The 106,774-nt window shown below is 46.6% G+C and carries 94 protein-coding genes, 2 pseudogenes and 1 CRISPR repeat array (1 of these 97 only partly in view); of the genes and pseudogenes, 68 read left to right on the top strand and 28 right to left on the bottom strand.

The window, feature by feature from the left end:
• Positions 1-332: pseudogene (locus QP860_RS03200) on the bottom strand (hypothetical protein); the annotation flags it as partial.
• A gap of 361 nt (positions 333-693) precedes the next feature.
• Here QP860_RS03200 and QP860_RS03195 point away from each other — a divergent pair.
• The 11 genes from QP860_RS03195 (at position 694) to QP860_RS03145 (ending at position 14,484) form a co-directional block, all read left to right on the top strand.
• Positions 694-1,188 carry an LPXTG cell wall anchor domain-containing protein gene (locus tag QP860_RS03195; RefSeq protein WP_284912167.1) on the top strand — a complete coding sequence of 165 codons (495 nt, stop codon included), beginning with the start codon at positions 694-696 and terminating at the stop codon, positions 1,186-1,188.
• 228 nt (positions 1,189-1,416) lie between these two features.
• On the top strand, positions 1,417-2,670 hold the full coding sequence (gene secY2, locus QP860_RS03190; protein WP_168162718.1) for an accessory Sec system protein translocase subunit SecY2: 1,254 nt from the start codon (positions 1,417-1,419) through the stop codon (positions 2,668-2,670).
• 17 nt (positions 2,671-2,687) lie between these two features.
• Entirely contained in the window at positions 2,688-4,214 is a 1,527-nt protein-coding gene (asp1, locus tag QP860_RS03185) for an accessory Sec system protein Asp1 (RefSeq protein ID WP_070618753.1), read from the top strand.
• Positions 4,183-5,715: an accessory Sec system protein Asp2 gene (gene asp2, locus QP860_RS03180; RefSeq protein ID WP_168162717.1), complete on the top strand. Its 1,533-nt coding sequence runs from the start codon at positions 4,183-4,185 to the stop codon at positions 5,713-5,715. Before asp1 ends, asp2 begins: the two co-directional genes overlap by 32 nt.
• Entirely contained in the window at positions 5,715-6,683 is a 969-nt protein-coding gene (asp3, locus tag QP860_RS03175) for an accessory Sec system protein Asp3 (RefSeq protein WP_070618747.1), read from the top strand. Before asp2 ends, asp3 begins: the two co-directional genes overlap by 1 nt.
• Entirely contained in the window at positions 6,670-9,039 is a 2,370-nt protein-coding gene (gene secA2, locus QP860_RS03170) for an accessory Sec system translocase SecA2 (protein WP_284912166.1), read from the top strand. The genes asp3 and secA2 overlap by 14 nt, the downstream gene beginning before the upstream one ends.
• A 16-nt stretch (positions 9,040-9,055) precedes the next feature.
• Positions 9,056-10,567 carry an accessory Sec system glycosyltransferase GtfA gene (gene gtfA, locus QP860_RS03165; RefSeq protein WP_284912165.1) on the top strand — a complete coding sequence of 504 codons (1,512 nt, stop codon included), beginning with the start codon at positions 9,056-9,058 and terminating at the stop codon, positions 10,565-10,567.
• Positions 10,560-11,909 (top strand): accessory Sec system glycosylation chaperone GtfB, encoded by a 1,350-nt coding sequence (gene gtfB / locus QP860_RS03160; protein ID WP_284912164.1) that lies wholly within the window; start codon positions 10,560-10,562, stop codon positions 11,907-11,909. The genes gtfA and gtfB overlap by 8 nt, the downstream gene beginning before the upstream one ends.
• Positions 11,899-12,093, top strand: coding sequence for a hypothetical protein (locus QP860_RS03155; RefSeq protein ID WP_070618735.1), 195 nt, complete (start codon positions 11,899-11,901; stop codon positions 12,091-12,093). The genes gtfB and QP860_RS03155 overlap by 11 nt, the downstream gene beginning before the upstream one ends.
• Positions 12,094-12,109: 16 nt before the next feature.
• Positions 12,110-13,117: a sugar transferase gene (locus tag QP860_RS03150; RefSeq protein ID WP_284912163.1), complete on the top strand. Its 1,008-nt coding sequence runs from the start codon at positions 12,110-12,112 to the stop codon at positions 13,115-13,117.
• Positions 13,118-13,203: 86 nt separating this feature from the next.
• Positions 13,204-14,484, top strand: a complete 1,281-nt coding sequence (locus QP860_RS03145; RefSeq protein ID WP_070618729.1) for a glycosyltransferase — start codon at positions 13,204-13,206, stop codon at positions 14,482-14,484.
• Between the two features lie 122 nt (positions 14,485-14,606).
• Here QP860_RS03145 and QP860_RS03140 read toward each other — a convergent pair whose 3' ends face one another.
• Both QP860_RS03140 and nth read right to left on the bottom strand, forming a co-directional pair.
• The gene (locus QP860_RS03140) at positions 14,607-15,758 is read right to left on the bottom strand and encodes a M20 family metallopeptidase (RefSeq protein ID WP_070618726.1); all 1,152 of its coding nucleotides are present in this window, start codon (positions 15,756-15,758) and stop codon (positions 14,607-14,609) included.
• A gap of 14 nt (positions 15,759-15,772) precedes the next feature.
• On the bottom strand, positions 15,773-16,411 hold the full coding sequence (gene nth / locus QP860_RS03135) for an endonuclease III (protein ID WP_070618723.1): 639 nt from the start codon (positions 16,409-16,411) through the stop codon (positions 15,773-15,775).
• Positions 16,412-16,524: 113 nt separating this feature from the next.
• Here nth and QP860_RS03130 point away from each other — a divergent pair, with 113 nt between their 5' ends.
• From QP860_RS03130 to QP860_RS03120, 3 genes are read left to right on the top strand one after another with little or no spacing between them, the layout of a single operon-like run.
• The gene (locus QP860_RS03130) at positions 16,525-16,998 is read left to right on the top strand and encodes a hypothetical protein (RefSeq protein WP_284912162.1); all 474 of its coding nucleotides are present in this window, start codon (positions 16,525-16,527) and stop codon (positions 16,996-16,998) included.
• Positions 16,938-17,465, top strand: a complete 528-nt coding sequence (locus QP860_RS03125; RefSeq protein ID WP_350338473.1) for a CPBP family intramembrane glutamic endopeptidase — start codon at positions 16,938-16,940, stop codon at positions 17,463-17,465. Before QP860_RS03130 ends, QP860_RS03125 begins: the two co-directional genes overlap by 61 nt.
• A 9-nt stretch (positions 17,466-17,474) precedes the next feature.
• Positions 17,475-18,431: a nucleoside hydrolase gene (locus tag QP860_RS03120; RefSeq protein ID WP_070618717.1), complete on the top strand. Its 957-nt coding sequence runs from the start codon at positions 17,475-17,477 to the stop codon at positions 18,429-18,431.
• A gap of 149 nt (positions 18,432-18,580) precedes the next feature.
• Here the strand turns inward: QP860_RS03120 and QP860_RS03115 are convergent, their stop codons facing one another.
• Positions 18,581-19,111, bottom strand: coding sequence for a QueT transporter family protein (locus QP860_RS03115; RefSeq protein ID WP_070618714.1), 531 nt, complete (start codon positions 19,109-19,111; stop codon positions 18,581-18,583).
• Positions 19,112-19,336: 225 nt separating this feature from the next.
• Positions 19,337-19,846 carry a hypothetical protein gene (locus QP860_RS03110; RefSeq protein WP_070618712.1) on the bottom strand — a complete coding sequence of 170 codons (510 nt, stop codon included), beginning with the start codon at positions 19,844-19,846 and terminating at the stop codon, positions 19,337-19,339.
• A 350-nt stretch (positions 19,847-20,196) separates the two neighbouring features.
• On the opposite strand from QP860_RS03110, the gene QP860_RS03105 reads away from it, so the two are divergent.
• Both QP860_RS03105 and gdhA read left to right on the top strand, forming a co-directional pair.
• Entirely contained in the window at positions 20,197-20,805 is a 609-nt protein-coding gene (locus tag QP860_RS03105; protein ID WP_070618709.1) for a nitroreductase family protein, read from the top strand.
• A gap of 208 nt (positions 20,806-21,013) precedes the next feature.
• Positions 21,014-22,363 (top strand): NADP-specific glutamate dehydrogenase, encoded by a 1,350-nt coding sequence (gdhA, locus tag QP860_RS03100; protein ID WP_070618706.1) that lies wholly within the window; start codon positions 21,014-21,016, stop codon positions 22,361-22,363.
• Between the two features lie 249 nt (positions 22,364-22,612).
• Here the strand turns inward: gdhA and QP860_RS03095 are convergent, their stop codons facing one another.
• Positions 22,613-23,296: an RluA family pseudouridine synthase gene (locus tag QP860_RS03095; protein ID WP_141744594.1), complete on the bottom strand. Its 684-nt coding sequence runs from the start codon at positions 23,294-23,296 to the stop codon at positions 22,613-22,615.
• A gap of 294 nt (positions 23,297-23,590) precedes the next feature.
• Here QP860_RS03095 and galE point away from each other — a divergent pair, with 294 nt between their 5' ends.
• Positions 23,591-24,607 carry a UDP-glucose 4-epimerase GalE gene (galE, locus tag QP860_RS03090; protein ID WP_070618703.1) on the top strand — a complete coding sequence of 339 codons (1,017 nt, stop codon included), beginning with the start codon at positions 23,591-23,593 and terminating at the stop codon, positions 24,605-24,607.
• A 33-nt stretch (positions 24,608-24,640) separates the two neighbouring features.
• A complete protein-coding gene (locus QP860_RS03085; RefSeq protein WP_284912161.1) occupies positions 24,641-25,009 on the top strand; it encodes a hypothetical protein in 369 nt (122 codons plus the stop codon).
• A 115-nt stretch (positions 25,010-25,124) separates the two neighbouring features.
• On the opposite strand, the gene QP860_RS03080 is transcribed toward QP860_RS03085, so the two are convergent.
• From QP860_RS03080 to QP860_RS03070, 3 genes and pseudogenes are all read right to left on the bottom strand, one after another.
• Positions 25,125-25,535, bottom strand: a complete 411-nt coding sequence (locus tag QP860_RS03080) for an oxidoreductase dimerization domain-containing protein (protein ID WP_256374738.1) — start codon at positions 25,533-25,535, stop codon at positions 25,125-25,127.
• A gap of 51 nt (positions 25,536-25,586) precedes the next feature.
• Positions 25,587-26,315, bottom strand: a pseudogene (locus tag QP860_RS03075) (NAD(P)/FAD-dependent oxidoreductase); the annotation flags it as partial.
• A gap of 42 nt (positions 26,316-26,357) precedes the next feature.
• Positions 26,358-26,483 (bottom strand): FAD/NAD(P)-binding oxidoreductase, encoded by a 126-nt coding sequence (locus tag QP860_RS03070; RefSeq protein ID WP_070618698.1) that lies wholly within the window; start codon positions 26,481-26,483, stop codon positions 26,358-26,360.
• A 146-nt stretch (positions 26,484-26,629) separates the two neighbouring features.
• On the opposite strand from QP860_RS03070, the gene QP860_RS03065 reads away from it, so the two are divergent.
• From QP860_RS03065 to QP860_RS03035, 7 genes are all read left to right on the top strand, one after another.
• Positions 26,630-26,797, top strand: a complete 168-nt coding sequence (locus QP860_RS03065) for a hypothetical protein (protein WP_168162715.1) — start codon at positions 26,630-26,632, stop codon at positions 26,795-26,797.
• Positions 26,798-26,800: 3 nt separating this feature from the next.
• Entirely contained in the window at positions 26,801-27,298 is a 498-nt protein-coding gene (locus tag QP860_RS03060) for a GNAT family N-acetyltransferase (RefSeq protein WP_083294367.1), read from the top strand.
• 178 nt (positions 27,299-27,476) lie between these two features.
• Complete coding sequence (locus QP860_RS03055) at positions 27,477-28,415, top strand: metal ABC transporter solute-binding protein, Zn/Mn family (protein WP_070618695.1); 939 nt, start codon at positions 27,477-27,479, stop codon at positions 28,413-28,415.
• Between the two features lie 88 nt (positions 28,416-28,503).
• Positions 28,504-29,244 carry a metal ABC transporter ATP-binding protein gene (locus QP860_RS03050; protein ID WP_284912160.1) on the top strand — a complete coding sequence of 247 codons (741 nt, stop codon included), beginning with the start codon at positions 28,504-28,506 and terminating at the stop codon, positions 29,242-29,244.
• The gene (locus QP860_RS03045) at positions 29,237-30,115 is read left to right on the top strand and encodes a metal ABC transporter permease (protein ID WP_284912159.1); all 879 of its coding nucleotides are present in this window, start codon (positions 29,237-29,239) and stop codon (positions 30,113-30,115) included. Before QP860_RS03050 ends, QP860_RS03045 begins: the two co-directional genes overlap by 8 nt.
• The gene (locus QP860_RS03040) at positions 30,115-31,206 is read left to right on the top strand and encodes a metal ABC transporter permease (protein WP_070618686.1); all 1,092 of its coding nucleotides are present in this window, start codon (positions 30,115-30,117) and stop codon (positions 31,204-31,206) included. Before QP860_RS03045 ends, QP860_RS03040 begins: the two co-directional genes overlap by 1 nt.
• Before the next feature lie 102 nt (positions 31,207-31,308).
• Positions 31,309-31,905 carry a DUF4230 domain-containing protein gene (locus tag QP860_RS03035; RefSeq protein ID WP_070618683.1) on the top strand — a complete coding sequence of 199 codons (597 nt, stop codon included), beginning with the start codon at positions 31,309-31,311 and terminating at the stop codon, positions 31,903-31,905.
• A 69-nt stretch (positions 31,906-31,974) separates the two neighbouring features.
• Here the strand turns inward: QP860_RS03035 and gcvPB are convergent, their stop codons facing one another.
• From gcvPB to QP860_RS03005, 6 genes are all read right to left on the bottom strand, one after another.
• Positions 31,975-33,465, bottom strand: coding sequence for an aminomethyl-transferring glycine dehydrogenase subunit GcvPB (gene gcvPB, locus QP860_RS03030; protein WP_070618680.1), 1,491 nt, complete (start codon positions 33,463-33,465; stop codon positions 31,975-31,977).
• Complete coding sequence (gene gcvPA, locus QP860_RS03025; RefSeq protein WP_083294366.1) at positions 33,465-34,829, bottom strand: aminomethyl-transferring glycine dehydrogenase subunit GcvPA; 1,365 nt, start codon at positions 34,827-34,829, stop codon at positions 33,465-33,467. The genes gcvPB and gcvPA overlap by 1 nt, the downstream gene beginning before the upstream one ends.
• A gap of 86 nt (positions 34,830-34,915) precedes the next feature.
• Positions 34,916-35,281, bottom strand: coding sequence for a glycine cleavage system protein GcvH (gcvH, locus tag QP860_RS03020; RefSeq protein ID WP_070618677.1), 366 nt, complete (start codon positions 35,279-35,281; stop codon positions 34,916-34,918).
• Positions 35,282-35,374: 93 nt separating this feature from the next.
• Complete coding sequence (gene gcvT / locus QP860_RS03015) at positions 35,375-36,487, bottom strand: glycine cleavage system aminomethyltransferase GcvT (protein WP_070618674.1); 1,113 nt, start codon at positions 36,485-36,487, stop codon at positions 35,375-35,377.
• Positions 36,488-36,734: 247 nt separating this feature from the next.
• A complete protein-coding gene (locus QP860_RS03010; protein ID WP_083294365.1) occupies positions 36,735-38,027 on the bottom strand; it encodes a putative glycoside hydrolase in 1,293 nt (430 codons plus the stop codon).
• Positions 38,017-38,634, bottom strand: coding sequence for a YkyA family protein (locus tag QP860_RS03005; RefSeq protein ID WP_070618671.1), 618 nt, complete (start codon positions 38,632-38,634; stop codon positions 38,017-38,019). Before QP860_RS03005 ends, QP860_RS03010 begins: the two co-directional genes overlap by 11 nt.
• A 195-nt stretch (positions 38,635-38,829) precedes the next feature.
• Here QP860_RS03005 and QP860_RS03000 point away from each other — a divergent pair, with 195 nt between their 5' ends.
• The 3 genes from QP860_RS03000 (at position 38,830) to QP860_RS02990 (ending at position 41,320) form a co-directional block, all read left to right on the top strand.
• Complete coding sequence (locus tag QP860_RS03000; RefSeq protein ID WP_070618668.1) at positions 38,830-39,759, top strand: alpha/beta hydrolase family protein; 930 nt, start codon at positions 38,830-38,832, stop codon at positions 39,757-39,759.
• A gap of 63 nt (positions 39,760-39,822) precedes the next feature.
• Positions 39,823-40,518, top strand: coding sequence for a zinc metallopeptidase (locus QP860_RS02995; RefSeq protein ID WP_070618665.1), 696 nt, complete (start codon positions 39,823-39,825; stop codon positions 40,516-40,518).
• Positions 40,519-40,603: 85 nt separating this feature from the next.
• A complete protein-coding gene (locus tag QP860_RS02990; protein WP_070618662.1) occupies positions 40,604-41,320 on the top strand; it encodes a DUF975 family protein in 717 nt (238 codons plus the stop codon).
• Between the two features lie 89 nt (positions 41,321-41,409).
• Here QP860_RS02990 and glnA (QP860_RS02985) read toward each other — a convergent pair whose 3' ends face one another.
• A complete protein-coding gene (gene glnA / locus QP860_RS02985; protein WP_210382799.1) occupies positions 41,410-42,753 on the bottom strand; it encodes a type I glutamate--ammonia ligase in 1,344 nt (447 codons plus the stop codon).
• Positions 42,754-43,020: 267 nt separating this feature from the next.
• Between glnA (QP860_RS02985) and QP860_RS02980 the strand changes: the two genes are divergently transcribed.
• Entirely contained in the window at positions 43,021-43,632 is a 612-nt protein-coding gene (locus QP860_RS02980; RefSeq protein ID WP_070618655.1) for a cyclodeaminase/cyclohydrolase family protein, read from the top strand.
• A gap of 219 nt (positions 43,633-43,851) precedes the next feature.
• Here the strand turns inward: QP860_RS02980 and glnA (QP860_RS02975) are convergent, their stop codons facing one another.
• Positions 43,852-45,192: a type I glutamate--ammonia ligase gene (glnA, locus tag QP860_RS02975; RefSeq protein ID WP_070817344.1), complete on the bottom strand. Its 1,341-nt coding sequence runs from the start codon at positions 45,190-45,192 to the stop codon at positions 43,852-43,854.
• Positions 45,193-45,420: 228 nt separating this feature from the next.
• On the bottom strand, positions 45,421-46,587 hold the full coding sequence (locus QP860_RS02970) for a pyridoxal phosphate-dependent aminotransferase (protein WP_284912158.1): 1,167 nt from the start codon (positions 46,585-46,587) through the stop codon (positions 45,421-45,423).
• A gap of 423 nt (positions 46,588-47,010) precedes the next feature.
• Here QP860_RS02970 and tyrS point away from each other — a divergent pair, with 423 nt between their 5' ends.
• The 17 genes from tyrS to secA all read left to right on the top strand — a co-directional run bounded on the left by tyrS (position 47,011) and on the right by secA (position 66,455).
• On the top strand, positions 47,011-48,273 hold the full coding sequence (tyrS, locus tag QP860_RS02965) for a tyrosine--tRNA ligase (protein ID WP_284912157.1): 1,263 nt from the start codon (positions 47,011-47,013) through the stop codon (positions 48,271-48,273).
• A 169-nt stretch (positions 48,274-48,442) separates the two neighbouring features.
• The gene (locus tag QP860_RS02960; protein WP_284912156.1) at positions 48,443-48,982 is read left to right on the top strand and encodes a C40 family peptidase; all 540 of its coding nucleotides are present in this window, start codon (positions 48,443-48,445) and stop codon (positions 48,980-48,982) included.
• 230 nt (positions 48,983-49,212) lie between these two features.
• Positions 49,213-51,216, top strand: a complete 2,004-nt coding sequence (metG, locus tag QP860_RS02955; RefSeq protein WP_284912155.1) for a methionine--tRNA ligase — start codon at positions 49,213-49,215, stop codon at positions 51,214-51,216.
• Positions 51,217-51,335: 119 nt separating this feature from the next.
• The gene (locus tag QP860_RS02950) at positions 51,336-52,145 is read left to right on the top strand and encodes a TatD family hydrolase (protein ID WP_284912154.1); all 810 of its coding nucleotides are present in this window, start codon (positions 51,336-51,338) and stop codon (positions 52,143-52,145) included.
• Positions 52,138-52,722: a ribonuclease M5 gene (rnmV, locus tag QP860_RS02945; RefSeq protein ID WP_284912153.1), complete on the top strand. Its 585-nt coding sequence runs from the start codon at positions 52,138-52,140 to the stop codon at positions 52,720-52,722. Before QP860_RS02950 ends, rnmV begins: the two co-directional genes overlap by 8 nt.
• Positions 52,719-53,603 (top strand): 16S rRNA (adenine(1518)-N(6)/adenine(1519)-N(6))-dimethyltransferase RsmA, encoded by an 885-nt coding sequence (rsmA, locus tag QP860_RS02940; RefSeq protein ID WP_284912152.1) that lies wholly within the window; start codon positions 52,719-52,721, stop codon positions 53,601-53,603. The genes rnmV and rsmA overlap by 4 nt, the downstream gene beginning before the upstream one ends.
• 99 nt (positions 53,604-53,702) lie before the next feature.
• Positions 53,703-55,622 carry an asparagine synthase (glutamine-hydrolyzing) gene (asnB, locus tag QP860_RS02935; protein WP_284912151.1) on the top strand — a complete coding sequence of 640 codons (1,920 nt, stop codon included), beginning with the start codon at positions 53,703-53,705 and terminating at the stop codon, positions 55,620-55,622.
• 13 nt (positions 55,623-55,635) lie between these two features.
• Complete coding sequence (locus QP860_RS02930) at positions 55,636-56,853, top strand: carboxylate--amine ligase (RefSeq protein WP_284912150.1); 1,218 nt, start codon at positions 55,636-55,638, stop codon at positions 56,851-56,853.
• Positions 56,854-56,876: 23 nt separating this feature from the next.
• The gene (locus QP860_RS02925; RefSeq protein ID WP_284912149.1) at positions 56,877-57,590 is read left to right on the top strand and encodes an aspartate/glutamate racemase family protein; all 714 of its coding nucleotides are present in this window, start codon (positions 56,877-56,879) and stop codon (positions 57,588-57,590) included.
• A 110-nt stretch (positions 57,591-57,700) separates the two neighbouring features.
• A complete protein-coding gene (locus QP860_RS02920) occupies positions 57,701-57,937 on the top strand; it encodes a Veg family protein (protein ID WP_067972785.1) in 237 nt (78 codons plus the stop codon).
• Positions 57,938-58,081: 144 nt separating this feature from the next.
• Complete coding sequence (gene ispE / locus QP860_RS02915; protein WP_070618622.1) at positions 58,082-58,951, top strand: 4-(cytidine 5'-diphospho)-2-C-methyl-D-erythritol kinase; 870 nt, start codon at positions 58,082-58,084, stop codon at positions 58,949-58,951.
• A gap of 123 nt (positions 58,952-59,074) precedes the next feature.
• Positions 59,075-60,067, top strand: coding sequence for a metal ABC transporter solute-binding protein, Zn/Mn family (locus tag QP860_RS02910; RefSeq protein ID WP_284912148.1), 993 nt, complete (start codon positions 59,075-59,077; stop codon positions 60,065-60,067).
• 11 nt (positions 60,068-60,078) lie between these two features.
• On the top strand, positions 60,079-60,774 hold the full coding sequence (locus QP860_RS02905) for a metal ABC transporter ATP-binding protein (protein ID WP_070618616.1): 696 nt from the start codon (positions 60,079-60,081) through the stop codon (positions 60,772-60,774).
• Positions 60,732-61,529 (top strand): metal ABC transporter permease, encoded by a 798-nt coding sequence (locus QP860_RS02900; protein WP_070618613.1) that lies wholly within the window; start codon positions 60,732-60,734, stop codon positions 61,527-61,529. The genes QP860_RS02905 and QP860_RS02900 overlap by 43 nt, the downstream gene beginning before the upstream one ends.
• A gap of 360 nt (positions 61,530-61,889) precedes the next feature.
• The gene (locus QP860_RS02895) at positions 61,890-62,930 is read left to right on the top strand and encodes a YeiH family protein (protein ID WP_070618610.1); all 1,041 of its coding nucleotides are present in this window, start codon (positions 61,890-61,892) and stop codon (positions 62,928-62,930) included.
• A gap of 568 nt (positions 62,931-63,498) precedes the next feature.
• Positions 63,499-63,780 carry a type II toxin-antitoxin system HicB family antitoxin gene (locus QP860_RS02890; protein WP_070618607.1) on the top strand — a complete coding sequence of 94 codons (282 nt, stop codon included), beginning with the start codon at positions 63,499-63,501 and terminating at the stop codon, positions 63,778-63,780.
• 293 nt (positions 63,781-64,073) lie between these two features.
• Positions 64,074-66,455: a preprotein translocase subunit SecA gene (gene secA, locus QP860_RS02885; RefSeq protein WP_070618605.1), complete on the top strand. Its 2,382-nt coding sequence runs from the start codon at positions 64,074-64,076 to the stop codon at positions 66,453-66,455.
• Between the two features lie 345 nt (positions 66,456-66,800).
• Here the strand turns inward: secA and QP860_RS02880 are convergent, their stop codons facing one another.
• On the bottom strand, positions 66,801-68,306 hold the full coding sequence (locus QP860_RS02880) for an ABC transporter substrate-binding protein/permease (protein ID WP_070616421.1): 1,506 nt from the start codon (positions 68,304-68,306) through the stop codon (positions 66,801-66,803).
• A 416-nt stretch (positions 68,307-68,722) separates the two neighbouring features.
• On the opposite strand from QP860_RS02880, the gene QP860_RS02875 reads away from it, so the two are divergent.
• The gene (locus QP860_RS02875; RefSeq protein WP_070616423.1) at positions 68,723-70,204 is read left to right on the top strand and encodes an aldehyde dehydrogenase family protein; all 1,482 of its coding nucleotides are present in this window, start codon (positions 68,723-68,725) and stop codon (positions 70,202-70,204) included.
• A gap of 135 nt (positions 70,205-70,339) precedes the next feature.
• On the top strand, positions 70,340-71,257 hold the full coding sequence (locus tag QP860_RS02870) for a nucleoside hydrolase (RefSeq protein WP_284912147.1): 918 nt from the start codon (positions 70,340-70,342) through the stop codon (positions 71,255-71,257).
• Positions 71,258-71,320: 63 nt separating this feature from the next.
• Here the strand turns inward: QP860_RS02870 and QP860_RS02865 are convergent, their stop codons facing one another.
• The 3 genes from QP860_RS02865 to QP860_RS02855 all read right to left on the bottom strand — a co-directional run bounded on the left by QP860_RS02865 (position 71,321) and on the right by QP860_RS02855 (position 76,779).
• Entirely contained in the window at positions 71,321-73,081 is a 1,761-nt protein-coding gene (locus tag QP860_RS02865; protein ID WP_284912146.1) for a hypothetical protein, read from the bottom strand.
• A complete protein-coding gene (locus QP860_RS02860) occupies positions 73,071-74,144 on the bottom strand; it encodes a bifunctional glycosyltransferase family 2/GtrA family protein (protein ID WP_070616429.1) in 1,074 nt (357 codons plus the stop codon). The genes QP860_RS02865 and QP860_RS02860 overlap by 11 nt, the downstream gene beginning before the upstream one ends.
• A gap of 82 nt (positions 74,145-74,226) precedes the next feature.
• Complete coding sequence (locus tag QP860_RS02855; protein ID WP_284912145.1) at positions 74,227-76,779, bottom strand: YfhO family protein; 2,553 nt, start codon at positions 76,777-76,779, stop codon at positions 74,227-74,229.
• Between the two features lie 138 nt (positions 76,780-76,917).
• Between QP860_RS02855 and QP860_RS02850 the strand changes: the two genes are divergently transcribed.
• A complete protein-coding gene (locus tag QP860_RS02850; RefSeq protein WP_070616433.1) occupies positions 76,918-77,301 on the top strand; it encodes a GtrA family protein in 384 nt (127 codons plus the stop codon).
• A gap of 125 nt (positions 77,302-77,426) precedes the next feature.
• A CRISPR array of direct repeats spans positions 77,427-78,552; the repeat unit is 28 nt; unit sequence CTTCTTCCCGCACATGCGGGGGTGATCC.
• A gap of 136 nt (positions 78,553-78,688) precedes the next feature.
• On the opposite strand, the gene QP860_RS02845 is transcribed toward QP860_RS02850, so the two are convergent.
• The 4 genes from QP860_RS02845 to QP860_RS02830 form a co-directional block, all read right to left on the bottom strand.
• Positions 78,689-79,021, bottom strand: coding sequence for a hypothetical protein (locus tag QP860_RS02845; protein WP_083294258.1), 333 nt, complete (start codon positions 79,019-79,021; stop codon positions 78,689-78,691).
• A gap of 28 nt (positions 79,022-79,049) precedes the next feature.
• Entirely contained in the window at positions 79,050-80,297 is a 1,248-nt protein-coding gene (locus tag QP860_RS02840) for an aminopeptidase (RefSeq protein WP_284912144.1), read from the bottom strand.
• 12 nt (positions 80,298-80,309) lie between these two features.
• Positions 80,310-80,768: a flavodoxin gene (locus tag QP860_RS02835; RefSeq protein WP_067974583.1), complete on the bottom strand. Its 459-nt coding sequence runs from the start codon at positions 80,766-80,768 to the stop codon at positions 80,310-80,312.
• Between the two features lie 157 nt (positions 80,769-80,925).
• Positions 80,926-81,630, bottom strand: a complete 705-nt coding sequence (locus QP860_RS02830; RefSeq protein WP_070616437.1) for a winged helix-turn-helix domain-containing protein — start codon at positions 81,628-81,630, stop codon at positions 80,926-80,928.
• Positions 81,631-81,936: 306 nt separating this feature from the next.
• Between QP860_RS02830 and map the strand changes: the two genes are divergently transcribed.
• From map to coaD, 4 genes are all read left to right on the top strand, one after another.
• A complete protein-coding gene (gene map, locus QP860_RS02825; RefSeq protein ID WP_070616438.1) occupies positions 81,937-82,758 on the top strand; it encodes a type I methionyl aminopeptidase in 822 nt (273 codons plus the stop codon).
• A gap of 272 nt (positions 82,759-83,030) precedes the next feature.
• Complete coding sequence (locus QP860_RS02820) at positions 83,031-84,485, top strand: LCP family glycopolymer transferase (RefSeq protein ID WP_070616440.1); 1,455 nt, start codon at positions 83,031-83,033, stop codon at positions 84,483-84,485.
• Between the two features lie 14 nt (positions 84,486-84,499).
• Positions 84,500-85,417, top strand: a complete 918-nt coding sequence (gene rbsK / locus QP860_RS02815; RefSeq protein WP_070616442.1) for a ribokinase — start codon at positions 84,500-84,502, stop codon at positions 85,415-85,417.
• Between the two features lie 9 nt (positions 85,418-85,426).
• Positions 85,427-85,921: a pantetheine-phosphate adenylyltransferase gene (gene coaD / locus QP860_RS02810; RefSeq protein WP_070616445.1), complete on the top strand. Its 495-nt coding sequence runs from the start codon at positions 85,427-85,429 to the stop codon at positions 85,919-85,921.
• A gap of 69 nt (positions 85,922-85,990) precedes the next feature.
• On the opposite strand, the gene QP860_RS02805 is transcribed toward coaD, so the two are convergent.
• On the bottom strand, positions 85,991-86,512 hold the full coding sequence (locus tag QP860_RS02805) for a PTS sugar transporter subunit IIA (RefSeq protein WP_070616446.1): 522 nt from the start codon (positions 86,510-86,512) through the stop codon (positions 85,991-85,993).
• A gap of 108 nt (positions 86,513-86,620) precedes the next feature.
• Positions 86,621-87,256, bottom strand: coding sequence for a YigZ family protein (locus QP860_RS02800; RefSeq protein WP_070616448.1), 636 nt, complete (start codon positions 87,254-87,256; stop codon positions 86,621-86,623).
• Positions 87,257-87,411: 155 nt separating this feature from the next.
• Here QP860_RS02800 and QP860_RS02795 point away from each other — a divergent pair, with 155 nt between their 5' ends.
• From QP860_RS02795 to QP860_RS02725, 15 genes are all read left to right on the top strand, one after another.
• Entirely contained in the window at positions 87,412-88,782 is a 1,371-nt protein-coding gene (locus tag QP860_RS02795; protein WP_083294259.1) for an ATP-dependent helicase ComFA, read from the top strand.
• Complete coding sequence (locus QP860_RS02790) at positions 88,775-89,464, top strand: ComFC family protein (protein WP_070616450.1); 690 nt, start codon at positions 88,775-88,777, stop codon at positions 89,462-89,464. The genes QP860_RS02795 and QP860_RS02790 overlap by 8 nt, the downstream gene beginning before the upstream one ends.
• Positions 89,465-89,590: 126 nt before the next feature.
• Positions 89,591-90,148 carry a ribosome hibernation-promoting factor, HPF/YfiA family gene (gene hpf, locus QP860_RS02785; RefSeq protein ID WP_070616451.1) on the top strand — a complete coding sequence of 186 codons (558 nt, stop codon included), beginning with the start codon at positions 89,591-89,593 and terminating at the stop codon, positions 90,146-90,148.
• Between the two features lie 170 nt (positions 90,149-90,318).
• Positions 90,319-91,438, top strand: a protein-coding gene (prfB, locus tag QP860_RS02780) for a peptide chain release factor 2 (protein WP_371325967.1) whose coding sequence is annotated in 2 segments (ribosomal slippage) — positions 90,319-90,378 and positions 90,380-91,438 — 1,119 coding nt in all. Because the reading frame shifts where the segments join, the coding sequence is not laid out codon by codon here.
• Positions 91,439-91,464: 26 nt separating this feature from the next.
• Positions 91,465-92,241 (top strand): response regulator transcription factor, encoded by a 777-nt coding sequence (locus QP860_RS02775; protein ID WP_070616455.1) that lies wholly within the window; start codon positions 91,465-91,467, stop codon positions 92,239-92,241.
• Positions 92,238-94,076, top strand: a complete 1,839-nt coding sequence (pnpS, locus tag QP860_RS02770) for a two-component system histidine kinase PnpS (protein WP_070616457.1) — start codon at positions 92,238-92,240, stop codon at positions 94,074-94,076. The genes QP860_RS02775 and pnpS overlap by 4 nt, the downstream gene beginning before the upstream one ends.
• 175 nt (positions 94,077-94,251) lie before the next feature.
• On the top strand, positions 94,252-95,148 hold the full coding sequence (locus QP860_RS02765) for a substrate-binding domain-containing protein (RefSeq protein WP_070616458.1): 897 nt from the start codon (positions 94,252-94,254) through the stop codon (positions 95,146-95,148).
• 96 nt (positions 95,149-95,244) lie between these two features.
• A complete protein-coding gene (pstC, locus tag QP860_RS02760) occupies positions 95,245-96,123 on the top strand; it encodes a phosphate ABC transporter permease subunit PstC (protein ID WP_067974634.1) in 879 nt (292 codons plus the stop codon).
• Entirely contained in the window at positions 96,123-96,941 is an 819-nt protein-coding gene (gene pstA / locus QP860_RS02755) for a phosphate ABC transporter permease PstA (RefSeq protein WP_070616460.1), read from the top strand. Before pstC ends, pstA begins: the two co-directional genes overlap by 1 nt.
• Before the next feature lies 1 nt (position 96,942).
• Positions 96,943-97,734, top strand: coding sequence for a phosphate ABC transporter ATP-binding protein PstB (pstB, locus tag QP860_RS02750; RefSeq protein ID WP_070616463.1), 792 nt, complete (start codon positions 96,943-96,945; stop codon positions 97,732-97,734).
• Between the two features lie 189 nt (positions 97,735-97,923).
• Positions 97,924-100,746, top strand: a complete 2,823-nt coding sequence (gene uvrA, locus QP860_RS02745) for an excinuclease ABC subunit UvrA (protein ID WP_070616465.1) — start codon at positions 97,924-97,926, stop codon at positions 100,744-100,746.
• Between the two features lie 60 nt (positions 100,747-100,806).
• Positions 100,807-101,964: an exonuclease SbcCD subunit D gene (locus QP860_RS02740; protein ID WP_284912143.1), complete on the top strand. Its 1,158-nt coding sequence runs from the start codon at positions 100,807-100,809 to the stop codon at positions 101,962-101,964.
• Positions 101,964-105,056, top strand: coding sequence for an AAA family ATPase (locus tag QP860_RS02735; protein ID WP_070616469.1), 3,093 nt, complete (start codon positions 101,964-101,966; stop codon positions 105,054-105,056). The genes QP860_RS02740 and QP860_RS02735 overlap by 1 nt, the downstream gene beginning before the upstream one ends.
• Positions 105,057-105,130: 74 nt before the next feature.
• The gene (locus tag QP860_RS02730; RefSeq protein WP_070616471.1) at positions 105,131-106,498 is read left to right on the top strand and encodes a DUF4097 family beta strand repeat-containing protein; all 1,368 of its coding nucleotides are present in this window, start codon (positions 105,131-105,133) and stop codon (positions 106,496-106,498) included.
• Between the two features lie 10 nt (positions 106,499-106,508).
• Positions 106,509-106,774: the 5' portion of a PspC domain-containing protein gene (locus tag QP860_RS02725; protein WP_070616473.1), read on the top strand. Its footprint extends 31 nt past the window's final position; 266 of the gene's 297 nt are visible here — the first part of the coding sequence; it begins with the start codon at positions 106,509-106,511; the stop codon falls past the right edge of the window.

Raw genomic sequence — 106,774 nt, 5'->3', positions numbered from 1 at the left:
TCAAGTGCTTCAGCATCTGAATCCGCAAGCTCAAGTGCTTCAGCATCTGAATCCGCAAGCTCAAGTGCTTCAGCATCAGAATCAGCAAGTTCAAGTGCCTCAGCATCTGAATCCGCAAGCTCAAGTGCTTCAGCATCAGAGTCTGCAAGTTCAAGTGCTTCAGCATCTGAGTCCGCAAGCTCCAGTGCATCGGCATCAGAATCAGCAAGTTCAAGTGCTTCAGCATCTGAGTCCGTAAGCTCCAGCGCTTCAACTTCAGAGTCTGCAAGTTCAAGTACTTCGGCATCCGACTCTGCAAGCTCTAGTGCATCGGCTTCAGAATCAGCAAGCATCAGTGCCTCAGCATCAGAGTCCGTAAGCTCTAGCGCCTCAGCATCCGCATCAGCAAGTGCTTCAAGCGCAGCGGTGCAAGCCTCAGAGTCCGCAAGCTCGAGTGCCTCAGCCTCAGAGTCTGTAAGCTCTAGCGCCTCAGTATCCGCATCAGCAAGTGCTTCAAGCGTAGCGGTGCAAGCGTCAGAGTCTGCAAGTTCAAGTGCTTCAGCATCTGAGTCTGTAAGCTCCAGCGCATCAGCTTCAGAGTCTACAAGTTCTAGCGTCTCAGCATCTGCAAGTGCTTCAAGCGCAGCGGTCCAAGCTTCTGAGTCCGCAAGCTCAAGTGCATCGGCATCCGAATCTGCAAGTTCAAGCGCAGCGGTGCAAGCGTCAGAATCTGCAAGTGCGAGTCAATCGATTGCTGAATCAATTTCTTCATCAGAAAGTTCTTCAGCATCTGTTTCAACGAGCATCAGCCAATCTGAATCAAGTGCCGCTCATGTCGCACCAGATTCTACAAGCGATTTTGCATCCGAATCTATGAGCACATCAAGCTCAGCAGCAGTAGCTCCTACGAGTGGGACAGAGTCTAGCTCAGCGAGCGAATCTGATAGCGCAGACGGGTCACAAGTAGCGAGCGACCAGTCTTCAACTTCAAGCAGTGAATCACAGACTGCCCAAAGCTCATTGACCAGCCGTGAGTCATTAACAAACAAAGAAGAGAGCTATGTTGCCCAACCACTTGCTCACCGTCGTCAATCAGCTACCAACCGGGTATTGCCTAAGACAGGGGCACATGCAAGCTTACTTGCACCAAGCCTGCTCTTTGTTCTTGCTGGCCTCGGTATGGTATCAAGCAAACGCAAGAAAAAATAAAAAGCCTAGCTCAGTCTTGCATTAACTAGCAAAGACTTGCTAAGCTTTTAGCAAAGGGGTCCTCTCCTAAGCTAACAATTTTATAAAAACTGTCCTGTAAATCAGACAAGACTATAAGTGAACGTGAATAGTGTATGACAGTGTAGTATTGCGTTGAAGATAATAGGGCTTGGGAGTTTATCTCCCAACCCTTTTATTTTTTATATTGAAGAAAGGATTTATAAACACGTGAGTAGATTACAGCGAATTTTCCATTTATCATTATTACAAGAGAAAATCTTGTTCACCGCACTTATTCTAATTATTCTTATTATCGGAAAAACGCTCCCCTTACCACTTGTTGACCTAGCAACTTTTAATGAGCAGATCCAAGCCGATGACTTTCTATCGGTTGCTCTAAGTGTTACAGGGGGAGATTTGGAACGTGTTTCACTCTTTACTTTAGGTATCGGCCCCTACATGTCAACGATGATTATCTGGCGTTTTATCGCCATGTCGAAATGGTATAAGAAACTAAAGGTTCCAGTCAAACGAGAAACCATTTATCGAAATTTATTAACCCTTGTGATTGGAATTATTCAGGCCCTATCCTTAGTCTTATCTTATCCTTTAATTGATAAAGCTAGCCTAACAGAGGGCTGGAGCCGGCTTATATTGATTATTTTCTTACTGGCGGGTACTTTTTACTTGATTTGGTTAGGCAATAAGAATTCACAATATGGTATTGGAGGCCCGACAATTATTATCTTGTCGAATATGTTGCTTCGCATTCCACGTAACTTTGGTGGCTTGCGAACTTACTTTACGGGTGTAGCCTCGCAAACTGAGTTATACCTCCTTGCCTTCATCTTGTTTTTCTCAGTTTTCACCATGTTAACAACAGTATTGATGGAACGAGGAGAACGCCGTATTCCCTTGAACCGAGTGATGATTAATAATGATTTTGCCGAGAAATCTTACCTGCCTATTAAAGCCAATCCAAGTGGGGGGATGGCTATCATGTATGCGATGACCTTAGCTGCCCTACCGCGTTATATCTTACAGCTTATTTTAGTTTTTAATCCTCAAGCTGCTTGGGCACAGGACTTAATCGTTAAACTAAATACGACCCATCCTCTGGGAGCAGCTTTCTATCTCTTAATGATTATTTTATTAAGTCTAGGTTTTGCTTTTGTTAATGTAGATCCAGAAGACCTAGCAGAAAACCTACAAAAAACAGGGGACTATATATCGGGGCTTAATCCAGGCCAGGAGACATCTAACTACCTCCAGAGAAAGATATTGAATATGGCTATTTTAGGGACCATCTATATGACCTTTATCGTTGGCTTACCCCTTATTCTAGGATTGATTTTTCCTGAATATGCTCGACTTTTCGGTATGTCATCAAGCGTACTCATTCTCTTTTCACTATTTATCATGATTATTGATGAGATTAAAGCTTTAAGCTTACGAGAAAAATATAAACCATTGTTTGAATAAAGGGAGAGGAAGGGACTATGTATTATTTTTTACCCTCTTGGTATGGAAGAAGTCAAGACTGGGGGGAGCCGGACTTATCACGGCACGAACTTCTATTTGACGATACGGTTAATCAGATGCGGCTCTTCCACGAAGCCGATGAAGACATTCAGTTAATTCTTTTAAACTATATGCCCCATCTTAGAAATCGGATGCATGACCAGGTCCTAGACCAAGTCGCTTACTGGTCGCTCTTTGATGAGCTCCAGGGCTTTAGCCAGACGGAATCCAATCCTTTATCGATTGATGACTTATCCTGGCCCCAGCACATTCAATTTGTGCCAACGCCTTTTACCATGCTGGCTTATTTGGATGGCGAACAATATGCAGCGGTCAATTATACGTCAGAAGGTTGGATCCATGATGTGATTTACTACCGAGGAAATCATTGGTCTAAACGCTTGATCTTCGATGACCGGGGCTATCTGTCTAGCAGCTACCATTATGACGACCATGGCCAGGTCCTGAAGCAAGTATTCTTTAATTGTTCGGGACAGGCAGTTTTGATTCATGACCATCGAACATGCCAAGTAAGCCATGAGAATAAAATTTATGACAGTATGACCTCTCTTGTGCAAGACCGATTAAGCACTTATTTGGATCATAATCTGAGGGAAGAAGACGTTCTGGTGCTTGCCAATAACCCCCAGCATGATAGGATATTGGCAGAGGGGCCTAGCCACTATAAGCTGGTTTATTCACTTTATACGAGCCGTCCTTTCCAGCCCCTTCTGCCCTTGATCAATTCGGCAGAACTACTGATGGTGGATACAGAGGAGAAAAAAGACTTACTCCATAAGCAATATCCGCAAGCTGCTGGGAAAACCTTAAATCTAACCCCCTTTGATACCCGTTTGCGTTTAGGGATGAGCCAGCGCGTTAAGGAATTAATCGTGTTCTTCCAAGTGGATGGGGTCAGTGACCAAGTGATTGAGGACTTTCTGACGCTTGTAACGCCAAAAATAAAGAAAGATCCGCGCATAAAAGTCTTATTTGCGGGCTTCCACTTGTCCTATGACCGCGAGCTCGCCCTCCGTGATTCCCTCCAAACTTATGAAGCAAAATTTCACTCCCTGGATAAGGGCGTCGAGGATTTTGAAGATAAGATGCCAGACGAGGAAGAAAGTCCGGTATTTACGGTCAGCCAGCTAGAGACCGATAAAGACTTAATTCAAGCCTTCAAAAGCGTCCGCCTGGTCGTTGACTTGGTAGAAGAGGCAGACCTCTATACCCAGATTGCAGCGATCAGTGCAGGTATTCCACAAATTAATCGCAAAGCCAACCCCTATGTTGACCACCAAAAGAATGGCATGATCGCTAAGAACTCTGATCAGCTTAGCCAAGCTTTAGATTATTACCTGCAGGGCCTTAAACATTGGAATGAAGCCCTTGTATATGCGGTTGAGAAGATTAATCGCTACCATAGCCAAGAGATCATCGATGAATGGAAAAGATATTTAGGAGAGAGTGAAAGTGACAAGAGTCTTACAAATCGGAACAGTTGATTGGTCGCAGGGAGTAGACTTTCTCTGCGAAGTGGAGTGGACTTTTATGGATGTGGAAGACCTCTCGGCGGCTCTTATGGACCTGCTAGCTGAGGACGCTCCAGAGGTCTATTCACTTGTTTTAGTGACGGCGCCCATTCCCAGCGACTGGGCGGCCAGCTTACTGCCCTTCATGGAGGCCTATTGTGTCTTTATTGATAGCACTTACCTCCACTACTACCAAGAGCCTGCCTTCCAAGTCTGGTTTGATTATAAGCAGGCTAAATTTGTCCAGATTAAGGACCGAGAGCACTTTGTCATTGAAATGACCAAGTTATACTTTGATGGGAATTATGGGGAGCGACGAAATATTAGTCAAATCCAGGTCCAAGCGCCTTTTAGGGGACGGTGTCGGATGGAGGGGCACAATGCCTACATAATTGATAGTATTGATGAAATCTTTTGGACCCCCTTGCTTTATTGGAAAGCCAATATCGTTTCCAATCCTGACCGTTACCTAGAATTATGGTTAGAATACCAGGCGACTGCTGACCTGGACCTGCGCTTACGGCTTTACTATATTCGTCAGGGCTCAGGCTATGATGTCATTAAATCCGAAGTGCTTAGCCAAGAGGACTTGATGAGGCCTATCGTCTTGGATTCCACTGAAGCGACCTATGTCACTTGCTGCCTTGAAGTTAAGGGAGAAGGTCAAGTTCAAGTTAGGGACCTCCACCTCCGCCACTCCCGTAAATCTTTTGGCCTCTTTATTGCGGGAGGTCAAGTCTTAAGAGATAGCCAGCGGGAAGAGCTTATTTTTTACTTCCATCCAGGTAATCTGAACCCTCCGCTCAATATCTATTTTTCAGGTTATCGTTCGGCAGAAGGCTTTGAAGGCTTCTGGATGATGAAGAATTTAAACCATCCCTTTATCTTGGTGGGGGACCCGCGTTCGGAAGGGGGCGCTTTTTACCAGGTGAGCCAAGACTTGGAAGAGCTCTTGTTAGCCAAGATCCAGGAGACTTTGGATACTTTAGGCTTTGCGCCCGACCAGCTGATCTTCTCAGGCTTATCCATGGGCACAACGGGGGCCTGTTACTACAGCAGCTTCTTCAACCCCTACGCCTTGATCATTGGGAAGCCTTTGCTGGCTATGGGAAGCATGGCGCAGAAGCAACGCCTGGTTCGACCCGAAGATTTTCAGACCTCATTGGACCTGGTTAACCGCTTTAATTCGGGCGACCTCCAAGCGACACTTGATGCCTTAGACCAGCGGGTAGTTGACCGGATGCGGGCAGGAACTTACCGCGGAACGACCCTGGCTGTTGCCTATATGAAGCAGGATGACTATGATCCGACAGCTTATTATCAGCTCTTGGATATTATGAAAGATAAGACTGCTAAAGTGATCAGCAAGGGCTATCTGGGACGCCATAATGATAATTCACAAGGGATTATTAGCTGGTTTATTAACCAATACCGGCGTTTATTGAAACAATTTAGTGAGGAGGGAGGCAGATAATGGAAGATTATCAGAGCATTCGTTGGGGACAGGTGAGCTATGAGAATTATCTTTATGGGTCAGAGATTATTTGGAAGAGTCCTGACCATGTTTCCTTTACCAACTCCCTCATGCCATCGGGCGAACAGATCCATGCTTGGTCTTCCCAGAGCATCTTTCAAGGAACGAAGACGAGCGCCCAGCTCCCTCTCCTGAAAGTTGGTCAAGTCTACCAGCTCGTATTATTGGGCCAGAGCCAACCAGCAGATCGTTTCTTTTTCAAGCTGACCTTCTATGATTATTATGGTGAAGTATTAGCGGTCAATTACCTCCGCCGACCAACTGATTCCTTTATAGTGCCCAATGCTTATCATTATTATGAAATTGCCCTACATCACGGGGGCTGTTTGTCGCTCGATTTTTACCAAGTGCTGCTTAAAAGAGCTGATGACTCTAGCGAAGATCCTATCGAAGATGCTTACAGCTTGCAGCAAGGAGATTTATCAAGTACCTTCCTCGTCTTTGATGAAGTCGGAAATGGTCCCCAATTCTCTTCATTGAAGGGGGCTAAGGCAGAATGGTCTTATCTGACCTCACTGCTCAGCAATGGTCATCTTTACTTGCAGGAAGAGGCTGCACATTTACTTGACCAGGTCGCGGAGAAACAAGGCGACCTCAAGCTGGTGGGCTATGGACCTATCAGCAATCTGGCTGCCCTTTACCATGGCTATCGCTTATCCTGTCCGACCTATGTGACAGAAGATTTCTTGCCTGCCTCTAGTTATTTAGATATTTACGCGGCCTTTAACTTGTCCAGTGATTTAAAGGGCTTTCTGGCTAATTACCAAGACTTACTGTCTAGCCAGGCTGTCACTATCTATGCACCGGGGCTATTGGAACAAAGTGAGCCTGCTGCAGCTTTCTTGTTAGATTACCGGCCACAATTAAAGCTTTTGAAGAGAGGAGGGGGACTTGATGTCCGTCTTTGATCTGGATCGGGGGCGCTTGCGCCGCCTGAATAAAATTCTTAAAGTCGTGAACCAGGAAGCAGACCACATGGCTGGCCTGTCAGATGGCCAATTGCGTCATAAGACCGATGAGTTTAAGGCCCGCTACCAGGGAGGGGAGAGCCTGGATGAGCTCTTACCCGAAGCCTTCGCTGCTGTCCGTGAAGCGGCCAAGCGTGTCCTAGGCATGTATCCCTACGATGTTCAGGTCCTGGGGGGCATTGTCCTCCATGAGGGCCACATTGCTGAAATGAAGACAGGGGAAGGGAAGACCTTGACGGCGACCCTCCCCCTCTATCTGAACGCTCTGACGGGCAAGAGCGTGATTCTAGTGACAGTCAATGATTATTTAAGCTGCCGTGACGCTGAAGAGATGGGGCCCCTCTACGAATTTATGGGTCTTTCCATCGCCATGGGGGCACCGGAGAATGCAGACGATTTGACGCCTGAAGACAAGCAGGCCATCTATGCTTCAGATATTGTCTATACCACACATTCGAGCCTGGGCTTTGACTATTTGGGAGAGAACCTTGCTGACAGTCAAGACAAGCAGTACCTGCGTGACTTCTACTATGTCATCATTGACGAAGTCGATGCTGTCTTGCTCGATGGGGCAACCAGTCCACTGGTGATCTCAGGCTCTCCCCGTGTCCAGTCCAACCTCTACCAGCTAGCTGATGCCTTTATTGTGAGTTTGGAAGAAGGCAAGGATTATTTTGTCACGGATGAAAAAGATGCGGTTTGGTTGACCCAAGCAGGTATTCAACAGGCCGAAGACTATTTTCGCTTGGAGTGCTTTTACCACAAGGATAATCGCGAACTCGTTCGCCAGGTAACGCTGGCCCTCAAGGCACACTTTCTCTTTGAAAATGAAAAAGATTATGTGGTCCAGGATGATGAAGTCATTCTTCTAGATTCACAGGATGGACGAAAACTTATGGGAACTCGCCTCCAAGCCGGCCAGCACCAGGCTATTGAAGCCAAGGAGCATGTCTCTTTGACAGCGGATAACCGGTCCATGGCTTCCATCACCTATCAGAATTTATTTAAGTTATTTGATAGAATGGCTGGGATGACAGGAACAGGTAAGCCAGCTGAGGAGGAATTTATTTCAACCTATAATATGGAAGTGGTTTCAATTCCTACGAATAAACCAGTGATTCGCCAGGACCTGCCTGATACGATTTTTCGGAGCTTTCCAGAGAAAGTCCAAGCGGCTATCGCCTATATCAAAGAATTGCATAAAACGGGCCAGCCCTTGTTAATCGCTACGGGCTCCGTCCAATTGTCAGCCCTGTATTCCGCCATTCTGCTCAAAGAAGGCATCCCACATAATGTGCTCAATGCCTATAATGCAGTCAAAGAAGCTGAGATGGTGAAGGAAGCCGGGCAATTGGGGGCTGTGACAGTTGCAACAGCCATGGCCGGTCGTGGGACAGATATAAAATTAGGTACTGGAGTAGCCGAATTAGGGGGACTAGCCGTTATAGGAACCGAGCGAATGACCAGTGAACGTGTAGACCTGCAATTGCGCGGACGAGCTGGCCGCCAAGGAGACCCTGGCATGAGTAAGTTTTTTGTTTCCTTAGAAGATGAGCTCATCCATAAATGGGGACCTGAACATATTCGCTACTATTCCGATCAGGATAAAGGCAGACTAGACGGCAAGCCCCTGTCTAATTTTCGCTATCAAAAATATTTTGACCAGGCCCAAGAAGCCAGTGACAGCAGCAGTGAGAGTGCCCGCCAGCAGATCTTGCAGATGGATGAGGATATGCGGATCCAACGGGAATTGATCTACCGTGACCGCAATGCACTTTTGTCAGGTGGGGGCTTAGAAGCCGTAGATATCCCTAACCTTGCACGAAAGGTATTCAAAGACTTCATTAACCAGCTTGATGAGGATGGACGTGTTTTTGCTGTCGAACGTTTTATCTATGACTACTTATCCTACCAGGTCAGTATCGATCGCTCAGCCGTTGAAGGGATGACTGACCGGCAATTGTTGGATTATTTAATGGCCATCTTTGAAGACCAATATACTGCCAAGAAAAGCACCATCAAAAATTCGGCAATTTTTGAAGACTTTATCCGCAAGTGCTTACTCAAAGCCATTGATAGCACTTGGATTGAGCAGGTGGATTACCTCAGTCAGTTTAAACAAGTCGTGATGAGTCGGCGGTCTGCTCAGAGAAATCCTATCTTTGAATACCAACGTGAGGCTCACTGGTCTTACCAAGAGATGAAGCGGCGAATTAATTATGAAATTGTGCGTTATTTGGCCTTGAGCCAGGTGGTTCAGTCTGAAGCAGGCCAGCCTGTGGTTCAATTTGCTTAAGCGTAAGGAGGAAGCTATGACAATCTATAATATTAATTTGGGCATAGGTTGGGCATCCAGTGGGGTAGAATACTCCCAGATTTACCGGTCTAAGATCTTCGACCAGCTCCGGGTGCCAGCTAAGTTTGTCTTTGTTGACTTAATTTTGAATGAGAATATCGCTCATTTCACCCAAAATATGGGCTTTAGGGATGAGGATATCATTTGGCTCTATCTTTATTTTACGGATATTAAAGTACAAGCTACCTCCTATACCCTTAACGATGTGAAGGAAAGCTTAGCTTATCCAATTGAAGAAGAAAAACGCGAAGACAAGCTTGTCCGCCTTTACTATGACCAGGGCCGGCAATTTGCGACTTGCTATCTGGTAGAGGGGTCCACTGACCGGGTGAACCGGGTTGAATTCGTGGTGGATGGCAATTTATTGCGTAAAGATTACTATAACTATACCCGTTTTCTTTCCGAATATTATGCCCCCAAGGATGGGCGGGCCAAGCTTTACCAGCGGCGTTATTTCAATGAAGATGGGTCAGTAGCCTATGAAGAAATTGTAGATGGTAAGCACTCTTGCTATAAGATGCCAGATGCTATCCTCTATAATAAAGAAGAACTCTTTGCCTACTTCATCCAAAAATTAGGGCTGACGGAGGAGGATATAGTGATACTCGACCGAGCGACAGGGACGGGGCAGGCAGTCCTCCAATATGCTCCGCCAGCTAAGATTGGTGTCGTTATCCATGCGGAACATTACAGCCCAGGACCAACAACGGAGGATTATATCTTATGGAACAACTATTATGACTATCAATTTATGCATAGTGAGGCCATTGATTTCTTTATTGCTTCAACCCAAGCTCAAAAAGATCTCCTAGACCAGCAATTGGCCCACTACTACGATAAGAAAGCCCAAGTCTATGCCATTCCTGTGGGGAGCGTGGACCACTTACGCTATCCCCAAGAGGGCCAAAGACAAGACTTTCACCTCATGACAGCTTCCCGCTTAGCCAGTGAGAAGCATATCGATTGGTTAGTCCGAGCGGTTGTTCAAGCTAAAGCTAGCTTACCCGAACTTCATTTTGATATTTATGGTAAAGGCGGCCAGGAAGAGATGCTTACTGATTTAATTAAGGATCTGGGAGCTGAAGATTATATTAAGCTGAAAGGCCACCAAGACCTCTCTGAAGTCTATCAGAACTATGACCTCTACTTGGCAGGATCGACGAGTGAAGGCTTTGGTTTAACGCTCTTAGAGGCCTTGGCAGCAGGCCTTCCCATTATCGGTTTTGAAGTCAACTATGGGAATGTGACCTTTGTAAGGGATGGCTATAATGGCTATTTGATTCCCTACCAGGCCAACCAGCCGACGGAAGCTTATGTTGAGGCCTTGAGCCAGCGCTTGCTCACTTATTATCAGACGGCTGACCGCGAAGCCATGCAAGACCATGCTTATCAACGGGCAGAAGACTTCTTAGAAGAGCGCGTGATCGAGGCCTGGAAGGAACTTATTGAGGAGGTAGGCCATGATTAATTTATTTGACCAAGACAATCAAGACAGTCGAGACCTGGGACGGTCTTTAGAAGCAGCCGGCTTTGATTGGCCCACAGTTGTTTTAACAGATGATGGTTTTCTTGATGACCACTTGGCTAGCCCCTTCCAGTTCTTTATGGGCGAAGAAGATGCGTCTTGTCGGGCACTCTACTTTAATGAACTGCCCGTTCCTGCTTATTGGGAAATTATGGGCGATAATAGTAGTGTTCGCGTAGAAGATCTAGGACAGGTCAAGGCACGTATCTATTACGCAGAGCCCAAGCACAAGCGTCTCATTAATAAGGTCGACTGGTTGGACGAGAAGGGGCGGGTAGCTTTTGTCGATATTTACAACCAGTATGGTCGGCGCTTTAGTCGGATTGCTTTCGATACAGAAGAGCGGATGTCCATTAAGACTTACTATGATACCCAGGGCCGGGAAGCCCTAGTCCATAACTTAGTGACCGATACGCTAAGCCTGAATTATCAAGGACAAACTTACTTTTTTAGAGACCAGGTTGACTTTATTTGCTTTTATTTAAAAGAAGCAGGCTTTGATCTTTCGGGCATGCTGATCAATTCCCTAGCCATGCCCTTCCTCGTCTCCCATCGCTTAGCTTTATCTGGTGAGGATATTCTTTTCTGGCAAGAACCCATTCAAGATACGATTCCAGGGAACATGCAGATGATTTTTGCAGGGACGACGCCAAGGGCTCGGACCGTAATTGTGGATGACGAGACCAATTACCAACGCCTAGAGGGCTTGCTTGCCGAGCAAGAAGCAGGGACTAGCGACCAGTTGAAACATTTAGGCTATATCTATCCAATAGAAGAGCCTGTTCGCAACACAAATGAGGCCTTAGTCTTAACCAATTCAGACCAAGTAGAGTCTTTGGAAGAGCTCTTGCAAGCGTTGCCTGACTGGCACTTCCATGTGGGGGCATTGACTGAGATGTCTGATAAGTTGATGGGCTTGGACCATTTCTCCAATTTGACCCTCTACCCAAATATATCCCAAGACAAGGTAGAAGATCTCTTGAAGCGCTGTAAGGTCTATCTCGATATTAACTATGCAAACGAGATCCTTAATGCCGTACGCCGCGCTTTTGATCACAGGCAGCTGATCCTAGCCTTTCGGGAAACCCTCCACCAAGATAGGTACACAGCAGCTGAACATCGTTTTAACAAAGCAAATGTTGAAGGTTTAATTGCGCACCTAGACCAAGTTGGATTGGACGAGACTTTGTGGATTAGGGGAATTGAAGTCCAGCTAGCTCATGTCGGCCAAACTCGTGTTGAAGATTATCGAGACGTCTTAGCTGGAGGATGCCATGACAAATAAACATAAAAATGTACTAGATCCAGAAATTCAAGAGATGCTAGAGAAGGAGCGGCAAAAACAGGCCAAGGACCAAGAAGAAGCAGACGATAAGTTAAGCAAGCTTCCCATGATTATAGGAGTTCTGATGGGGGTGTCTGTCCTCTTAGGCTTACTACTTTCTTTATTAACGCTCTTTAAGTCATAGGAATGAGGAGAATGCGATGCACACACATATTACTTGCTTATATGGCCATGCCTATACGAGTACAGCCATGCTAGCACAAATTGCGACAGCTGATATTGCTAAAGAGATGGGTTTCGATAAGGTTCCGGTATACTCCTACCCGGTAGAAGCCGATTCAGAATCGGAACTAAGGACACGCCTAGATGGTATTTTTTCCGGCGTAGGTTTTGGTGATTTTATCGTTTTACAATATCCCACTTGGAATAATGTGGAATTTGATCAAGCTATTATTCGGAAGCTGCGAGCTTATCCAAGACTGAAAATTGCTATTTATATCCATGACGTCCTTCCCTTGATGTTCGAACCCAATGCCTATCTGATGCCAACAATGATTGAAATTTATAATATGGCAGATGTCCTCATTGTTCCGACAGAGGCCATGTACCAACGTTTGCGCCAGGAAGGCTTGCAGGTAGACCGTTATGTTGTCCAGGAAATGTGGGACCATCCGATTGACTTAGACCTAGATCGACCTGAATTCATCCGCCAATTTCACTTCGCGGGGGATGTGAATAAATTCAACTTTGCTAAGAACTGGCAGAGCAATCTTCCTTTGAGGGCCTATTCGAGAGACCCTGAAACAGCTCTGCCTGACCAGGTCATTACCTGTGGCTTTATGCGGGATACTGAATTAATCGTCAATCTCGCTAAGGGAGGTTTCGGCTTGGTTTGGGCTGATGATGACCATATCAATGAATATTTCAAATTATGTATCACCCATAAGTTAGGAACTTATCTAGCCGCCGGAATCCCTGTTGTTGTTCCTAGACACCTCTCCAACCATGATATTATTGAAGCCAATCACTTAGGCTTGGTGGCAGACTCCCTTGAAGAAGCCCAAGACTATGTCGCAAACATTTCAGCAGAAGACTATGATGACTTGGTTGACCATGTTGACCGCTACCGCCCTTTAATCACCCAAGGTTTCTATACCAAGCGTGTGCTCACTGAAGCTATTTTCAAGTGTTTGGATAATAGGAGTTAAGGGTTTAAAAGATATTCATATGAGATTATTTTGGACTTAAGGTTATAGAAATGATGTTTTTATCAGTTTGAAGAAAGGACAGGCAAATGACTCCCCAAATTTCAATTATCATTCCAATCTACAAAGTTGAAAAATACCTGATTGAATGCTTAGAATCAGTGAGGAAACAAACTTTTAAAGATTTTGAAGTGATCATGGTTAATGATGGTTCGCCAGATGCTTCTCCCGTTATTGCAGATAATTATTGTCAGAGAGATGAACGCTTTAAGCTGTTTCACCAGGAGAATCAAGGCCTGTCTGCGGCACGGAATTTTGGGACGAGCCATGCTAAAGGTGATTATATTTTCTTCTTGGATTCAGACGATAAGATTGTTGAAAATACACTAGAAATCTTACACCGCATTGCTCAGGATAAGCAGGCAGATATCGTCATTGGAGCCTGCAAATATTTTAATGATGCTGGCGATTACTGGATGATGACGTCAGGAATGCCTACGATAAGGTCCTATGATAGCCATGCTGCTATTAGAAAAGATGAAGATGGGGTGATTCCCTTGTCCTTCACGACAGCATGGTGCAAGTTGGTCAAAGCAGATATTGTGAGTCAGAATTTATTTCCAATAGGGGTCTGGTATGAAGATTCAGCAACAACCTATCGCTGGTATATGGCCGCCTCGGAAATTTATGCCATTGATTTGAACCTGTATGCTTATCGGCAGCACGATAGTTCAATTATGTCGAAAAGTGGTCGAAATCTAGTTAAACACTTCAATGATAATATCAAGAATTTGAGTAAAAAGGTTTCTAAGCTACAGAATTTTGGCTATGATCCTCATGCGACTCTAAACGCTTATATTGACAAATTATACCGGGGTCAGACTTATTATGAAGATTTTGATGACCAAGCAAAAGCTGTTTGGGATACAGACTATGCCAGATACTTCAGTCTGAAGGACTTCTCCCACCATGCTTTCGTCTTAACGCATTCAGCTGAAATCGAACAAGTTGAAGACTTAGCTCGTGCACTTCCTGACCTTTGCATACATATCGCAGCATATACTTTTGTAGCGCCTAACCTCATTGAATTAGCCGAAAAAATGGAAAACGTCTTCATTCACCCACTCGCCCACAACGATCTAATCGAGGACCTGCTAAGTCAAGCCGACATCTACCTAGATATCAACTATTATGACGAAGTCGACGATATTGTCAGCCGCGCCCTCCAAAAGGGCTGCCCGGTGGTTGCCTTTGAATCCACGGTCCATAGATCAGACTTAATCGACAAAGAGAATATTTTTGCAGTAGATGAGCTGGATCAAATGACTGAGCAAATTAATGAACTCGTCTCTGATACTTCTGATGACTAATTGGCAGTATCATCTGATTTGTTCCTAGCCGGAATATAAGATCGTGCACTTCCTTTTGCCTTACAATTTAGACCAGTAAAAAAGCGTTAGCCGGTTTCCGAGAGAACCGCTAACGCTTCTTTCTATTGCTTCAAATATCCTGTAATCAGCTCAACAAAAAAGTGTATTGCCTGGTCAAAGTCGGCTAGGTCCAGGTGTTCGTCGACCTGGTGCTGGGTCTTGCCGGGGCCGAAGATGACTACTTCCAGGCCAGGGTTCTGGCTGGCAATGGCCACGCAGTCTGTGCCGCCGAAGAAGGGGGCGAGCTGGGCTTCCTTGTTGAAAGTTTGCTTATAGGCAGCCTGGCTGGCTTGGATGAGCCGGGCAGACGGGTCTGTTGCCAGGGCGGGCATGTTGGCAATGACACTGAGCTGGATCTTAGGATAGGGGCGGTCAGCGCTGACCTGGTCGACCATCTTCTGGTAGTTGGTTAAGATCTGCCCGTGGTCTTCCTGGGGCAGCGTTCGCCGGTCCAGGCTCATCCAGGCAGAGTCGGGGACGAGGTTAGCCTTGTGTCCGGCGTGGAGGCAGGAGATTTGGAGGGAAGGCTGACCCAGTATGGGGTGGTTGAGCTCGGCTGCTTGGTCTTGGAAGTCTTGGCGGATGGCCAGGGCCAAGTCTAGCAAGGGGCTGAGGGCATTCTGGTCAGGGGATGTAGTGGCCGCATGTCCGGCTTGGCCGAAGCTCTCGAACTTGAGGGAGAGGCCGCCCCGGTGGCCGGTGCAGATGGTGGAGTCAGTAGGTTCGGCACAGATGAGGGCATCGACTTCTGGAACGAGGTCGGCCTGGGCCAGGGCTTCGGCCCCCTTGCCCCCGGATTCTTCATCAGCTGTAATGATGAAGTGGAGGCTGCCGGCTTCAATGGACCCTGCTTGGATGAGCTGGCTGGCGGCAGCGACCAGGGCAACGAGACCGCCCTTCATATCGGAAGCACCCCGTCCATAGATCTTGCCGTCTTTGATTTGGCCCGCAAAGGGAGGATAGGTCCAGGCCTCTTCCTGGCCGCTGGGGACCACATCCAGGTGGCCAGTCAGACCGAGTCGTGGGCCGGGCTGGCCAGAAGACCAGGAGGCGACTAATTGGTCGCGGCCAGGGGCATAGGAACTGGTCTGGCAGTCGAAGCCGAGCTTTTCTAGGTAGGGAATCAATCGGGCGAGGGCTTGGCCTTCCTGACCTTCGACAGTGTTGACTTGGATGAGTTTTTGGAGGAGTTTTAGAGCTTCTTCTGAACGCATGGTGGCTTTCCTTTCTAGTGGTTGGGCGTTTGGTCCGGGCAGGGCCAGAGTTCGGGGATGTCATGGCATGTGGGATGCTTAGGGGTACAGATTTCCCGGCCCATGGCACCCATGGCTTGGTGGGCATGGAGCCAATCTTCTTCCGGGAGGAGCTGGGTCACCCGCTCTTCGATCTCCAGGGTAGAGGCTGAGGGGGCAACGATTTCATGGCGCTTGCAGATCCGGATGACATGGGTATCTACGGCGAAGGCAGGCACTTGGTAGGCGTTGGAGAGGACGACATTGGCGCACTTACGGCCGATCCCGGGCAGGGTCTCCAATTCTTTTTGGCTCTGGGGGACCTGGCCGTCGAAGTCTTCGAGGAGTTTTTGGGCGCACTTAATCATGTACTTGGACCGGTTATTGTAGAGGCCCAGGGGCTTGATATAGGGGATAACTTCCTCCTGGCTGGCCTGGGCCAGGTCTTTGGGCTCGGGGAAGGCAGCGAAGAGGGCAGGGGTCAGCTCGTTCACCTTGGCATCGGTCGTCTGGGCGCTCAACATGGCGGCGATGAGGAGCTGGTAGGGGTTCTCGAAGTTGAGAGCAGATTGGGTATGGGGGTAGAGTGCCATAATGGCCTCGATGACTTGGCGGGCACACTGGTCAGATAGCATGGTGATTTCCTCCTTAGCTATATCTTCAAAAAAACTTCTATGCTAAAATTATAGCTAAAGTTCATCGCTAAAGCACGGAAATCCCTCGACTGGGGGATTAAGGAGGAAAAGATTTGAACGAAAAACAACCTAGTGTCAGAGAAGACATGGTCCGAAGTATCGGTGTCGCCTTTGCCTATTCCGCCATGATGTTTATCGGCATCTTAGTTTATATGGTCGTTTACCTGCTGGTTAAAGCCGGTATCCAGGGTGATTTCAGCGTTGACCAGGCGACTAGCGATACCATGGAGACGGGCTGGCCCTATCTTATCGCCTGTGCCCTAAGTTTCTTGCTTTTGACCTATCTCCACCGCAAGCGGCCCATTGTTTGGCGGCGAGCTGAGGCGCCTCAGATGACAGGCAAGGGTTTTGGCCAATTGCTGGCTGTCTTTATGATGGGCCAGCTCCTTTTTACCGGCCTAGCGAATGTGGGCGAGATCATAGCCAATGCCCTGGGCTATACCATCCTGCCTGAGGTGGAGATGGCATCGGCAGGAAGTCCAAGCTGGTCTATGTTCCTCTACGCCAGCTTCGTAGGCCCATCTTAGAAGAAATAGCCTTCCGCGGCACCATCCTGCCTTACCTAACCAAGCATGGCCAGCTCTTTGCGATTACGATCTCCGCCTTTTTCTTTGGACTGATGCACCTGAATATTATCCAGTCGCCCTTCGCCTTCCTGATTGGCCTGGTGCTCGGCTATGTGAGTCTGACTTACGGGCTCTTTTGGGCAGTGGTCCTCCATATTATTAATAATTTTGTCTTCGGAGATATCCTCTTCCAGCTCTTGTCCCCCTTCTCTCCAGCTGTCCAAGATGGGGTTAACAATCTGATTTCCTTCGTCTTCTTCCTAGCCGGCGCCTGGGTCCTCTACCGGAACCGGGAGGCCATTAAGGCTTATCTGAAGACTTATCGGACGACACCTGCCACCTACCGCCAGGCCCTGGTATACTGGCCCTTCCTACTCTATACGGGCCTAGCCCTCTGGCAAATGATTGCAAGTTTACAGCCCCTTTAGGAGGTTACTATGACAAGAAAAGTTATTCTAGACCTTGATCCCGGTATTGATGATAGTCTGGCCCTGATCTATACGGCCCTCAGCCCAGAGCTTGAGATCTTAGGCATTACGACGGTATCGGGCAATGTTGATGCAGACCAAGGCGCCCGGAATGCCAGCTATCTCTCTGACTTCCTAGGCTTGGACCAGGTCCCCATCTACGAGGGCGCACACCACCCGCTCGTCCGCCCCTACCGTGATGCCCGGGATACCCATGGTGAAGATGGCCTAGGGGAAGCCGTCTGGGCCAAGGAAAAACGAGTCCAGGACCAATCCGCCCTTGACTTTATCCAGGAAGCCTTGACCAAGTATCCAGGCGAAGTCGACATCCTAGCCCTGGGTCCCTTGACTAATCTAGCCCAAGTGGAAGAGGCTCAGCCTGGTCTCTTAGCTCAAGCCAAGTCCTTGCGCATTATGGGCGGGGCCTACCAGGTCCAAGGTAACTGTTCCCCCTATGCGGAGTACAATTTCTGGTGCGATCCCGAGGCAGCTCGTCGGGTCTTTGCCAGTGACCTGCCAAAGACCTATCTTTATCCTCTCGATGTGACCTATCAGATCCTCATGACCCCCAACTGCCGGGAATTGATCCGCCAATTCGATACAGACCTGGGACGCTTAATCTATGCCATCACCCGTTTCTATGTGGACTTCCACTGGCAGGCTGAGCGGACATTGGGCTGTGTCATCAATGATCCCCTGGTGCCAGTCGATATGGTGGAAGGAATTTGTAACTTTATCCCCGCCGACATCGAGATTGTGACCAGTGGTGAGCGTGATGCCCAGTCTGTTGTCCAGCCCCGGCCAGATGGCAAGGTCCAAGTCGGTCAAGCGGTTGACGCTAGAGCCTTCTTCGAGCTCTTTTTAAAGCTGGTCTTCCCCGACCACAGCCAAGACATCCAGCGCGCCCTAGACAAGGGCTGGCTCTAACTCACAAATGAAAAACGCACGCCAACAAGCTTCTACAGACTTGTTGACGTGCGAATTTTTGTTTAAGCATAAGGATTATTTTGACAGCTTGGTGAACCACCAACAGCGGAAGGGATGCTCCTTCATACAAAAATTGTTAATAGGCTTGATTAATCATAGAAGTTAATCCGCTTGCTGATGGGGTAGATGATAAAGCCGCCCACAATCATTGCCAAGGCCTCGGTTCCTGCCATGTTAAGGTAGAGGGGCCAAATTGGACCGTCATAACCTAGGAAGACCACCAAGAAAGTGATGGTGAACATGGATAGGGAGAAAACAATGGTCAAGACGATGTACTTAATGATCATCGGGTCAATCTTGAAATTGATGTGTTTAACTACCTGCTCACCCAGCCAGCGTCCGATCCAGAGAAAGATGAAGGTGGAGATACTGCCCACAATCATATCCCAAATCCCGTAACTAAAGTAGTTGACAATGAAGACCCCCACCGTGATGGCATAGATATAGCGCTTGTTGTAGAGGCCCAAGAAGTTGAGCCCTTCCGACAGGCGGATCCCAATTGGCCCAAAGGTTAAGGGTGCCAGTAAGAGGGACATGGCCACATAGAGGGCTGCAATGATGGCAGCCTTGGTCAGGTCTAAAGTGCGGGCCGAGGAAGCCCCGTGTATTTGTTTTTGCATAATATCGTCTCCTTTATAGTGGCGGCGGACCGCCCTAGTGATAACTACGACCAAAGGACAAAGAGTAGCTTAATCTACTGAAGAATCGTAGTGCCAGCTTTCTTCAAAGCTAACAGTCCTATTCTAGCGGACCTTAGTGAAAAATACAATATTGAAAAGTTGAAAGTAGGCAAAAGAAAAAGCTAGGCGATCGGCCTAGCTGAACTGTTGTAGTCTTTAGAAGGATTAGAAGTCAAGCTGTTCGCGCTTAACTTTGCCTTTTTCATTGAAGTAGAATTTAGTTACTTTATCGGTATAAGGTACAGCGTCGCCACCGGTTCCGTTCTTCTTAAGGGCGATTTCGTGGAAGACCTTATCTGAAGTTCCATGTTCTTTGGTGAAGCGTTTTAATAATTTTTGTAAAGAAACAGGTTGTTCAGGGTCTTTTAGAGAAACAAAGGCTGCGCCAGGTGTTTCGATAGCTTTGTAAATTAATTCTTCTAAGTCAACTTTAGGGTTACCAGGGATTAAGTAGTAGTCCGCTTCTTTTTCAAAAGCAGATTCATCCTTAACTTGAACCGCAGAGTGCTCGGACTTAGCAGCACCTGAAATGGCCGCAAAGAGTGGACGGCTACCAGTTGACCGGTGACCAGCAATAATTACGGATTCTTTATTTTGAATGGCTTCTTCTAAGTAATTACCAACAGTTTCGTTGAATAAACCGCTTTCAACATTACGTTCAATAAATTTATTCATATTCTAAGTCCTCCTCAAAATGATCAATCGACACAGGCTTCGACTAGGTAGTGGGGTCTAAGCTTGCTAGGGTTCTGTTACTACCATTAATAATATTAGATAAGGGTCCTCAGGGCTAAGTGAAAACGCTAACTTATCTAATTAACTTGATTATAACACAAATTTTTCTTGTTTTTAAGCCAGGCCTACGATTTATCTTGATTTAGCCTTGTGTCTGTGCTGATGGGCTTTCGCTTGGGTGGAATGTGATTGATATAATAGCTGAGCCTTATTGCTTTACAATGGTAAGCGAACAATTTAAGATGGCATTAAGGAATAAATAATATTAAGAATTTAAGGAGGACGTTTGTATGCAATCTACATTTAATGATTTAATTCAAAAACGCCGCTCAATTTATGGTCTAGGCAAGGATATTGAGGCATCAAACGAGGAAATTACAGCCCTCGTCAAAGATATCATCCAACATAGCCCTTCTGCCTTCAATAACCAAACAACTCGCGCGGTCGTTTTATTTGAAGGCTCCCATGATAAATTATGGGAAATTGTCTGGGACCATGTCAAGGACGCTAACCCTAATGCAACGGAAGAAGATGTGGAAAATACCCGCCAAAAGATTGCTTCTTTCCAAGCTGGCTATGGAACGATCTTATTCTTTGAAGACCAAGAAATTGTGCGTGAGTATGAAGAAAAATTTGCACTCTATGCGGAAAACTTCCAACCTTGGTCTGAACAAGCCAATGGGGCGGCAACCATGAATGTGTGGACTGCCTTAGCTGAACAAGGGATTGGGGCTTCTCTCCAACACTACAATCCACTTATTGATGAAGACGTTCGTCAAACTTGGGACCTACCAGAAACTTGGAAGCTAAGAAGTCAAATGCCATTCGGGTCGATCGAAGCTGCCCCTGGCGACAAGGACTTCTATCCAATCGATGCACGGGTGCTTGCTTTTAACTAGTATACAAAGCTGGGTAAAATCTACCCAGTTTTTTTATTGCTTATAGATATCATAGTTAAGAAGTATCGTGTCTTGGCTGAAAACTTATGTACAATTATGACAAGTCAATGAGAAACTGTTATAATAAAAAGTAGAGAATATTCGTTCAGAAGATAGGGCGAACTAATTACTCAATTGAAAATCATAAAGATGAATGGAGTGGAATGTTATGTCAGAATACATTGATCGTGTACTCAAAGAGACAGAAGAGAAAAATAGCCACGAACCAGAATTTATTCAGGCTGTGGAAGAATTACTATCAACAATCGAGCCTGTGATTGAGGCCCATCCTGAATATGAAGCGAATGGTATCCTTGAACGTATGGTGGAACCAGACCGTGTCATTGAATTCCGTGTTTCTTGGGTAGACGACGAAGGCAAGGTCCAAGTTAACCGGGGTTACCGTGTCCAATTCAACAGCGCAATCGGGCCTTACAAGGGTGGCTTACGTTTCCATCCATCTGTGAACTTATCCGTTGTGAAGTTTTTAGGCTTTGAACAAACTTTCAAGAACTCCTTAACAACTCTATCTTTAGGTGGGGGCAAGGGTGGCTCTGACTTCGATCCACGCGGCAAGTCAGATAATGAAATCATGCGTTTCTGCCAAGCCTTTATGACCGAACTCTACCGCCATATTGGTCCAGATACTGACGTTCCAGCAGGCGATATCGGTGTCGGCGGCCGTGAAGTAGGTTACCTGTTTGGTCAATACAAACGTATCGTTGGTGCCTTCGAAAATGGTGTCTTGACTGGCAAAGGTTTAGAGTATGGGGGCAGCTTGATCCGTCCTGAAGCAACAGGCTATGGTGCCGTTTACTTCGCTAACGAGATCTTCAAGCACGAAGGGGAAAGCATTGAAGGCAAGACCTTCTTGGTTTCTGGTTTCGGTAATGTGGCTTGGGGGACCTGTACCAAGGTTGCTGAACTCGGCGGTAAGGTTGTGACCCTATCTGGCCCTGATGGCTACATCTATGACGAAGATGGGATCAATACCCAAGAAAAATTAGACTTCATGCTTGAAATGCGTAATAGTGGCAATGACCGTGTCCAAGACTATGCGGATAAATTCGGTGTACCATTCTACGCTGGTGAAAAACCATGGGGCGTAAAAGCTGACGTCGCCATGCCATGTGCTACTCAAAATGATATTGACCTAGAAGAAGCTAAGCAATTAGCTGAAAACAATGTGAAATATCTGATTGAAGTGGCTAATATGCCATCTACCAAGGCAGCCATTGACTATCTCAAAGAAAATACCGATACTATTATTGCACCATCTAAGGCAGTTAATGCAGGTGGGGTAGCTGTGTCTGGTCTTGAAATGGCTCAAAATAGTGCTAAACGTGCTTGGAAGGCTGAAGAAGTGGATGCGGAATTACACCGTATTATGGAAAATATCCACCATGCGGCTGCAAGCGCTGCTGAAGAAGCAGGCTTAGGCTATGACTTGATTGCTGGGGCTAACATCGCTGGCTTCAAGAAAGTTGCTTCCGCCATGTTGCAAGAAGGCGTCTACTAAAAATAAAACATAGTGATTCTAAAAGGCCTCCCTATCGCTGGAATAGGGAGGCCTTTTCTGTTCTTGACTTAATTGTAAGAGAGTGTGACAAAAGTCGTTCAGGCCTGAACCACTGGAGCGAACTATGTCCAATCGTTTGCAAACGATTGGACATAGTTCGTGAAGTGGATGTCAGGACTGACTTTTGGAACAGATTTTTGAAAAAGGTTCGTTTTTTAAAAAGAGGTTGGAACTTTTGTCCCAGCCTCTTTAAATCTTGCTGAGATCAAATTCTGTCCAAATCCCGCTTGCAGGCGGCAGGGATTGGATGCTGAGGGGTTCTTTTTTGACGGGGTGGATGAATTGGACTTGGTAGGCCCAGAGTGCGATCTGTTGGCCGACTTGGTTGACAGCCGCCCCGTATTTTTGGTCACCGTAGAGGGGATGGCCCAGATGCTGCATCTGAACGCGGATCTGGTGGGATCGTCCTGTCTGTAGTTGGATGCGCACTAGGCTGAAGTCTTGGCTTTGGTCGAGGACCTGGTAGTTAAGTTGGGCTTTCTTAGCTTGTTTGTGTTGGGGGGAGACGACATAGGATTGGTTTTTTCTCTTATCCTTCCACAAGTAATCGGTCAATTGCCCGGAATCTTTCCTGGGATGGCCGTGAACGACAGCGAGGTAAGAGCGGTCGATAGCCCGACGTCTGAGAGCGTCCGATAGTCGGCTGGCCGCTTTGGAAGTTTTAGCGAAGATAATCAGTCCTGCTACCGGTCGGTCCAAGCGATGGACTAAGCCCAGGTAGACATTGCCTGGTTTCTCATCTCTTTCTTTGATAAATTGTTTGTAGAAGGTCAGTAAGTCGAGATCTTGGCTGTTATCCGCTTGGACGGGCATATTGGCGGGCTTTTCCACAATGAGTAGGTGGTTGTCTTCGTAGTAAATTTTGGCTTGCACACGCGTTCTCCTTTCTTGGAATTTACCTCCATTGTATCATTAGCTTCCTGTAAAAAGCTAAGGTCAGGTCTTTTGGGAAAAGTCAGGTCCTTTTTTTAAATAACAAAATATTTTTGCAAAAATCTGTCCCAAAAGTCAGTCTTGATATTTAGTTCACGAACTATAGCTGTTTGACGCGCAGCGAGTTACAGATATAGTATGCGTTAGCTGGTTTAGGCCTAACTGACTTTTGTCACACTCTCGTCATGTGTTATACTTACTAGTAAGAATAAGCGTTAAGGAGTGACGAATAAGATGGCAATCTTAGTGACAGGTGGGACAGGCTACATTGGGTCTCACACCAGTATTGAATTAATCCAAGCGGGTTATGAGGTAGTAATCGTTGATGACTATTCCAATTCCAAGCCAACTGTCTTGGACCGGATTGAGGCTTTAGCTGGTCAGCGCCCAAGTTTTTATTGCATTAATGTCTTAGACAAGGAAGCTTTGGGTCAGGTCTTTGACCAGCATGAGATTGAGGCAGTGATCCATTTTGCAGCCTTTAAGGCAGTTGGGGACTCTGTAGCTAAACCACTAGAATATTATGAGAATAACCTGGGTGGTCTGCTGTCAGTACTTCAAGTGATGCGCCAACACGATGTGAAGCGAATTGTCTTCTCTTCTAGCGCCACTGTTTATGGGATGACTAATCCTTCGCCTCTAACAGAGGACCTGCCTGTTTCTGCTACCAATCCCTACGGCTATACCAAGGTTATGAATGAGCAAATCTTGAGTGACCTCTATACGTCTGATGCCGAGTGGTCGATCCTCCGTTTGCGTTACTTCAATCCTATTGGTGCCCATGAATCAGGCATGATTGGGGAAGATCCTCAGGGGGTGCCTAATAATATCATGCCTTATATCACCCAAGTGGCCATTGGCAAGTTAGACCAGCTCCATGTTTTCGGTGATGACTACAATACCCCAGATGGGACAGGCGTTCGCGACTATATCCATGTGGTGGACCTGGCTAAAGGACACGTCGCAGCCGTTGCCTATGCCCTGGGCCATACTGGCTTGGAGACCGTCAACCTAGGTCGGGGACAGGGCTATTCTGTGCTGGATTTAATCCATACCTTCAAAGAGGTCAACCAAGTCGACATTCCTTATACGATTGATGACCGCCGCCCTGGGGATGTGGCGACTTGTTACGCTGATGCGAGCTATGCCAAAGAGCTCTTTGATTGGGTGGCAGAGAAGGACTTAGCAGATATGTGCCGGGACTCTTGGCGCTGGCAAGAAAAGAATCCCCAAGGTTTTGGCCAAGATTAAAGCGGAAGTTTGCGCTAGAAAGTAGGTTGGTTGATGGCAGAAGAACGTTCCCCTAAAAAGAAGTCTCTTCTTTATCTAGGCGGGTCCCTGCTTGCCTTACTTGGTCTTTATCTTTTCTTCCAAGGGACAACGCCTGACTTGAGCGCGGATCCCGACAATCCCTTGGGCCTGACCAAGACGGCGGATGCCATTAAGCCCCGCGTAACTTATTCAGCGACGCCTATCATCGATCCCTCAGCCTTGACGCCTGAGTTCGACCTCAAAGAGCTAGACCCAGACCAGGTGGATCAGCAAGAAGAAGCCGCCATCCCACCTGAGCTGCCGCCGACGATCGATCAAATTGATAAGCCTAATTTAGATCAATTAGAAGCAGACTATGAAAGAAAATTCGGTCGACCTTAAGCTTGACATATAGATAAAAAGGCTGCCCCTTAACCAATCTTGGTAGGGGCAGCCTTTTTGGCTCGGCCTTCAGCAGAAGGTCCGATTTTATTTGGCTGACTTTTGTCATATGCTCTTAGAATAGGAGCTTATCAGCGCCACCGATCTTGTAGTCTAAGGCAGCCATAGCGAGGACATTGAGATAGTGCCATGGGCGGTCAAAGCGTGGCATAAAGTGGATGTCAGCGAGAGCTAAGTCTTCGAGAGTCCATCCCGAAGCAATAGCTATTGATAGACCTGTGATGCCATCGGTGATGTCTTCTTTAGACATTAATTGTCCGCCGAGAATGCGGTGGTCATCGGCATCGTAGTAAATCTTCATAGCAACTTTGCCTTCTTTGCGCATGAAGTCAGGATACAGGGGTTCTTCAACATAGCGAGAAGCCACTTGTCCTTGGTATTGGGCAGCGCTAGCGGCCTTGAGACCGGTAGACACGAAATTATAACCAAAGAGGGAGAGGGCTGAAGTCCCTGTGAGTTCAGGCATTTTAACCTTTTGGCCCATGGCATTCAGAGCGGCAACGATCCCTTGGCGTCTAGCAATGGTTGCTAAGGAAATATTGACTTGTTCGTGGGTTGGCGCAAAGGGGACGCAAGTTGAATCTCCGCCCGCATAGACATCAGGAGCAGAGGTCTCAAGGTATTCATTGGTGACAATGAAGCCCCGTTCGTCCATTTCTAAAGTGCCTCGCAGCCACTGGTCATCTGCCTTCACGCCTGCTGCTAGGATGACTGTATCGGCAGGATAGGTCGCTTGGTCAGTGACAACGGCTTTGACCTTACCGTCTTCGCCTTCAAAGGCTTTAACCGTTTCGGCGGGACGGAAGTCGAGGCCGTGATGCTTGGAAGCGGCTTCGAGTACATCAGTAAATTCTTTGTCGAGAGATGTTGCTAAGAGACGGTCTTGCATATCGATCACGGTGACTGGAATTCCTGCTTGGGCATAAGCTTCAGCCACTTCAATACCAATATAGCCCCCACCGATGATAACAGCTGATTGGCAGCCTTCCATTTGTTCTTTGACAGCGGCTGTATCTTCTGGGCCACGGAAGGTATTGATATTCTCGAGGTCAATCCCTTCGATTGGAGGTTTCACGGCATAGCCGCCGGGACTGAGCAAGAGTTTGTCATATGAAACACTGTGCTCGCCTTCTGTATCCTGAACCGTAATTGTCTTCTTATCGCTTTGGATGGCGACAACATCACTGTTGCAGTGAATATGAATCCCCTGGGCACGATAAGATTCTTCGTTGGCAAAGTGTAATTCATCTAATGAATGAGAGGTCCCCTCTACATAAGATTGGCTCCCTCAACCCATAAATGAGGCAGAATCGCCACGTTCATAGAGGTGGATTTCTGCTTCTGGTTTTTGTTTTAAGAGTGTTTGAACAGCTTCATAGCCAAAATGGGAAGTTCCCACTACTACATATTTCATTAATAAATCCTCCAATTCAATTTTTAATTTATAACGATTACAATTATAAGCAGAGAGATTGAGAATGTCAAATAAAGGAACTGCTAAAGAACTTTGTCAGCTTGTGATTTTCTTGGTAAAATATAAGTAGAAAAGGAGATGGTTAGATGTCAACTGATCAAGACAAGAAGTATGAAGAAATGCCAATCGAAGAACCTGATAAACAGGACGGTTTAGAGTGCGGTGTTTGTGCAGATACTAAGTACCAAGCAGTGACGAGTGAAGAAGACTTCCAAGCCTTGCTTAAGGCCTTGAATGTTGATAAGGATGCCTAGACTATGGCAGAAATCTTGATTCGTCCGGCTTGCCAAGAAGATGGTGACCGTTTAGCTGCTATCTACCGGCCCTATGTTGAAGAAACGACGATCAGCTTTGAATACCAAGCTCCAGATGCAGAAGAGATGGCCCAGCGCCTAGCAGATATCCAGGCAGCAGGCTATCCTTATTTGGTAGCTGAGTATGAGGGGGAGATTTGGGGCTATGCCTATGCCCACCCTCTAGGTGAGCGCGAGGCCTTCAAGCACAGTGCCGAACTGAGTATCTATGCGGACCGGCAAGTTCCCGTCAAGGGCGTCGGTTACCGTTTATTCCAGGCGCTTGAAGCAGCCCTTAAAGCCCAAGATGTCGTCAGTCTTGTAGCTGTGATCACAGCCTCTAATAATCGAAGCATCGCCTTCCACGAACGCCAGGGCTTCAAACAAGTAGGCCTCTTACCCAAGGTAGGCTACAAGTTCCAAGAGTGGTTAGATACAGCATATTTATATAAGGAACTCTAAGCTCAGAGTTCAGTGAAACAGGCTCAATAGCGGGCCTGTTTTTTTGTCTGATCGGTTGAATCTATTTTCATGTATTTATCCGCAAAAAGAGCTTGAGAATTAATCTCAATTACATTATAATGTTCCTGTAAACTTTATTTTAGATTAACCTAAAAAATATAAAAAGGGGGACTTTATTTTGTCTAAATGGTTAAAAACACTGGGGCTCCTCGTGGTCGGTGTCTTTGTCTTAAGCGCTTGCTCTAAGGGCTCAGACCAGCAAAAGAGCCAGGCTGAGGGCGGTAAGTTGAATGTTGTCGTCACCACATCTTTCTTAAATGATATGGTTCAACAATTAGCTGGAGATTATGTTTCGAGCAATATGATTATTCCTGCTGGGGAAGACCCACACTTGTATGAAGCTAAACCGCAAGACTTAGAGAAGCTCAAAGGGGCGGAACTTTTGATCTATCATGGCTTGCACTTTGAAGGAAAAATGGTGGATGTCTTAGAGCAACGTGGTAAAGCGGTAACTGCTGACTTCGATGAGAAGGCCTTGGGGAATATGGACCAGGATGGCGAAACCATTGTTGACCCACACTTCTGGTTCGATATTGACCTCTACAAGCAAGCAACAGAGAAATGTTCTGCCTATCTGATTGAGGCCCTACCTGAACATAAGGAAGCCATCGAAAAAAATACCGCAGCTTATCTCAAACAATTGGATGACTTAGACCAGGAAAACAAGGAAAAAATTGCGGGTATTCCAGAAGCCCAGCGCTATTTAATTACACCGCATGATGCCTTTAACTACTTCTCCCGCCGCTACAACATTCCAGTGAAAGCGCCACAAGGTGTGTCAACTGATACTGAAGTGGCCAATAAGGATATCGAAGATACAGTGAACTTCATTGTAGACCATAAGATTAAAGCCATCTTCTCGGAATCAACGACAGACCCTGCCCGGATGAAGAAGCTACAGGAAGCCTGCAAGGCGAAGGGCTTTGACGTGAAAGTAGTCAGCGGCGAAGGTCAAGAGCTCTTCTCAGACTCATTGGCACCAGTCGGTCAGACCGGCGATAACTTCATCGATATGTACCGCCATAATGTCGACTTAATTACTAACAACCTAAAATAAAACCACTAAGGGCTGGAAATAGGAGGATTTTGAAGCTTCTCCTAAAACTCCAGCCTTTTTATCCAAGGATATATGAGGAGGAATTTGAATGAGTCAAGCAATTATAAGTGTTAACCACCTAACCATGGCCTACCATGAGAAACCGGTGCTATGGGATGTCAACCTAGATATTATAGAAAATTCAATTACAGCCATCATTGGGCCGAACGGGGCCGGGAAGTCGACTTTGATTAAAGGCATTCTGGACCTAGAGAAAACCTTGTCAGGCCAGGTGAAGATTATGGGCCAGGACTTTAAGGACGTCCACAAAAAAATCGCCTATATCCCGCAGACCTCTTCCGTTAACTGGGACTTTCCAACAACTGTTGAGGATGTAGTCCTGATGGGGCGCTATGTCCACCTGGGCTGGTTAAAACGGCCGAGCCAAGCGGACCGCAAAAAAGCTGACCAAGCTCTGGCTATGATAGGATTATCAGACTATAAAAAACGGCAGATCTCCCAGTTATCGGGCGGCCAGCGCCAGCGGGTCTTCATTGCCCGGGCCATTGCCCAGGATGCGGATATTTACTTTATGGATGAACCGCTTGCTGGTGTCGACAAACGGACGGAAAAAATTATCATTGATTTCCTCCGGGATGCTCAGAGCCAAGGCAAGACCAGTATTGTTGTCCATCATGATTTGAACACTATCCGCGACTACTTTGACCACCTGGTTATTTTAAACAAGAAAGTGATTGCCCAAGGCCCAGTTGACAGCAGCTTTACGGCGGAGAACTTAGTCAAGGCAGACATGTTGGCCAGGGAAGTGGCAGGTGTTTACCATGCTTAATTGGGAAATTATAAACTCTTATTCTTTCTTGCTGATTGCGACGGGAACCTTCCTGTTAGCTAGTGCCGCTGGTGTTGTCGGCTCCATCTCAGTACTCAAGGGCCAATCCCTCATTGGGGACGCCATTGGCCACGCTGCCTATCCGGGTATTGTCCTCGCCTTTATGATCTTTATGGTGCGCGACCCTCTAATCCTTCTCTTAGGGGCGATGGGGACGGGGATTTTAGCCTTTGTTTTAATCCAATTGGTCAACCGCCAGTCCAAATTGCGTCTGGATGCCGCCCTGGCCGTCACCTTGTCTTCCTTCTTTGGCCTGGGCATGGTCTTAAAGAGTTATATCCAAGGTCATCCCGAGTATGCCTCGGCTTCCCAGGCGGGCTTGAAGAATTATATCTTCGGCCAGGCTGCCTATATCATGGAAGACGATATCAAGTTGATCTTGGTGATTGCCATTTTGTCTCTCCTACTTTTTGCCCTCTTTTATAAGGAAATCAAAGTCTTTATTTTTGATGAGGTCTATGCTAAGACTATCGGCTACCGGACCTCGCTTATGTATGGGGTGATTATGGTGATGACTATGTCGATCATTGGGGTAGGGCTCAAGTTAGTGGGGACGATCTTAATTGCCTCTCTCTTAATTATTCCGACCATTACCGCCACCATGTGGTCTGACCGCTTCCATGTTGTCCTCCTCTTAGCGGGCTTCTTTGGGGGCTTGTCGGCTGTGGTGGGGACCTATTTTTCAACCCTCTACAACGGATTGTCAACCGGTCCAACCATCATTGTGGTCATGACCTTATTTTCCATGTTCTCGATGGTCTTTGGCCGGAAGGGAATGTTGCGTCAAGCCATTGAAAGGAGTAAATATTAATGTCCAGTCTTGAAAACTTTATCTCCCTATTGTTGGCTAACCAGGCCAGTCTCTGGGTTCTAATTGTCACAGCAGTGGCCTGTGCCTTGATTGGCGCTTTCCTTGTTCTAAGACAGTTATCCATGGTCTCAGATGCCATTTCCCACTCGGTTCTCTTAGGGATTGTCTTGGCCTTCTTTATTACCGGAGATCTCCGGTCACCGCTCTTAATTGTAGGAGCAGCTAGCTTCGGCCTCCTCATGGTCTGGCTAACGGAGCTCTTGGCCCAGTCACCCTACATCAAGGGGGACGATGCGGTAGGGATCATCTATCCTTTCTTCTTCGCACTCGCTGTTATTTTGATCACTCGTTATGCGGGCAATGTCCACCTGGATACTGACATGGTCTTGATGGGTGAGGTGATCCTAGCCCCTCTTAATACTATTTCTGTTTTTAATTTCGAAATGCCCAAAGCCTTGTTCGAAATGGGCATTCTTATCGTCCTCAACCTGGCCTTTATTGTCATCTTCTTCAAGGAGTTAAAAATCACGACTTTCGACAAGCAATTTGCCCATATTGCAGGTTTTTCAGCGGGTATCTTGTCTTATAGCCTCATGGCCTTGTGCTCCTTGACAACGGTTGTGGCCTTTGACGCGGTAGGGGCTATTCTGGTGGTTTCCTTCCTGATTGCACCTGGTGCTTCGGCCTATCTGATTGCTAAGGATCTCAAGGTGATGCTGGCCCTATCAGCAGGTTATGGGATTATGAACGCTGTCTTAGGCTATGTTCTATCGCTCTACTTCAATGTCTCCATGTCTGGGATGACGGCGACTATTGCCGGCTTAACCTTCCTCCTGACCTTCTTACTGAATCGAAAGGGCTTGATCACTTCCTTGGTCCTAGCTTATAGCCAACGAAAGGAAATCAAGCGGGCCATCCTCTTACAGGGGGTCAAGAGCTCCCAGTCCATTAATCCCGCCTTGCCGACTGAACAAGTGGATTACCTGGTCCAAGCCGGTTATATCACTGCAGAAGCGGGCGGTAAGTATCGCCTAAAAGACCAAGGACGGGACTATCTGGCTGACTTAGAAAGAAAATATGGGATCAGCTAGGTCCTGGGGCTGATTTTTACTGGAATGAGGATTTTTTGCTTTGGACAGCTCTAAAAAGAGTGATAGAATGAATGCGAGATTATCAAGCAAAAGAGGTGGCATATGCGCTTAAGCAAAAAATCGATAGGAGCTTCTATCCTTGCGGTGCTTATCTTGCTAGGGCTAGCTTTTGGTCTAGGCCAGCACTATAGTGTAGCCGGGGATGAAGACATTACGTCTGAACTTGTCGGCAACCGCTTAGAAGAAGCTAAAGAGCTAACGACTAGTAAATATTTCTATACCAATACCGGTGCTTATGAGAATGATCGTGAATTTTACGGGCTGAAACTTCCTTTCACCAATAAGAAATTTATTGTTTCTTATGATGGAATTATCCACGCTGGGGTTGACTTAGCGGAAGCGGATATTTCGATCAATGGGGATAAAATCCAAGTCAAACTGCCCAAAGCCAAAGTCCTTTCCCATGAAATTGATTCGGATTCGGTCAAGGTCTTTGACGAGGAAGCTAGCATTTTCAACCAAGTTAAGGTCGAAGACTACAGCAAGTTTTCCAATGAACAAAAGAAAACAGCCGAAAAAAAGGCTGTGGATAAAGGTTTACTTGAGGAAGCAGAAAAGCAAGCCCAACAGGCCGTTGAAGACTTGCTCAACATGGATCCTGAAATTCATGAAAATTACCAAGTAGAAGTCCGCTTTTAAAATGAAAAATCAAAATAAAAGGAGCCTGGCCTAAGCCAAGCTCCTTTTTATGATGATTTGCTCATCACTTTATTTGTCTTCTGTTTCTAATTGGTCGAAATCGTAAGTCACAACAATCTTCCGAGCTGCGAGCGCTTCGTCTAAGCGGGCAACAGGGGTATTGTGTGGGGCGGTATTTACAACTTCAGCGTTTTCTTCAACTTCCTTAGCAATCTTAATCATGACGTCGCAGAAGTGATCGAGTGATTCCTTGTGTTCGGTTTCGGTTGGTTCGATCATTAAGCATTCATGAACGATTAATGGGAAGTAAGTCGTTGGAGCGTGGATGTTGTGGTCTAAGAGACGTTTGGCAACATCTTTCGCATTGGCGCCCAATTTCTTCTGAGGCGTACAGTCAATAACAAATTCGTGCTTACAGTGCTGTTTGAAGGGAACATAATAGTAGTCTTCCAGACGGGCCTTGAGGTAGTTAGCGTTAAGCACCGCATCCTCTGAAACTTGGGTTAAGCCTTCGCCACCATAAGTTAAGATATATGCCCATGCCTTCAAATTAACGCCAAAGTTACCGAAGTAAGCTTTCAAGCGGCCATAGGAATCTGGATAGTTACTGTTAAGCACATACTGGTCGCCTTCTTTTTCGATCCGAGGAACGGGCAAGAAGGGGGCCAATTCTTTCTTAACCCCGATTGGGCCAGAACCTGGGCCACCGCCACCGTGTGGACCTGAGAAGGTCTTGTGGAGGTTTAAGTGGACGATATCGAAGTCCATATCTCCTGGACGGGTATGGCCTAAGATGGCGTTAGAGTTGGCACCATCATAGTAGAGTAAGCCGCCAGCTTCATGGATAATTTCTGCGATTTCAAGAATATCGTGTTCAAATAAACCAGCTGTACTTGGGTTGGTAATCATCATCCCAGCGGTATCTGGTCCTACTGCAGCTCGCACAGCATCGACGTCAATAGTCCCTTCAGGATTTGATTTAACTTCAATCACATTGAAGCCACCAATCGCAGCTGTAGCAGGGTTGGTCCCGTGGGCAGAGTCAGGGATTAAGATATTACGGCGCTGTTCCAGTTCGCCATTATGGTCATGATAGGCCTTGATGGTTAACATCCCAGCCCATTCGCCGTGGGCACCAGCACAAGGTTGCATGGTCACTTCATCCATACCAGTGATGAGCTTGATCATTTCTTGGAGTTGATAAAGGACTTCAAGAGAACCTTGGGCTGTTTCGCTTGGCTGGAGTGGGTGGACTTGTGCGAAACCTGGTAAGGCGGCAAGAACTTCATTAATTTTGGGATTGTATTTCATGGTACAAGAGCCTAGAGGATAGAAACCAGTTTCCAAACCAAAGTTACGGTTAGAAAGTAGGGTGTAGTGCCGTAATAATTGGAGTTCTGAAACTTCAGGTAAGCGTGCTGCTTCTTTACGGACGAGATGGTCAGGAATATCTTGGCTTAAATCATAGTCCTCAACGTCATTTTTAGGGAGGCTGATGGCCCGACGTCCTGGACGAGAAATTTCAAAGATTGTTTGGTTATATTCAGTAGATGCAGTCATTATTTCGTCACCTCCACGAGAGCTTCAACAAAAGCATCGATCTCTTCTTTTGTTCTCTTTTCAGTAGCGCATAGAAGGACGGTATTATCTTGGCCGTAAACATCAGAAACGTCATAGCCCCCAACAAAACCTTTGTCTAGGAGGGCTTTGTTGACTTCTGCAACGGGTTGTTTTAAATCAACAATGAACTCATTAAAGAATGCGCTTTCATTTAAGACGTTAAAACCTTCTGCTTTGAGTGACTTGGCCAGATAGTGTGCCTTGTTGATATTACGTTTGGCCATTTCGATAATGCCTTCCTTACCCACAGCAGACATGAAGACAGCTGAAGTGAGGGCCATAAGACCTTGGTTAGAAGACATATTAGAAGTAGCTTTTTCACGGCGGATATGTTGCTCGCGTGTCTGCATGGTCATGGCATAACCACGTTGACCATTGGCATCAAGGGTTTGCCCAATGATACGGCTAGGTAACTTACGCATATACTTCTTAGTGGTTGCAATGTAACCGGCATGTGGTCCACCAAAGGACATTGGAATGCCGAATGGTTGGGTATCGCCGACTACAATATCCGCTCCTAGGGCACCAGGGCTTTCGAGGACAGCTAGGGCTAATGGGTTAGCTGAAACAACCAAGAGGGCCTTAGAGCCTTCCATCAGGTCTTTAATTGCTTTGAGGTCTTCGATTGAGCCGAGGAAGTTTGGATATTGGACAACAATAGCACCTACCTCATCAGCTGAGAAGGCTTCTTTTAACTTATCGAAGTCTGTGACATCACCCTTAAGTGGGATGTCTTCAACCTCATAATCCATACCGTAGCCATAGGTGTGAAGGACCTCACGACCTTGTGGGTGGACTCCCATTGAAAGCAAGACTTTGTTACGTTTGGATTGTTTCGTTGCAAGGTTACAAGCTTCGCCTAGAGAAACAAAACCATCATAAGTGGAGTCGTTAGTAACATACATGCCTGTCAGCTCAGCCAACATGGTTTGGTATTCAAAGAGGGCTTGGAGCTCCCCTTGGCTGGCCTCCGGTTGATAAGGTGTATAGGCAGTTAGAAATTCTTGGCGTTGTGTGATAGAATTGACAACAGCAGGAATAAAGTGATCATAAACTCCTGCGCCAAGGAAGTAGGCATAGTCATCGGCGTTTACATTCTTAGCTGCGATTTCAACAGCGTGTTTTTTCAATTCGCTTTCGGTGAGCGCTTCTGGCAATTGCTTAAAGGCTTCTTTGACCGAATCTCTAACGGAGGCTGGAATATCTTCAAAAAGCTCGTCAACGCTTTTTGCACCGATGGTTTCAAGCATTTCTTTCCGGTCCTCTTCGGTAACCGGTAAGTAGCGGTGTTTGTAATCTGACACTAGATTCACATCCTTTGTTTATAGATTATAGCTTTTTTAAAGAAAACGGGTTCAGTGGGGCTGAACCCGTTACTTTTTAGAAGGGCTTATTCAGCAATGAACTCTTTGTAAGCTGCTTCATCCATGAAGTCAGAAGTATCTACTTCATCTTCAGCTTCAATAACAGCAATCCATGCATCTGCTGGTGATTCATTCATGAATTCAGGCTCATCGTCTAAGCGTTCATTCACTTCGGCAATCGTACCATCTACTGGAGAATAAACTTCAGAAGTTGATTTAACAGATTCAACAGATGAGAAATCTTCTTCTGCTTCAACTTCGTCGTCTACATCAGGAAGTTCAACGTAAACAATTTCTCCTAATTGTTCAACCGCATAGTCAGTCAAGCCGATACGAACTTTTTTGCCGTCAACTTCGATCCATTCGTGTTCTTCAGTATAAAATTTAGCCATTTTCCTTGCCTCTTTCTATAAAATATTTATCACTGATTAAGTGACACTTACATTGTATAATAAATTTTTAACGAACTCAATAAAACGCTTTAATTAGCGACGTAACCAGTCTTTCTTGCAGACAAGAGCAGGAACTTGTTTTTTACGCACTTGGATAAGGACTTCGTCTCCAAATTCAGTTGCTCCCTTGTCGACAATCATATAGCCGATAGCCTTGCCGAAAGTAGGTGACTTGGTACCTGAAGTAACAAAGCCAATTTCGTCGCCGTCCTTGTTGTAGACGGTATAGCCTTCACGGGCGATCCCTTTACCTGTTAATTCAAAGCCGCGTGATTGACGTTTTTGTTCGCCTTCTTTTTGCGCTTTTAGGTAGTCTTGGCCGATGAAGGGAACTTCTTTATCTACTTTAACGGCGAAGCCAATACCGCCTTCAAGAGGGTTGATATCTTCGGTTAGGTCTTGGCCATACAAGCACATGCCGCCTTCTAAGCGAAGGGTATCCCGGGCACCGAGGCCGCATTCTTGAATACCATATTCTTCACCGGCTTCAAGTAAGGCCTTCCAGAGGTCAGCTGTGTCTTCCCATTTGAGGTAAAGTTCAAAACCATCTTCCCCTGTATAACCTGTCCGTGAGATCATGACATGGTCAATACCAGCGACTGTTTGATCATCTAAGAAGTGGAAAGCTTTGATGCTGTCAAGATCGGCATCGGTTAATTTTGCTAAAACATCTTGGGCTTTTGGACCTTGGATTGGAATTAAACCAACTTGATCTGAAATATCAGTGATTTCAACTTGACCGTCATTGTGTTCATTTAACCAAGCTAAGATTTTTTCCTTATTGGCACCGTTAGGGGTGACCATGAATTCATCTTCAGCCTTACGGTAGTTAATGAGGTCATCTAGGGTGCCTCCATCTTCCTTAACCACAGCTGTATATTGGGCTTGGTTTACCGCACACTTGCTGATATCATTGGTGATCAGGGAATTGAGGAAGTTTTCTGCTTCTTCCCCCTTGACGATGATTTCTCCCATGTGTGAGGTTTCAAATAAGCCAACCTTATTCCGTACGGCGTGGTGTTCATCGATTTGGGAGGTAAATTGGATAGGCAAAGCCCAGCCCCCAAAATCGGTGAGGTTTAATCCTTTTTCCACATAATAATCGAAGAGTGGACTATGTTTAAGTCCTTCTAAATTAACGCTCACTATACGTTTCCCTCCTTAAATTTATTAACCAATTAATAGTTACAAGCTAATACTATCATAAAATAAAACGCTTTCAAAGCTTTTTGTCCTGAGAGATGAGAAAGTAATTGATAGCAAATGTGAGAAAAGGCTGAGGCTATAAGCTTTTCCCTTTCAAATTTATTTGAAAAAAGAAATGAAAATGCTCCAGTCATTCTTGGAAAAGAAGTTTGACTGGAGCATTTTCATTGTTTCGATCTGTAGCTGCCTATTTATAATCGACATTAGGATTATATTCGTTAGCTGCATTCCAGAAGAGGTATTCATTGACCCCGTGTTCGGCAAGGGCGTCGATTTGGTCTTGGTAGGCTTGGGCGTCGTATTCTTTATAATTGCCTGAACCTAGATAGGAAGCGGTAAAGGCTTGGAGCCATGGACGGACAATTGGTTTATCCTGGACGGCATCCAATTGATCCAATTCTGCTTGGGTATAGATGTCTACGACCTTATAAGGTTCCAAGTCAGGAGCAGCTAGACCGAAGTCACCGTTGTTCCAGTGGCTTGGATAAATCATAGCCGAGATCGCATCGACCTGTTCGGCAATATCGTGGTAGTTTTGACCGATACCTGGAGCACTCCCAGTGGTTGTTACATAGCCGAAGATATCAGCTGATACATTGACGCCATAAGGTTGGAGGGCATCGTGGGCATAGGCTAGGAAATCTGTGATGGCCTTTTGGCGGGCTTCGATACTGTCCTTGCCATATTCCACATAGTCCCCCATATCGTATTCTAATGAGGTGCCGAATGTTTCAAAGCCTTCAGGGAAGCGAACATAGTCGAATTGGATGTCCTTGAAACCAGCTTTGGCTGCGGCCTGAGCGACATCCACAATGTAGTCCCAGGTCTCTTTATTGTATGGGTTCAGAAAGGTTTGCCCGCTGGCGTCCTTCCAAATCTCACCGTTAGATCGTTTGAAACTCCATTCAGGGTGTTCTTCAGCTGCAAAGGTGTCCTTGAAGGTGGTGATCCGAGCAATTGGATAGATTTGCTTCTCTTCAAAAATTTTCATCATTTCTTTGACATCGAAGGTTTGGTCAAGGAATTTACCAATCAAAGGATTATCGGATTCCAGAGGGGTTGTGATTGAGCCCCAGTCTGATTTGACATCAATAACGACGGAATTTAAACCGCTATTGTCGATTAAGTTAATATTGTCTTGGAGGAGCTGGGGCGTCCCCATGCCAGTTGCTGACAGGTAGATCCCTTTAACTCCTTCTTTAGGATAGGCAATGTCGACGCCACTATCCACATAGAAACGGGAGGGGAGGGTAGCAGGACGACCAATCAGCTTTTGGTCATAAATTTCTAGATCAGTTGTGCTGACCTCTGCCTTCTGATAGTCGGTGTTGCCAGCAGAGGAGAAGACATTACGGAAGAAAAAGATCCCTAAGAGGGCGACGACAACCAGTCCTAAAAGACCAGCTGTGATGATCTTCCAGGTGGTGGTTTTGCTTTTTCTAACTTGTTTTTTCTTATTTTGTGGGCCTCTATTTGCCATTGTCGGCCTCCTTTCTTTGTTCGCTTAATTGGTTGAGGGCTTCTAAGGCATCTTCGCTAGCCTTTAGCTTGTCTTGGGCCTGGCTGTGGAATTGATTAATTTCCTTCATTCCGCCCTGGAAGGTCTCAAAGTTGGCGTCTTCAGATTTTAGCGACTGGTAATAGTCCGTCTCCTTATCGAGCATCTGGCGGTAGCTATCGAGATAGGCGGATAGGTTATCAATGACAGTCTGGGCAGGTTCGGCCACATCGGTATGGGCATAGGCCGCCTCATCAGATGAATTCTTGCCTTCTTCTAGGGCCTGCATGCTTTGACTAAAGTCATCAAAGGCTGCTTTTAATTGCTCATAGTTTTTCTCCCGGTAGGCTAGGTTTTGCTGAGTCTCACTTCCACGCTGGCTTAGCGTTTTTAGACTTTCATCAGCTGCAATATCATGGTCGAAGGCTTCCTGCAACTTGTCTTCACCTACTTGGAGATGGTTAAGCGAGCTAGTCATTTCACCTGCTGAATCGTATAGTTTTTCAACGCTTGCTTCTGGGCTGTTAGAGCAGGCTCCTAATAAGAGAAGGCTAGAAGCTGCTAGCACCCATTTCAATCGTTTCTTCAAAATCTTCACCTCATTAAAATTTTATAAAAATGCATATCAGTTATTAAGTATATAAGAAATTCCAGTCATTTAAAAGTGAAAAGTGTATTCTGCTAGCTTTCTCCTGTCCGATAGTCAAAAATCCGTCTTAGGACGGTAGAAGCGGCTAGAAAAGATCCTTATAATTGAGTCAAAATATGCAAAGGAGTTAAAATTATGGGAAAACAGTCAGCCAATCAAAAACGTTTGTGGCGTTTGGCCTATGCGGCAGCTTTGGCGGGCCTCGGTTATGCCTACCATGCCCTGAGTCAAGGGCGGAGTGTACGTAGTAAAATGCTGCATGATGGCCATAAGCTTGCCCAGTTTAAAGATTATTGGCAGGATGGCGACCTAATTAAAGAAGAGCTCATCCGAGAGGCTAAGGACTTAGGGGATGGCCTGCTAAGTTCAGATCAAGCGGCGCGTTATAATATGGATCTGAAGCAGACTTCGGCTGGGGCTTATTATGAAATGATTAGTCCAGCTAGGCAAAAGGGCCCTGCCCTTATCTATTGGCACGGTGGAAAGCGGGTCCAGGCTGTTTCTGATCGGGAGTGGTATTTCTTAAAGCAGCTGGTTGATCGCTTGCAGGTGCCCTGCTATATTCCGATCATCCAGCCCCTAGCTCTAAGCCATTTAAACGAAGAGGTAGACCGCTTGACGGCTCTCGTCCAGGACATCTTAGTGAGCGAAGACTTGCCCTCTTTCAACTTTCTTGCCAGCGATTCAGGAGCCCTTTTCGCGCTAGCTCTGGTTCCACGCTTTAAAGAGCCATTGGAGCGCCAGGTTCTCTTATCGCCTTGGCTAGCGGCCCCCAGTGAGAGCCCAGAAGAAAGTCTAGAGGACCAGGCAATCAAGTCCCTCTTCGATACACAAGCAGCGAGTCGTCTCCTTGACCAGACCGATTTCAGCCAAGTCGCGCCAACGCGTTTTATTGTCGGCACAGCGGATAGTGAGCAAGCTAGCAGTCTGAAGACCTACCAGCGTTTACGGGCTAAAGCTGTGCCAAGTCAGTTCTACCGTTTTGACTTGATGGCGGCCGATTTCTATCTTTATCCCATGCCTGAACAGGAGGAAGTCATGGAATTGCTAGAAGAGAGTTTGTAAGAGTCGTTATATGGCTCAAAATTCGTTATACTAGTAGAGAGATTGATGAAGGAGTGATTGCGGATGATTTTTCCATTTTTTGACCGAACGATTATTCTTGTCCTGATTGGGATGGGGATTGCTGCTTTAGCCAGCGCTAATGTGAATCGAACTTTTCGTAAGTACAGTAAGTATCAGAATGAACGGGGCTTTACAGGACGTGAAGTTGCTGAGTATATTCTCCAAGAGTCAGGGATCCAGGATGTCCAAGTCGAAGGGGTGGCTGGAGAGCTGACGGACCACTATGATCCGAGAGGCAAGGTGCTTCGCCTGTCAGAACCGGTCTATAACCAAAGCTCGGTGACGGCTATCGGGGTTGCCGCCCATGAATGCGGCCATGCTGTCCAGGACGCCAAGGATTATGGCTTCATGCGTTTTAGGGAGCGCTTAGTCCCAGTGGTTAATTTTGGTTCGAGCGCTTCCTTTCCCATCCTGATGTTAGGTGTCCTATTTGGGATGAATGGCTTTTTGATTAAATTAGGGATAGCGCTCTTTGCTTTGACCCTGGTCTTCCACCTGGTGACCCTACCCGTTGAGTTCAATGCCTCTAACCGGGCCTTGACTATCTTAGAGGAGGGACAGATTCTGTCGTCAGCTGAGTTACCTTATGTGAAGAAGACCCTTCGTGCCGCAGCTTATACCTATGTGGCTGCGACCCTGGCCAGTGCCCTCTCCCTCTTACGGGTGGTTCTCTTATTTGGAGGCAACCGCGACAATTAGGTATGTTTACTCTTAGAAATAAGCCTTAAGACGGAAGCCATCAGGGGGTGAATTTGCTATAGTAAGTTAAAAAGGAGGTTCTAGAGTGGAAACAGCTGATATTAAAGACCAGGCTAAAGCGATCATGCAGGCGGACTGGCCGCGTTATGTCATGATTACCATCGCCTATATGCTCTTGACAACTTTTTTAAGTTCAGCCCCTGCTATTTTTTGGCCCTTTGGTTTAATTTTTTCATTTTTCTTATACTTGCTGGTTCAAGCATCTTCCGTCGTCTACCGGCAGATTTTTTTAAATGATTGGCGAAATGAGGAGATTAAGCTAGGGCAGACCCTATTGAATCCCTTGATTCAGAATTTTTGGCGGTACGGGATGACCAAGATCTTACAGTATATGTATATCTTTTTCTGGTCTTGCTTACTGGTCTTGCCTGGAATTTACAAGGCCCTCTCTTATAGTATGGTGACCTTTGTTCTGACGGACCAGGATGATCTCGCTTATAATGATGCGATTCGGGAGAGTGAGCGGCTGATGCAAGGGCATAAGTGGGCCTATCTATGCCTGAATTTGCGCTTTTTAGGCTGGGATGTGGCTAATCTTCTCTGTGCGGGTTTGCTGACGGTTTATGTGCTGCCTTATCGTAGCTTGGCACAGAGCCAATTCTATTTGACTTTAGTTGAAGCTAAGGGACGGACCGGGCAAGCAGATCGTGCGCAATTTGCTAAGGCGGCTGATCCAGATTCAGGTCCTAGCTTTCGATCAAGAGCTAACAAGGTGCACGAAGAGGACTGGGACGATTTTTAAAAACTAAAAGAGTACAATGAAAAGCCATCAACACTGGGGAACAGTCCCTTTTGTTGATGGCTTTTTATTAGTTTTAAAATTTCTGAGCTCTAATAGGCTTGGAAGTAGTGGTCTAATTCCCACTGCGAAACTTGCATGGCATATTCGTTACATTCCAAGCGTTTGCTAGAAATAAAGTTCTCGGTAATGTGCTGGCCAAGTGAAGCCTTAACCACGTCATCGATTTCCAGTTCGTCAAGGGCATAGTCGAGGGTCATCGGTAGTTGCTCGATACCTGCTTCAGCTAGTTCGCTCTCGGTCATGCTGTAGATGTTACGGTCGGTTGGAGCGTCAGGTTGGAGTTCGCGGTCAATTCCATCCAGGCCTGCACCAATTAAGCTGGCCATGATTAAGTAAGGGTTGGCTGAGGGGTCAACTGACCGTAATTCAATCCGGGTAGAATTTCCGCGAGCAGATGGGATGCGGACTAGGGGTGAGCGATTCTGTTGGGACCAAGCAATGTAGACAGGCGCTTCATAGCCAGGAACCAAGCGTTTATAGGAGTTAACGATAGGGTTGCCTACCGCCGTAATGGCTTTGGCATGGTCGAGGATACCGGCCATGAATTGGTAAGCCGTCTCTGAAAGACCGAGCTCATTGTTAGCATCATAGAAGGCATTGCCCTGGTCGTTGAAAAGAGACATGTTGCAGTGCATACCTGACCCCGCGATGTTAGCAACAGGTTTAGGCATAAAAGTAGCGTGCATATTGTGTTTGCGAGCGATACTCTTAACGATTAGCTTAAACATTTGGATCCGGTCACAGGCTGTTACCACGCTGTCGTACATGAAGTCTATTTCATGTTGACCAATCGCTCCTTCATGGTGGGAGGCTTCTACTTCAAAGCCCATTTCTTCAAGGGTTAGAACAATATCGCGCCGGCAATTCTCGCCAAGATCGACGGGAGCTAGGTCGAAGTAGCCACCGTGGTCGTTGACCTGGGTAATCGGTAGGCCGTTTTCATCACGCTTAAAGAGGAAAAACTCGGCTTCTGGGCCCAGGTTGAAGTCGGTAAAGCCCTTAGTATTCATCTTAGCTACCATGCGTTTTAAGTTGCCACGTGGATCACCGGGGAAGGGGCTGCCATCGGGGAGGAAGATGTCACAGATTAAGATGCCGATGTGCTTGCCCGATTCGGTGGTCCAAGGAAAGATCATCCAGGTATCTAGGTCAGGAATCAGATACATGTCGGACTCCTCGATACGGACAAACCCCTCAATGGAAGACCCATCGAACATCATCTTGTTACTCAAGACCTTCTCTAACTGGCTGATTGGGACTTCAACGTTTTTTAAGACGCCGTTGACATCGGAGAAGGCGAGGCGGAGGAAGTGTACATCTTTTGCTTCGGCTTCTTCACGGATTTGATCAGCTGTAATCTTTGCCATAAAAATACTCCTATCTCTTGTTTGTTCCTTTTTACCACTAACAATGAATTCATTATGAAACATAAGACAAAAGAATGCAATAAATAATTCACATATTTTGTCATAAAATGTAACATCATAAAAGCTATGAGTGCCAAATTTCTTTGATTGAGACGCTGGATGAAGTTATAAAGGGCTTTAGCGTGATATAAGCTTACAGATCTTTTGAGTTGTAAGAAAGCGCTTTTATGGTAAAATGTGTGTAAGTTGATTATAAGAAAGGGGTTCGTTTTTATGGATTTAAATACTTATATTGCTGATGTGGCTTCATCTAAGTCTGCGCCTGGAGGTGGCTCTGTCATTCCCTTGACGGGGGCTTTAGGAACAGCTTTGGGATGTATGGTCCTCGAAATTACAAAAGAAAAGGTAAAAGATGCGGATCTTGACCGGATAGATCATATTTTGAGTCAAGGTCATGCCTACATTGACCAGTTGAAGGACTTGAGCCAAAAAGATGCTGAAGTTTCTGGTAAAATGTTTGCCCAATATGCCTTGCCCCGGGAGACAGAAGAGGAGAAAGCAAGGCGGACAGCTGCCATCCAAGAAGCGCTGCTGGGAGCAACTGAAGTTCCCTTGCAAGTGATGGAAACTAGCCTCAAAGCCATGCGCTTGCTTGAGGAAATTGCGGAAATCGGTCGGAAATCAGTCCTAGCTGACGTCGAAGTTGGAGTTCAGCACCTCTATACAGCCTTGCAGTGTGCCAAATACAATGTCCTTGAGAATGTCAACTTGATTAAGGATGAAGAAAAAGCCCAGGCCTACCAAGACCGGGCAGACCAGGCTCTCCAGGGGTCAGAAGAAGTTAAAGCCGCTGTTCTAGCTGCTGTCGATGATCGTCGCAAGTAATCCTGCGATGACCTGCTGACCAGGCTAGCCATAAAGAGAGTGTGACAAAAGTCGATCAGGCCTGAACCACTGGAGCGAACTATGAGAAAACGTTTACTAACGATTTCTCATAGTTCGTGAAGTGGATGTCAGGCCTGACTTTTGGAGCAGTTTTTTGAAAAAGTGTTCGCTATTTAAAAAGAGGCTGGAACTTTTGTCCCAGCCTCTTAATGCTACTTGTTAATAGCTTCTAAAATAATGGTCGAGCTCCCACTGGGAGATCTGTAAGGCATACTCATTGCATTCCAAACGCTTGCTAGAGATGAAGTTTTCCGTAATATGCTGACCAAGCGCTTCTTGGATTTTACTATCCTGTTCGAACTCATCCAGGGCATGGTCGAGCGAATTTGGTAATTGTTCAATGCCCGCTTGGCGCAGTTCATTTTCTGTCATGCTGTAGATGTTGCGGTCAGTCGCCTTAGCTGGTTGGAGTTCTTTTTCAATGCCTTCCAGGCCAGCGCCAATCAAGGCCGCCATAATAAGATAAGGATTAGCAGAGGGGTCTACTGACCGCAGCTCAATCCGGGTCGAGTTCCCACGGGCAGAGGGAATCCGAATGAGGGGTGAGCGGTTTTGGGCTGACCAAGCGATATAGACAGGCGCTTCATAGCCGGGCACGAGACGCTTGTAAGAGTTAACCAGGGGATTACCGATAGCGGTTAGAGCCTTGGCATGCTTGAGAATGCCGGCCATGAATTGGTAGGCAGTCGTTGAAAGACCAGTCGCGCTGTCGGCTTCATAGAAGGCATTGCCTTCTGCGGTGAAGAGGGACATGTTGCAGTGCATGCCAGAGCCTGCGATATTGGCAACGGGTTTAGGCATGAAGGTGGCATGGAGATTGTGTTTGCGGGCGATACTCTTAACGATCAGCTTGAACATTTGGATGCGGTCACAGGCCGTCACCACGTCATCGTATTTGAAGTCGATCTCATGTTGGCCGATCGCACATTCATGGTGGGAGGCTTCCACTTCAAAGCCTAACTTTTCAAGGGTTAAGACGATGTCGCGCCGGCAGTTTTCTCCCAGGTCGACGGGGGCTAAGTCGAAGTAGCCAGCGTGGTCGTTAACTTGAGTTGTTGGTTGGCCGTTCTCGTCGCGCTTGAAAAGGAAGAATTCCGCTTCGGGGCCAAGGTTGAAGGCGGTAAAGCCTTTAGCATTCATCTTGGCTACCATGCGCTTCAAGTTACCGCGGGGGTCTCCAGGGAAGGGGTCGCCATTAGGTAAGAAAATATCACAAATCAAGATGGCGATGCGCTTGCCTTCGTCTGCAGTCCAAGGGAAAATCATCCAGGTATCGAGATCAGGGACTAGGTACATATCGGATTCTTCAATGCGGACAAAACCTTCAATAGAAGAGCCATCGAACATCATTTTATTGTCGAGCACCTTATCGAGCTGACTGATTGGGACTTCAACGTTTTTTAGGATGCCGTTGACATCAGAGAAGGCTAGGCGTAAGAAGTGGACATCTTTATCGACAACCTCTTGGCGAATGAATTTAGCGGTTATTTGATTAGCCATATGTGGTTCCTCTTTCTAATTCCGAGTCATTTGATGTTTTTATTATGACTTAAGGCAAAGATAAAAACAAAAAAATCTTCACGCAAGATGTTATGTTATATAACTTATATAATAGCGCTTACATCGCTTTTTAATTAAGCTTTCATTCAAAAAGAGCAAAAATATGTAAAGGAAAATCGTCATTTTAATCCAAAATGACGATAATACCTAAAACCTATGTCAATAAATCTAACTCATGTGCCGTTTGGAAAAGGATCGAAGGCCGACCAGAAGTTTTTCTAATTTAGTCTGGCTGGCAGCGAAGGAGATGCGGATAAAACCCTCCCCGGCTGATCCGAAACTGGAACCAGGAATGACGGCCAAGCCCTCTTCAGCAATGAGCTGGGTGACGAATTCCCAGGATGTGAAAGGAAATTCAGAGACATCAGCAAAAGCATAGAAGGCGCCCTGGGTGTCGGCGCAATGGATGCCCTTGATTTGGTTGAGTTGGGGGATCAAATACTGCCGTCTCTGATCATAGGCTTGGCGCATGTCTTCAGTGGCAGCTTGGCCTTCCTCGAGGGCGACCTGACAAGCATCTTGGATAAATTGAGGAACCGCAAAGCCGATGCCTTCCTTGAATTCAGCCATCACCTGGGCCATGGCGGGATCGGGGCAGAGGGCAAAACCGCAGCGGTAGCCTGTCATGGAGAAAGACTTGGAGAAACTATCAACGACGATGGTTTGGTCTGCGTTGGGCAAGTCAGGATTGGCGAAACTGCTATGGGCGGCTTGAGGATAGGTAAGGGTGTGGTAAACTTCATCGGCTAGGATGAAAAGATCGTGGTCGAGGGCGACTTGACTGATGGCTTGAACCTTGTCTGCATCGATGACTGTGCCCAAGGGATTATTCGGGGTGTTTACAATAATAAGTTTCGTCCGCTCGGTGATCGCCGCTTCCAAAGCTTCGATTTGAGGCTGGAAGTGATAGCGGGCTTCTAAGGGGACGAGGACCGCCTTAGCCCGCATGGCTTCCACTTGGCCCAGGTAATTGGGATAGTGGGGAGTGAAGATAATAACTTCATCTCCAGGATTGAGAGTCGCCATGATGGTCAGTAGGCAGGCCTCTGTTGCACCAAAGGAGACCACAACTTGCTCGGCCTGGTAGTGGCTGTGGTAGTGGTGGTTATAGTAATTGGCGATAGCTTCCTGGAGGCCGGGCTCGCCGATATTGGGGCCATAGTAGGTACGGTTGGCGTCAATTTGTTCCTTAGCAGTTTCTTTAACCAAGTGGGGGGAAGGAAAATCTGGCTCGCCCATGGTGAAATAGTCAACATCTGGGAATTGTTGAGCATAGCGAGCCAGCTTCCGAATCGTTGATGCGGGGTAATTTTGTGCAAGATATGATAGGTCCATGGAATCCTCCTTTTTCTTCAAGCTTACTACAGGGTCCGGCTTTTGACAAAGGCTTTTAAAGCAGGAGGTAAAATATTTTTATTTGGTTTGACTTTTCTGACTGGGTCGCTTATACTAGGCCCACATAGATAAAATATCGAATTGCAGTAGCCTTGGCAGACGCGATAGTAGAGAGCTAGTGGTTGGTGAAAATTAGCCCGTCGTCAAGTGTGAATTACGGTTCCTCGGTCTAAGATATTAGGGTCATGTCCTTTAACGCATGTCGAGTGGCTAGTGTTCTAGCAAACTGGGTGGTAACACGGTAAGGTCGTCCCTAGGCTTCACAAGGAGTGAGGCTTAGGGACTTTTTTATTAGTCTGGGATCTTAGACGGGGCTAATCGATGAATATTGCCTGCATATGAATTAATTTAAGGAGGTTTATCATGAATATTATTGATGAATTGGAATGGCGGGGAGCCATTAACCAGCAGACGGATGAAGAGGGCTTGAAAGATTATGTTGAAAACCATAAGATCAGTCTCTATTGTGGGGTCGATCCAACGGGGGACTCTTTGCATATTGGCCACTTAATTCCTTTTATTATGCTGAAACGTTTCCAACTTGCTGGGCACCGGCCAGTGATTTTGATCGGTGGGGCGACCGGGACAATCGGGGATCCATCAGGTAAGTCTGAAGAACGTCAGCTCCAATCTCTTGACAAAGTAAATGAAAATGCGCGTAAGTTGAGCGAACAGATGAAGAAGCTCTTCCTCAAGGATCCAGATGCTGATTTCCGCATGGTCAATAACTATGATTGGACCAAGGACATTAGCTTGCTTGACTTCTTGCGGACGGCCGGCAAGCGCTTCAATGTCAATACCATGTTGGCTAAGGATATCGTTGCTTCCCGCCTAGAAGTAGGGATTTCCTTTACTGAGTTTGCCTACCAAATCCTCCAATCTATGGACTTCCTCCATCTCTACCAAGAAGAGGACGTTCGCCTGCAAATTGGTGGGGCCGACCAATGGGGGAATATTACCTCAGGCTTGGACTACATCCGCAAGGTGGAAGGACCGGAAGCCCAAGCTTTTGGATTAACCATTCCTTTAATGCTGAAAGCTGATGGTACCAAATTCGGCAAGACTGCTGGTGGGGCTGTTTGGTTAGATCCTGAGAAAACTTCGCCATATGAATTCTACCAATTCTGGGTCAACCAACAAGATGCCGACGTCATTAAATACCTCAAATACTTCACTTTCTTGTCTCAAGAAGAGATCGCTGACTATGCAGAAAAAGTTGCGAATGAACCTGAAAAACGTGAAGCTCAGAAGGCCTTAGCAGAGGAAATGACCCGCTTCGTCCACGGCGAAGAAGGCTTACAAGATGCCTTAGCCATTACTGACGCCTTATTCAAAGGCGATATCAAACAGCTGACTGCCCAACAAATCGAGCAAGGCTTTGGCAAGATGCCAGGTAAAACCATGCCTAAGGAAACTGCTAACCTAGCCGTTTGGTTGGTGGATGCGGAAGTTGAGAAATCTCGCCGCCAATCCCGTGAAGATATTCAAAACGGTGCGATTTATATTAACGGTGAACGGGTTCAAGATTTGGATTATGAAATTTCTGAAGCCGATGCCATTGAAGGTCGCTATATTGTCGTGCGCCGGGGCAAGAAGAAATATTTCTTGATTACATTGGCCGACTAGTCATTCAAATATCTAAGAGAAAAGTTTCCAGTTATGCCACCATGCTTATGACTGGGAACTTTTATTATAGGCAAAGTATTCTTTACAAGACTTTTACAGGAATTTAATATGCTTGTGTTAAACTGAATATGGTTCAGGGTGGAATACTTAAGAATTGAGGATTTCATCCATGAAGAAAATAATTAGTGTTGTTTTTGTTGCGTTGATTATCTTTTTCTGCCAAGGCCAGACTGTTCATGCGGGACAGCTTCCGGCAAAGGCGGTGGGCCAGGACCTTGAACTCTGTCCTCGGTCTTGTTGTCAGCTAGCGGATCCGATCAATTTGGAGAATGATCTGAGCCGAGATTTACCGGCTTCCGAGCTCGGAGCGGAAATTATTGCTTCAGCTGAGGCCTATTTAGGCGTCCCCTATGTTTGGGGTGGGGCGACACCGGCAGGCTTTGATTGTTCTGGCTTGGTCCACCAGGTTTACTTGGAGAACGGTCTCCAGATTGGCCGGGCGACTTATGCCCAGGAATTAATTGGCCCGCACGAAGCAGTTGAAGCGGCGAGACCTGGAGGCCTTTATTTTTGGGAGGGAGCCGGTGGGGCTTACCATGTAGCGATTGCTTTGGGGGATGGGGCTTATATCCATGCCCCTCAGCCTGGTCAGACGGTGACTTACGGCCATGTGGACCACTTCCGTCCCTCCTTTGTGATCAACCTATAGTGGCTTGCCTGGTTTAGAGGTTAGGGATTTTCCCTAGCCTTTTTCTGCCTTTTCTTTTGAAATCATTGTTTACTTTGAATCCGGGTTCACTCAGCCCCGGTTTTTATGTTTCTTTTGTGTTTGCCCAGGTCGAACAGGAGCGATCATTTATCCAGTCACTTACTTTAAAGTCAGGGCTTATCTATGCTATACTATTAAGGAAAATCAATTAAATTAGGAGGCACTCATTCGTGGCTGAAGAAAAGAAAACATTTTATTTAACAACTCCCATCTACTATCCAAGTGGGAAATTACATATCGGCAATTCCTATTCAACCATCGTGGCGGATACACTGGCCCGTTATAAGCGTTTGATGGGCTTTGACGTCTTCTTCCTGACAGGGTCTGACGAACACGGTTTAAAGATCCAACAAAAGGCGGAAGAAGAAGGGATTAGTCCCCAAGCCTATGTGGACCGGATGGCTCAAGGTATGCAAGATTTATGGAAGCGTCTGGATATTTCTAATGATAAGTTTATTCGTACAACTGATGACTACCATGAAAAAGCCATCCAAAAAATCTTCGAGCGCTTACTTGAACAAGGCGATATCTACCTAGGTGAATATGAAGGTTGGTATTCGGTTTCTGACGAAGAGTACTTTACCGAAACCCAATTGGCTGAAGTTTACCGCGATGATGAAGGCAAGGTAATCGGCGGTAAGGCTCCTTCAGGCCATGAAGTGGAATTGGTTAAGGAAGAATCTTACTTCTTCAAGATGAGTAAGTATGCAGACCGTCTACTCCAATACTATGAAGACCACCCAGACTTTATCCAACCGGAGTCACGGAAGAATGAAATGATTAATAACTTCATCAAGCCAGGTTTGGAAGACTTGGCGGTGACACGGACCTCCTTTGATTGGGGGATCGAAGTGCCTTCAAATCCTAAACACGTGGTTTATGTTTGGATCGATGCTTTGGCTAACTATATTACGGCTCTGGGTTACGGCAGTGATGATGACAGCAACTTCCAAAAATACTGGCCAGCTGATATCCATATTGTAGGTAAGGAAATTGTTCGCTTCCACACGATTTATTGGCCAATTATGCTGATGGCTCTGGACTTGCCTTTACCTAAGAAAGTATTTGGCCACGGTTGGTTACTCATGCAAGATGGGAAGATGTCTAAATCCAAGGGGAATGTTGTTTACCCAGATATGCTCGTTGACCGCTATGGGTTAGATGCCCTGCGTTATTATCTTATGCGCGAAGTTCACTTTGGCTCAGATGGGGTCTTTACACCAGCTAATTTTGTTAATCGGATTAACTATGATTTAGCCAATGACTTGGGGAACCTCTTAAATCGGACTATTTCCATGGTGAATAAGTACCTCAACGGCCAAGTAGGAGCCTATCCTGGCCATGTGACAGCTTATGATGCGGCCCTTGAGGAGACTATCGAAAAAGGGATCGCTAGCTACCATGATAATATGGACCATCTGAAATTTAGCGTGGCCTTGGATAATGTCTGGGAAATTATTTCCCGGACCAACAAATATATTGATGAAACTATGCCATGGCTCCTAGCTAAAGATGATAGTAAGGCGGATGAACTCCAATCGGTGATGTACCACTTGGTGGATACCCTGCGGATGATCGCCATTCTTATCCAACCAGTGATGACCCGGACGCCTGCTAAGATCTTTGACCAGTTAGGTATTTCCGATGAGAACCACCAATATGATGCTCTAGAAATTGGATCTTACCCTGAAACCGCCCGCGTCGTGTCTAAGGGTGAACCTATCTTCCCACGCTTGGATAAAGATGAAGAAGTGGCTTATATCCAGTCCCAAATGTCAACGGCAACTAGCGATGAAGAAGAGAATTGGGATCCTGAAGAAGTGACCTTGACGTCAGCCAAGGATAAGGCCATTAAATTTGACCAGTTTGACCGGGTGGAATTAAAGGTAGCTGAAGTCATTGCCTGCGACTTTGTTGAAGGGGCCGATAAGTTGCTCAAGTTCCGTCTGGACGCTGGCGATGAAGGCCACCGGCAAATCCTATCGGGTATCCGGGAATTCTATCCTGATCCCCAAGCCTTAGTCGGTAAAAAAGTCATCATTGTGGCTAACTTGAAGGCCCGTAAGATGCGCGGTGAGATTTCGCAAGGTATGATTCTTTCGGCCGAACATGATGGCGACTTGTCCCTTGTTTTTGTGCCTGATCATATCCCAAATGGCAGTTTAATTGGCTAGTTTCCAGACTGAGTAGTGATTGAGAAAAAATAAAGGTTGGGCTTTGGTCTCCAACCTTTATTTATTACTTGGACGGGAAAGGTGTATTTTTGTAAGCTTGAGAGAAAGAAGGAAAAGAGATGCTATTTGATTCGCACACCCATTTGAATGCGAGTGAATTTGATGAGGACCGCGACCAGGCCTTGGCTAAGGCGAGAGCGGCAGGTGTCAAGGGCATGACCCTGATTGGCTCGGACCGGGAAAGTATTGACCGGGCGAATAAGATGCTGGCCCAAAACGATGACTTATTGGCAGTCTTTGGCTGGCACCCTGTGGATGCAATTGACTTTGGCTCAGAGGAGGAAGACCTCTTGCGCCAACAGCTGACTCATCCTAAGGCAGTCGGTGTGGGCGAAATTGGCTTGGACTTTCACTGGGATAAGAGCCCTCGGGAGGTCCAAGAGCGTGTCCTCCGCCAGCAATTAGCCATAGCCCGTGAATATGAACTGCCAGTAGTTATCCATTCGCGTGATGCCCAGGAAGCCACTTACCAAATTCTTAAAGAAGAAAAGATCGGTGAAATTGGTGGGGTCATCCATAACTTTGGAGATGGCCCAGATCTGGCTCAGGCTTACCTGGACCTAGGCATGTATCTTTCCTTCAGTGGCGTCTCGACCTTCAAGAAGTCAAAAGAAGTGCGAGAAGCGGTGCGCCTATGCCCTAAAGACCGCATCTTAATTGAAACGGATTCGCCCTATCTAACGCCTGAACCTAAGCGCGGACAAAAGAATGGCAGTCACTTGGTGCGCTATGTTTGCAACCGGCTCGCTGATGAATTAGACATGTCCTATGAAGACTTTGCTCAGTTGACCTTTGACAATGCTTGCCGCTTCTTTAATCTGACTTATGACGGCCAAACTTTCCAGAAGAAAGGGCAAGCAGATGGCTAAGGACAAGATAAAAGAAGTGATCGTGGTCGAGGGCCGCGACGATACGCGGCGGCTCCAAGAAATTTTTGACGTCTATACGATTGAGACTGGAGGCTCGGCCTTAAATGAAAACATCCTCGACCAAATCCGTCAGGCCCAAGCGGTCAAGGGGGTTATTGTCTTTACAGACCCTGATATCTCGGGAACGAAAATCCGCCAGGCCATTCAGACGGCTGTGCCAGGCGTCCAACATGCTTTTATTTCAAGAGAAGATGCTCGCGCGTCGTCGCTTCGGGCCAGCCTGGGGGTTGAGCATGCTTCCGAAGCGGCTATCCGCCAGGCCCTAGACCGGGTTTATACGGTGGTGGACCAAGACGCAGGCGTCCAGGCGATTGACCGCTCAGCCCTCCTTGACCTGGGTCTGTTAGGAGGGAAGGATGCCCAACAGCGCCGGGACTATCTGGCCGAACAACTCTATATCGGCCACAGCAATGGCAAACAATTAGCCAAACGCTTGCAGATGTTCCAGATTCCTATTGAACGTGTCAAAGAAGTCATGGCCGACTATGAAGCGGACCAGGCTGAGGAGGACCTATGAAAAAGAAATTAATCGCAACGCCTTCGCGTACAAATGAAATACTCAAAGGCTACCACTTGGAAGCCAAGAAGAGCCTGGGGCAAAACTTTCTGATGGAGCCCCAGGTCTTAGCAGATATGGTAGCCACAGGAGAGATTGACAAAGCAACGAATGTGATCGAGATCGGTCCCGGTATCGGGGCTTTGACAGAGGTTCTGGCCCAGGAAGGCAAAGAAGTTCTAGCCTTCGAATTGGACCAACGCTTGCTGCCGGTTTTGGCCAATGAGCTGAGCGACTATGACAATATCCATGTCCTTCATGCTGATATCTTGGAAGTGGATATTGCAGAGACGGTCAGTCACTACTTCTCAGCAGATGACCGCTTGCTAGTAGTGGCCAACCTGCCTTACTACATCACGACGCCAATTATCTTTAAACTCTTAGAATCCGGCCTGCGTTTTGACGGCTTTGTGCTTATGATGCAAAAAGAAGTGGCGGAGCGATTGACCGCAGCTACGCATTCCAAGGCTTACGGGTCCTTAACGATTGCGATCGATTATTATTGTGAGGCTGAGATTGCCTTCACGGTGCCGCGCACAGTCTTTAAACCGCGTCCGAATGTTGACTCGGCTATTCTCTACTTGAAACGCCGCCCCCAAGCCAAGGTCTCTGTCCAAGATGAAGACTTCTTCTTCCGCTTGGTGCGGGCCAGCTTCAAGCAGCGGCGCAAGACCTTGTGGAATAATCTCCGCCAATTCTTTGGCAAGGACCCCCAAGTCTTGGAGCGGGTAGAGGAGGCCTTGGCCCAGGCCGAAATTGATCCCAAGCGCCGGGCTGAAACCCTGAGTATTGAAGAGTTTGCTCGTTTGAGTGATGCTTTGAATGAAGCGGGATGTTCTTAATTTTTACAAATCTTTTAGACTTAAGGGACCAGGCATTCGTTATAATAAAGAGATAGAAGATAGAGAAATGCGAAAAAAATAAAAAATGAGGTAATAATTATGTGTGGTTTTGTCGGATATATCTATGGTGCCGACCGTAAACTTGAAAATGATAAAGAAATACTAGATGCCATGATGGAACGAATTGTCCACCGGGGGCCAGATAGCGCAGGTGTCTACACAGATGACGACATCTCCTTGGGCTTCCGTCGCTTGTCCATTATTGACCTGAGCGATTGTGGGAACCAGCCTTTCTACAGCAAGGATGGCCGTTACGTCATGGTCTTTAATGGTGAAATCTATAACTACAAGACCTTGCGCAAGGACCTTAAGGCAAAGGGTTATGAATTTATTTCAGAAACAGATAGTGAAGTCATTATCCGTGGCTTTGAAGAATACGGCGAAGATATTGTGGCCAAATTACGGGGAATGTTCGCCTTCTGCATCTGGGATACCCAGGAAAAGCGTGCCCTCTTAGCCCGCGACGGTTTCGGGATTAAACCCCTCTACTATACGGACTATACGACAGATGGCAGCCTGCTCTTCGGTTCTGAAATCAAGAGCTTCCTCGACCATCCGAACTTTATCAAGGCCTTAAACAAGGAAGCTATCCAACCTTTCTTGACCTTCCAGTATAACCCATTAGATGAGACTTTCTTTAAAGGGGTCTACAAGTTAGAGCCAGCCCACTATATGCTCTACCAAAATGGCAAAATGCAGACCGTGAAATATTGGGACAAGGCCTTCCATGATGAAACGAGTGAGCCTGCCCAAGAAGATATTGATTACTATGTGGAAAAAATCAAGGCATCGATCGATGAATCAGTGGAACTCCATGCTATGTCCGATGTTAAAGTTGGCTCCTTCCTATCCGGTGGGGTAGACTCGAGCTTGGTTACCGCCTTGCTTGAGCCTCAACAGTCCTTCTCAGTGGGCTTTAAAGAATATGAAGACATGTTTAATGAAACCGTCCATGCCCAAAAATTATCAGAACAACTCGGAATCGAAAACAAGAGCCGTTATATCTCAGGACAACAAGCTTTCGACAACTTAGAGGATATTATCTACTACTTGGATGAACCAGATGCCAACTACTCTATTGTTCCCCTCTACTTCCTCAACCAATTAGCTGCTGAAAATGTGACCGTTGTCCTATCTGGTGAGGGAGCCGATGAGCTCTTCGGGGGCTATGAATGGTACCAACCTTCCCATATTGAACAAGATTACTACAACAAACTGCCTCTAGGCATGCGACGTTTCATTAACCGCCTCTTACCAACGGGGCAAAAACCTTCCCGTCTCAAGCAATTGGCGGAACGGTCAGTGACCCCAGTGGAAGAGAAATTTATCGGCCAGGCCCTGGTCTTTCCAGATGCCCAAGCCCATGCTATCCTCAATGAAAAATACCGGTCCAATCAGACCTCGACTGACATTTGTGCCCCATACTATGCCCAAGTGGCGGGCCAAAGTGACCTACAAAAGATGCAGTATCTGGACTTGAATGTTTGGATGCCAGGCGATATCTTGCTCAAGGCAGACAAGATGAGTATGGCCCATTCTCTTGAACTCCGTGTGCCTTTCTTGGATAAGGAAGTCATGGAAATGGCTAAGGGAATTCCAGACGAATACCGGACAACAGCCAAGCAAACTAAGGTCGCCCTTCGTAAGGCGGCTGAAGATGTCCTGCCTGAAGAGTGGGCCAAGCGCAAGAAACTCGGCTTCCCAACCCCTATCCGTCACTGGTTACGGGAAGAACCTTTCTATTCTAATATTAAGGCTATGTTTGAAAGTGACTTAGCGGCTGAATTCTTTGACCAAGAAACCCTCCTCCAATTACTCGAGGACCACCGCCAAGAGAAGGCTGACTTAGGTCACCAAATTTATGCGGTCTATGTCTTCCTCTTATGGTATACCATCTACTTCATCAAGGATCAGGGCGCTTGCAAGACCCTAGCCCCTGAAACAGCCGATATCGCGTAAAAGGAGCCGAGCTATGTCTAATTTACCAGCATTTGTTCCTGTTTTGTTCTTGGGGAACAAGGGAGCCTATAGTATTGTCCGGGCCTTCCATGAGCAATACGGCATTAAGACGGAGTTAAATGTAACCATGGACGCCGGCCCTGTTGCCCATTCGAAGATTGTCAATAAGCATATCTACCCTGACTTAACAGATAACTTGCGTGAGCATTTTATTGAAGTTAGAGACCGGGTGGAACGTGATTATCCAGAAGCAGCCAAAATTGTTCTCGCTTCTGAGGATACGTTCACAGAGCATTTGATCACCCACCGCGATATCTTTGAGGAAGCCGGCTGGACCGTTCCTTATGTGGACCTAGCAACCTTAGAAGAGGCAACAGACAAGGCCAAATTCTATGCCAAGTGTGAGGAAGTGGGGGTCCCTTACCCCCATACCTGGCAAGTGACAGATGACCAGCTTCCAAGTGAAGCTAAGGGCAAGCTGGTTGTTAAGCCAGCCATCACGCCAAGCTACCAGGTCCTGCATTTTGAAGGGAAGCGGAAGATTTATTTCTGCGATAATCCCCAGGAAGCCCAGACAGCCATCCATCTTATGCGCCAGGGGGGCTATCCAGATCCGATTATTGTTCAAGATTTCATCGAAGGAGCGGATACCGACCAGGCAGTAGTGACAGCTTACCGCTCGCCTCATGATAAGCAGATTAAGCTGACAGCTTTTGGACGGGTCATGGTTGAAGACCGGTCGGCCAGCGCAGCGGGTAACCACCTGGCTATTCTGAGTGAGAATGGTCATGAGGAGGTCTACCGTCATGTGGAGGCCTTAATGACAGCCTATGATTTTACAGGTTATGCCAACTTCGACTTAATCTACGATCATGACCAGGAAGCTTTTGTCTTCTTTGAATTGAATCCACGCTTGGGTCTGTCCAATTATTATGTGACGGCAGGTGGGCAAAACCCTGTCTACTATTACATTGAAGACTATCTCTTTGGGCGACCAGTGCCTGATAGTTTTGAGGCGATACCGGCCTTATTTACGGTTCTGCCTCGGGGTTTGGTGAAGCGTCGCCTCCAAGGAACATCTTATGCCGACCAGGTGAAGGGCCTCTACCAAGAGGGGCAGGTCTTTAACCCCCTAGCTTATCCTTATGACAATCACTGGCGTCGCAAGCTCTATGTGAAAGCATCGGAGCTCAATTACTACCGCAAATTTAAAGAAACAGGCCAGCTTTAACCGGCTCTGTAGAGGGAGGTACTATGAAACATTTCTTTGGCATTATAGGAGGGATGGGGACTGTTGCGACCACGAACTTTTTAGAAGAAATGAATAAGCTATATCGTCCAGAAAGCGACCAGGCTTATTTGAACTATATCCTCTTTAACCATGCAACGGTTCCCGACCGGACCGCCTATATCTTAGACCACAACCAGGCGAGCCCTGTTGAGCCTCTAATAGAAGATATTAAACAAATCGAAAGTTTAGGGCCAGATTTCTTGGCTATCCCTTGCAATACGGCTCATTATTTCTTCGATGACCTGCAGGCAGCAACAGACCTGCCTATTATAAATATGTTGACACTCGTTGAAGAAGCTTTGGCTGACCACCAAGGGGAGAAAATTGGTATCTGCGCGACCAAGGGGACAAGCCAGAGTGGACTCTACCACCGGACCATTGAGCGGGCAGGTTGCCAGCCCTTGGCCCCAGACGAAGCCCTGCAAGAGAAGATCATGACCTTGATTTATGACCAGGTCAAGAACCAAGCGCTTGCTGACCTTAGTCTCTACGAGGAAATTCTTTCTGACTTTATGGACCAAGGCGCATCAGCCGTAATCCTGGGTTGTACGGAAGTTTCCTATGTCAATAGTCATGATCCGAAGAAGGCCTTTCCCATCATTGATGCGGAGAAGTTATTAGTGGCTGAAGTCGTCCGCCAGGGTATTCAAACTCAGGGAAAAGAAGCTAATAGCTAAGTAAAAAATAGCTAAGAAAATAAGGTCAAGTCTTGACTCTATCGCTCATTTGTGATATTGCATAAAGTCAACGTATGTGTTATAATAGTTAACATTAGAGGAGTGATAGAATGTCAGGGAACTTAGCAGCGATCAAAGCAGCTTTGGATGAGAAGCTTGGGCGCCGTATCCAGGTCACTCAACAAACTGGACGTAAACGGATTACCGTTCGCGAAGGGATTTTGAGTGACACTTTTCCAGCTGTTTTTGTTGTTGAACTTGACCAGGATCAAAATCAATTTGAACGTGTCTGTTACAGTTACACGGATGTCTTAACAGAAAGCGTTGAAATTGAATTTAATAATTAGAGAAGTTGAGGCTAGGCATGGTGTCCTAGCCTTTTTCTCATTGATGCATTAGAGCTCTTGAAGAAAAGCGGCTTTGCTTTATTTAAAGGGCAGGTCATGCTAAAATTCAAGATAATAAGTAAACTATAATGAGGGGGTGGCAGTGTGTCGATTATTGAGAAAGCAGCAGCCAAGATTAACCTATCCCAGGACTTGATCTACCAGGCGGATAAGGGGCAGTGGCATTATGACATGGTGATGGCCTCGGTTGATCTTTCGGATCGTCTGACCATCCAAGAACGTTCCGACCAAGAAATTGTGGTGCGGACTAGCCGGAGCTTCCTCCCTAATGATGCCAGAAACCATGCCTATCGCGCGGCGGACTTGATTAAGGAAGCTAGCCAAGTAGACCGTGGCTTAGATATTATTATTGAGAAACAGATTCCCGTCTCTGCTGGCCTGGGCGGAGGAAGTTCCGATGCAGCAGCTGTTTTGCGAGCTGTTAATAAACTCTGGGACTTGCATTATTCGACAGATGAGCTCTTGCAATTGGCTTTGCAGATTGATGCGGATGCACCTTATTGTTTGCTCGGCGGCATCCAACATGTGACAGGGCAGGGAGATCAGCTCCAGGCCCTTCCCGCTCTTCCAGCTTCTTGGTTAGTCCTAGCCAAGCCACCGCTATCTGTATCAACAGATAAGATCTTACAAGACCTGGATCCTAATGACTTGCCGGACCAGGGGAATACGCCGGCAGTCCTTCAAGCCATTCATAAGCAGTCTTACCAAGACTTGGTTCAAGCCACAGGGAATATGCTAGAAGATTTGGTCTTTTGGAATTATCCGATTTTGAACAAGTTAAAGGCCAAGATGCAGAAGTTTGGGGCGGAGGGCGTGACCATGACCGGAACGGGCTCGACGGTAATCGGTTTTGCCCCAACGTCGAACCGGGCTAAACATGTGTATAATGCCTTGCGCGGCTTCTGCAAAGAAGTCTATGTGGTCCCCGTCTTGCAGCAGGGAACGGGACTGTAAGCTATGGGATAGGAAAAGTTGAGGGGACTCAACTTTTTTTATTGCAGCGAGTCAAGTTTTGTGCTATCTTATAATGTATTAAATCGTAACAATTCCGAATAACCTTGATGAAAGGAGTCAGCTATGAAGAAAAAATATATTTACCTCTTGCTATTGCCCCTGGCCTTCCTGGTCTCTGCCTGCCAATCGCCCCAGCAAAATGCCGGGTCGGGGGATAAGTTGCAAGTGATGACGAGTTTTTACCCCATCCAGGCCTTGACCCAGGAGGTGGCTGGGGACCATGCAGATGTTCAGGTCATGATTGCTAATGGTCAAGAAGTCCATGACTACGAGCCTAGCGCTAAAAATTTAGCCGATTTAGAACAAGCGGACCTCTTTGTCTATAACAGTAAGGAGATGGAGACCTGGGTTCCTGCCATGCTCGAGACACTCAACCAAGACAAGGTTGCGGTCCATGAGGCAGCGGGTCAGCTGGACCTGATGGATGGTCAGGTGACGACCATCGATGGAGTCCATCACCAAGGCTATGACCACGACCATGAGGAAGAGGGGGAAGACGCTCATGACCACGCAGAGGGCGACCTCCATGTCCATGCCAAGGATCCACATACTTGGTTAGACCCAGTCCTCGCCCAGCGAGAAGTTCAGGGCATTGCCGATGCCCTGTCGGACCGTGACCCGGACCACCGAGCAGACTACCAGGCCAACGCCAAGGCCTTTATCGAAGAATTGGACCAGTTGGACCAGGACTTTAACCAGGCCTTAGCTGATAAAAAAGACCGGCACTTTGTGGTCGACCACGCGGCCTTTAATTACCTGGCTTCTCGCTATGACTTGGAGCAGATTGCTTTGACCAGTGTCGATTCAACAGCTAGCCTGTCTCCTGCGAAATTAGCTCAATTAGAAGACTTCATCCGCCAGCGTGGCATCGAAGTGATCTTCTTCCAGCAGGGCGGATCTTCTAAATTAGCCGATACCATTGCCCACGATACCGGCATTAAAACCAGCAGCCTGACCTCGATGGAGTCTCCTGATGTGTCAGTAGAAGCTAATGGCCAAGGCTATCTCAGCTTGATGAGGCAGAATTTAACTAATCTTGAGGACGGACTGAAGTAAAGGAGTGGATTATGCATTATATTGAAGTGGAGGACTTGCGCTTCTCTTACAATGAGGAGCCGGTCTTAAATAATATTAGTTTTACCGTGGATCCCGGCGAATTTGTCATTTTAACTGGGGAAAATGGGGCGGCTAAGACGACCTTGTTGAAGAATATCCTGGGCCTACTCGAACCCGAAAAAGGCCATTGCCGGATTGCCAAGACGAATTTTCAAGGCAAAAAATTACAAGTGGGCTATGTGCCCCAAAGTATTTCTTCCTTCAATGCTGGCTTTCCGTCAACGGTCTATGAATTTGTACAGTCTGGACGCTACCAACAGAATCGTTGGTTTAAGCGCCTTGACCAGGAGGATGAGGACCATATCCGCCGCGCCTTTGACTCCGTTGGCATGTGGGAACAGCGCAATGAGCGGATCGGCGACTTGTCAGGTGGGCAGAAGCAGCGGATCTGCCTGGCCCGAGTCTTTGCGACGGATCCCGATCTCTTTATCCTGGATGAACCGACAACAGGGATGGATATTGAGTCGCGCAAAAATTTCTATGACTTGCTCCGCCACAATACCCGCAACCACGCTAAGGCAATCCTTATGGTGACCCATGAGGACCTGTCTCTAAAAGATTACTTCGACAAACAGATTCACTTAGTCAGAGAGGAGGGTACCCCATGGAGATGCTTCAGTATGACTTCATGCAAAGAGCCGTCATAGCCTGTCTAGCTATGGCACTCTTCACGCCGATTTTAGGGCTCTTCTTAATCCTCCGTAAGCAGTCCTTAATGGCGGATACCTTGGCCCATATTTCCCTAGCAGGCGTGGCCTTGGGTTATTTGCTTGGCTTGGAACCGACTCTGACCACGATTGCCTTGGTTATCCTGGCTGCCATGTTGTTAGAATACCTCAGACGGGTCTACAGTAATTATTCAGATATCTCGATCGCTATGCTGATGTCAGGTGGTATGGCCCTAGCCCTTCTTCTCCTCTCTCGGGTTGATTCGGCAGCCAGTATCGAATCCTATCTCTTCGGTTCGATTGTCGCCATTTCACCCTTGCAAATTGGCTTATTGATTGGCCTCGCTGTCCTTGTTGGTCTGGCCTACCTGGTCAACCAGCGGATCTTGTATGTCCTGTCATTTGATGAGGATACCGCCTATACGGCAGGCCTGCCTACCCGCTTAATTTCTGTTCTTTTCTCTGTTGTGACAGGGGTTGCTATCTCTATTATGATGCCAATTGCGGGCTCCCTCTTGGTTTCTGCGATTATTATCATGCCAGCAGCGATCGCTATGCGGATAGCCCGCCACTTCAACCAGGTGATTTATCTAGCAATCTGCTTAGCCCTGGTTGGTATGCTAGGGGGGCTGACGGTCTCCTATTACTTCGATACCCCACCTGGCGCTACGATAGCGGCCTTGTTTATCCTGATCTTTATGGTTCAGAGCCTCTATCTCAAGATCAAATCATAACCGCTCTAAGAGACTGTGAAAAGTCGATCAGGCCTGACTTTTGGAGCAGGTTTTTGAAAAATGTGCGCTATTTAAAAAGGAGGCTGGGACCTTTGTCTCAGCCTTCTTTTTGTCGCTTAAGATAGCTGGAAGTGATCATCTGGAAAATAAAATTGATTGGAAATTAATGAAGCATTGTGATTTAATGAAAATAAAGTAAGACAAAAGTCGACCAGCCCTGGGTCACGAGGGCGAATGAAGGCCGAGCATTGTGAGATGATCGGCCGAATTCGCCAAGTGGATGCCAGGGCTAACTTTTGGCATCTTTCTTGAAAAAGCCGAGACTTTTGCCCATCTTATGATTTAGAAAGAAGGCATCTTATGCAAATTAATCGTCAATTATTGCCAGGACTGATTTTATCTTTAGCCATTGCAGTTCCAGCGCATTTTTTGGGACAGGCTTTTCCTATCATTGGGGGACCTGTTTTTGCTATTTTAATGGGAATGATTGTAGCCCTATTTTGGACAGCAGGGGCCGCTTTTCAACCGGGAATTCGTTTTTCGAGTAAGGTCTTATTACAAGCCGCTGTTGTCTTACTAGGCTTTGGCCTCAATCTTTCGGTGGTGATTGAAACCGGCTTGAGCTCCTTACCTATTATTCTCTCAACCATTTCAGTTGCCCTCTTGGTGGCCTTTATTTTTAGCCGTTATTTGAATATTGATGCGAAGACGGCCACTTTGGTTGGGGTGGGGTCGTCCATTTGTGGTGGGTCAGCTATAGCTGCAACCGCGCCTGTCATCGAAGCCGAAGAAGAGGAAGTCGCCCAGGCGATTTCTGTGATTTTTTTCTTTAATGTCCTAGCAGCCCTGATTTTCCCAAGCCTAGGTCAGTGGTTGGGCTTCGATACCACAACTGGGGAAGCCTTTGGTATCTTTGCAGGGACAGCGGTCAATGATACCTCATCTGTGACAGCGGCGGCTTCCACCTGGGATAGCCTCTTTAACTTAGGAAGCGAAACCCTGGATAAGGCCATTACCGTGAAATTGACCCGGACCCTGGCTATTATTCCAATTACGCTAGGCCTGAGCTTCTGGCGCAGTCGTCACGGGGAAGAAACGCCTACTAACTTGACTTGGGGACAAAAAATTAAAGCCAGCCTACCGCAATTTATTATTTACTTCGTTCTGGCTTCTCTCCTTACAACCATCTGCCTGGCTATCGGCTTACCAGACAGTCTTTTCGCTCCATTCAAATGGGCTAGCAAGTTTCTGATCGTTTGGGCTATGGCAGCCATTGGTTTGAATACTGACTTGGTCAAGCTCTTGCGCTCGGGTGCTAGTGCCCTGGGTTTAGGGGCCGTTTGTTGGATTGCTATTACTCTGGTGAGCTTAGGCCTCCAATATGTGCTAGGTTTCTGGTAGGATGGTGGAGAAATGCTGCTATCGAGCAGGGGATTGCTTGTCGACTAGCTTGTGGTAAGTGAGGCTGGTATCTACATGCCTGTCCCAATACTCTTCAAAAATTTAAAAGCATCTGCCTTTTTCTGTGGACTAGGAAGATGCTTTTTTTATATTAGGAGTTCTTAGCCGACTACAGCTGTTAAAAAGGAGACAGCTACTATTAAATATTGGCCTGTATTTCCACTTATGTTATCATTAGCTTGCGTGATACGAATTCATGCTTTCATTAGTTGGGCTAAGTAAATGATATTATGAACTTTACATGGCGTTATTTTTGCCTATCGAGGTGCCTAGCTTAATTCTAAAATGTACCGTTTCAAAGATATGGGGGTTTACACTATGTCAGCAACTACATGTGTCTTATTAATCTTATTGACTGTAACTATCATTGTCGGTTTAGGCTTGACGATCTACACAACGGTAAAAGATGAACAAAAATATGGGAAGAAATAAAACTTTCGCATCTTCTCACGATAGAAAAGCTGTTTTTTGCTAGTTTACCACATTTAGAGAGAAAGGACGTGTACGGATGTATTTATACTATGCTATTTTTACTCCATCAGCTGGCCAGTTTGCTATTGAATTTCCTGACTTGGAGGGTGCCTTTTCGTGCGGTGAAGATATGGACGAGGCCTTATATATGGCTAAAGATCTTCTCGAAGGCTGGCTGATTATCGCTGAAGAAGAAGGAGACCCTATCCCCACCCCCTCCTTGCCTGATGATTTATTAGTTCCTGAAGATGCCCTAGTTCTTCCGATTGAAGTTGACCTCGCTCAGGCCAAAAAGAAGCACTTTCCATCAGCCGAGTGACTTTACGTCTTTCTTGAATAGGATAAGTACATACTTACTTATGATTTAATCGACACTGACTCTTTCAATCAAGAGTCATTTTTTAATTTTTCCCTATTTTAACAGGGCATTTTTCACTATCTTCCATTTAAGGCGCTAACTGTGTTAAAATAGAAATAAGTGTGCCTTTGCCTTTTATAAGCGGGCTCTAAGGTTCAATTTTAGGATAAAGCATGATAAAATAATGAGATATATGAAGATAATCAATTGGGTTAACAAGCGATAGCCGCAATTGACCAGATAAGGAGAATAGAATGGCTAGCTTTTTGAAATCAATATTTGAAAATGACCGGAAAGAATTGCGTCGCTTTAACAAACAAGCGAAGAAAGTTGAGGCCTTAGGGGATAAGTTCGCTGAGTATTCAGATGACCAGCTCCGGGCAAAGACGGAATCCTTTAAAGAACGTTTGCAGAATGGAGAAACTGAAGAAGATGTGCTGGTTGAAGCCTTCGCAACTGTCCGCGAAGGGGCGCGTCGGGTGCTTGGACTCTATCCTTTCCATGTTCAAATCATGGGTGGACTTGCCCTCCACTATGGGAATATTGCCGAGATGAAGACGGGGGAAGGCAAGACCTTGACGGAAACCATGCCTGTCTATCTGAATGCCTTATCAGGCAAGGGCGTCCATGTGGTGACAGTCAATGACTATTTGGCGCGTCGGGACTCGGTTGAGATGGGCGAGCTCTACGAATTCTTAGGGCTAACAGTTGGTTTGAATACCAATGATATGTCTTCCGACCAAAAGCGTGAAGCCTATAACTGTGACATTACCTATTCGACCAATAATGAATTGGGCTTTGACTACCTCCGCGATAACATGGTGGTCTATAAGAGTCAAATGGTCCAACGGCCGCTCCACTACGCGGTTGTCGATGAGGTAGACTCAATCTTGATCGATGAGGCGCGGACACCTTTGATTATTTCTGGCCAAGCTGAACAATCTACGGCGCTCTACCAACGGGCGGACTACTTTGTGAAGAGCCTGCAAGAAGAAGAAGACTATGTGATCGATGTCAGTTCCAAGACGATCAGCCTGACTGAAGAGGGGATTGAGAAGGCAGAAGATGTCTTCCACTTGGATAACCTCTATGATGTGGAGAATGGACGTTTGATCCACCATATCGATACGGCCTTACGTGCTAACTATATTATGCTCCTGGATATTGACTATGTGGTCCAAGAAGGTGAAGTTAAGATCGTTGACGGCTTTACCGGTCGGATTATGGATGGCCGTCGTTATTCGGATGGCCTCCACCAAGCCATTGAAGCCAAAGAAAATGTCGAAATTCAAAACGAATCGAAGACCATGGCAACGATCACCTTCCAGAACTATTTCCGGATGTACGATAAATTAGCGGGGATGACCGGTACTGCTAAGACGGAGGAAGAAGAATTCCGTGAAATCTACAATATGAACGTGATTCAGATTCCAACCAACCGCCCTGTGCAACGGATCGATGCTCCAGATATTATTTATCCTAATTTGGAATCCAAGTTTGAGGCGGTTGCCGATGAAATCCAGGAACGCTACCAAGATGGTCAACCTGTCCTGGTCGGGACGGTAGCGGTTGAAACCTCGGAATTACTCTCCAATCTCCTCAGCAAACGTGGGGTACCACATAATATCTTGAATGCGAAGAACCACGCTAAAGAAGCTGAAATCGTCACCCAAGCTGGCCAAAAAGGGGCCGTAACGATCGCAACTAATATGGCCGGCCGGGGGACTGACATTAAGTTAGGACCTGGGGTTAAGGAAGCTGGCGGTTTAGCGGTTATCGGAACCGAACGCCATGAATCGCGGCGGATCGATGACCAGTTGCGTGGACGGTCAGGCCGTCAAGGGGACCCTGGTTATTCACGTTTCTACCTCTCCTTAGAGGATGACCTCATGCGCCGCTTCGGTTCAGACCGGGTTAAAGCGGTTTGGGAAAGTTTAAATATTGATGGCGACGGCGAAGATGATGTTGCCATTGAAAGCCGGATGATCTCCAAACAAGTGGAATCTGCCCAAAAACGTGTGGAAGGGAACAACTACGATACCCGGAAGAACGTACTGGAATACGATGAAGTGATGCGTGAACAACGGGAGATTATCTATGACCAGCGCCAACAAATTATCGAGGAAGAAGATTCCCTCGATGACATTATGTGGCAAATGATTGACCGAACCATTGACCGTGTCGTTGATCAATACACAGCCGGCGATGAATCGGATTGGAATTACGAGGCCTTAACAGACTTTGTTCAAACCGTTCTCTTGACAGAAAATGACATGTCCCAAGGTGACTTGGAAGACTTGGACCCTGATGAGATGAAAGAAGAACTCAAAGACCGGGCCCAGGACCGCTTCCAAAGTAAGTTAAACGACATCTCGAACCCAGACTTGATCTTGGAATTTGAGAAAGTGGTTATTCTACGCGCTGTTGACAGCCGCTGGACCGATCATATCGATGCCATGGACCAATTGCGCCAAGGAGTAGGTCTACGTGCATATGCTCAAAACAACCCACTCGTCGAGTACCAAACAGAAGGCTTTGAACGCTTCAATGAAATGGTAGCAGGCATCGAATACGATGCCAGCCTCCTCTTCATGAACTCACAAATCCGCCAAAATCTCCAACGCCAACAAGTATAGGGTGTGAGCAAAGGCGTTTAGAAAGGAATGACTGGAGGCAAAAGGGATAAGAGCGGCTTCAGTCGTTCGTTCCCTTTTGCTGAAGTCACTTCCTTTCTGCCTTTGCGAACCCGACTACAAAGGGTGTGAGGGAGCGCGTTCAGCATCCTTTCACTGGAGCAAGTCACCAAAGCAGTCTGAAAGACTGCGGCGGAGACTTGTGAAGTGGAGAAGCTTCTGCCTCTGCAAGCCCGACTAAGGGTGTGAAGGCTAGCGTTTAATTTCCCCAGTTTAATGGATAAATACACAATATAAAAAGCGTCTCCAACTGATTTTTGCTTGGAGACGCTTTTTAAGGCCTAACATTTAATATTTGGCTTGCATTTTCTTCTCATAGTAATTGAGGAGCTTGCTAAGGGCAAAGGTGAGGATAAAGTAGACCAGCATGGAGATGAAGAGAGGGATGATCCCTTGGTAGGTTTGGCTGGTGACGGCCCGAGTTTGAAAGGTCAGTTCAGCTACACCGATGGTTGATACAATGGAAGATTCCTTGATCAAGGTAATGAATTCATTGCCGAGTGACGGCCAGATTGCCCGCAAGGATTGGGGGAAGATGACCTTTTTCATAGTGGTACCATAGCTTAGGCCGAGGGAACGGGCGGCTTCCATTTGCCCCTTGGGAACCGATTGGAGTCCACCACGAATGATTTCGCAGATATAAGCCCCCGAGTTGAGGGAGACGGCAATCAGACCAGCTGCTAAAGGCCCAATGCCTAAGAGGCCGCCGATCCCTAAGAAGATAAAGAGAACTTGAATCATCAGCGGCGTCCCCCGGAGGAATTCGACATAGGCAGTTGCCAGCGAATTCATGAGTGCCAAGTTTGAAAGCCGCATCAGGGCAAGTATGGAACCCAAAATCAGACCACAGATAATCGCAACAGCTGAGATTAAGAGGGTGAGCTTGATACCATCCCAGTAGAAAGGCCAGTAAGATAACCAGTTAATGGATTCTCCTTCAATGAGGAGAGGAGCCAGTTCATCCGTCCATTTCTCCACTAAGTTTTGGTCTTTGACTTCGGCGACGCTTTGGTTGATGGCTTTTTGCAGGCTAGGCTGTCTTTCAGGAATGACGACCGCCTTGCCATCCTTTTCCCCACTCGGTAAGCCGGCGTCTACGTAAGAGATATCGGCTTGGGCATTGGCATGGCTGTAGGCAACGAGCTCATCAACTAGGATGCCGTCAATCTGCTTAGTGGTCAGGGCACCGAGCAGGTCAGGCACCCGTTGCATGGTCAGCATCTTAGCTTGGGGCATGAACTCTTTGGCTAGGTCCTCTTGGTAGGTCGCTTGTTGGACACCAATCGTCATTTGATCGGTGAAGCTATCCTTGTCCTTAATCTTTCCTTCGTCTTCTTTGCGGAACATGATAGCTTGCCGGTCATTCTCATAAGGGTCTGAGAAGTCCACCGACTTGTCCCGTTCTTCCGTATAGGTCATCCCTGAGATGATCATATCAATATTGCCAGCCTCGAGCGAGGACATGAGGCTGGTAAATTCCATGTTCACCACTTCGAGTTTGACACCCAAGTCTTCGGCAATCTTCTCGCCGAGGGAGACATCGACCCCGACTGTCTTATTCTGGCCATTCTCCCGGGTCAGAAATTCAAAGGGGGGATAGTGGGGGTTGACGCCCATCCGGATGACCCCGCGCTCCTTGATTTCTTTGAGCAGTTGGTCATCTCCAACAGTGCTGGTTTGCGTTTGGCTGGCTTGAACCGGACTCGCTTTTGGGCCAAAGACCGGAGCCATTAAAATTAAGAGCGCTAGACAGGCTTTAAGGCTCCATTTGAGCCAATGACTTCTTTCCTTCATTATTCCTTCCTCCTAACAAATTAAAAAAATCCGCCTCTCAAAAAAGAGGCGGAGCTAATCCACGGTACCACTCTATTGACCAAGCCAGGGCCTGGTCAGCTTAAACAGATAACGCTCTGAGGCGGGCCCTTTATCTTATGAGCCAATAATTTCAGGCGCGTTCACTCTTCTTAAGGACAGGACTTCCACCAACTCCTGCTCGCTTGAACCTTTAAAAGACTTACTCTCCCTAAAATGATAAAATAATTAGAATATTTATATTTTTTAATATTATAGGGGCTGATTTCTAATTTGTCAATCCCAACTGGCAAGAAATTGGGGGATAATTTTCGACTAAGCATTAAGATTGAAAAGAAAGCGTTTCTATTTTATACTAAACTTAGCTTGTTACTTAAATTTGAAGATGGAGGTAGCCAATGGAAATTAAAGATTTAAACTTAGAAAAAGATTATAGTTTACTCATTAATGGCGAATGGACGAAGGGGGCAGGCTCGGATCGGATCGATGTGATCAGTCCTGCTAACGGAGAACACCTTGCGACAATCACGGATGCAGTCAATGAAGACGTTGACCGTGCGGTAGAGGCTGCCCAAGAAGCCTTCAAGACCTGGGGGCAAACAGATGTTAAAGAACGGGCATCTATCTTAAACCAAATTGCGGATTTAATTGATGAAAATGCTGAGCGTTTAGCCCTGATTGAAACCCTGGATAATGGGAAACCAATCCGTGAAACCTCTGGCGCTGATATCCCACTTGCAGCTGACCACTTCCGTTACTTTGCTTCAGTTATCCGGAGCGAAGAAGACCAAGTGAAATTCCTGACCCATGACACCATGTCAATGATTATCCGCGAACCAATTGGGGTTGTTGGTCAAATTATTCCTTGGAACTTCCCCTTCCTGATGGCTGCTTGGAAACTAGCCCCTGCCTTAGCTTCAGGTTGTGTGGTCGTCATCAAACCGGCTTCTGATACCTCGCTCAGCTTACTAGAATTAGCCAAGTTAATTAATCCGATCTTGCCTAAGGGTGTCTTAAATGTTATTACAGGCCGTGGCTCTAAGGCTGGTGACTATCTCAAACACCACAAGGGCTTGGATAAATTAGCCTTCACAGGGTCAACAGCTGTTGGTCGCGATATCGGGATTGCAGCAGCAGAAAACCTCATTCCAGCCACCCTTGAACTCGGCGGGAAATCTGCGAATATCTTCTTTGAGGACATGGATATGGAACAAGCCTTGGAAGGAGCTCAATTGGGTATCCTCTTCAATCAGGGTGAAGTTTGCTCAGCAGGGTCACGGATTCTTGTCCAAGAAAGCATTTACGACGAATTTATTGAACGCTTGGTTGAAGAGTTCAAACAAGTTAAGATTGGTCTGCCATGGGACAAGGAAACTCAACTCGGTGCCCAAGCTAATCCTTCCCAACACAAGAAAGTCGATGAGTATGTTCAAATCGGTCTAGATGAGGGGGCAGAACTCTTAACCGGCGGCCGGGCTGTGACTTCTGGTGACTTAGACAAGGGTTACTACTATGAACCAACCCTCTTACTGGCTAAGAATGACATGCGGGTTGCTCAAGAAGAAATCTTCGGGCCAGTTGCTACAGTCATTAAATTTAAGGATGTAGATGAAGCTATCCAAATTGCCAACGAATCAGATTATGGTTTAGGGGGCGGGGTCTTCACTACTAACCTGAATACTGCCTTCAAGGTAGCTCGCGGTGTCCGGACCGGTCGGGTTTGGATTAACACCTACAACTCCTTTGAAGCAGGAGCGCCATTCGGTGGCTACAAGGATTCCGGCATTGGTCGTGAAACCCATAAGATGATTCTCAATGCCTATACCCAAGCTAAGAATATCTATGTTAACCTGGGACAAGGACGGACCGGCATGTTTTAGAAAATAATTTAAAACTAATAAAGCAAGAAGCAGCTAAACTTTATTCGGAGTTCGGCTGCTTTTTATAGGCTAATGGTGAAAGCGCTTCTATTTTGGGTTATAATGGGACTGAAATAAGTTAAGAGGAGGTTTATCATGGTAAAACATGTGATTTTTGATACAGATCCGGGTATTGATGATGCCATTGCCTTGTCAATTTTGCTCAATGCTGAGGATATTGAGGTGGACCTGATTACAACGGTTGGTGGTAATGTTGCTTGGGAGAAGACAGCTCGTAATGCCCTGAAGTTGGTTCACTTCTTTGACCGGCAGATTCCTGTTGCAGCTGGAAATAAAGGACCATTACTGACTGCCTTTACTGATGCTTCTGAAGTGCACGGGGAATCGGGGATGGACGGTTACGACTTCCCTGAGGTAAGCATGGATGAGCTAGTAGAGGGACATGCGGTCCTGGCCATGCGTGATTGCTTATTGGCAGCTGAAGACCCTGTGACCATTGTGGCAGTGGGGCCCCAAACCAATATGGCCTTGCTTTTGACGATGTTTCCAGAAGTTCGCGAAAAAATTGCGGAATTGATTATCATGGGTGGTTCTTTCACCCGAGGGAACAAGCATGTCATGGATGAATTCAACATTGGGACCGATCCTGAAGCGGCTCAAATTGTCTTCAATGCGCCGATCAAAAAGACTATGGTTGGCTTAGACATTGGCTATATCGCAACTATTGGGGCAGCAGAAGCCGAAGAATTAGCCCAGGTCAATGAAGCCGGTCGGATGGTTTATGGCATGCTCAAAGCCTACCGGTCGCAAGAACGGGATGGCGAGTTGGCCATGTATGACCCAACCGCAGTGGCTTACCTGCTTCAACCGGATATGTTTAAGACCGTAGACTGTAATGTGGAAGTGGAACTAGGAAGTTCGCTAACCTACGGACAAACTGTGGTAGATTTGGACCATAAGACGGACCGCCCTGTGAACTGTACGGTCCCTACCTGGATTGACCGGGACCGCTTCAAAGCTTGGTTCAAGGACAGTATCCGGGCTTGCCGCTAGGGAATGCATAGATAAGTAAAAAGCATCTGCCTTTTTCTGAAGAAGTGGCAGATGCTTTTTCTCTTAGGAGCCTTGGCGGGCTTGAATGAGTACTTGACGGTCGTAGACTTGGGCTTGGGGACGGAAACCGTAGACCTTGGTGAATTTTTCGTCAAAATGATCAAGGTCCCTAAGATAGATGACGGCTTCTGGTTCCTCGAGCATTTGGATGAAGCTGGCTTCTTGGTTGGGATAGTCATAGGGCCGGCTAATTCCTGTTTGATCGCAATAGAGATAGTAGGAGGTCATCAACTGTAAATAGGTGGTGTCCTGTCGACTATCGACTAGGAGGTAGTCGCCCTCGTGATAGCGGGTTCCTTGGCCGACTACAGCAACTGTGTCCGATACAAGCTGGTCATCTAAGTTATAGATTTCTGTGAGCTTGTGCCCATGACTTACAAGGGCTAATAAAACTAGGATTAAACCCAGGCTTTTTGTGACAGGTTTGGCAAAAAGCTGGGGCTCTTGGTACCATGTCGTTAGGGCGCTGAAGCAGAGGAGGCCATAGAGGAAGCAAAGGATAGTTCCCATATAGCGATGGATACTGGCTAGGCGCATGGCTTCGGCTAGGGGCATAGAGAAGAGGTACATGGCATAGAGGCTGGCGATATAAAAGATGAGAATCGCCAGCATAAGGCCTATTATCCGTTGCGTGGGCCTCCGCCTCAACCAGCCAAGCAAGAGACCCAAGACGCAGAGGGCCAGGAAGAGATAGAGGGTTTGGTTGCTGGCGACTTCGGTCTTTAAGAAATAATGGAGGAAGCGGCTTGTAATGGCCTGGATATCAGCTACGCTCTTCTCTCCAAGGATCTTTTCATAGGCTGCTAAATTAACACTGTGCTTACTGACTTGGTTGAAGGTCTGGCTCACATAATGGTTCCATAAGCCGAGATGGAGGAAGGGGCAGAGACTGGTAAGGAGTCCAACTTTAAAGCAGGCCCGGTGCCTTGTCCAAACGAGGTAAGCATAGTAGAGGATAATGACAATCACAAAGAAGATGCCGCTATTTTTAATCAGGATAAAAAAACTGGTCATCGCTGCAGTAATCAGGCTCATTTGACCGAAATATTGGCGGTGGCGGTAAAGGCTGGTCACAGCAGCCAAGGCCACTAGGGGTAGGAGGAAGTCGACCAAGAGGGAGGTGTATAGGATGTGTCCAGCACCTTGGTCCAAGGCATTCAAAAGGGCAATAAAAACTAGAGCTATACTGCTCGCAAGACCCTGTTTTTTCTGAGAAGCACTCGCCAGGCCGACCAGGGGCCAAACGCAGGAAAAATTGATCAAGTTTTGGCCGATGAGCATGAGGTCGTCACGGAGCGGGAGACTTTGCATCCAGTAGCCCAAGTAGAGGGCGCTGCCAGGCGGATAGGAGGTGAAGCTCATGAACTGGTCCCCATTTTGAACTAGGCGACCTTCTAAAGTAATAAATTTAACAATCCGTGCCCAGTGAGAGAAATTATCATAATGGGTAAAATGCGTTCCGACTAGGGCAAGGCTATAAATAAGAAAAAGCCCCCAAAAGATAAGTTGTGGGGCCTGGCGCCTCGGCCAAGTGATGGTTGGCTGGCGGAGATACTGGATCAGGTGGACCAGTAAAGTCAGGCAGCCAAGGATGGTGACCAGGTAGAAACCAAGGCTTAGCGCCTGGCAGAGGGCAAAGAGGAAGAACAGGCAGGTCTCCAAACTAATGGTTAAAATCAGCGTGCTTTCAAGGGCGAAGCCTGCCCAGCGTTTTAAACTGAGGCAGATCCCCACAGTCGCTAGGATAAAGAAACTAAAGGCCATTCACGTCCTCCTTTGTAGGGAAAATAAAGTGTTTTTGGATGTGGTAATTAAGGATAAAGAGGAAAGCGTCCACAAAGAGCTTAATTAGTGTTGCTGGAAGGGCGGGGAGCCAGTGGTTAAATGCTGTCACTAGTAGACTAGACGACAGCATTTGGACAATGACGAGGAGGCCGTACTTGAGCAGGCTCTGTCTTGAATTGGCTTTGAAAACGACGAGTCGGTTCATCAAATAATTAGCCAGGGCGGAGATACAGCGGGCAATGACGGTCGCTGTTGTGATGGCGGTGAAGTCCTGGTGCCCGATAACAGCTAAACAGAGTGCAAAGCAAGCTAGGTCAATTACAAAGGAGACCAGGGAAGCCGCAATATATTTCAAGAAAATAGAATAGATGGCAAAGGAATCCCGGAGCACCTTGAAGTGGGAGGAGGCGTTGTCGTCCAGATAAATGGTTGAAATGCCCACCTCGATAATTGGAATCTGGTGTTTCTTGGCAAAGAGAATCATATTCATTTCATATTCGAAGCGGTCGCCTTCCACGTCGAGTAGTGGCTCAAAATACTGGCTGGGAATGACCCGGAGGCCGGTTTGGGTATCCTCTAAATTCATCCCTGTTAAAAAGCGGAGCAGTTTGCGGGTCATAATATTACCAAATTTGCTTCTTAAGGGCACGTCTTCACCAAAGTGACGGGCGCCAAAGATAAAGGCTTCCGGGTGCTTTTGGGCCTCTTCTAGGCAAGCCATCATATCCTCAAAGGTGTGTTGACCATCTGAATCAATCGTCACTGCGGAAGAGATTTGACTCTGCTCATCCAACAAGTAACGAAAGGCCGTCTTAAGGGCCCGACCTTTTCCATAATTTTGCTCATGTTTTAAAACTTTAAGACGAGGATAGTCCTTGAGCTGGTCAAAGTAGTTGTCATAGGAGGCGTCGCTTCCATCATTGACAACGACAATAAAGAGTTGGCTATCGTGGCCTTGGCGAATATTTTTGACCAAGTCTAGTAAACGTTGGTCCGGATCAAGTGAGGGAATGATAATGGCTTGCTCGTGAGCACTTACCATGAATAAATCTCCTTCCATAAATACGTTAAGCTTGTTCTATTATACAATGAATAACTGGGATGAGTTAGTCATTTGATGTTTATTAATTTTTATTTTTCCCATGTAGGGTTTTCAAGAAGATTAGGAAGCTGACTAGGCTGCTGATGCCAGCTAAGATAAGGCCTCTCGGGATAAAAATCAACTGGACTAGCTTGGAACCTGCCGGCAGGTCGACTCCCAAGAAGTAATGGGCTTCCCGGTGGACTGGCGTATAGCGGCCGTCGACAAAGGCATGCCAACCTTTATCGAAGGGAATACTGAGAAAGAGACGGGAGGCATCGTCTGAGTTTTTCCTTCGCCCTCGGATGGTAGTGGGCGAAAAGGCTTCAATTTCTAGTGCTCGACCTTGAGCAAGTTGGGCCATGGCTGCTGTGCTTTGCCGGCTAGAGAGATAAAAGTCAGGCTTAGGATCTGCAATTATATCATCGTTGAAGCTAACGGTGATGTCTACGCTGGCCGTTTTCTGGTCATAAGTGTGGAGGGTATGATTTTTCTTATCTAGGTTGATGTGGCTAAAGGCTTGGTCATGATAAATTTTCAGGCCTTGACCAGACTGACCTTTGAATTGGTAGTTCACCATTTGGTCAGGGGTCTTGGTGATTTGGTAGTGGATCTTGCCCGGTTTATGGGAATCAATTTGGGAGTAGTTGACTTGGCCGTTTGCTTCAACAGCGTGTACATTCTCCAAATGAACAGTCACTTGTCTAGCTGCTAAGGGTTGATAGTAGTCCCTAATTCCAGTGGTATAGGCAAAAAGTTCATTTTGAAAAGCAAAGGGTTGGCTTTGGTTATGAAAAGTTTTTCGCCAATCGATTTCGTAAGCGAGGGGGAAGGCTTGAGGATTTTTATAGATAAGGACTTGGTCCAGTTCTTCTCCCTGACCTAGACTGGGCAAGGGGTAGTCGCTGAGTAGGTAACGTAAGCCCATCCACTGATTAGCTGCCAAAGTTGACCCGTAAGCAAAACGGGCCCAATTGCCATTGTCATGGAAGCCAAGCTTACCCATGAGCTCGATGACCTCGGCTGTCTCATTAGAACTATAGTGGGAAAGGCCGGGATAGTTGAGCAAGAGGGGATCGTTGTTAGCATAGTGTCGGTTCTTTTCTAGACGGTAAAAGCCGGTGTCTTGGGACTGAAGCTGCTGAATAGGTTCTTGATAGCGTGAAACGAACTGGCTAAAATCCTGGGCGTCTTGGTAGGCCATTTTATTGAGTGTGTAATAGCCATTGCTGAAAACCTCATAAGCAACGAGCAGGACCAGCCCGAAACTGAAGAATAACTGACCTGGTCGGTAGCGCAGCCAAGCTTGACCTAAGAGAAGGCCTAGCCCTATTCCTAGGCAGATCAGGCTTGTTAAGATATCGCTTGACTCTAGATATGCGTAGCTCTGGCGGCTAATAAGAAGCCCAAGCCCAAGAAGGATGGCTAAGCTAGCGACATAGCGTCGCCAAGAAAAGTTGCTCGCTTTAATTTCTTCAGCTGCCATTAGGACTATAAGACCAGTGAAGAGAAAGCTATAGCGGAAGGGAAACCAGGTGGGCTCATTGAAACCATGCCAGATTAAGTTTAGATTGAAATATTTCATGGATAGGTAGAGGCTAAAGAGTAGAAGCCCCCCTCTGGCTTTTTTAGAGCGGGCAATGCTTGGGTTGAATAGCCCAGCTACACTGACTAAAAGAATGAGGCTAGCTACAAAAACATTGGCCAAGCCAGACTTGGTATCGCCAGCTTGGAAAGCTCCGATAAAGAACTTGCTAGCGAAGTCTAAAAAAGAAAACTGACTATGAAAATCGATCAGTTGGCTAGGGTCTAGACCTGCTTTACCTCCTTGAAGGGAGAAAAAACTTGGGATAAGTGTCAGACAGGATAAACCGCCAGCTAGGAGAGAAGCTGATAAGAAAGCTTTAAAGCGGACCTTGGCTTCCTGCCAGCTTCCGGAGAAAGCAAAATCGCTCAAAAGTCGACAAATAAAATACAAGAGAGAAAAAAGGCAGAGCATGGCCCCCATATAATAGTTGTTAAGGATGGCTAGGGCCAAAATCAGAGTATAAAAGTGCCACCTGCCTTGGCTGAACAAACGGTCTAGCCCATCAATTAATAGAGGGAAAAGGATGCAAGCCTCGAGCCACATAATATTCTGTTGGTAGACGATGAGGTAGCCCGACAGACCGTAAGCTAATCCCAAGGCAATGGCAGCCCAAGTTTGGAGTTTGCGCTTCGCCATCAGCCAAGTCATCGAGGCGCTAGCTGTCGCCATCTTTAAGCTTGTAATAAGAGTGATTGCCAGGGGAAAGGCCTTGAGCGGAAAGAGGAGGAAGAGGAGGTTGAATGGACTGAGCAGATAGTAGTTAGTCAGCCCAATCATGTTGCCGGACATGGTCTTAGAGAAAGAATAAAGAAAGCTATCCTGCCCCAATAAGGCATTCTTCAAATAGGAAAAATAAGCAATATATTGACCATTCATATCCGTCACCAGGAGAGATTTATCACCAAAAGGCGTGATACCTAGACGATAGTAAATCGCAAGTTGAATGGTCAAAGCCAAAGTAAAACTTAGGCTGAGAGCTCTATGCTTTTTGAAAAAAGAAATAATCATGAAAATTCTGCCTCCAACTTAGTCTATAAGCTTAAGTATAGCAAAATTTCCTTTAAGACTTTGCTAAATGTCATAAGAGATCAGCAAGGATATGCTAAAATAACTTTATTGTAAAAGTTTGAGAAAAGAGGATCTAACGTGCAAAAAATTATCCAACAAATCATTCGCTTTGGCTTGATCGGTGTCCTTGCCACAGTGATCGACTTCGCCCTATTAACGGGCCTTACTGAATGGGGCCATGTCCACTACTTGCTGTCAGCGGGGATTGCCTTTGTTGTCGCTACGATTTTTAATTATCTTGCCAGCATGCGCTATGTTTTTGTGAGTCGTTTTTCTAAGGAAGAGCGGGTCCAGGAATTGCTCTTGTTTGTCAGTCTGTCAGTGGTAGGCCTGATCCTCAACCAGTTCTTTATGTGGGCCTTCGTTGAAAAACTCGGCATCTTTTACCTCCTAGCCAAAGTCCTAGCTACCTTCCTTGTGATGGCGTGGAACTTTATCTCAAGAAAATTATGGATTGAATAAGGCATGAGGTTATCACTGGTTAAAGTGACTAAGATGGCTTATAGTAACTATGGGGGATTTTTTAAAGTGAATGAAAATGGCCGAGGGATCAAAAAAGAAGCCTGATTTGATGGGCTTTCTTTAGTCTTCTTCCCGCACATGCGGGGGTGATCCCCACAATCCCAATTGCAGCACCTAAAGCCAGGACTTCTTCCCGCACATGCGGGGGTGATCCTGGTTTTGACTAGCGGCTTAATGGCTTCCTCATCTTCTTCCCGCACATGCGGGGGTGATCCCTTTAGGGACGTTTGGACAACCAACAAACCTTACTTCTTCCCGCACATGCGGGGGTGATCCCAGGAACGAACCGTGACAGTAGCCGAAATGCAACTTCTTCCCGCACATGCGGGGGTGATCCTTCCTCAATTTCTGTTAAAATTTCAACGCTTGTCTTCTTCCCGCACATGCGGGGGTGATCCCAGACTATAGCTCAGTGGGAAGCATACAGGGTGCTTCTTCCCGCACATGCGGGGGTGATCCTTAGCTTGTAGCGGCGTTTTAGCGCCTTCTCATCTTCTTCCCGCACATGCGGGGGTGATCCCTACAGAAATGAGGCTAGTCGAGATAGACGAAGCTTCTTCCCGCACATGCGGGGGTGATCCTGAAAATCGCTTGCTGAAGGAAGAAAACGAAGACTTCTTCCCGCACATGCGGGGGTGATCCTCCACCGTGACAAAAGATGGGACATACAATTCCCTTCTTCCCGCACATGCGGGGGTGATCCCACCGCCGCGACCGAAGCGGACATCATGGCCATCTTCTTCCCGCACATGCGGGGGTGATCCTAAGGTAGAAGACGCGTCAGAAGTATGGCCCGGCTTCTTCCCGCACATGCGGGGGTGATCCTGAATAATTTTTTAACCCTGGTGGTGCTTTTGGCTTCTTCCCGCACATGCGGGGGTGATCCTCAGATGACACCTAGTGAGTCGACCTATGCGGCCTTCTTCCCGCACATGCGGGGGTGATCCCTGCTTATCTCTACCACCTTAAAACCTGCGAGCCTTCTTCCCGCACATGCGGGGGTGATCCTCTCATCGATATTGCAACCATCCACGACGAGGACTTCTTCCCGCACATGCGGGGGTGATCCCATCACGGTTGATGTCCCACTCGCCGGTCCCCTCTTCTTCCCGCACATGCGGGGGTGATCCTGCTCAAAAGGCCCTTGACTTATGTAGGTGAAACTTCTTCCCGCACATGCGGGGGTGATCCTGGACAGTGAAGGCCTAACGATAACGAATACCTCTTCTTTCCGCATACGCGGTACACGCAAACTTAAAGCAAGACAAAAAGAAAAAGCCAGAAAGAATATTTCTTCCTGGCTTATGTTCATTATAGGCTAGATTATTTAAGGTGCCTTGCTTTCTAGATCAGAAATTCGTTGTTCGAGCGATGAGATTTCTTCATGCATACTTGAGATTTCCTCGGTCATTTCATCGATGGTATTAGGGGGAATTTCTTCTTGGCGTGGATTGTTTTCGATAACGAGCCAAGCAATAAAGAAGATGGCAGTCACTGCAAGAATGACATAGATCCAATTGAGTTTGGGTGAGCCGTGGTCTAATTGCTCGAGGGCTTCATCGACGGTCAGGTTCTCCAAACGTTTCCGTTCACGTTCACTGAGATTTTCCAAATCCTTTAAGCGATAATATAATTTTTGGCGTTTCGCTTTTTTAGTCATTTTTGTCCATCCTTTTTACTAGCCTTGATTATACTGAGAAGGCCCATTCACCTTGCTTAAAGATAGGGACTTCTTCGCCGTTTGCGCGGATGCCGTAAATATCCATAGCTTCGGAACCAATCATGAAGTCGACATGGACATTTGAGACATTTAAGCCAATAGCTTGAAGTTCTTCATCCGACATTCCTTCCGTATTTTTAACCGTGGTGGGGTAGGCTGCACCGATAGCTAAGTGGTTGGAAGCATTCTCATCAAATAAGGTGTTATAGAAGGTGAGATTGCTTAAGGAGATTGGGGACCGGTGAGGAACGAGGGCGACTTCGCCCAGACCACGCGCTCCATCGTTATTTTCAATCAGATCTTCGAGGATCTTTTGTCCTTGGTCAGCCGTAATTTGGCTAATTTGCCCATCTTCAAAATGGACTTCAATGCCTTTAATGGTAGTGTTGGCATAGGGCAAGGGCTTGGTTGAACGCACATAGCCAGACATCCGACGCGTATCTGGGGCGGTAAAGATTTCTTCTGTCGGCATATTGGCGATAAAAGGTTTACCATCTTGACTGAGGCTTTCTGCAGAGGTCCAGATGTGGTTCTTAGGTAAACCCAGATAGAGGTCTGTCCCCGGAGCTAGGTAGTGGAGGCCGTCGAATTGTTGGTCGTTCATATAAGCCGCGCGTTTTTCTAAATTATCTTTGTGTTGGTCCCAAGCGGCTACGGGGTCGTCTTCATAGACCCGGCAAGCTTTAAAAATTTCGTGCCAGAGAGCGTCGACGCAACTTTCAGGATCATCCGCTAATTCGGGAAAGACATGGCGGGCCCAGCCGTAAGAAGCGGCTGCAGCAACTCCCCATTTGATGGCATTTTTCATGGTAGCTTCCCTGCGCGCTTTGAAGGCTAGGCTATTGGCTTTTTGAACTCGGTGAATTTTTTCATCAGGGATATCGTCTAGCAAGTTAGGGTCGCTGGAGATGACGGATAGGCGGCTAATTTTCTTATTTTCAATCAAGTCTTTATCGCGAGCGATGGTGTACTCTTCGATAGTGGTTAGATTTTCGCTGGCCACATATTGGTAGTCCATTTTTTTTATCGAGTCATCTTGCCAAGTGAAGTAAACGCGCTTGGCTCCTGCTTCATAGGCATGTTTGGCAAGTAGACGGGCCAGGGGAGCTTGGTCGATGTCAATATAAATCATGACATTCTCCTGACTTTCTACTTGAATACTTTTTTGGATAAGGAGTTGGGCATATTTATCGAGTAGTTCATTGAAATTCTCCATAAGGGCCTCCTTTTAAGCGTTCATAGATTGGTAGCATTCAAGGCATTCCGAAGCAAGTTTTTCGATAGCTTGGATGTCGTCTTCTTCTGGGTTTAAGTCAACTTTGACGGATTCACCTCCGCGTGTCGCTCCGGTTTCTGCCAAGCGTTCGTCGAAGTCAATAACAGACTGGCAGAATTTTTCATAGAAAAGGTCGCCTGAACCCAAGGCAGCATAGACCTTACCTGTCAAGTCAACCTCTTCTAGGTCTTCATAGAGGTCGACGATTTCATCGGGCAGGTCACCGTCTGTGCCGTAGGTGTAGGTGGCAACCACGCAAATATCTGCGTCTAAGAAGTCTTCGCCGTAAGCATCGGTGCATTCGACCATTTCACAGTCAACACCTAGGTCTTCAAAGGCGGCAGTCATCACGTCGGCAATTTCTTCTGTGTTACCAGTTAAACTGGCATAAATTATTAAGGCTTTAGGCATAACATTTCCTCCATTATTCAATTAAAGCTTTCTCTCTAAAAGTATAGCAAATTATCTCTCTAGCTGCGACTTCCAATGACTCAACAAGGAAGTATAAATAAGAGAGGCCGAATGGTCACAAGAGTGAAGCATTCGGCCAAGCAAGGGCTAGTTTGAATTAACGTAAGGCGTAGATGCTGTGGCTTTCAAAGTCGTCTTGGATATCTTCTGGTAACCAGTTCAACGTACTGCGGACAAGCATTTCTGCAATCACGCGGGTATCGTCAAAACGGTTGTGGGTCATTAAGTAAGAGATATTCTCGACATACATTAGAATCCAAATTTGTGTGGAGAAGAAATCATTCTCCTCATTGCCCATACTATCATTGACCGCAGCAATTAAAGCGCGACAGGCTTCAACGCATTCTTCCTCTAAGAAGTCGTGGTCTCCGAGTGAGGTTAAGGTTCTAAGGATTTCTAGTAAACCATTGTAAAAATTTTCACGGTTGTGGTCGTTGAAGGCTTGCTTTAATCCTTTTAGTAATTGGTCACATTCTTCTTTGATTACAGCCCCATCTGTTTGGTTCTTTACCATGCGGTCGAGCAGGCGGAACCAGAGAATGAGCGCATAACGCCCTCTTAAGGCAATAATGCTTTCGTCATTTGGCGCTTCTTTAACAAAGTAGCCTCGGTAAGGCCGCGTTTCAACAATTCCTTCTTCTTCAAGTACGCTCAAAGCAGCCCGTATTGGACTCCGACTCATACTCAAACGATCTGAAATATCAGCTTCAACGATATGGTGGCCAGTTTTCCAATTATCGCGTAGGATCTGATCCTTAATATACAAATAGGCTACTTGCTCAAATTTTTGTGTTTTACCCATAATGAATCACCCTTTGCCTTTTTTGTTCTTATTTTATTTAAGAATTATATATCCCATTCAATTTTATTTTGCGTGAATATCGTATAAAAGTCAATTATTATGTTTTTTAAAGCCATTAATTATGCGAAAATATTGACTCTAAAGCTTTGCATAAGTACCATATTGTTTTTTATGCCGTTCGATACTATAGGGTTATGGGAAAGCGGTTTAGGCTATCCAAAAATATTGCATCCAGGTCCTGTTAAAGTTAATATTTTCATGTATACTAGGAACAGTAGTAGAATGAAGAAAGGAAGTCAAATTTTTATGATTACTTTGAAATCCGAACGTGAAATTGAAGCAATGGATCGTGCTGGGTCGATCATTGCCATGATTTTTGAAGAATTAAGAGATGTCGTGAAGCCTGGTATTACGACAGGAGAAATTGACCAGTATGTGGAACGTCGTATTCGCGAGGAAGGGGCCATCCCAGAAGAGGTTGGTTTTGAAGGCTATCCTTATGCGACCTGTACATCAACTAATGATGAAATTTGTCACGGCTTCCCTGACCGTAAGCGGGTGTTGAAGGCAGGGGACATTTGCTCAGTGGATACGGTTTTATCCATCGATGGTTTCTTTACCGATTCTTGTACCACCTTTGCGGTCGGCGAAATTGATCCTGAAACCCAACGTCTACTCGATGTAACCAAGAAGGCTATGTACCTAGGTATCGAACAGTGTGTGGCTGGAAATCGTATTGGTGATATTGGAGCGGCCATTCAAGAATATGTTGAAGCAGAAGGTTTCTCCGTAGTGCGTGAATTTGTGGGACATGGTATCCAGCCTACTATGCATGAAGAACCAGCCGTTCCTCACTATGGGACAGCTGGTCGTGGTCTCCGCCTGAAAAACGGAATGACCCTCACCGTAGAACCCATGGTCAATGTAGGCGCTTGGAAGTCAAAAATGGATGATAATGGTTGGACGGCTCGAACCATTGATGGAAGCCTCTCTGCCCAATATGAACATACCTTGGCGATTACACCAGATGGGCCTAAAATCCTTACCATGCAGTCACCTGTCCCAGGCGAGGATGCTTTAGGTCTTGACCAATTGAAGATTAATTATAATTATCCACAATCAAATTAAAAAATAAGAAAGGTGCGGCAAAAAGTGTTCAGTGCTGACTGACTTTTGTCGCACTTTTTACTTGGGTTCAGACTGTCAGAAATAGCCCTCTTTACAAAGATTCGTCGAAGATGTCTAGTCTTCTCAGGGCTTTTACTCCAGAGGCTTATTTCTCCCGCATCCTCTCACTCCCTTCTTTAAGAAATGCTAAAGTTTAGCTTGTGATTGCTTGGCTATGGTATAATTCATCTATGTATTAGTGAAAGTTATTAAGGTAAAGGAGACTCGAACCCATGGATGAAGATAAGTATTTAGCGCGTCGTGAAAGGCGGCGGTCGAAAAGCTTGAAAAAGAAGCGGCCAGGCTGCTTCATTTTGCTTGGCCTATTGCTTATTTTATTCACTTTAGCAGGTTTTGGGGCTTATAAGTTCTATGGGAGCCTCTCTCAATTTACCAATAGTATCTACCAGCGTGTTGCCCGGGATAATATGCGCGATGCTAACGTATCCTTGCGCAAGGGGGAGCCGGTGTCGATTCTTTTAGCAGGCATCGATAATGGGGCTCTCTTCTATAAAGATGTGCCAGATGGACGCTCTGATGTCATGATGGTGATTACCATTGATCCTGAGAATAAAAAATCCCAGCTCTTGAGCGTGCCGCGTGATGCGCTTGGCCCCATGGACCGCACGGATGACTTTGATAAGCTCAACCATGCCTATATGGATTACGGGATTAAGGGGACAATTAACTCCTTGCAGCGTTACCTTGACCTGCCCATTGATTATTATGTCGAAGTGAATATGAAGGGCTTTATCGACATTATCGATGGCATGGGGGGGATTGAGATCACCCCCAATCAAACTTTTATCCAGAATGGTGCCAAGTTTGAAGAAGGGGTGACACGGACCTTAACGGGTGAAGAAGCTATTCACTATGTGCGGATGCGCAAGGCCGATCCAGAAGGTGATATTGGTCGCGAGAAGCGCCAGCAACAGTTGGTCAAGGCGGTGATTGATAAGGTGCTGACCCTCGATACGATTACGAATTTCAGGGAAATTATGGCTGCCCTTGGTAATAATCTGAAGACGGATTTGAGTTTAAATGATATGATGGCCTTACAGAAGAATTATCTTCCAGCCCTAGCTTCTATTGAACGTTTAGTCTTCAAAGACCACCAAGATCTTAATTTAGACTTTGGCTACTATCTCTTGGTACCAGAGAAAGAGCGTCGGGAGATGTCTAATAAGCTACGAGCTAATCTGGGCTTAGGACCGACGCAAAAAGTTATTGTTTACCCTCCTAGTTATGGGGTAGTCAACCGTTACTTCAGGGTGGTCGATGAAGATGAAGACGGTCAGATAACTGATGATGACCTCTTGACCTCAGCAAGTGACTATACCGTTGCTGATTTGAAAGAAAGGATTCACAAGGCCTCGATGAAGCGGGGCATTAACTACTTTGAAGATGTCTACATGGATGATGCAGGCGTGATGCAACCGTCGGTCCTTTACACGCCTAAGGATCAGATGCTACTTCAAGCGGACCAATTGAAACGTGCCGACCGTTTTGGTGGATCGATCGATCCGTCGGAAGAAAGTGGGGGCCAAGTGCCCTTAGAATCGGGCCAGGGCCTAGGACCAGCTGACCAAGGACCGAGTGCTTTGCCGGGTTCTTCTGGCTTAGTTGACCCTAGTTTAACAGCGCCATCAACTGGTCCAGGAGAGACAGGGACAGAATACGCTTATTAACGAGGAGGCTAGTTATGATTGCTGTAATAGGAAGTTTATCAACAGACTTTGTCGTGGAGACGGATATCTTAGCTGACCGTGGTGAAACGGTTACTGGGCGAGACTTCCACACGCTTTTTGGCGGTAAGGGGGCCAACCAGGCTATTGCCGCAGCGCGTTTAGGTGGGCAAGTCACGATGTTTGGCTGCGTAGGGGATGATGTCTTCGGGGCAGAAATCCTAGCTAATCTTAAAAAAGAGGGAATAGACAGCCAGGCAGTGGAAATTATTCCCAATCAGTCTTCGGGTTCGGCCCATATTACTGTTTACCAAGCAGATAATGCGATTATTTATATTCCTGGCGCCAACCAGGAAGTGACAGTGGCTTATCTCGAGCGCCACCAAGAGGCCCTTTTGGCTGAGGAGTTTTTTGTTATTCAAAATGAAATTCCTATCGAGAGCATCCAGTATCTGATTGACCTTGCCCAGAGCCATGGCAAGCAAGTGATCTATGACCCTGCTCCAGCGATTGTCCTAGATGAAAGCTATGTTGAGAAATGTAGCTACCTGACACCGAATGAATTCGAATTGAATAACCTATGCCCCAATGCATCGATCGAAGAGGCGATTCAGCGCTATCCTGAGCGCCTATTAGTCACTCTGGGAAAAGATGGGGTGACCTATGCCCAGCAGGTTGACCGTGCAATCCAACATGTGCCGGCTTTTTCAGTCCAAGCGGTGGATACCACAGGGGCAGGGGATACCTTTACTGGAGCCTTTGCCTATGCCTTGAGCCAAGATTTGCCCCTCAAAGAGGCGGTGGCCTTCGCTAATGGGGCCAGTGCCCTGTCCGTTCAAAAGCTTGGGGCTCAAACGGGTATGCCGACCTGGGAAGAGCTGCTAGCTAGTGAGTATTTCCAGGAAGACTGGTTGACTTATTTTGAAAAGAATTAAGGAGGATTTATGAGCAAAAAAGCCTTGTATGCAGGAAGTTTTGATCCGATCACGCGGGGCCATCTCGATATTATCCAACGGGGCGCCCGGCTCTTTGACCAAGTCTATGTCGCGGTTGCCAGTAATACCTCTAAGCAAGCCTTGTTCAGTCCAGAAGAGAAGGTAGCCTTAGTTGAAGAAGTGACAGCTGACCTGGCTAATGTGCAAGTGTTGCAGTTTACAGATGGTCTGACAGTTGACTTAGCCCGAGACTTGGGGGCTAGCGCCCTACTTCGTGGGATTCGTAACAATACAGATTTTGAGTATGAAATGAATATGGCTGAGATTAACAAGCTCCAAGCCCCTGATATTGAGACGGTGATTCTCTTATCCGATGCGGCATACCGTGCCTATTCATCAAGCATGATTAAGGAAGTGGCTAGCTTCGGCGGAGAAGTTGAGGCGGCGGTACCTAAAGTCGTTGCCCAAGCTATGTTAGCCAAATATAAGGACTTGAATGCGTAAAAAGACTCCTGACCAGCAGCTGCTGGTTCGGGAGCCTTTTTCATTGGTAAGTTTTTAATTTTGACTGGCTTATCCAGCGCTAATTTGACCGACCACGTCGTCATGTTTGACTTGGCCTTGGGCTGTGATAGTTAAGTTGTCAACATCTTGCATATTGGTACAAATCACAACAAAAGTGTCATCCTTACCAGCTTCGCGGATGGCTTCTAAGTCGACCTTGGTTAAGAGATCGCCTTGTGCAATCACTTGCCCCTCATGGACCTGGTGTTCGAAGGGCTTCCCCTCCAATTCAACAGTATCGAAACCTAAGTGGATAAGGAACTCGAGGCCGGATTCGGTAGTAATGCCCATACCGTGTTCAGTTGGGAAAATGGTCTTAATCTCACCATTAATAGGGGCATAGACTTCACCTTGGCTGGCCTTAAGCGCATAGCCATCGCCAAGCATTTTCTCTTGGAACATGGGGTCACTGACATCCTCTAACTTGACCATCTCACCATCGGAAATGGCATAGAGTTCTTGGATACTGACATCATAGCTAGTTTCTTCTTGGCTTTCCTTATGTTTATTTCGTTTAAAGAAGTCAAACATCTGCACTCCGCCTTTCTATTCTATATGTATTATAGCCCTTTCTGGGATCGGTCTGCAACATCAAGGCGTAAAAGCGCTGATTCTTAAACATATTCTCAAGAATATGGCCTAGGCCTTAACGGGGACATCGACATAGACCTTATCTCCAAGCTCAAAATTGGCCTGGCCGCTGCTGAGATTGGTGATAGCTTCTTGGCAGGCTTCTACTTGGTCTTCGGCAACCCCGAGATGATAGCAAACATCTGCAAGATAGGTCGTATCCAGCAGCTGGTAGGGACTGTTTTCAATCCAATGTTCCATGGGTCCGGTGAGCGGGTAGTCCACTTTAACAGCGACTTCTTGTTGGACTTGGCGTTCAACGATACCGATAGCTTGGAGGGCTTCACTCACCGCATGGCTATAGGCGCGGACAAGGCCACCAGCTCCCAGTTTGGTGCCACCAAAATAGCGGGTGACAATGACAATGATGTTTTTTAAGTCCATTTGTTTAAGAACTTCGAGCATCGGGACACCCGCTGTCCCGCTCGGTTCGCCGTCGTCCATGGCTCGTTGAATTTGGTTGCGTTCGCCAATTTGGAAGGCAACGCAATTGTGGGTGGCCTTCCAATGTTTTTTATTAATTTCTTGGATGAAATCCTGAGCTTCTTCCTCACTAAAGACCCGTTTGGCCTGGCAGATGAAGCGGGATTTTTTGATTTCAATTTCATGTTCTCCTGCTTGGCGTATGGTGCGATAAGCTAACATCGCCTTCACCTCATTTCTATACTTACTTTCATTTTACGCGAACGAGACTCAAATTTCGACTTTTTTATCTTTTTAAGGAAAGTATCTTTACTTTTATAAAAGCATTTAGTGAATAAATAAAGTTTTGGTTTATATATGAGTAAGGAGGAAGATGTATGGAAGAAGATTTAATGGATAGCCTGCGCGGTCGTTTGCTGACGGCGGAAGAGGTGGGGCTAGCTCCTGAGCAGATCGAAGGGTTGGAAGGGGCCCAGTGCCTAGAGGCGGTGAATGGCCAGTATGGACAGTTAAGCTGCCAGCGTTGTCACAACCAGGACCAGGCGGCTTTTTACCGGAATCTTTGTTTCCAACGTGAAGACTGTTATTATTGCCTATCTTGCCTACAGTTTGGCAAAGTCTCTTCTTGCGATAAGCTCTACCACCTTCCCCGTAAGCTGGCGGCTAAGCCGTCGGAAGCGGAAGTCTGTCTGGCCTGGCAGGGGCAATTATCCGACCAGCAGGCAGAAGGCGCCCAGAAGATCCGGCAGAGCTTCGAAGAGGGGAAAGATTGTTTTATTTGGGCAGTAACTGGAGCGGGGAAAACGGAAATGTTATTCTCGGCCCTCCAAGTCGCCATGGCGAACGGCAAACGTCTGGCCTTAGCCAGTCCACGCTTGGATGTCTGTAATGAGCTCTACCCCCGCTTACAAGCGGCCTTCCCCCAGCTTGATATCGCTCTCTTGCACGGGGAATCCGACCAGTCTTTTCGTGACTGCCCGTTGACCATTTGTTCCACCCACCAGCTCATCCGTTTTCAAGCATATTTTGATGGCATTATTATCGATGAAGTGGATGCTTTTCCTTTTGTCGATGACCCAACTTTACATTTTGCGGCTGAGCATGCGCTAGTTGAAGGGGGCGTGCGAATTTTCTTATCGGCAACTCCTAGTCGGCGACAGGAAGCAGCGATCAACAAACAAGAAGTGGCTGCTTTTATCCTACCTGCCCGCTACCACCGTAAGGCCTTGCCTGTTCCCCACTATGTTTGGATTGGCGATTGGCGGCAATCCCTGAGTCAAGCTAAATTGCCCCGCCGGTTGCAGCACTGGATAGGCAGCAAGCTAGAGGCCAAACGTCGCTTTTTGCTCTTTTTACCCCATATTCCTTTGATGTTGGCCTTGGAGGAGGTCTTACACCGCGTTTTTGACCAGGCCCGCCTAGCTAGTGTATCTGCTAAAGATCCTGAGCGCACAGCCAAGGTCCAGGTCATGCGGGAGGATGGCTATGATTTCTTGCTTACGACGACGATTCTCGAAAGAGGGGTGACCTTCCCTAATATTGATGTGGCGGTTCTCGGCACGGAAGATCGGACCTTCACCCAGCAGGCCCTGGTTCAGATCAGCGGCCGGGTGGGACGGAAGGCGGACGCAGCGACAGGAGAGGTGGTCTTCTTCCACCAGGGAAAAACGCGGGCCAGCCAGGCAGCAATCAGGCAGATTAGAAGCATGAACCGTCTTGCTCGTGAGAGGGGGCTTCTCGATGACTAGGTGCCTCTTGTGCCAAGAAAGCATGCCGGCTCATTTCTCACTCAAGGATTTTTTAGCTTTCCACCCTATTACAGAAGCTAAGTTATGTACAGCCTGCTGGCAAAGTTTTGCTTGGATAAGTGGGCAAACCTGCCAGCAATGCGGGCGCCCCCATGAAGACCTAGATAGTGTTTATTGTAGGGACTGCCTGCGCTGGCAGGACCAGGGTTGGCATTTTAAAAACTGCGCCCTCTTGCATTACGACGCAGCCTTTAAGGCCTGGCTCCACCAATTCAAACGCTTGGGGGATGTGCGATTGGCTGCTTCTTTTGAACAAGTCATGCGTGACTTTCACCAAGAACGGCCGGAAGCTATCTGGCTGCCTCTGCCGTCGAGTGAGTCCAATTACCGTAAGCGGGGCTTCCACCAAACCGAATGTATCCTAGAAGCAGTCGGCCTTCCCTATGAACAAGCTTTCTTACCTAGCCAGTCCAAGGAAGGGAAGCAAGCACTCAAGGGACGACGCGAGCGCCTCCAAGTGGACCGCGGTATCCGTTTAGCTCCAACTTTTTCCTATCCCAAAGACCAGGCTTTTATTCTTTTTGACGATGTCTATACCACGGGAGCCACTATGTTTGCTTGTTACCAAGCCCTCAACCAAGCGGGTTATCAGGATTTATCGGGCTTTACTTTGGCACGATAGATTGAACAAATTAAATTTCTAAGGCCTTTTCATTGAAAAAGAAAGCGTTATTTTTTATAATAAGATTAGAATCAAGAAAGCGAATGAGCTTTCGCCAGGAAACTGGTTAGAAAGGAATGAGTATTTATGTTTACTTATAATGTTAGGGGAGAAAATATTGAAATTACTCCGGCTATCCGTCAATATGCGGAAGATAAGATTAGTAAGCTAGAGAAATATTTCGATAATGATCCAGAGGCAACAGTATACGTGAATGCTAAGGTTTATCAAAACCATGATGCGAAAGCAGAAGTTACCATTCCTCTCCCACGATTGACGCTCCGTGCAGAAGTTACTTCACAAGACCTCTACGGGAGCATCGATTTAGTGGTAGATAAACTAGAGCGCCAAGTTCACAAGTATAAAACACGGATGAACCGCCGCTCTCGGGAAAAAGGACTCGGTGAAATTGCTGCTGATGAGCAGAAAACTGGGGGCGACGATCATGGGATTGAAATCGTTCGTCAAAAAACTTTCTCAGTTAAACCGATGTCAGCAGAAGAAGCTGTTCTCCAAATGGACTTACTCGGCCACAACTTCTTCATCTTTGAAAATGCAGAAACCGAAAGCTTTGCCTTAGTTTATAAACGTCATGATGGCAAATATGGTTTAATTGATATTGAAGAAGAGTTCACTAAAGACTAAGACAGTCTGTAAAAAATCATTTATCTTAAAGAGTCAGTCTCAGGCTGGCTCTTTTTGTGTGGATTTGCAAGCTGGCCGAAAGAGGATTCAACTTGTGCTTGCTAGAAATTCCTTTATAATTAGAATTGAAGGTTTTTAGCTAATTATATAGATAGAAAGTGTGGGATATAATGGAATTGTACGAAATTCGTCACTCGCTCGATGGAAACCGCGATCAATTGGAAAGCTTCAGGGGGTCTCTTTGACTTAGACAGTTTGGAAGAGACGATTGCTGAAAACGAAGCGAAAATGCTGGATCCATCCTTTTGGGACGATTCGGACAAGGCTCAGGAATTGATTCAAGCCAATAACCAGGCGAAGTCTGTTTATCAAACCTTCCATGACTTGGAGGAAGAGTACGAGGAACTTGAGACTCTCTATGAATTGGTCAATGAGGAACCTGATGATCCCGATCTTGGGACAGAATTGCAGGATAAGATGCAAGCTTTCACCCAAGCAATGGCTAAGTATGAACGAAACATGCTGCTCAGTGGCGAGTATGATAAGCTTTCAGCGATCGTTGAAGTTCATCCAGGAGCTGGGGGAACGGAATCCCAAGACTGGGCGAGTATGTTGACCCGGATGTACGAACGTTGGGCGAGCCAACATGGATATAAGATTAATTACTTAGACTATCAAGCTGGGGATGAAGCAGGCATTAAGACGGTTTCGATGGAAATTCTTGGCCACAATGCATATGGCCTCTTGAAGTCTGAACATGGGATTCATCGTTTGGTAAGAATTTCACCCTTTGATTCCAATAGTCGCCGGCATACCTCCTTTGCCTCAGTAGAGGTGATGCCAGAGATTGACCAACAGACAGAGATTGAGATTAATCCGGATGATATTGAAATGGACGTTTTTCGCGCGTCAGGGGCTGGGGGCCAGCATGTTAACAAGACATCATCAGCTGTCCGCCTCAAGCACTTGCCCACGGGAATTGTTGTTGCCTCTCAAGACCAGCGTTCCCAGTTCCAGAACCGGGAAGTCGCCATGCGGATGCTCCAAGCTAAATTGGCTCGAATTCTAGAAGAAGAAAACGCCAAAGAGTTGGATGAAATCCGCGGCGAGAAATCTCAGATTGCCTGGGGCTCTCAGATCCGATCTTATGTTTTCCATCCTTATAACATGGTCAAGGACCACCGAACGAATTGCGAAACAGGCGATGTCGATGGGGTGATGGATGGCGAGATTGATCTCTTTATTGATGCCTATCTTAAGGCTCAGTTGGATAATGAAGTTGAGAATTAAGTCGTGATGAAGATGGGGTGTAAGGAATGAAAAAGGTACTAATTGTTGATGATGAAGCGTCAATTCGTAAGTTATTGCAATTTAACTTAGAGAAGGAAGGCTATGACGTGACGACGGCGGAAGATGGTAACCGGGGTTACGAATTAGGGAAAAGCAATGACTTTGACTTGATCATCTTGGATATTATGTTGCCGGGTATTGATGGGATGGAAATTTGCCGCCGTCTCCGGCAAAAAAATATCGAAACAGCCATCCTCATGCTAACAGCTAAGGACCAAGAGTTGGAGAAGATTATCGGGCTTGAACTAGGGGCGGATGACTATATGACGAAGCCCTTCAGTCCACGCGAAGTCTTGGCACGGATGAAGGCGATCCTGCGCCGTTCTACTCGGCAATCGGAAGAAAAAGCCAAGTCCCAAGCAGAGGCTGACTCCTTGCGCCAACATGTAGCAGAAAATTCTTATCCTGTTCCAGTGGATGACTTAGAGGAAGATGAGTTGGTCAAGGTGGGAGATATTATCATCAATACGGGAGACTTTTCCGTTAGCGTGCGCGGCCAGCTTGTTGACATGACACCTAAAGAATTTGACTTGCTTTATTATATGTCCAAACGGGTGAACCGGACTCTATCGCGGGAACAATTGCTTCAGAAAATATGGGATTTTGACTATCCGGTTGAAACACGTATTGTGGATGTTCACATCAGCCATTTGCGTGAGAAAATTGAAGAGGATACCAAGAAACCACAGTATATTAAGACGGTTCGGGGCTTCGGCTATAAGTTTGAGGTTCCTAAGCCATGAAGCGGCTCACAGCACGTTTAACGGGTCTTTTTGCCCTACTTTTTATTCTCTATAGTTTTCTCTTTGCCTATAATGCCAACTTAGTGGTGGAACACGCTGTCGGTGAGGAAACGCAGGAACAGATGACAGAGACAGCTGCTACCTTGCGCAAATCTTTTATGTCCTTGGATGAAGAAAATATTCAAAATCGTGACCGCAAATGGGTGGGAATGATCAATAACTTGATTGGTGTTCTCAACCCAGCTGAGCGGATCATTATTTATGATATGGATAAGCGGGAATTAATTGCTATGGGGAATGCTGACTTGCCTGCTGCACCTCGAGAAAGTCAAGCTTTTGACAGAGCCTGGGCCAATACGACAGATTTTAAGACCCATGATAACAATTCCGAAGATAATACCATCTACCAGTACACGGAATTTATGCGCAATAGCAAGGGCGATCCCATCGCTTATATTCAAATTATCCGGGCGGTGTCCGATCTTTCTGCTGCCCAATCACGTTTGATGGGGATTGCTTTTATTTGTTCGATACTGGCTATGGCAGTCTTGTTAGCCTTGCTTTATTACTATTTCAAACGTTTATCGAATCCTGTCCAGGCTATTACCAGGATTGTTGATGATCTCTCCCATAATGATTATCAGAGTCGCTATGAAAGTAAGGGGATCGAGGAGTTCGATGAAATCGGTCGCAATATTAACGGTCTTGCAGAGAATTTAGAACGGCAGCAGGGACAGATTCTAACCCAACAGAAACGCTTAAACCAGCTGATTGACTACTTGATTGTTGGGGTCCTTCTTATTGATGACCAGCAGCGTATCCAGGTAAGTAACTCAGCCTTCTTTACGATACTAGGTATTGAGACGAATGATATTTGGGGCAAGCGCTATGATAATGTGCTCCATGGTTACCGGCTCAAACAGATGATTGAGAATTGTTTTCAAGACAAGAGTAATTACAACGATGAGGTTTATTTATACTATCCCAAAGAGGTTATCTTAGATGTGAATGTGATTTATATCGAGGAATCGCCGGCGGGTCCTGATACGGGGAGCCAGGTAATTGTCCTGATCTATGATATTACGGAGATTAGACGCTTAGAGAAGGTTCGAACAGATTTTATTTCCAATGCCTCCCACGAGCTGAAGACGCCAATTACCTCGATCCAAGGCTTTGCTGAAACCCTCTTGGATGGGGCCTTGGAAGATCCTGACTTGGCCCAGGAATTTGTCGGTATCATAGCTTCTGAAAGTAATCGTTTAACCTCTTTAATTTCGGATATTTTGGACTTGTCTAAGATTGAACAGGATCAGATTGGTCATAAGGTAGAAAGTATCGACCTGGAAGTTCTGGCTAACGGTGCTGTGGTGCAAGCGGAAGAACTAGCCTTGCGGAAAGGAATCTCACTCCATACAGTGAATCTTCGAGAGGAGCCGATTATTTTCAATAGTGAAGCTGGCCGGATCGATCAAATATTAACGAATCTCGTGAACAATGGGATCAAGTACACCAATCCTGGTGGCGATGTCTGGATTATCTTAGACCTGATGGAAGCAGAGGGTTATGTTCATATTAGCGTCAAGGATAATGGTGTCGGGATCCCCCGTGAAGACCTGCCCCGTATTTTTGAACGCTTTTACCGGGTGAGCAAGGATCGGTCCACCAATTCAGGAGGGACAGGACTCGGTTTATCTATTGTTCGTAACTTGGTCAATAGCATGAACGGGAAGATCCATGTAGAGAGTCAGTATGGTCAGGGCTCTTGTTTCAATGTCTATCTGCCTATGCTCGACTTAGAAGATAATGATGACGGAATTGAGATTTTAGAAGAATAGTTTTTTTAATTTTAATTTATAACAAACTTTACACAAAATTTACAAAACTTTAACATTACTCGCGGATTTTTAGCCCAAACTATACAAGAAATTTACATTTAACGTGTATGATTAATATATAGCAAAAATTATTAATCCAAATGAACTCCAAGAGTTTAGGAAGGACGGTTAATTCATGGTAGAAATGAAGAAGTTTTCAAAATTAATCACTGTATTAGGGAGTGCGGCTCTATTAGCAGCATGTGGTAACTCAGCTAGCGATAGCGGTGATTCTGAAGCTGATGCAGGTGGCGCTTCTGGTGCTCCTGAAGGTTTAATCCAAGTGATCAGCCGTGAAGAAGGATCTGGTACACGTGATGCCTTTGTTGAAATTACAGGTGTTAAAGAAGGCGACAACGATAACACAACGGATGTGGCAGATATCCAAAACTCAACAGACGGCGTGATGACTTCTGTCGCTGGGGACCCAGCAGCTATTGGCTACATTTCTTTAGGGTCATTAAACGATACCGTTAAGGCCTTAAATGTCAATGGGGTTGAGCCAACTGAAGAAAATGTTGCCTCTGGTGACTATGCGATTGCTCGTCCATTTAATATTGTTCACAAGGGCGACTTAGAAGGCGCAGCTCAAGACTTCCATGACTTCATCTTCTCTAAGGAAGGCCAAGACATTATCTTAGCTGAAGGCTATGTACCAGTGAAGAGCGATGCTGAGGCTTATGCCGGCGACGGTTCTGCAGAAGGAAATATCAATATCTCTGGTTCCACTTCTGTTGGCCCTGTTATGGAAAAATTAAAAGAAGAATATGAAAAGTTAAACCCAGGTGTAAGCATTAACATCACCCAAAACGGTTCTGGTGCAGGGGTACAAGCTGCCCAAGAAGGAACCGCTGATATCGGTATGGCTTCCCGTGAACTTAAGGAAGACGAAACAGATGTTGAAGCAGAAGCAATTGCCCAAGATGGGATTGCTGTTATTGTAAATAATGAAAATGGTTTAGGAGATATTACTTTAGAAAGTGTTAAAGGTATCTTCGTGGGTGAAATCACAGATTGGTCAGAAGTTAAATAGTGACCTAGCTTAAGAAGAGAGGAGGACAGCTACTATTGAACACTAGTAGCTGTTTTCCAATGTTTATGAGACTTGTATATTTTAGAGGAGAAAGCAATGAATCAAAATAATACACTTGAAGTCGTAATGAAGTGGATTTTCTTCATCTGCGCCTTGCTGTCTATCTTTGCTTTAGCAGCAATTTGCTACTTCATTTTTGCACGCAGTATTCCTTTCTTAGCTGACTATGGGCTGGGAAGCTTTCTGTTTGGTGATACTTGGAAGCCAACTAATGATATCTATGGGATTGCTCCAATGCTGGTTGGATCTTTCTATGTAACCTGCCTGGCTATTTTGTTTGGAGTTCCGACAGGCATTTTTACAGCAGTCTTTATGGCTTTCTACTGCCCTGACAAATTGCATAAAATCCTTAAACCAGGGGTCAACTTGATGGCTGGGATTCCATCCATCGTCTATGGTTACTTCGGTTTGGTGGTTTTAGTTCCGATTATCCGTAAGACAGTTCGGTCGATGGGAATTCCTTCCAGCGGGATGAGTGTATTTACAGCTGGCCTAGTTTTGGGTATTATGATCTTACCGACTATTATTACCATGTCTGAATCATCCTTGCGTGCGGTTCCTAAGTCCTATTACCAAGCTTCTGTTGGTTTAGGGGCAACTCACGACCGGACAGCCTACCGCATTATGGTACCAGCTGCTCGCTCGGGGATTCTGGCCTCCGTTATTATGGGGATTGGCCGGGCTGTCGGCGAAACCATGGCGGTTATCATGGTAGCCGGGAACGCAGCTGTCTTCCCTAAAGGTCTTTTCCAAGGGACCCGGACCATGACAGCTAACATTATGTTAGAAATGGCCTATGCATCTGGCGACCACCGGAGCGCTCTCATTGCAACTGGGGCTGTACTCTTTGTCATCGTCCTAATGATCAACGGGATCTTAGCAGTTGTTAAACGCAAAGGAGGCGTGCAAGGCTAATGGATAAAGCATTAAAGTACCTAACCTATTTCTTTACTATCGTAACTTTTGCTTGGCTTATCTATATTATCGGCTATGTGTTAATTAACGGGATTCCTTACCTATCAGCAGACCTTTTTGCCTTTGAGTATACAACTGATAATGTGTCGATGATGCCCGCCATTATCACAACTATTTATGTGATCCTAGGTGCCTTGTTAATTGCTGTACCTTTGGGGGTATTCGCTGGTTTTTATTTGATTGAATATGCTGGTAAGAATAATAAATGGGTAGAAGCCATTCGGGTAGCTTCTGATACCTTATCAGGGGTTCCATCCATTGTTTATGGTTTGTTCGGGATGCTAGCCTTTGTTATTGCTGCTGGCTTCCAATATTCATTACTAGCAGGTATCTTGACCATGGCGGTTATGGTCCTTCCATTAATTATTCGGAATACCGAAGAAGGTTTGATGTCTGTCAGCGATAAGATGCGTGAAGGGAGCTTTGGTTTAGGGGCTGGTAAACTACGGACCATCTTCAAGATCGTTTTACCAGTGGCTATGCCTGGTATCCTATCCGGTATTATCTTAGCGATTGGACGGATTGTTGGGGAAACGGCGGCTCTTATGTACACCTTAGGGACCGCAACTAGCTTGCCCGATAGCTTATTTGCATCTGGTCGGACACTGGCCTTACACATGTATATTTTATCAACAGAAGGCTTGCACCGTGACCAAGCCATGGCAACAGGTGTGGTCTTACTATTATTTGTATTAATTATCAACGGATTATCGACTTGGTTATCCAATAAATTAGGAGCTCAAGGGGGACAAAAATAAAATGGCAGAAGAACACAAAGTAACAATGACTGCTCGGAATATGAGCCTATTTTATGGCAATTTCCAAGCCTTGGAAGATATCGATATGGATATTTATGAAAAACAGGTAACCGCCTTAATCGGCCCATCAGGTTCAGGGAAATCAACCTTCTTAAAGAGTTTAAATCGTATGAATGATTTAATTGAAGGTTGCAAAATTACAGGTGAGATTGCTTTAGATGGTAAGGATATCTATGCCAAGGATGTCAATGTTAACCACTTGAGAAAACGGGTGGGGATGGTTTTCCAACAACCTAACCCCTTCCCTATGAGCATCTATGACAATGTAGCTTATGGGCCACGGACTCACGGGACTACAGATAAGGCAGAATTAGATGAAATCGTGGAAACTTCTCTTAAAGGGGCTGCCATCTGGGATGAAGTCAAAGACGACCTTAACAAGTCTGGTTTAGCGATTTCTGGTGGTCAGCAGCAACGGGTATGTATCGCACGTGCCCTTGCAGTAAAACCTGAAATCTTACTGATGGATGAACCAACTTCAGCTTTGGACCCAATTTCAACCCTTAAGATTGAAGAACTTGTTCAAGAGTTGAAAGAAAAATATACTATTGTTATCGTAACCCACAATATGCAGCAAGCAGCCCGGGTATCTGATTATACAGCATTCTTCTATGCTGACCCTGATCGAGCGCCTGGTCATTCACGGATTATTGAATTCGGACCAACCGAACAAATCTTCAATAATCCAAATAACGAGCAGACAGCCGATTATGTTGCAGGACGTTTTGGTTAATCAAATTATATTTTATCCAGCCGGACCTCGAGTCCGGCTTATTTTTTTGCAAATCATTTGAGAATCGACTAGGAAAGCTTTAGAATGGGGCGTGGAGTATAATATAGTTAATTCCTTTGATCCATGCTATAATGAATTAGAACACTTGTTTGTATACATGGATAAATTGTCAAAGAAAGAGTGAAGTCTGTGAGAGATGAAATAGTGGTTCGTGGGGCGCGTTCTCACAATTTAAAAAATATTGATGTTGAAATTCCACGCAATGAAATGGTCGTTGTAACAGGCTTATCAGGTTCGGGAAAGTCTTCTCTAGCTTTCGATACGCTCTATGCGGAGGGACAGCGCCGTTATATTGAAAGCCTGTCAGCCTTCGCTCGTCAATTCTTAGGGAATTCTCGTAAAGCAGATGTTGATAGTATCGATGGGCTGAGTCCCGCTATCTCAATTGACCAGAAGACAACCAACCGAAATCCTCGGTCGACTGTAGGAACGATTACGGAAGTGAACGACTACCTACGTTTACTCTATGCCCGGGTAGGCCACCCCATCTGTCCCAATGATGGGACACCGATTGCTAGTCAGTCCATTGACCAGATGATTGAGCGGGCGGAGTCCTTGGAAGAGAGAACCCGCGTCCAGGTCATGGCACCAGTGGTTTACGGCAAGAAGGGCCAGCATAAACGTTTGCTAGAAAAGATCCAACAGCAGGGCTATGTCCGGGTTCAAATTGATGGCGAGCTCTATGATATCGAGGACATTCCAGAACTGAATAAAAATCAGAAACATAATATTAATATTGTGATTGATCGTTTAGTCATTAAGGACGGTATCCGGACGCGTTTAGCAGATTCTTTGGAGACCGCCCTCCGCCTAACGGATGGCTATGCCCTTTTGGATATCATTGATGGGGAAGAGATCCTTTTTTCTGAGCATTATGCCTGCCCCCTGTGTGGCTTTACCGTAGGGGAACTGGAACCTCGACTCTTTTCTTTCAATGCACCCTATGGACGTTGTGAAGTATGCGATGGTTTGGGGCAGAAATTGGTGGTTGACTTGGACTTACTGGTACCTGATCCGTCCAAAAGTCTAGAAGAGGGCGCCATTCAGGCTTGGAATTCTAATTGGTCAGGCTACTATCCTACCCTCTTAAAACAAGCAGCGGAAGCCTTTGATATTCCTTTCGACAAAGCTTTTGAAGACCTGACAGAAGAGCAGAGGGACTTATTGCTCTATGGCTCTAAGGATGAGACCTTCCATTTTCACTATGTTAATGACTTTGGCAAGGTCCAAGATAAGGATATGACCTTTGAAGGAGTCGCTAATAATGTCAGCCGGCGTTACCATAACAGTTCCTCCAATATGGTGCGCGACAATATGCGGCAATACCTGGCCGAATTGCCTTGTGACAAGTGCCATGGCAAACGCTTGAATGAGCGAGCCCTCTGTGTCAAGGTCGAAGGTGAGGATATAGCCGAAGTAACGGCCATGCCGATTGAGAAAACGATCCACTTCTTTAAGCAACTCCACTTGGGGGAACAGGATAGTGAAATTGCTGAACCTATTCTTGAAGAATTACGGTCTCGGCTGGGTTTCTTACAAGAAGTTGGCCTTGATTATTTAACACTCGATCGTTCAGCTGGCAGCTTATCGGGTGGGGAAGCCCAACGTATTCGTTTGGCTACCCAGATTGGATCTAACCTATCGGGTATCATGTATGTCCTAGATGAGCCTTCGATAGGCCTCCATCAAAGAGACAATGACCGCCTGATCCGTTCTCTGCAGAGAATGCGTGATTTAGGGAATACCCTCATCGTAGTGGAACACGACGAGGAGACCATGTGGGCAGCGGATTATCTTATCGATATGGGACCAGGTGCTGGTGAGCACGGGGGAGAAGTCGTGGCTAGCGGCACACCCCAAGAAGTGGCTCAAAATCCTGATTCGCTGACAGGCCGCTATCTGAGTGGGGACCTGGCCATTGAAGTCCCATCCGAACGTCGTCAGGAAGATAAAGGCTGGCTAGAGATTAAGGGCGCCCGCCAGAATAACCTGAAAGGGATCGATGTCCGCCTACCTATTGGGCGTTTGGATGTCGTGACTGGCGTTTCTGGCTCGGGTAAGAGTTCGCTGATCAACGAAGTCCTTAAGAAAACCTTGACGCGCGACCTCAACCGGGCACAAATTCATCCCGGCAAGGCAGATAGTGTTTCTGGTTATGAGGGCCTAGACAAGATTATTGATATTGACCAGAGTCCAATCGGCCGGACACCCCGGTCGAATCCAGCGACCTATACCTCTGTTTTCGACGATATTCGGGAACTCTTTGCCCAAACCAATGAGGCGAAGATCCGTGGCTACAATAAGGGACGCTTCTCCTTTAATGTCAAAGGAGGGCGCTGTGAGGCCTGCAAGGGTGACGGTATCCTTAAGGTAGAAATGCACTTCTTGCCAGATGTCTATGTGCCTTGCGAGCTCTGCAAGGGGACCCGCTACAATGCGGAGACCTTGGAAGTCACTTATAAAGGAAAGAATATTGCGGAGGTCTTGGACATGCGGGCTGAGGAAGCTTTGGACTTCTTCTCTGCGGTGCCAAAGATCAAGCGTAAATTGCAGACCATGGTGGATGTAGGCTTGGGCTATGTTAGCCTGGGTCAACCTGCGCCTTCGCTTTCCGGTGGTGAAGCCCAACGGATGAAATTAGCTAGTGAGCTCCAGCGCGTGGCGACAGGGAAGACGGTCTATATCCTTGATGAACCAACGACCGGCTTACATAGTCATGATATTAAGCGTCTCTTAGAGGTCCTCCAGCGTCTAGTGGATGCGGGGAACACGGTGATTATTATTGAACATAATCTAGATGTGATTAAAACTGCTGATTATATTGTTGACTTGGGACCAGAAGGCGGTGAAAAGGGTGGCCAGCTCGTTGCTTGCGGGACCCCTGAGGAAGTGGCCCAAGTGGAAGCTTCCTACACCGGTCAATACCTAAAACCATTGCTGGAAAATGAATAAGTTGTGTCAAAGAGGGTGGACGAATTTACCAGCCTCTTTTTCACCGAGTGAGGAGTCCATATGAAAATTATCCATACTTCCGATTGGCATATCGGAAAAGTGATCAACGAAAGAAGTCTGCTCGATGACCAGGCGGAAGTTTTAACGGCATGGATCAGTCAGGTAGCAGAGATGGAGCCCGATCTTGTGATTATTGCGGGGGATCTTTATGATCGGTCGCTTCCTAATCGCGAGAGTGTCCACCTGTGCAATCAATTATTGACCCAGATGTCGGAAGAAATCGCTTGCCCTATTTGTATTATCTCGGGCAACCATGATAGCGGGGAGCGGATCGACTATGCTTCTGCTATCTTAGAAAAGGAGGGTCTGTACCTAGAGGGGATGGTTAAAAAAGAAATCCGCCGTGTCTGTCTGGAAGAGGCCGATGTTTATCTTCTGCCCTACAGTGACTATGGTCAAATCCAAAAGTTATACCCTGACCAGACAATCCGCTCGATGGCCGATGCGCTAGCGGCTCAAATCCAAACCATTAAAGCGGGGGACTGGCAACCTGACCGCCTCAACCTCTTAGTCTTCCATGGCTATGTAACCAATGTCGATTTGGACGAGGCGGGGGCAGATTTAGAGCATACAGAGTCTGAGCGTCCCCTGAGCATGGGGAACTCTGCCTATGTGCCTGCTGATCTCTTTGAGGATTTTGACTATGTCGCCCTAGGGCACTTGCACGGCCGCCAGTTTGTTAAGAACCAGCATATCTACTACAGCGGCTCTCCCTTAAAATACTCAAAATCGGAAGCCCGTCAGCGGAAGGTCTTTTTGGAAGTTGATCTGACCAAGGAAGACTTGACCGTTACCCCCCATCCCATCCATCCTAAATATGATTTGCGGCAGATAAAGGGGACTTTTGAAGACTTAATGGCCGACCAGTCCGATGACTACCTCTATGTGGAATTGACCGATGCCCAGCCTGTCCATGAAGCGATGGTACGCTTGCGCAAAGTCTATCCCCACATTATGGCCTTGACCTACTCGGCCCTAGAAGTCGATCAACCACAATCTGAAACGGGTTACCAGGCCCAGCAAAAAGAAGCTTTAGGCCAGGTCTTTGCCGAGTTTTATGAAGATCAAACGGGTCAGGTCTTGACGGCTTACCAAGAGCAAGTGGTTAAGCAAGTCATGGCTGAGGCCCAAGGCAGAGGAGAGGAGGTACGTGACTAATGAAACCGATTATATTAGAGATGCAAGCTTTTGGCCCCTATCGTGAGCGGATGCAGATTGATTTCCGGGACCTAGGCCAGACCCAGCTTTTCCTAATTACAGGCCCTACTGGCGCTGGTAAGACGACCATATTCGATGCCATTGTCTATGCCCTCTATGGGAAGACCAGCGGCAGTTCGCGCCAGGAGGCTGAGCTCAAATCAGACTTAGCTAGTGACCATGAACTGTCCTATGTTTATTTGAGCTTTGAACTTGGCGGAAAGACTTATTCCGTTAAACGCATCCCCCAGCAAAAGGGCCCCAGTCCTAAAACCCAACGCCCGATTAATCTGAAGGCAAATGTAACTTTCGACCGAGGGGACCGTGTCTTCCAAAAGACCCAAGAAGCTAACCAGGCCCTAGAAGAACTATTAGGCCTCAGTGTCGACCAGTTCCGACAAATTGTGATGCTCCCCCAGGGTGAATTTAAGCAGCTATTAGAGGCCCCTAGCCGTGAAAAAGAGGTCATCTTCCGCAAGATTTTTACGACCTACCAGCTTAAAAACTTCCAGGATGACCTCCTAGCCAAGAAACAAACTTTAGAGAAAGAAATGGGCCAAGACTACCAAGCCCTTAAAGAGGATCAAGCGGCTATCCTGGACTTGTTAGATGAAGCGAGTCAAGAAGCTTTAAGAGAAGCTGCTAATCAAGAAGATTTCGCCTCTTTTGGGGACCAAGTGGCGGAGGCTTTGGAAGACCAGCGAGCAAGTGTTAAGGCAGCGGAAAAGAAGATCGGAGATGGGCAAGCAGAAAGTCAGGCGCTAAACCAACATTTAGAACGCTTAAAAGAAGCGGACCGCTTGGCCCAAGTACAAGCTGACCTAGACCAAAAGTCTTCGGTCTATCATAAGGCCAAAGCGGACTGGGACTTCTATCAAAAAACGCGGCCCCTAGCTAAGAATCAAGCTGATTTGGAACAATTGGCGGAAGTCATTAGCCAGGAAAGAAAGCGGCTGGGGGAAGTCGAAGCAGAAGCTAGCCGATACCAGGCCGCTAAAGAAGCTGCTCAAAGCAGCTTAGAAGCCAGTCAAGACTCCTATGCCCAAGTCGACGACTGGGAGGAAGAGCTGGCCCAGATGCGTTTGGAGGAACATGACTTAAAGTCCTGGTTGAAAAAACGGGAAAATATCCAAGCACTTGACCAATCCATCCAGGCGAGTCAAAAGAAACTTCTTGCCCTTCAGGAAAACCAAGCAAGGCTTGAGCAAAAGATTGACCTAGCTAAAGAAAAAGCTCAGCAGATCCAGGCTCACTGGTTGAATCCTGACGACTTGCTTAAGGAGCGCTACCAATTGGAAAATAAGCAGGCAGCTTATGCGACTTACCGCCACTTAATGGCAAGTAAGCAGGAGCAGGCAGACCAGTTTAGCCAGCTTGAGCTAGCCTACCAAGCAGCTCAAGAGACTTGGCGGCAGACTCAGTCGGCGCTTGAGGCAGGCCGGCTCAGGGAACAAGCGGATTATCTGGGCAAGTTAGCGGCTGACTTAGTCCCTGGCCAGGCTTGTCCGCTTTGTGGGAGCTTGGACCATCCAGTACCTTATGAAGGGACAAGTGACCAAGAGGGGCCGGTGCCAGATATAGCCAGTTTAGAAACTGAGGAGCGCCAGGCCTACCAGGATTTGACCCAGCTGGGTAGCCAGCTGGGCTATGCCCAAAAAGAATTTCAGCAGCTTATAAACCAGCTGGAAGACCAGGCAAAAGAAGGGGGCTTCTCCTCTGACTTGTCAGAAGAAGACCGTCGCCTAAAAGACCAAGCGGACCAGCTATTAGCCAAAGAGAAGGCCCAAGCCCAGCGCCAAAGGGACTATGACCAGGTCCAAGAAGATCTCGTGACCTACCAAGCAAAACAAGTTGCGGTCAAACAAGAAGAAGGTCAGCTCAGGGAACGTTTGGATAACCAGGAAAGTCAGTATAAGGACTTAAAAGAGGACATGCAGGCTTTGGCTGCCCAGCTAAACTACCAGGAAATGGATGCCCTCCTGGCTGCTGAAAAAGAACTTGAACAGAAAATTCAAAAGGTAAAAGAGGCCTATCAAAAAGCTCAAGCCAGCTTCCAAGCAGCAAGTGACCAAGTGGTTCGCTTAAAAGCACAAAAAGATGGCTTGGAAGAGAGCCTGGGACGGCAAGACCAGCGTTACCAAGAGGGCTGGTCGCACTTCCAGGCTAGCCTAGCCGATTTTGATCTCACGGCCGAAGACCTTTCTACCTACCACCGTGCGGATAAAGATTGGTCAGCTGTGGAGAAATTTTGGCGAAATTATGAACAAGACCGTTATGCTCTGGACCAACAAATAGCCAAGAACCGTCAAGCCTTGGCTACTAGGGAGGAGACTCTAGACCTTGACCAAACTCAAGCCCGTCTCAAGGAAGTAAGCGATCAAGTTCAAAAAGAACAAAAATTCCGGGATAGTCGCTTGACCCAGCTGGCCCGCCTAGATCAGCTCGACCAGGCCTTCAGTGCCCGCTTAGCCCGCTACCAAGCTCAATCCCAACATTACGGGGAATTGGTCTTACTTGCTGAAGTCGCTAACGGGACACGGTCAGGCAGCCAACGTATTTCTTTTGAGCGCTATATCTTAGCTTATTACTTTGATCAGATCATCCAGCAGGCCAATCGACGCTTTAAGCAGATGACGAGCGGTCGCTACCAGTTCTTGCGAGACCACACAGACAAGGGGGGGATAGCTGCTAAGGGTTTAGACTTGGCAGTAATGGATTATTATTCCGGTAGCAGCCGCAGCGTCCAGTCCCTATCAGGGGGTGAGAGCTTTAAGGCTTCACTCTCCCTGGCCCTAGCCTTAAGCGATGTAATTCAAAACCATGCAGGCGGGATAGAAATTTCGACCCTCTTCATTGATGAAGGCTTTGGCAGCTTAGATGAAGAGTCCCTCCACCAGGCTATGGATACCTTGATTGAGCTCCAGGAAGCCAGTGGCCGCTTGATTGCGATTATTTCCCATGTGGAGGAATTGAAGCAGGAGCTGCCAGTTCAATTGGCAGTGACAGCCAGTCCAGCAGGCAGCCGCTGTGCCTTTCGGGGGCTTACTGGATAAATACATCTCAGGGCCTATGCTAAAGCTTGAAAAAATTGAGATAATAGGGTCAAGATAAACAAGGAGGCGACACGATGAGTGAGGACAAACAACGGATATTGAAATTAGTTCAAGAAGGTTTACTCAGTCGAGAAGAAGCCTTGGTGCTTTTAGAACAGCGCCAAGCTAAAGAAAGTGATAGCCAAAAGCAGAAGCAGGGCCTCTCATTTGAAGAAGCACAAGCCTTGGCGGAATTCTATGAAGACCAAGGCCAGGATGACTTAGCCCAAGCTATTCTGAAAAATTACTATTTAGATCGCGAAGAAAAATTAGAAGCTGAATTAGATGTCAAGGAGGCTGCCTTAGAAGAACTGGGGTTGGCTGAATCAGCGGACGAAGCGGAGTCCAAGTTGGCCTTAGAAGAAGAGATCAAGGGTCTTAAAGCAGAATTGGCTTGCTTGCGGGACCAAGCTAGTCAATCAAATAACGACTCAGCAGACGAGCCAGTAGAGGAGCCAAAAGCAAAGACCGACCAGGAAGAGAAATCAGGCTTGGGGCAAATGTTCAAGGACCTTAAGACGGCCGTTGAAGGAACGGTTCACTTTGACAGGGGCCGGTCGGGAATCCCCCGTCCCCACTTAGTCACCCGGCAATTTGAGGAGCGCTTTACTTTTGACGAGATCGCCAAGGATTTTGATTTTTCAATCTCTAAGGGAGATATTCTGGTTGAAGTCGCCGAGATCGACCAGGTGGAAGTCTTAGTGACAGGGACTATCCTAGGTAAGTACCAGGAAGAAAGCGTTGAAGAGGCCTTTAGAAAAAGAACCCTGATTGAAAACCAAGGCGGATGTTTACGTTTTGAATTAAATAACCGCCTGCTGTCTACTAATATCCGCTTGCGCCTGCCCAAAGTAAAATTCAGCCAATTGAATTTTAGGAGTTTATTAGGAGGCATCCAGCTGACTGGTTTAGAAGCGGAAAGCCTGGATCTTTATACCATTGATGGGGATATCCGGGTCGCTGAGTGCCAGGCAAACAGTGGCCGGGTGAATACCAAGAATGGTTTAGTGGTCTTGGACCAAGTTGCCTTTGACCATCTGGATGCGCAGACAGCCAATGGGGACCAGCGCTTTATTGGAGAGGTTCGCGAGCTGGCCATGGACACCCTGAATGGGAACTTGCGGTTGACGGTGACAAGCCCAGACTTAGAGACCGTTAACTGCCAGACCACTTCGGGAGATGTCAAGCTCAATGTCAACCCAGCAACGAGTTTGAATGCTGACCTGCGTTCCAATAATGGGACAATACGTTGGCGGCAAGAAAGCTTTAAGGTAGAAACCTTGGCTGATTCTCGCTTTAACCAAGCGAAGAGCATATATTATTTAGGCGAGACACGCCCTGCCCAAATCAACCTGTCATCCGTTTCTGGAGATATCTGGTTGAAGGCAGAGGCTAAGCAATAGGAGGCTAATCATGACAAAAAAATTAAGAAGATCCAAAACAGACCGCGTTCTAACCGGCTTACTAGGGGGCCTGGCAGCTTATTTTGGCGTCAGCTCAACCCTTATTCGCTGGCTTTACGCCATCTTCACTTTCTTCAATCCCTTCCTCATCCTGATCTACATCGTGGCGGCTTATTTGATTCCAAGTGAAGGAAAGCCTTTTAAGCGCAAAGCTGAGAAAACCCACCGCCACCCCCGAGGTTTTGGACGCATTAAAGAAGCGGAACACATTGATGA

The organism is Aerococcus sp. UMB1112A, from assembly GCF_030230715.1.
Lineage (GTDB): Bacteria > Bacillota > Bacilli > Lactobacillales > Aerococcaceae > Aerococcus.
The sequence above is the reverse complement of the archived record's forward strand: the minus strand, read 5'-3'. Positions and strand labels throughout refer to the sequence as shown.

Excerpts from the sequence above, each read along its gene's own strand:
- asp1 (WP_070618753.1), top strand. The coding sequence starts at position 2,688 with ATGTATTATTTTTTACCCTCTTGGTATGGAAGAAGTCAAGACTGGGGG.
- asp3 (WP_070618747.1), top strand. The coding sequence starts at position 5,715 with ATGGAAGATTATCAGAGCATTCGTTGGGGACAGGTGAGCTATGAGAAT.
- secA2 (WP_284912166.1), top strand. The coding sequence starts at position 6,670 with ATGTCCGTCTTTGATCTGGATCGGGGGCGCTTGCGCCGCCTGAATAAA.
- gtfA (WP_284912165.1), top strand. The coding sequence starts at position 9,056 with ATGACAATCTATAATATTAATTTGGGCATAGGTTGGGCATCCAGTGGG.
- gtfB (WP_284912164.1), top strand. The coding sequence starts at position 10,560 with ATGATTAATTTATTTGACCAAGACAATCAAGACAGTCGAGACCTGGGA.
- QP860_RS03155 (WP_070618735.1), top strand. The coding sequence starts at position 11,899 with ATGACAAATAAACATAAAAATGTACTAGATCCAGAAATTCAAGAGATG.
- QP860_RS03150 (WP_284912163.1), top strand. The coding sequence starts at position 12,110 with ATGCACACACATATTACTTGCTTATATGGCCATGCCTATACGAGTACA.
- QP860_RS03145 (WP_070618729.1), top strand. The coding sequence starts at position 13,204 with ATGACTCCCCAAATTTCAATTATCATTCCAATCTACAAAGTTGAAAAA.
- QP860_RS03140 (WP_070618726.1), bottom strand. The coding sequence starts at position 15,758 with ATGCGTTCAGAAGAAGCTCTAAAACTCCTCCAAAAACTCATCCAAGTC.
- nth (WP_070618723.1), bottom strand. The coding sequence starts at position 16,411 with ATGCTATCTGACCAGTGTGCCCGCCAAGTCATCGAGGCCATTATGGCA.
- QP860_RS03120 (WP_070618717.1), top strand. The coding sequence starts at position 17,475 with ATGACAAGAAAAGTTATTCTAGACCTTGATCCCGGTATTGATGATAGT.
- QP860_RS03115 (WP_070618714.1), bottom strand. The coding sequence starts at position 19,111 with ATGCAAAAACAAATACACGGGGCTTCCTCGGCCCGCACTTTAGACCTG.
- QP860_RS03110 (WP_070618712.1), bottom strand. The coding sequence starts at position 19,846 with ATGAATAAATTTATTGAACGTAATGTTGAAAGCGGTTTATTCAACGAA.
- QP860_RS03105 (WP_070618709.1), top strand. The coding sequence starts at position 20,197 with ATGCAATCTACATTTAATGATTTAATTCAAAAACGCCGCTCAATTTAT.
- gdhA (WP_070618706.1), top strand. The coding sequence starts at position 21,014 with ATGTCAGAATACATTGATCGTGTACTCAAAGAGACAGAAGAGAAAAAT.
- galE (WP_070618703.1), top strand. The coding sequence starts at position 23,591 with ATGGCAATCTTAGTGACAGGTGGGACAGGCTACATTGGGTCTCACACC.
- QP860_RS03085 (WP_284912161.1), top strand. The coding sequence starts at position 24,641 with ATGGCAGAAGAACGTTCCCCTAAAAAGAAGTCTCTTCTTTATCTAGGC.
- QP860_RS03080 (WP_256374738.1), bottom strand. The coding sequence starts at position 25,535 with ATGCCTGAACTCACAGGGACTTCAGCCCTCTCCCTCTTTGGTTATAAT.
- QP860_RS03070 (WP_070618698.1), bottom strand. The coding sequence starts at position 26,483 with ATGAAATATGTAGTAGTGGGAACTTCCCATTTTGGCTATGAAGCTGTT.
- QP860_RS03065 (WP_168162715.1), top strand. The coding sequence starts at position 26,630 with ATGTCAACTGATCAAGACAAGAAGTATGAAGAAATGCCAATCGAAGAA.
- QP860_RS03060 (WP_083294367.1), top strand. The coding sequence starts at position 26,801 with ATGGCAGAAATCTTGATTCGTCCGGCTTGCCAAGAAGATGGTGACCGT.
- QP860_RS03050 (WP_284912160.1), top strand. The coding sequence starts at position 28,504 with ATGAGTCAAGCAATTATAAGTGTTAACCACCTAACCATGGCCTACCAT.
- QP860_RS03045 (WP_284912159.1), top strand. The coding sequence starts at position 29,237 with ATGCTTAATTGGGAAATTATAAACTCTTATTCTTTCTTGCTGATTGCG.
- QP860_RS03040 (WP_070618686.1), top strand. The coding sequence starts at position 30,115 with ATGTCCAGTCTTGAAAACTTTATCTCCCTATTGTTGGCTAACCAGGCC.
- QP860_RS03035 (WP_070618683.1), top strand. The coding sequence starts at position 31,309 with ATGCGCTTAAGCAAAAAATCGATAGGAGCTTCTATCCTTGCGGTGCTT.
- gcvPB (WP_070618680.1), bottom strand. The coding sequence starts at position 33,465 with ATGACTGCATCTACTGAATATAACCAAACAATCTTTGAAATTTCTCGT.
- gcvH (WP_070618677.1), bottom strand. The coding sequence starts at position 35,281 with ATGGCTAAATTTTATACTGAAGAACACGAATGGATCGAAGTTGACGGC.
- QP860_RS03010 (WP_083294365.1), bottom strand. The coding sequence starts at position 38,027 with ATGGCAAATAGAGGCCCACAAAATAAGAAAAAACAAGTTAGAAAAAGC.
- QP860_RS03000 (WP_070618668.1), top strand. The coding sequence starts at position 38,830 with ATGGGAAAACAGTCAGCCAATCAAAAACGTTTGTGGCGTTTGGCCTAT.
- QP860_RS02995 (WP_070618665.1), top strand. The coding sequence starts at position 39,823 with ATGATTTTTCCATTTTTTGACCGAACGATTATTCTTGTCCTGATTGGG.
- QP860_RS02980 (WP_070618655.1), top strand. The coding sequence starts at position 43,021 with ATGGATTTAAATACTTATATTGCTGATGTGGCTTCATCTAAGTCTGCG.
- glnA (WP_070817344.1), bottom strand. The coding sequence starts at position 45,192 with ATGGCTAATCAAATAACCGCTAAATTCATTCGCCAAGAGGTTGTCGAT.
- QP860_RS02970 (WP_284912158.1), bottom strand. The coding sequence starts at position 46,587 with ATGGACCTATCATATCTTGCACAAAATTACCCCGCATCAACGATTCGG.
- tyrS (WP_284912157.1), top strand. The coding sequence starts at position 47,011 with ATGAATATTATTGATGAATTGGAATGGCGGGGAGCCATTAACCAGCAG.
- QP860_RS02960 (WP_284912156.1), top strand. The coding sequence starts at position 48,443 with ATGAAGAAAATAATTAGTGTTGTTTTTGTTGCGTTGATTATCTTTTTC.
- QP860_RS02950 (WP_284912154.1), top strand. The coding sequence starts at position 51,336 with ATGCTATTTGATTCGCACACCCATTTGAATGCGAGTGAATTTGATGAG.
- rnmV (WP_284912153.1), top strand. The coding sequence starts at position 52,138 with ATGGCTAAGGACAAGATAAAAGAAGTGATCGTGGTCGAGGGCCGCGAC.
- rsmA (WP_284912152.1), top strand. The coding sequence starts at position 52,719 with ATGAAAAAGAAATTAATCGCAACGCCTTCGCGTACAAATGAAATACTC.
- asnB (WP_284912151.1), top strand. The coding sequence starts at position 53,703 with ATGTGTGGTTTTGTCGGATATATCTATGGTGCCGACCGTAAACTTGAA.
- QP860_RS02930 (WP_284912150.1), top strand. The coding sequence starts at position 55,636 with ATGTCTAATTTACCAGCATTTGTTCCTGTTTTGTTCTTGGGGAACAAG.
- QP860_RS02925 (WP_284912149.1), top strand. The coding sequence starts at position 56,877 with ATGAAACATTTCTTTGGCATTATAGGAGGGATGGGGACTGTTGCGACC.
- QP860_RS02920 (WP_067972785.1), top strand. The coding sequence starts at position 57,701 with ATGTCAGGGAACTTAGCAGCGATCAAAGCAGCTTTGGATGAGAAGCTT.
- QP860_RS02910 (WP_284912148.1), top strand. The coding sequence starts at position 59,075 with ATGAAGAAAAAATATATTTACCTCTTGCTATTGCCCCTGGCCTTCCTG.
- QP860_RS02905 (WP_070618616.1), top strand. The coding sequence starts at position 60,079 with ATGCATTATATTGAAGTGGAGGACTTGCGCTTCTCTTACAATGAGGAG.
- QP860_RS02900 (WP_070618613.1), top strand. The coding sequence starts at position 60,732 with ATGGAGATGCTTCAGTATGACTTCATGCAAAGAGCCGTCATAGCCTGT.
- QP860_RS02895 (WP_070618610.1), top strand. The coding sequence starts at position 61,890 with ATGCAAATTAATCGTCAATTATTGCCAGGACTGATTTTATCTTTAGCC.
- QP860_RS02890 (WP_070618607.1), top strand. The coding sequence starts at position 63,499 with ATGTATTTATACTATGCTATTTTTACTCCATCAGCTGGCCAGTTTGCT.
- secA (WP_070618605.1), top strand. The coding sequence starts at position 64,074 with ATGGCTAGCTTTTTGAAATCAATATTTGAAAATGACCGGAAAGAATTG.
- QP860_RS02880 (WP_070616421.1), bottom strand. The coding sequence starts at position 68,306 with ATGAAGGAAAGAAGTCATTGGCTCAAATGGAGCCTTAAAGCCTGTCTA.
- QP860_RS02875 (WP_070616423.1), top strand. The coding sequence starts at position 68,723 with ATGGAAATTAAAGATTTAAACTTAGAAAAAGATTATAGTTTACTCATT.
- QP860_RS02870 (WP_284912147.1), top strand. The coding sequence starts at position 70,340 with ATGGTAAAACATGTGATTTTTGATACAGATCCGGGTATTGATGATGCC.
- QP860_RS02865 (WP_284912146.1), bottom strand. The coding sequence starts at position 73,081 with ATGGCCTTTAGTTTCTTTATCCTAGCGACTGTGGGGATCTGCCTCAGT.
- QP860_RS02860 (WP_070616429.1), bottom strand. The coding sequence starts at position 74,144 with ATGGTAAGTGCTCACGAGCAAGCCATTATCATTCCCTCACTTGATCCG.
- QP860_RS02855 (WP_284912145.1), bottom strand. The coding sequence starts at position 76,779 with ATGATTATTTCTTTTTTCAAAAAGCATAGAGCTCTCAGCCTAAGTTTT.
- QP860_RS02845 (WP_083294258.1), bottom strand. The coding sequence starts at position 79,021 with ATGACTAAAAAAGCGAAACGCCAAAAATTATATTATCGCTTAAAGGAT.
- QP860_RS02840 (WP_284912144.1), bottom strand. The coding sequence starts at position 80,297 with ATGGAGAATTTCAATGAACTACTCGATAAATATGCCCAACTCCTTATC.
- QP860_RS02835 (WP_067974583.1), bottom strand. The coding sequence starts at position 80,768 with ATGCCTAAAGCCTTAATAATTTATGCCAGTTTAACTGGTAACACAGAA.
- QP860_RS02830 (WP_070616437.1), bottom strand. The coding sequence starts at position 81,630 with ATGGGTAAAACACAAAAATTTGAGCAAGTAGCCTATTTGTATATTAAG.
- map (WP_070616438.1), top strand. The coding sequence starts at position 81,937 with ATGATTACTTTGAAATCCGAACGTGAAATTGAAGCAATGGATCGTGCT.
- QP860_RS02820 (WP_070616440.1), top strand. The coding sequence starts at position 83,031 with ATGGATGAAGATAAGTATTTAGCGCGTCGTGAAAGGCGGCGGTCGAAA.
- rbsK (WP_070616442.1), top strand. The coding sequence starts at position 84,500 with ATGATTGCTGTAATAGGAAGTTTATCAACAGACTTTGTCGTGGAGACG.
- coaD (WP_070616445.1), top strand. The coding sequence starts at position 85,427 with ATGAGCAAAAAAGCCTTGTATGCAGGAAGTTTTGATCCGATCACGCGG.
- QP860_RS02805 (WP_070616446.1), bottom strand. The coding sequence starts at position 86,512 with ATGTTTGACTTCTTTAAACGAAATAAACATAAGGAAAGCCAAGAAGAA.
- QP860_RS02800 (WP_070616448.1), bottom strand. The coding sequence starts at position 87,256 with ATGTTAGCTTATCGCACCATACGCCAAGCAGGAGAACATGAAATTGAA.
- QP860_RS02795 (WP_083294259.1), top strand. The coding sequence starts at position 87,412 with ATGGAAGAAGATTTAATGGATAGCCTGCGCGGTCGTTTGCTGACGGCG.
- QP860_RS02790 (WP_070616450.1), top strand. The coding sequence starts at position 88,775 with ATGACTAGGTGCCTCTTGTGCCAAGAAAGCATGCCGGCTCATTTCTCA.
- hpf (WP_070616451.1), top strand. The coding sequence starts at position 89,591 with ATGTTTACTTATAATGTTAGGGGAGAAAATATTGAAATTACTCCGGCT.
- QP860_RS02775 (WP_070616455.1), top strand. The coding sequence starts at position 91,465 with ATGAAAAAGGTACTAATTGTTGATGATGAAGCGTCAATTCGTAAGTTA.
- pnpS (WP_070616457.1), top strand. The coding sequence starts at position 92,238 with ATGAAGCGGCTCACAGCACGTTTAACGGGTCTTTTTGCCCTACTTTTT.
- QP860_RS02765 (WP_070616458.1), top strand. The coding sequence starts at position 94,252 with ATGGTAGAAATGAAGAAGTTTTCAAAATTAATCACTGTATTAGGGAGT.
- pstC (WP_067974634.1), top strand. The coding sequence starts at position 95,245 with ATGAATCAAAATAATACACTTGAAGTCGTAATGAAGTGGATTTTCTTC.
- pstA (WP_070616460.1), top strand. The coding sequence starts at position 96,123 with ATGGATAAAGCATTAAAGTACCTAACCTATTTCTTTACTATCGTAACT.
- pstB (WP_070616463.1), top strand. The coding sequence starts at position 96,943 with ATGGCAGAAGAACACAAAGTAACAATGACTGCTCGGAATATGAGCCTA.
- QP860_RS02740 (WP_284912143.1), top strand. The coding sequence starts at position 100,807 with ATGAAAATTATCCATACTTCCGATTGGCATATCGGAAAAGTGATCAAC.
- QP860_RS02735 (WP_070616469.1), top strand. The coding sequence starts at position 101,964 with ATGAAACCGATTATATTAGAGATGCAAGCTTTTGGCCCCTATCGTGAG.
- QP860_RS02730 (WP_070616471.1), top strand. The coding sequence starts at position 105,131 with ATGAGTGAGGACAAACAACGGATATTGAAATTAGTTCAAGAAGGTTTA.